Annotated in this window: 111 protein-coding genes, 1 tRNA gene, 1 rRNA gene, 1 pseudogene and 2 riboswitches (2 of these 116 only partly in view); of the genes and pseudogenes, 94 read left to right on the top strand and 20 right to left on the bottom strand. The window is 50.8% G+C overall.

Annotated elements, in window-relative coordinates:
* A 23S ribosomal RNA gene (locus ACR9FF_RS13490) occupies window positions 1–1453 on the top strand (it extends 1591 nt beyond the left edge of the window).
* A gap of 62 nt (window positions 1454–1515) precedes the next feature.
* Window positions 1516–1591: transfer RNA gene (locus ACR9FF_RS13495), tRNA-Thr, on the top strand.
* Between the two features lie 171 nt (window positions 1592–1762).
* On the opposite strand, the gene ACR9FF_RS13500 is transcribed toward ACR9FF_RS13495, so the two are convergent.
* Window positions 1763–2056, bottom strand: coding sequence for a Dabb family protein (locus tag ACR9FF_RS13500; RefSeq protein ID WP_435171653.1), 294 nt, complete (start codon window positions 2054–2056; stop codon window positions 1763–1765).
* 352 nt (window positions 2057–2408) lie between these two features.
* Here ACR9FF_RS13500 and ACR9FF_RS13505 point away from each other — a divergent pair, with 352 nt between their 5' ends.
* From ACR9FF_RS13505 to ACR9FF_RS13520, 4 genes are read left to right on the top strand one after another with little or no spacing between them, the layout of a single operon-like run.
* Window positions 2409–2612 carry a hypothetical protein gene (locus ACR9FF_RS13505; RefSeq protein ID WP_435171655.1) on the top strand — a complete coding sequence of 68 codons (204 nt, stop codon included), beginning with the start codon at window positions 2409–2411 and terminating at the stop codon, window positions 2610–2612.
* A 2-nt stretch (window positions 2613–2614) separates the two neighbouring features.
* A complete protein-coding gene (locus ACR9FF_RS13510; protein ID WP_435171657.1) occupies window positions 2615–3373 on the top strand; it encodes an SDR family NAD(P)-dependent oxidoreductase in 759 nt (252 codons plus the stop codon).
* Window positions 3370–4188, top strand: coding sequence for a class I SAM-dependent methyltransferase (locus ACR9FF_RS13515; RefSeq protein WP_435171659.1), 819 nt, complete (start codon window positions 3370–3372; stop codon window positions 4186–4188). Before ACR9FF_RS13510 ends, ACR9FF_RS13515 begins: the two co-directional genes overlap by 4 nt.
* A 12-nt stretch (window positions 4189–4200) precedes the next feature.
* Complete coding sequence (locus tag ACR9FF_RS13520; RefSeq protein ID WP_435171661.1) at window positions 4201–4644, top strand: NUDIX domain-containing protein; 444 nt, start codon at window positions 4201–4203, stop codon at window positions 4642–4644.
* Window positions 4645–4665: 21 nt separating this feature from the next.
* On the opposite strand, the gene ACR9FF_RS13525 is transcribed toward ACR9FF_RS13520, so the two are convergent.
* The gene (locus ACR9FF_RS13525) at window positions 4666–5160 is read right to left on the bottom strand and encodes a DinB family protein (protein WP_435171662.1); all 495 of its coding nucleotides are present in this window, start codon (window positions 5158–5160) and stop codon (window positions 4666–4668) included.
* 158 nt (window positions 5161–5318) lie between these two features.
* Here ACR9FF_RS13525 and ACR9FF_RS13530 point away from each other — a divergent pair, with 158 nt between their 5' ends.
* The 6 genes from ACR9FF_RS13530 to ACR9FF_RS13555 all read left to right on the top strand — a co-directional run bounded on the left by ACR9FF_RS13530 (window position 5319) and on the right by ACR9FF_RS13555 (window position 9546).
* Window positions 5319–5789 (top strand): pentapeptide repeat-containing protein, encoded by a 471-nt coding sequence (locus ACR9FF_RS13530; protein ID WP_317981880.1) that lies wholly within the window; start codon window positions 5319–5321, stop codon window positions 5787–5789.
* A gap of 30 nt (window positions 5790–5819) precedes the next feature.
* A complete protein-coding gene (locus tag ACR9FF_RS13535; RefSeq protein ID WP_435171664.1) occupies window positions 5820–6278 on the top strand; it encodes a VOC family protein in 459 nt (152 codons plus the stop codon).
* Window positions 6279–6312: 34 nt separating this feature from the next.
* A complete protein-coding gene (locus ACR9FF_RS13540) occupies window positions 6313–6660 on the top strand; it encodes a VOC family protein (RefSeq protein WP_201008138.1) in 348 nt (115 codons plus the stop codon).
* Window positions 6661–6754: 94 nt separating this feature from the next.
* Window positions 6755–7135 (top strand): glyoxalase superfamily protein, encoded by a 381-nt coding sequence (locus ACR9FF_RS13545; protein ID WP_127499474.1) that lies wholly within the window; start codon window positions 6755–6757, stop codon window positions 7133–7135.
* Window positions 7136–7149: 14 nt separating this feature from the next.
* Window positions 7150–7320, top strand: coding sequence for a DUF6954 family protein (locus tag ACR9FF_RS13550; RefSeq protein WP_397370515.1), 171 nt, complete (start codon window positions 7150–7152; stop codon window positions 7318–7320).
* 111 nt (window positions 7321–7431) lie between these two features.
* Complete coding sequence (locus tag ACR9FF_RS13555) at window positions 7432–9546, top strand: WG repeat-containing protein (RefSeq protein WP_435171667.1); 2115 nt, start codon at window positions 7432–7434, stop codon at window positions 9544–9546.
* Here ACR9FF_RS13555 and ACR9FF_RS13560 read toward each other — a convergent pair.
* Window positions 9537–9869, bottom strand: coding sequence for a DUF5658 family protein (locus ACR9FF_RS13560; protein ID WP_435171669.1), 333 nt, complete (start codon window positions 9867–9869; stop codon window positions 9537–9539). The two genes, ACR9FF_RS13555 and ACR9FF_RS13560, sit on opposite strands and share 10 nt — an antisense overlap.
* 206 nt (window positions 9870–10075) lie before the next feature.
* Between ACR9FF_RS13560 and ACR9FF_RS13565 the strand changes: the two genes are divergently transcribed.
* The 5 genes from ACR9FF_RS13565 to ACR9FF_RS13585 all read left to right on the top strand — a co-directional run bounded on the left by ACR9FF_RS13565 (window position 10076) and on the right by ACR9FF_RS13585 (window position 19936).
* Complete coding sequence (locus ACR9FF_RS13565) at window positions 10076–14488, top strand: DEAD/DEAH box helicase (protein ID WP_435171671.1); 4413 nt, start codon at window positions 10076–10078, stop codon at window positions 14486–14488.
* A 34-nt stretch (window positions 14489–14522) separates the two neighbouring features.
* Complete coding sequence (locus ACR9FF_RS13570) at window positions 14523–16271, top strand: ABC transporter ATP-binding protein (protein WP_435171673.1); 1749 nt, start codon at window positions 14523–14525, stop codon at window positions 16269–16271.
* Between the two features lie 49 nt (window positions 16272–16320).
* The gene (locus ACR9FF_RS13575; protein WP_435172101.1) at window positions 16321–18117 is read left to right on the top strand and encodes an ABC transporter ATP-binding protein; all 1797 of its coding nucleotides are present in this window, start codon (window positions 16321–16323) and stop codon (window positions 18115–18117) included.
* A 173-nt stretch (window positions 18118–18290) separates the two neighbouring features.
* Complete coding sequence (locus ACR9FF_RS13580; RefSeq protein WP_435171675.1) at window positions 18291–19604, top strand: stalk domain-containing protein; 1314 nt, start codon at window positions 18291–18293, stop codon at window positions 19602–19604.
* 128 nt (window positions 19605–19732) lie between these two features.
* Entirely contained in the window at window positions 19733–19936 is a 204-nt protein-coding gene (locus ACR9FF_RS13585) for a hypothetical protein (protein WP_317981888.1), read from the top strand.
* A gap of 41 nt (window positions 19937–19977) precedes the next feature.
* Here ACR9FF_RS13585 and ACR9FF_RS13590 read toward each other — a convergent pair whose 3' ends face one another.
* Window positions 19978–20181 (bottom strand): hypothetical protein, encoded by a 204-nt coding sequence (locus ACR9FF_RS13590; protein ID WP_127496730.1) that lies wholly within the window; start codon window positions 20179–20181, stop codon window positions 19978–19980.
* Window positions 20182–20281: 100 nt separating this feature from the next.
* On the opposite strand from ACR9FF_RS13590, the gene ACR9FF_RS13595 reads away from it, so the two are divergent.
* On the top strand, window positions 20282–21160 hold the full coding sequence (locus ACR9FF_RS13595) for a radical SAM/SPASM domain-containing protein (RefSeq protein ID WP_435171678.1): 879 nt from the start codon (window positions 20282–20284) through the stop codon (window positions 21158–21160).
* Window positions 21161–21307: 147 nt separating this feature from the next.
* Here the strand turns inward: ACR9FF_RS13595 and ACR9FF_RS13600 are convergent, their stop codons facing one another.
* Complete coding sequence (locus ACR9FF_RS13600; protein ID WP_435171680.1) at window positions 21308–22525, bottom strand: chloride channel protein; 1218 nt, start codon at window positions 22523–22525, stop codon at window positions 21308–21310.
* A gap of 143 nt (window positions 22526–22668) precedes the next feature.
* Here ACR9FF_RS13600 and ACR9FF_RS13605 point away from each other — a divergent pair, with 143 nt between their 5' ends.
* The 11 genes from ACR9FF_RS13605 (at window position 22669) to ACR9FF_RS13655 (ending at window position 34697) form a co-directional block, all read left to right on the top strand.
* Window positions 22669–23226 (top strand): GNAT family N-acetyltransferase, encoded by a 558-nt coding sequence (locus tag ACR9FF_RS13605; RefSeq protein WP_435171682.1) that lies wholly within the window; start codon window positions 22669–22671, stop codon window positions 23224–23226.
* An 18-nt stretch (window positions 23227–23244) separates the two neighbouring features.
* Window positions 23245–24306: a M42 family metallopeptidase gene (locus ACR9FF_RS13610; RefSeq protein ID WP_435171684.1), complete on the top strand. Its 1062-nt coding sequence runs from the start codon at window positions 23245–23247 to the stop codon at window positions 24304–24306.
* Window positions 24307–24309: 3 nt separating this feature from the next.
* The gene (locus ACR9FF_RS13615; protein WP_435171686.1) at window positions 24310–25629 is read left to right on the top strand and encodes a sensor histidine kinase; all 1320 of its coding nucleotides are present in this window, start codon (window positions 24310–24312) and stop codon (window positions 25627–25629) included.
* 15 nt (window positions 25630–25644) lie between these two features.
* A complete protein-coding gene (locus ACR9FF_RS13620; protein ID WP_435171688.1) occupies window positions 25645–26274 on the top strand; it encodes a response regulator transcription factor in 630 nt (209 codons plus the stop codon).
* A gap of 134 nt (window positions 26275–26408) precedes the next feature.
* The gene (locus ACR9FF_RS13625) at window positions 26409–27326 is read left to right on the top strand and encodes a DoxX-like family protein (protein ID WP_435171690.1); all 918 of its coding nucleotides are present in this window, start codon (window positions 26409–26411) and stop codon (window positions 27324–27326) included.
* Entirely contained in the window at window positions 27323–27997 is a 675-nt protein-coding gene (locus ACR9FF_RS13630) for a DUF4166 domain-containing protein (RefSeq protein WP_435171692.1), read from the top strand. Before ACR9FF_RS13625 ends, ACR9FF_RS13630 begins: the two co-directional genes overlap by 4 nt.
* Window positions 27998–28120: 123 nt before the next feature.
* Window positions 28121–29167, top strand: coding sequence for an HD-GYP domain-containing protein (locus tag ACR9FF_RS13635; protein ID WP_127496667.1), 1047 nt, complete (start codon window positions 28121–28123; stop codon window positions 29165–29167).
* Window positions 29168–29188: 21 nt separating this feature from the next.
* Window positions 29189–30085 (top strand): GGDEF domain-containing response regulator, encoded by an 897-nt coding sequence (locus ACR9FF_RS13640; RefSeq protein WP_435171694.1) that lies wholly within the window; start codon window positions 29189–29191, stop codon window positions 30083–30085.
* A gap of 22 nt (window positions 30086–30107) precedes the next feature.
* Window positions 30108–31898 carry an ATP-binding protein gene (locus ACR9FF_RS13645; RefSeq protein WP_435171697.1) on the top strand — a complete coding sequence of 597 codons (1791 nt, stop codon included), beginning with the start codon at window positions 30108–30110 and terminating at the stop codon, window positions 31896–31898.
* 26 nt (window positions 31899–31924) lie between these two features.
* Window positions 31925–33592, top strand: a complete 1668-nt coding sequence (locus ACR9FF_RS13650) for a thiamine pyrophosphate-binding protein (protein WP_435171699.1) — start codon at window positions 31925–31927, stop codon at window positions 33590–33592.
* A 169-nt stretch (window positions 33593–33761) separates the two neighbouring features.
* Window positions 33762–34697, top strand: a complete 936-nt coding sequence (locus ACR9FF_RS13655) for a glycerophosphodiester phosphodiesterase (protein WP_435171701.1) — start codon at window positions 33762–33764, stop codon at window positions 34695–34697.
* A gap of 13 nt (window positions 34698–34710) precedes the next feature.
* Here the strand turns inward: ACR9FF_RS13655 and ACR9FF_RS13660 are convergent, their stop codons facing one another.
* Window positions 34711–34911 carry a hypothetical protein gene (locus ACR9FF_RS13660; protein ID WP_127496672.1) on the bottom strand — a complete coding sequence of 67 codons (201 nt, stop codon included), beginning with the start codon at window positions 34909–34911 and terminating at the stop codon, window positions 34711–34713.
* A gap of 146 nt (window positions 34912–35057) precedes the next feature.
* Here ACR9FF_RS13660 and ACR9FF_RS13665 point away from each other — a divergent pair, with 146 nt between their 5' ends.
* From ACR9FF_RS13665 to ACR9FF_RS13685, 5 genes are read left to right on the top strand one after another with little or no spacing between them, the layout of a single operon-like run.
* The gene (locus ACR9FF_RS13665) at window positions 35058–36281 is read left to right on the top strand and encodes an MFS transporter (protein WP_435171703.1); all 1224 of its coding nucleotides are present in this window, start codon (window positions 35058–35060) and stop codon (window positions 36279–36281) included.
* A gap of 28 nt (window positions 36282–36309) precedes the next feature.
* Window positions 36310–37755 (top strand): spore germination protein, encoded by a 1446-nt coding sequence (locus ACR9FF_RS13670; protein WP_435171705.1) that lies wholly within the window; start codon window positions 36310–36312, stop codon window positions 37753–37755.
* On the top strand, window positions 37752–38957 hold the full coding sequence (locus ACR9FF_RS13675) for a Ger(x)C family spore germination protein (RefSeq protein WP_435171707.1): 1206 nt from the start codon (window positions 37752–37754) through the stop codon (window positions 38955–38957). The genes ACR9FF_RS13670 and ACR9FF_RS13675 overlap by 4 nt, the downstream gene beginning before the upstream one ends.
* A 37-nt stretch (window positions 38958–38994) precedes the next feature.
* Window positions 38995–39225, top strand: a complete 231-nt coding sequence (locus ACR9FF_RS13680) for a hypothetical protein (protein WP_127496676.1) — start codon at window positions 38995–38997, stop codon at window positions 39223–39225.
* A 40-nt stretch (window positions 39226–39265) separates the two neighbouring features.
* Window positions 39266–40357 (top strand): GerAB/ArcD/ProY family transporter, encoded by a 1092-nt coding sequence (locus tag ACR9FF_RS13685; RefSeq protein ID WP_435171710.1) that lies wholly within the window; start codon window positions 39266–39268, stop codon window positions 40355–40357.
* Here the strand turns inward: ACR9FF_RS13685 and ACR9FF_RS13690 are convergent.
* Window positions 40354–41385, bottom strand: coding sequence for a ParB/RepB/Spo0J family partition protein (locus ACR9FF_RS13690; protein WP_435171712.1), 1032 nt, complete (start codon window positions 41383–41385; stop codon window positions 40354–40356). The two genes, ACR9FF_RS13685 and ACR9FF_RS13690, sit on opposite strands and share 4 nt — an antisense overlap.
* Window positions 41386–41507: 122 nt before the next feature.
* On the opposite strand from ACR9FF_RS13690, the gene ACR9FF_RS13695 reads away from it, so the two are divergent.
* Entirely contained in the window at window positions 41508–42521 is a 1014-nt protein-coding gene (locus tag ACR9FF_RS13695) for an SDR family oxidoreductase (RefSeq protein WP_127496679.1), read from the top strand.
* A 54-nt stretch (window positions 42522–42575) separates the two neighbouring features.
* On the opposite strand, the gene ACR9FF_RS13700 is transcribed toward ACR9FF_RS13695, so the two are convergent.
* Window positions 42576–43409 (bottom strand): sugar phosphate isomerase/epimerase family protein, encoded by an 834-nt coding sequence (locus ACR9FF_RS13700; RefSeq protein ID WP_317981903.1) that lies wholly within the window; start codon window positions 43407–43409, stop codon window positions 42576–42578.
* Window positions 43410–43598: 189 nt separating this feature from the next.
* Between ACR9FF_RS13700 and ACR9FF_RS13705 the strand changes: the two genes are divergently transcribed.
* The 5 genes from ACR9FF_RS13705 to ACR9FF_RS13725 all read left to right on the top strand — a co-directional run bounded on the left by ACR9FF_RS13705 (window position 43599) and on the right by ACR9FF_RS13725 (window position 47780).
* Complete coding sequence (locus tag ACR9FF_RS13705; RefSeq protein WP_435171715.1) at window positions 43599–45167, top strand: MDR family MFS transporter; 1569 nt, start codon at window positions 43599–43601, stop codon at window positions 45165–45167.
* 5 nt (window positions 45168–45172) lie between these two features.
* The gene (locus ACR9FF_RS13710) at window positions 45173–45790 is read left to right on the top strand and encodes a PadR family transcriptional regulator (RefSeq protein WP_435171717.1); all 618 of its coding nucleotides are present in this window, start codon (window positions 45173–45175) and stop codon (window positions 45788–45790) included.
* A 94-nt stretch (window positions 45791–45884) separates the two neighbouring features.
* Complete coding sequence (locus ACR9FF_RS13715) at window positions 45885–46181, top strand: hypothetical protein (protein ID WP_435171719.1); 297 nt, start codon at window positions 45885–45887, stop codon at window positions 46179–46181.
* A gap of 25 nt (window positions 46182–46206) precedes the next feature.
* Window positions 46207–47163: a glucosaminidase domain-containing protein gene (locus ACR9FF_RS13720; RefSeq protein ID WP_435171721.1), complete on the top strand. Its 957-nt coding sequence runs from the start codon at window positions 46207–46209 to the stop codon at window positions 47161–47163.
* Window positions 47164–47246: 83 nt separating this feature from the next.
* On the top strand, window positions 47247–47780 hold the full coding sequence (locus ACR9FF_RS13725; protein ID WP_127496684.1) for a LysM peptidoglycan-binding domain-containing protein: 534 nt from the start codon (window positions 47247–47249) through the stop codon (window positions 47778–47780).
* A gap of 58 nt (window positions 47781–47838) precedes the next feature.
* On the opposite strand, the gene ACR9FF_RS13730 is transcribed toward ACR9FF_RS13725, so the two are convergent.
* Entirely contained in the window at window positions 47839–48948 is a 1110-nt protein-coding gene (locus ACR9FF_RS13730; protein ID WP_435171724.1) for a hypothetical protein, read from the bottom strand.
* A gap of 148 nt (window positions 48949–49096) precedes the next feature.
* On the opposite strand from ACR9FF_RS13730, the gene ACR9FF_RS13735 reads away from it, so the two are divergent.
* Both ACR9FF_RS13735 and ACR9FF_RS13740 read left to right on the top strand, forming a co-directional pair.
* On the top strand, window positions 49097–50077 hold the full coding sequence (locus ACR9FF_RS13735) for a VanW family protein (protein ID WP_435171726.1): 981 nt from the start codon (window positions 49097–49099) through the stop codon (window positions 50075–50077).
* Window positions 50074–51324 (top strand): hypothetical protein, encoded by a 1251-nt coding sequence (locus ACR9FF_RS13740; protein ID WP_435171728.1) that lies wholly within the window; start codon window positions 50074–50076, stop codon window positions 51322–51324. Before ACR9FF_RS13735 ends, ACR9FF_RS13740 begins: the two co-directional genes overlap by 4 nt.
* Window positions 51325–51384: 60 nt before the next feature.
* Here the strand turns inward: ACR9FF_RS13740 and ACR9FF_RS13745 are convergent, their stop codons facing one another.
* The gene (locus ACR9FF_RS13745; protein ID WP_165930719.1) at window positions 51385–51531 is read right to left on the bottom strand and encodes a hypothetical protein; all 147 of its coding nucleotides are present in this window, start codon (window positions 51529–51531) and stop codon (window positions 51385–51387) included.
* Between the two features lie 213 nt (window positions 51532–51744).
* On the opposite strand from ACR9FF_RS13745, the gene ACR9FF_RS13750 reads away from it, so the two are divergent.
* Both ACR9FF_RS13750 and ACR9FF_RS13755 read left to right on the top strand, forming a co-directional pair.
* Entirely contained in the window at window positions 51745–52071 is a 327-nt protein-coding gene (locus ACR9FF_RS13750) for an L-rhamnose mutarotase (protein ID WP_127496687.1), read from the top strand.
* A 165-nt stretch (window positions 52072–52236) separates the two neighbouring features.
* Entirely contained in the window at window positions 52237–52542 is a 306-nt protein-coding gene (locus ACR9FF_RS13755; protein WP_435171731.1) for a DivIVA domain-containing protein, read from the top strand.
* A gap of 74 nt (window positions 52543–52616) precedes the next feature.
* Here the strand turns inward: ACR9FF_RS13755 and ACR9FF_RS13760 are convergent, their stop codons facing one another.
* Window positions 52617–54050 carry a DEAD/DEAH box helicase gene (locus ACR9FF_RS13760; protein WP_127496689.1) on the bottom strand — a complete coding sequence of 478 codons (1434 nt, stop codon included), beginning with the start codon at window positions 54048–54050 and terminating at the stop codon, window positions 52617–52619.
* Between the two features lie 124 nt (window positions 54051–54174).
* Between ACR9FF_RS13760 and ACR9FF_RS13765 the strand changes: the two genes are divergently transcribed.
* From ACR9FF_RS13765 to ACR9FF_RS13790, 6 genes are all read left to right on the top strand, one after another.
* Window positions 54175–55746 carry an ABC-F family ATP-binding cassette domain-containing protein gene (locus tag ACR9FF_RS13765; RefSeq protein WP_435171733.1) on the top strand — a complete coding sequence of 524 codons (1572 nt, stop codon included), beginning with the start codon at window positions 54175–54177 and terminating at the stop codon, window positions 55744–55746.
* A gap of 202 nt (window positions 55747–55948) precedes the next feature.
* Window positions 55949–57103, top strand: coding sequence for a serine hydrolase domain-containing protein (locus ACR9FF_RS13770; protein ID WP_435171735.1), 1155 nt, complete (start codon window positions 55949–55951; stop codon window positions 57101–57103).
* Between the two features lie 28 nt (window positions 57104–57131).
* A complete protein-coding gene (locus ACR9FF_RS13775; protein WP_435171737.1) occupies window positions 57132–58319 on the top strand; it encodes a serine hydrolase domain-containing protein in 1188 nt (395 codons plus the stop codon).
* Complete coding sequence (locus ACR9FF_RS13780) at window positions 58310–59125, top strand: ABC transporter permease (RefSeq protein WP_435171739.1); 816 nt, start codon at window positions 58310–58312, stop codon at window positions 59123–59125. The genes ACR9FF_RS13775 and ACR9FF_RS13780 overlap by 10 nt, the downstream gene beginning before the upstream one ends.
* Complete coding sequence (locus tag ACR9FF_RS13785) at window positions 59122–59898, top strand: ABC transporter permease (protein ID WP_435171741.1); 777 nt, start codon at window positions 59122–59124, stop codon at window positions 59896–59898. The genes ACR9FF_RS13780 and ACR9FF_RS13785 overlap by 4 nt, the downstream gene beginning before the upstream one ends.
* A 30-nt stretch (window positions 59899–59928) precedes the next feature.
* Entirely contained in the window at window positions 59929–60930 is a 1002-nt protein-coding gene (locus ACR9FF_RS13790) for an ABC transporter ATP-binding protein (RefSeq protein ID WP_435171743.1), read from the top strand.
* A 39-nt stretch (window positions 60931–60969) separates the two neighbouring features.
* Here ACR9FF_RS13790 and ACR9FF_RS13795 read toward each other — a convergent pair whose 3' ends face one another.
* Window positions 60970–61107, bottom strand: coding sequence for a hypothetical protein (locus ACR9FF_RS13795; protein WP_164775555.1), 138 nt, complete (start codon window positions 61105–61107; stop codon window positions 60970–60972).
* A 154-nt stretch (window positions 61108–61261) separates the two neighbouring features.
* Here ACR9FF_RS13795 and ACR9FF_RS13800 point away from each other — a divergent pair, with 154 nt between their 5' ends.
* The 16 genes from ACR9FF_RS13800 to ACR9FF_RS13875 all read left to right on the top strand — a co-directional run bounded on the left by ACR9FF_RS13800 (window position 61262) and on the right by ACR9FF_RS13875 (window position 78828).
* Complete coding sequence (locus ACR9FF_RS13800; RefSeq protein ID WP_127496696.1) at window positions 61262–62029, top strand: MerR family transcriptional regulator; 768 nt, start codon at window positions 61262–61264, stop codon at window positions 62027–62029.
* 150 nt (window positions 62030–62179) lie between these two features.
* The gene (locus ACR9FF_RS13805) at window positions 62180–63277 is read left to right on the top strand and encodes an acyl-CoA dehydrogenase family protein (RefSeq protein ID WP_435171746.1); all 1098 of its coding nucleotides are present in this window, start codon (window positions 62180–62182) and stop codon (window positions 63275–63277) included.
* Between the two features lie 13 nt (window positions 63278–63290).
* Window positions 63291–64469 (top strand): acetyl-CoA C-acetyltransferase, encoded by a 1179-nt coding sequence (locus ACR9FF_RS13810; RefSeq protein WP_435171748.1) that lies wholly within the window; start codon window positions 63291–63293, stop codon window positions 64467–64469.
* A gap of 33 nt (window positions 64470–64502) precedes the next feature.
* On the top strand, window positions 64503–65366 hold the full coding sequence (locus ACR9FF_RS13815; RefSeq protein ID WP_435171753.1) for a 3-hydroxyacyl-CoA dehydrogenase family protein: 864 nt from the start codon (window positions 64503–64505) through the stop codon (window positions 65364–65366).
* A gap of 27 nt (window positions 65367–65393) precedes the next feature.
* The gene (locus ACR9FF_RS13820) at window positions 65394–66518 is read left to right on the top strand and encodes an acyl-CoA dehydrogenase family protein (protein WP_435171755.1); all 1125 of its coding nucleotides are present in this window, start codon (window positions 65394–65396) and stop codon (window positions 66516–66518) included.
* Between the two features lie 11 nt (window positions 66519–66529).
* On the top strand, window positions 66530–67438 hold the full coding sequence (prpB, locus tag ACR9FF_RS13825; protein ID WP_435171757.1) for a methylisocitrate lyase: 909 nt from the start codon (window positions 66530–66532) through the stop codon (window positions 67436–67438).
* Window positions 67439–68557, top strand: a complete 1119-nt coding sequence (locus ACR9FF_RS13830; protein ID WP_435171759.1) for a citrate synthase/methylcitrate synthase — start codon at window positions 67439–67441, stop codon at window positions 68555–68557.
* Window positions 68558–68592: 35 nt separating this feature from the next.
* Window positions 68593–70035, top strand: a complete 1443-nt coding sequence (locus tag ACR9FF_RS13835; RefSeq protein ID WP_435171761.1) for a bifunctional 2-methylcitrate dehydratase/aconitate hydratase — start codon at window positions 68593–68595, stop codon at window positions 70033–70035.
* Window positions 70036–70155: 120 nt separating this feature from the next.
* A complete protein-coding gene (locus ACR9FF_RS13840; RefSeq protein WP_127496704.1) occupies window positions 70156–71712 on the top strand; it encodes an ABC-F family ATP-binding cassette domain-containing protein in 1557 nt (518 codons plus the stop codon).
* A 183-nt stretch (window positions 71713–71895) separates the two neighbouring features.
* Window positions 71896–74127, top strand: coding sequence for a heavy metal translocating P-type ATPase (locus ACR9FF_RS13845; RefSeq protein ID WP_435171763.1), 2232 nt, complete (start codon window positions 71896–71898; stop codon window positions 74125–74127).
* 99 nt (window positions 74128–74226) lie between these two features.
* Window positions 74227–74943: a YebC/PmpR family DNA-binding transcriptional regulator gene (locus tag ACR9FF_RS13850; protein ID WP_127496706.1), complete on the top strand. Its 717-nt coding sequence runs from the start codon at window positions 74227–74229 to the stop codon at window positions 74941–74943.
* A gap of 254 nt (window positions 74944–75197) precedes the next feature.
* Window positions 75198–76136 carry an aldo/keto reductase family protein gene (locus tag ACR9FF_RS13855; protein ID WP_435171766.1) on the top strand — a complete coding sequence of 313 codons (939 nt, stop codon included), beginning with the start codon at window positions 75198–75200 and terminating at the stop codon, window positions 76134–76136.
* Between the two features lie 18 nt (window positions 76137–76154).
* Window positions 76155–77003 carry an NAD-dependent epimerase/dehydratase family protein gene (locus ACR9FF_RS13860; RefSeq protein ID WP_435171768.1) on the top strand — a complete coding sequence of 283 codons (849 nt, stop codon included), beginning with the start codon at window positions 76155–76157 and terminating at the stop codon, window positions 77001–77003.
* A gap of 191 nt (window positions 77004–77194) precedes the next feature.
* Complete coding sequence (locus ACR9FF_RS13865; RefSeq protein ID WP_201008087.1) at window positions 77195–78097, top strand: DMT family transporter; 903 nt, start codon at window positions 77195–77197, stop codon at window positions 78095–78097.
* An 18-nt stretch (window positions 78098–78115) separates the two neighbouring features.
* Window positions 78116–78313, top strand: a complete 198-nt coding sequence (locus ACR9FF_RS13870) for a DNA-binding protein (RefSeq protein WP_201008086.1) — start codon at window positions 78116–78118, stop codon at window positions 78311–78313.
* A gap of 59 nt (window positions 78314–78372) precedes the next feature.
* Complete coding sequence (locus ACR9FF_RS13875) at window positions 78373–78828, top strand: VanZ family protein (protein WP_435171771.1); 456 nt, start codon at window positions 78373–78375, stop codon at window positions 78826–78828.
* 63 nt (window positions 78829–78891) lie between these two features.
* Here the strand turns inward: ACR9FF_RS13875 and ACR9FF_RS13880 are convergent, their stop codons facing one another.
* Window positions 78892–79473 carry a TetR/AcrR family transcriptional regulator gene (locus tag ACR9FF_RS13880; RefSeq protein WP_164775557.1) on the bottom strand — a complete coding sequence of 194 codons (582 nt, stop codon included), beginning with the start codon at window positions 79471–79473 and terminating at the stop codon, window positions 78892–78894.
* 252 nt (window positions 79474–79725) lie between these two features.
* Here ACR9FF_RS13880 and ACR9FF_RS13885 point away from each other — a divergent pair, with 252 nt between their 5' ends.
* From ACR9FF_RS13885 to ACR9FF_RS13910, 6 genes are all read left to right on the top strand, one after another.
* Window positions 79726–81201, top strand: coding sequence for an MDR family MFS transporter (locus tag ACR9FF_RS13885; RefSeq protein ID WP_127496713.1), 1476 nt, complete (start codon window positions 79726–79728; stop codon window positions 81199–81201).
* A 151-nt stretch (window positions 81202–81352) separates the two neighbouring features.
* Window positions 81353–81649 (top strand): chorismate mutase, encoded by a 297-nt coding sequence (locus ACR9FF_RS13890; RefSeq protein WP_435171774.1) that lies wholly within the window; start codon window positions 81353–81355, stop codon window positions 81647–81649.
* 110 nt (window positions 81650–81759) lie between these two features.
* Window positions 81760–82026 (top strand): hypothetical protein, encoded by a 267-nt coding sequence (locus ACR9FF_RS13895; RefSeq protein ID WP_435171776.1) that lies wholly within the window; start codon window positions 81760–81762, stop codon window positions 82024–82026.
* The gene (locus ACR9FF_RS13900) at window positions 82007–83101 is read left to right on the top strand and encodes a GerAB/ArcD/ProY family transporter (protein WP_435171778.1); all 1095 of its coding nucleotides are present in this window, start codon (window positions 82007–82009) and stop codon (window positions 83099–83101) included. The genes ACR9FF_RS13895 and ACR9FF_RS13900 overlap by 20 nt, the downstream gene beginning before the upstream one ends.
* Window positions 83098–84507 (top strand): spore germination protein, encoded by a 1410-nt coding sequence (locus ACR9FF_RS13905; protein ID WP_435171780.1) that lies wholly within the window; start codon window positions 83098–83100, stop codon window positions 84505–84507. Before ACR9FF_RS13900 ends, ACR9FF_RS13905 begins: the two co-directional genes overlap by 4 nt.
* On the top strand, window positions 84504–85730 hold the full coding sequence (locus ACR9FF_RS13910) for a Ger(x)C family spore germination protein (protein ID WP_127496718.1): 1227 nt from the start codon (window positions 84504–84506) through the stop codon (window positions 85728–85730). Before ACR9FF_RS13905 ends, ACR9FF_RS13910 begins: the two co-directional genes overlap by 4 nt.
* Window positions 85731–85767: 37 nt before the next feature.
* Here ACR9FF_RS13910 and ACR9FF_RS13915 read toward each other — a convergent pair whose 3' ends face one another.
* The gene (locus tag ACR9FF_RS13915; RefSeq protein WP_435171781.1) at window positions 85768–86373 is read right to left on the bottom strand and encodes a LysE/ArgO family amino acid transporter; all 606 of its coding nucleotides are present in this window, start codon (window positions 86371–86373) and stop codon (window positions 85768–85770) included.
* 124 nt (window positions 86374–86497) lie between these two features.
* Between ACR9FF_RS13915 and ACR9FF_RS13920 the strand changes: the two genes are divergently transcribed.
* The 5 genes from ACR9FF_RS13920 to ACR9FF_RS13940 all read left to right on the top strand — a co-directional run bounded on the left by ACR9FF_RS13920 (window position 86498) and on the right by ACR9FF_RS13940 (window position 92439).
* Window positions 86498–87937 carry a PLP-dependent aminotransferase family protein gene (locus ACR9FF_RS13920; RefSeq protein ID WP_435171782.1) on the top strand — a complete coding sequence of 480 codons (1440 nt, stop codon included), beginning with the start codon at window positions 86498–86500 and terminating at the stop codon, window positions 87935–87937.
* Between the two features lie 120 nt (window positions 87938–88057).
* Window positions 88058–90106 (top strand): acyltransferase family protein, encoded by a 2049-nt coding sequence (locus ACR9FF_RS13925; RefSeq protein ID WP_435171783.1) that lies wholly within the window; start codon window positions 88058–88060, stop codon window positions 90104–90106.
* A gap of 27 nt (window positions 90107–90133) precedes the next feature.
* Window positions 90134–90640 carry an RNA polymerase sigma factor gene (locus ACR9FF_RS13930; protein ID WP_127496722.1) on the top strand — a complete coding sequence of 169 codons (507 nt, stop codon included), beginning with the start codon at window positions 90134–90136 and terminating at the stop codon, window positions 90638–90640.
* On the top strand, window positions 90637–91530 hold the full coding sequence (locus ACR9FF_RS13935; protein ID WP_435171784.1) for a DUF3298 domain-containing protein: 894 nt from the start codon (window positions 90637–90639) through the stop codon (window positions 91528–91530). The genes ACR9FF_RS13930 and ACR9FF_RS13935 overlap by 4 nt, the downstream gene beginning before the upstream one ends.
* 126 nt (window positions 91531–91656) lie before the next feature.
* Entirely contained in the window at window positions 91657–92439 is a 783-nt protein-coding gene (locus ACR9FF_RS13940; protein ID WP_435171785.1) for an SDR family oxidoreductase, read from the top strand.
* A 97-nt stretch (window positions 92440–92536) separates the two neighbouring features.
* On the opposite strand, the gene yjcZ is transcribed toward ACR9FF_RS13940, so the two are convergent.
* From yjcZ to phnE, 4 genes and pseudogenes are all read right to left on the bottom strand, one after another.
* Window positions 92537–92656 (bottom strand): sporulation protein YjcZ, encoded by a 120-nt coding sequence (yjcZ, locus tag ACR9FF_RS13945; protein ID WP_127496725.1) that lies wholly within the window; start codon window positions 92654–92656, stop codon window positions 92537–92539.
* Between the two features lie 247 nt (window positions 92657–92903).
* Window positions 92904–93071, bottom strand: coding sequence for a hypothetical protein (locus tag ACR9FF_RS13950; RefSeq protein WP_164775553.1), 168 nt, complete (start codon window positions 93069–93071; stop codon window positions 92904–92906).
* A 237-nt stretch (window positions 93072–93308) separates the two neighbouring features.
* On the bottom strand, window positions 93309–93476 hold the full coding sequence (locus tag ACR9FF_RS13955; RefSeq protein ID WP_164775558.1) for a hypothetical protein: 168 nt from the start codon (window positions 93474–93476) through the stop codon (window positions 93309–93311).
* 166 nt (window positions 93477–93642) lie between these two features.
* Window positions 93643–94221: pseudogene (gene phnE, locus ACR9FF_RS13960) on the bottom strand (phosphonate ABC transporter, permease protein PhnE); the annotation flags it as partial.
* A 669-nt stretch (window positions 94222–94890) separates the two neighbouring features.
* On the opposite strand from phnE, the gene ACR9FF_RS13965 reads away from it, so the two are divergent.
* From ACR9FF_RS13965 to ACR9FF_RS14010, 10 genes are all read left to right on the top strand, one after another.
* Window positions 94891–95274 carry a 5'-nucleotidase C-terminal domain-containing protein gene (locus tag ACR9FF_RS13965; protein ID WP_435171786.1) on the top strand — a complete coding sequence of 128 codons (384 nt, stop codon included), beginning with the start codon at window positions 94891–94893 and terminating at the stop codon, window positions 95272–95274.
* 207 nt (window positions 95275–95481) lie between these two features.
* Window positions 95482–95587, top strand: a riboswitch (guanidine-I (ykkC/yxkD leader).
* A 116-nt stretch (window positions 95588–95703) separates the two neighbouring features.
* Entirely contained in the window at window positions 95704–97056 is a 1353-nt protein-coding gene (locus ACR9FF_RS13970) for an APC family permease (protein WP_435171787.1), read from the top strand.
* Between the two features lie 98 nt (window positions 97057–97154).
* Window positions 97155–97276, top strand: a riboswitch (guanidine-I (ykkC/yxkD leader).
* Window positions 97277–97316: 40 nt separating this feature from the next.
* Window positions 97317–98036 (top strand): urea amidolyase associated protein UAAP1, encoded by a 720-nt coding sequence (locus tag ACR9FF_RS13975; protein WP_435171788.1) that lies wholly within the window; start codon window positions 97317–97319, stop codon window positions 98034–98036.
* Between the two features lie 39 nt (window positions 98037–98075).
* Window positions 98076–98726 (top strand): urea amidolyase associated protein UAAP2, encoded by a 651-nt coding sequence (locus tag ACR9FF_RS13980; RefSeq protein WP_127491955.1) that lies wholly within the window; start codon window positions 98076–98078, stop codon window positions 98724–98726.
* A gap of 28 nt (window positions 98727–98754) precedes the next feature.
* A complete protein-coding gene (gene uca / locus ACR9FF_RS13985) occupies window positions 98755–102402 on the top strand; it encodes an urea carboxylase (protein ID WP_435171789.1) in 3648 nt (1215 codons plus the stop codon).
* Window positions 102399–104171 carry an allophanate hydrolase gene (gene atzF, locus ACR9FF_RS13990; RefSeq protein WP_435171790.1) on the top strand — a complete coding sequence of 591 codons (1773 nt, stop codon included), beginning with the start codon at window positions 102399–102401 and terminating at the stop codon, window positions 104169–104171. Before uca ends, atzF begins: the two co-directional genes overlap by 4 nt.
* Before the next feature lie 93 nt (window positions 104172–104264).
* Window positions 104265–104777, top strand: coding sequence for an AAA family ATPase (locus ACR9FF_RS13995; RefSeq protein ID WP_435171791.1), 513 nt, complete (start codon window positions 104265–104267; stop codon window positions 104775–104777).
* Window positions 104778–104803: 26 nt separating this feature from the next.
* Window positions 104804–105319, top strand: coding sequence for a DinB family protein (locus tag ACR9FF_RS14000; protein ID WP_435171792.1), 516 nt, complete (start codon window positions 104804–104806; stop codon window positions 105317–105319).
* A 7-nt stretch (window positions 105320–105326) separates the two neighbouring features.
* Window positions 105327–105785: a putative immunity protein gene (locus tag ACR9FF_RS14005; protein ID WP_127491964.1), complete on the top strand. Its 459-nt coding sequence runs from the start codon at window positions 105327–105329 to the stop codon at window positions 105783–105785.
* Window positions 105786–105834: 49 nt separating this feature from the next.
* Complete coding sequence (locus ACR9FF_RS14010; protein ID WP_435171793.1) at window positions 105835–106542, top strand: MOSC domain-containing protein; 708 nt, start codon at window positions 105835–105837, stop codon at window positions 106540–106542.
* A 50-nt stretch (window positions 106543–106592) separates the two neighbouring features.
* Here the strand turns inward: ACR9FF_RS14010 and ACR9FF_RS14015 are convergent, their stop codons facing one another.
* Complete coding sequence (locus ACR9FF_RS14015) at window positions 106593–107426, bottom strand: MBL fold metallo-hydrolase (protein WP_435172103.1); 834 nt, start codon at window positions 107424–107426, stop codon at window positions 106593–106595.
* 105 nt (window positions 107427–107531) lie between these two features.
* Between ACR9FF_RS14015 and ACR9FF_RS14020 the strand changes: the two genes are divergently transcribed.
* From ACR9FF_RS14020 to ACR9FF_RS14035, 4 genes are all read left to right on the top strand, one after another.
* Window positions 107532–108425 carry a manganese catalase family protein gene (locus ACR9FF_RS14020; protein WP_435171794.1) on the top strand — a complete coding sequence of 298 codons (894 nt, stop codon included), beginning with the start codon at window positions 107532–107534 and terminating at the stop codon, window positions 108423–108425.
* A gap of 74 nt (window positions 108426–108499) precedes the next feature.
* Window positions 108500–110512 (top strand): Na+/H+ antiporter, encoded by a 2013-nt coding sequence (locus ACR9FF_RS14025; RefSeq protein WP_435171795.1) that lies wholly within the window; start codon window positions 108500–108502, stop codon window positions 110510–110512.
* A gap of 59 nt (window positions 110513–110571) precedes the next feature.
* Window positions 110572–111129, top strand: a complete 558-nt coding sequence (locus ACR9FF_RS14030; protein ID WP_435171796.1) for an NADPH-dependent FMN reductase — start codon at window positions 110572–110574, stop codon at window positions 111127–111129.
* A 4-nt stretch (window positions 111130–111133) separates the two neighbouring features.
* On the top strand, window positions 111134–111673 hold the full coding sequence (locus tag ACR9FF_RS14035) for a GNAT family N-acetyltransferase (protein ID WP_435171797.1): 540 nt from the start codon (window positions 111134–111136) through the stop codon (window positions 111671–111673).
* 113 nt (window positions 111674–111786) lie between these two features.
* Here ACR9FF_RS14035 and ACR9FF_RS14040 read toward each other — a convergent pair whose 3' ends face one another.
* The gene (locus ACR9FF_RS14040) at window positions 111787–112752 is read right to left on the bottom strand and encodes a substrate-binding domain-containing protein (RefSeq protein ID WP_435172105.1); all 966 of its coding nucleotides are present in this window, start codon (window positions 112750–112752) and stop codon (window positions 111787–111789) included.
* 164 nt (window positions 112753–112916) lie between these two features.
* On the opposite strand from ACR9FF_RS14040, the gene modA reads away from it, so the two are divergent.
* The 3 genes from modA to ACR9FF_RS14055 all read left to right on the top strand — a co-directional run.
* A complete protein-coding gene (modA, locus tag ACR9FF_RS14045; protein ID WP_435171798.1) occupies window positions 112917–113708 on the top strand; it encodes a molybdate ABC transporter substrate-binding protein in 792 nt (263 codons plus the stop codon).
* A gap of 105 nt (window positions 113709–113813) precedes the next feature.
* Window positions 113814–114194, top strand: a complete 381-nt coding sequence (locus tag ACR9FF_RS14050; RefSeq protein WP_435171799.1) for a hypothetical protein — start codon at window positions 113814–113816, stop codon at window positions 114192–114194.
* A 114-nt stretch (window positions 114195–114308) separates the two neighbouring features.
* Window positions 114309–115343 carry the 5' portion of a spore germination protein gene (locus tag ACR9FF_RS14055; protein ID WP_244935512.1) on the top strand. Its footprint extends 462 nt past the window's final position, so only the first 1035 of its 1497 coding nucleotides appear in the window; the start codon lies at window positions 114309–114311; its stop codon lies off the right edge, out of view.

Here is a 115343-nt window from a genome sequence, read left to right on the forward strand (position 1 = left end):
ACACAGAAGGGCAGTGACGCAGGCTGATGGAATAGCCTGTCCAAGCAGTGAGGCAGAGTCGTAGGCAAATCCGCGACTCGCGTAAGCTAGGCTGTGATGGGGAGCGAAAATTGCAGTAGCGAAGGTCATGTACTCCGGCTGTCAAGAAAAGCCTCTAGCCAGGTGAAGGTGCCCGTACCGCAAACCGACACAGGTAGGCGAGCAGAGCATGCTAAGGCGCGCGGAAGAACTCTCGTTAAGGAACTCGGCAAAATGACCCCGTAACTTCGGGAGAAGGGGTGCCTCGGTAGGGTGAATAGCCCGAGGGGGCCGCAGTGAAAAGGCCCAAGCGACTGTTTAGCAAAAACACAGGTCTGTGCGAAGCCGTAAGGCGAAGTATACGGGCTGACGCCTGCCCGGTGCTGGAAGGTTAAGGGGAGCGGTTAGGAGCAATCCGAAGCTGTGAACCGAAGCCCCAGTAAACGGCGGCCGTAACTATAACGGTCCTAAGGTAGCGAAATTCCTTGTCAGGTAAATTCTGACCCGCACGAATGGCGTAACGACTTGGGCGCTGTCTCAACGAGAGATCCGGTGAAATTTTAATACCTGTGAAGATGCAGGTTACCCGCGACAAGACGGAAAGACCCCATGGAGCTTTACTGCAGCTTGATATTGGACTTTGGTACGATCTGTACAGGATAGGTGGGAGCCTGAGAAGCATGAGCGCCAGCTTGTGTGGAGGCGACGTTGGGATACCACCCTGATCGTATCGGAGTTCTAACCTGCTACCCTGAATCGGGTAGAGGGACCGTGTCAGGTGGGCAGTTTGACTGGGGCGGTCGCCTCCTAAAATGTAACGGAGGCGCCCAAAGGTTCCCTCAGAATGGTTGGAAATCATTCGGAGAGTGCAAAGGCATAAGGGAGCTTGACTGCGAGACCAACAAGTCGAGCAGGGACGAAAGTCGGGCTTAGTGATCCGGTGGTACCGAATGGAAGGGCCATCGCTCAACGGATAAAAGCTACCCTGGGGATAACAGGCTTATCTCCCCCAAGAGTCCACATCGACGGGGAGGTTTGGCACCTCGATGTCGGCTCATCGCATCCTGGGGCTGAAGTAGGTCCCAAGGGTTGGGCTGTTCGCCCATTAAAGCGGTACGCGAGCTGGGTTCAGAACGTCGTGAGACAGTTCGGTCCCTATCTGTCGCGGGCGCAGGAAATTTGAGAGGAGCTGTCCTTAGTACGAGAGGACCGGGATGGACGTACCGCTGGTGTACCAGTTGTTCCGCCAGGAGCACCGCTGGGTAGCCAAGTACGGACGGGATAAGCGCTGAAAGCATCTAAGCGTGAAGCCCCCCTCAAGATGAGATTTCCCAATTAGTAAGCCCCCTTGAAGACGACGAGGTTGATAGGTTCGGGGTGGAAGCACAGCAATGTGTGGAGCTGACGAATACTAATCGGTCGAGGGCTTATCCTACTACAGCTTAAGATATTTCAAACTTTCGCATCCAGTTTTCAAGGTATAAATATACCTTTTATGCCGGTGTAGCTCAGTTGGTAGAGCAACTGACTTGTAATCAGTAGGTCGTGGGTTCGACTCCTATCGCCGGCACCATTTAAGAATGTTAATCCGATCATTAGTGATCGGATTTTTTTGTTATACTCTATATTTTGAATTTGAAGTATGTTCCTATGAAACAAAGTACTGTTAATTAAATAGTTGATGAAAAGTATATTTGCTCATAAAAACAGCGGACGCTTGATCAAGAGCCCGCTGTTTTTTATGTTACACTTCGATATTGGCTGCGATGCTATCCTCACGGCCATACTCGCGGATAAGTGCTGCTACAGCTTGGTGATGAGGATTAGGGCCATATGCCTCCAGTGCGGCGTTATCTTCGAATCTGACGCGAAGGACCAGTTGGTAACCTTTGTTATTATCCGAGAAATTAATGCCGGCATTTACTTCAACAACACCAGTCAAATGTTCTTTCAGCGCCTTGAAGCGATCTACGATCTCCTGGAACTGTTCGTTGGTCGTTTGCTCGCCGAATTTTACTAATATAGTACGATCAATCATGTTGTAACCTCTCTCTTCTTCAAAATCTCTAGCCTAATGCAATATAGCATGAAATGGGAACGTATTTCTAGTTCTTTTCATAAATGAAGTTCATTAAGCGGCAGCCGAAGACTTTGATTTGAGCTGGGAGGCATAAGCCTTTAGGCGATCTCGCGATACCACCATCTTTTTTACGGCCGAACGATTGGGCTTCAGTGCAACTATCGGTCCTTCATGAGTATACCATTATATATTGACCAAACCTATTCGACTGAAGTTTTGCGTGCATGGTTCATAGAGATATGATAATCTTATTTTTACTGGAAAAATGTTGAAGATAAAGTTGACTAATTCCCGAAGGAGGGAGATGGGGATGAAATGGAGAGGGCTGCTGAGTATCTTGTTTATTGCAGCGTTTGTAGTTTCTTTCATCCTTTTGCTGTACTTAATAGAGGAAGATAAGAATAATGCTTATGTTAGCGGATTAATGTTCCTGACTATTGTTTTTTGTTTTATGGGTGTAGGCAGTGCGGTTACCTATTATATGATTAAAATTAGGGAACTGAAAAGGAGATGATTATGCTGAATAATCATGTTTACATCATTACGGGAGTATCCAGCGGACTTGGCGCGGAGCTCACGAAAAGGCTTTTAGAGGAAGGGAACACAGTTATTGGCCTATCCCGAACGGATAATGAGGAAATCGATCGAAATACATTAGACGGCAAATACTTCTATTACCCCGTTGATCTTACTCTAGTAGAGAGCCTTCCAACTGTACTACAAGATCTTATTTCCGCTATCGATCAATATGAATTGAAATCAATAACCCTTATAAATAATGCGGCGTCAGTCACTCCGTTAAAAGACATACAATTTTGCACGGATGAGGAAATTCTGAAAAATATACAGCTCAACATTGCAGCTCCGATGCTGCTTACCTCGGCTTTTATTCGACTAACCTCAGGCTGGCATGTTGTAAGAAAAATCGTAAATATTTCATCCGGATCCGGGAAGTACCCTGCGCCAAACATGAGTCTCTATTGCTCGGCAAAAGCTGCGATGAATATGTTCTCCCGATGTATAGGTATGGAACAAGAGCAGGGTCGGCAGGTTAATGAAGTTCAAGTATACTCGGTTGATCCGGGAATGATGGATACACCTATGCAGCAGATAGCCCGTGAGTCGGATATGGCGTTAGCTGGCTATTTTGCCGCACAGAAGGCTGAGGGGAATTTAATCGATCCAGCTCGCGTGGCGAGACGAATCATTAGTCTGATAAGCACTTCTGTCTCCGTTAACGGCGGTCTGTATCAGGCATGTGAATTGGAGGAGTGATCATATTGAGTAGTGAGAATAAGGTAAAGGACAGCTGGAACGAGTGGTCAGAAACCTGGTATTTGAAATATAGAACGGAAGAGGCGATTGCAAGAGTCATATCGTCTCCGGCATCCGCTTTTCATCCTACGACATACGGCTTGATTAGAGAAGCCTTCCCGGATTTAACAGGAAAACGCGTGTTGGTTCCTTCAAGTGGAGATAATCATGCGGTTTTTGCGTTTCATCTGTTGGGAGCGCAAGTCACTTCGTGCGATATCTCGGATAAACAAATAGAGAACGCTTCCATCATTGCCAAGCATCATAGCTGGGATATCGAGTTTATTTGTGAGGATACGATGACTTTATCTCAGCTTCCAAGCGAAGAGTATGATTTGGTCTACACCTCGAATGGGGTTCACGTGTGGATTCATGATCTAAAGTCCATGTACAATAATGTAAGTAGGGTTCTGAAGAGTGATGGAGTCTATATCATGTACGATATTCATCCTTTCATGCGACCGTTTGGAATCAAGGCAAAGGAAGCACTCACTGTAAATAAGCCCTATCACCTGACGGGTCCTTTTGGAGAAGTACCCACATTTAAATGGCGAATACAGGATATTTTGAACGCTGTTGTTAGCTCTAGCCTACATATCAAACGAATTGAAGAGATGTATGCGGAAAATGGCTGGTTCTGGGTAGATGATTCAGAGAATGAAGGCGATAATTTAACCGCTAAAGAAGTGGAAAGCTATTCCGATTGGCGTGAAAATCCTTCAGCGGCACTTCCTCAATGGCTCTCGGTTAAAGCGGTTAAATATACCACAGAATAGAGTTGATCGGTAATGCTAAAACCATTGTTTGGTGTATGGCCAACAGACAAACGGATTGCCGGAATTCATAGCATACCTGTTACCTCAAATGGTTACATCGTTATGGTGTGGGATAAATACGAGCAGAGCCTGACAACGGTCGGAGGCAGAGTTGAGGGAGACGAAGACCTCATTATTGCACTTGACCGCGAGACGGTAGAAGAAGCAGGCTTGTTTTTGGAAGACGAGAGAATTCCGGTAGCGGCATGGTATTGGGAGAGTACCAATACGTACACGGTATTTGTAATCGCCAAAGTGAAGCAATACGTTGAAATTCCGGAAGGATTTGAAACAACAGGCAGAGTAACGATGAATATAGAAACAGCGAAACAAATGATTATTAAAATGGAAGGCGAAGGGATGCGTACGGATTTGCTTAAAATCGCAGAGTTGGAGTATTCGTATTTCTTCAACTGACCGCAAGTCCGAGAAGCTGGGCTATACGCTTCCGCTCAGAAACCGCATGATCTGTTGTTTATGGTGGGTGTCATGATCCGCAAATTCCTTAATGATATAAATAAGGGAATAAGGAGCTCCAGTACTAGGACAATTAGTTACGCCATTAACCGTTAATCGCCTATTTAACCTTTCGATAGTCATTTCATGAAGCAATTTTACTAATAGATTTCTTGTAGCTACTGTTTCATCGATAAGCTTGGATTTAGAGACACCTGATTGTATGTAATCTGAAGCCCGCTTGTTGAACGTATCATACTCGGGGAAATTTATTTCATTGCCGATCTGAACAGCGGGCAGTATTTCGGATATAAGGTATCTGTCCCAATTAAAAAGATGCGCAATGATCTCGCTGATTGACCATTTCTTCTCCTCAATTGGCGCAAACCATAATTTTTCGTTCGTATTTTCCAATGAACGTATCCAATTAGAGAAATTGTTAAATGAATAAAGAATTTCATTCTGCGTTATCTCCATACCTCCACTAATAATTTAGAAAATCATAACACAATCCAAACAAAATGCAAACACTTGTTCTCGTGTTTTTTTCATGATATGATTTGGATAATAAAGGTAAAGCTTGATTCTGTATTGAATTACCTGATTGAAGATCTATTATTGGAGGAGATCTGAGGATGAGCTTAAAAGTTGGACCGTTTGATCTGCGGCAATCTGATATTTCAGGAGCGAAGTGGCAGGAGGTTCGCGCGGAAGAGCTGGTAATCGATAATGTCAGCCTGGCCAGAACTTCGATCAATAACGTAAATATGAATGCCATGAAGTTGAACGATGTGAATATGAGCGAAATTCTAGTTACCGATGCAAACATGACGGGGGTAAACATTAGGCTTGCAAATATCAGTCATGCCAGCATTGATCATGTCTATCTGATCGGTACCCAATTTACGAATGTCGTTCTGCCAAAGGAAGGCGAGCCGCAATACAAACCCGACGGTCAATATGAACCAACCACTTTCAAGAACTGCAGCCTCTCGACCGCCCTCTTTAACAATTGTGATTTATCTAATGTTAATATCGACAACTGCAATATTGCCGGACTCCGAATTAACGGAATTCTGATATCGGATCTTCTTAAGGATCTGTAAATTCATCATCCTGAATGGGAGGCTGGAATCATGAGCGAGCAAATCCTTGAAGATGAGAAGGGCAAATCCGGAGTAAAACTGGGCAAGAACATCCAGGTTCGATTAGTATCGGATCTGGCAAAATCGCAAGCTTATTACCGCGACTGTTTAGGGTTTTCCATTGACGATTGGGGACACGCGGAGCGCGACGAGGTTTGTTTTATCCTTCAACAGGCGGTTTCCGGAGAGGATGTTAAACCAAATGCCGTCTCTGCCAAGCGTCACAGCTATCCAACGGAATGGGACGGTCCGGATTACGCATGGGATACTTACATTCATATTGGCTGGGATGAATTCGACGAATATGTGGAAGAGGTACGTGACAGAGGCGGGATTATCGGGATTGAACCTTTCACTGGCGAACATGGCGGCTGGGAGTTTAAGAATGCCCATATCCATGATCCCGACCATTATAATATTGTTTTAGGCGCAATGCGAAGAAAGGCATAGCCTTTTTTTATTCCATGAAGAAAGCAGGAGGTATATGAATCCTATCTCGAATAAAATCAACGGTATTTTTATCCCTGTTAGCAACGTTGAAAATGCCCGCGACTGGTATTGCGATATTCTAGGTCTACCTGCAGACGGCGAGATTTATTTCGGACATATTTACGTCCTGCCGATGGAAGGGCCAAGCATTGTGTTGGACAGCAAAATTTACTCGACCGAAAATTTGTATACGGCACCGGCATTTCAATTTCATACGGAAGACATTGAGCAGGCTTATGCATTTATGCAGGAGAAAAATGTTGAGCTAATTACGGAAATCCAAAATGGCCACTGGTTTAATTTCAAGGATCCGGATGGGAATTTGCTGATGGTTTGCAAATAAGTCTATTGCATTTCATTCAAAGAAGGCTGCCATTGCAGTCTTCTTTACTATATATTTGGAGATCGTAATACCAAAATAAAGGGGAAATACGATAATGAACTTAGAACAGCTGGTACCGATTCTTCGTATATTTGACGAGGCGAAAGCCAGGGAATTTTATGTGGACTTTCTAGGCTTCAATGTGGATTGGGAGCATCGTTTTGAACCCGATATGCCTCTATATATGCAGATCTCAAAGGGGGGAATCAGACTGCATCTGAGCGAACATCACGGTGACTGCAGCCCGGGCTCGGCTATTCGTATCGAAATGACCGGAATAAGGGAGTTACATAAGGATTTATTGGACAAGAAATATAAATACGCAAGACCCGGACTGGAAGAAACGCCGTGGAATACGCTGGAGTGCAGAATCGGAGACCCGTTCGGAAACCGGATTGTCTTCAGTGAACCGATGTCAGGCAAGTTGGAGGGCTGAACATAAAAATACTTCTGAGTGTTGTATTGCTTATTATATTCCTGCTGGTCACTTTCTTTGGACTTGGACCCGTGTTGTTTGCGGACGGGAGCATGAAGGAGAGAATGATTACTTTAGGGATTGTTATTCTGATATATGCTGCGATTGCGTTTGCCGCCTACTTCATATTCAGGAAGACTCGGTAACCTGCCCAGTCAACGGTCCAAGCACCGCTCAAAATCTGTCATATTTCTCCTTATTTCCCGCATACGAATAGTGAGTTGATGTAACGTGCTGGGAAAGGGGACCAGATGCGAATGGACTGGATCAATGACCAGATTATCCGATTGGCGCAATCTTCATTGCCTCCGGGGGCGGAACTCGTCATGATGGAGGATCCATCTAACGAATATGCGATTTATCCCCAGGATTTAAGCGGGGATGGCGTTCCGGAGCTGACGGTTGTGTATCGCTGGCAAGAAGAGCTTTATGTCCATATTTTGCAATACCGGCATGTCGGATGGACGATCGCGGCAGCCGCGAAAGGCGAAGGCTACGGCGTCACGGAGCTGACTGCCGCACCCGTAACAAGCAGGATGGTTAATAATCTTATTATTAATTGGCGGACTGCGGAGGCACAAACGAAACGAGCTGTTTACGAATGGAGTCCTGTTGGCTTCCGGAATATTGTTCCCGATGATCGTTCTTTGGAGAGTCGAGCGATATCTCTCTATCCGGGATCCGAGAAAACAACAAGCGGAACCAGATGGGGCTATATTAACGGAATTGGCACGATGGTGATACCCCCTCGCTTTGACCGTGCTGAGGATTTTCAAACGAATGGGCTTGCTATTGTAAGCGCGGATAATGGAAATGGCTTAATTAACACAACGGGAGCTTATTTTGTCAGACCCGTTTATAGCTTTATTGCTCCTTTTTCGGAAGGAAGAGCGGTTGTTATTGACGACAAAGGCAAATACAAGCTGCTTAATGATTCAGGAGCTATCGTCACGAGCAATGGTTATTCCTATATGGCAGATATGCATGATGGAAGAGCGATGGTAAACAACCAGCTTGAAGGCGGCAAAACCGTCTATGGCTATATTGACCGTTCAGGTAAAGAGGTTATACCGCTTCGGTATGAAGATGCTACCGATTTTTCCAACAGACATGCGGTTGTAAAAATAAAAGACAATGTTTATGCCTTAATTCGGCATGATGGTTCAAAGGAAGCGGAATATCATTTTCCTTTTGTAGGAGTTCCGGGGGATGGATTATTGCCTTTCCAACAGACGGCGAATGGGAAATATGGCTATATCAACGAGAAAGGCACAGTGAAAATTCAGCCGACCTATTCGACGGCGTTTCCGTTCCAGAATGGCCGGGCAATCGTTAATAACGCGGAGGATTTTGCCGCGGAATACGGGGTTATTGATACAAAAGGAAATCTGGTCATACAGACGATCTATAACGATATCATGGCAATTGGCCAGCAGCGATATGCGGTAGGGAAAGCGATTGATCCGGATCAACCGTTCCTTGGCTCGATGTATGCGATCTTTGATTCCGATGGCAAACGCTTGACGGAATTTGTCTATACCGACGTACAGCCCTATCGGAAAGGACTCGCTTCGGCAAGCAACGGTAAGACTACTTTCTTCATTAACACCAGCGGAAATCCGGCTCCCGGGTATCCGCAGTTCCAGGGAAGCGGTATCTTGAAACTCGAGGATGACCTGATTCAGGTCAATATTGATCAGAGGATTCAATATGCCAACCGGAATGGACGTATCGTGTGGGAACCTAACACGGTTATTCCGCTTCGCCTGCCTTATCTGGTCAGGGAGCATAAGTATAAGCCAAATAAGGATTATGTCGTCTATTATCCGGCTGTGGAAGGCATCGCCGATCATGCCGCGCAAGAGAGGTTGAACGAAACGCTTAAGGTCATGTCCCAGGTTAAGCCGATCCCTGGCGATGAACTGCTTGGCTATACGTACAGCGGGGATTTCGAAGTGACGTTGTTCAAAAAAAATCTGCTGGAGATTGAAATGACGGGGTATAATTACCCGGCCGGGGCAGCTCATGGCATGCCAACGAAGGTCTATGCCCATATCGATGTGTCGAATGGCGATATGTATACGCTGAAGGACTTGTTCAAACCGGGCAGTGACTATGTGAAAGTGCTGAGCGATATCGTAGGGGAACAGATCAAAACGGACCCTCAGTATGATTATGTTTTTCCGGATACGTATAAAGGCATCAAACCGGATCAACCGTTTTTCGTAACGCAGGATGCGCTTCATTTATATTTTGAGCCTTATGAGATTGCGCCTTATGCAGCAGGCTTTCCCGAGTTCAGAATTCCTTACTCCCAGATCATGAACATCATTGATGAGCGCGGCGACTTCTGGCGCTCGTTTCATCCATGATGGCTGTTCACCAGAGCGAGGACTACCCACAATAAATGGTACATGTTAACGAATAAGTAGAGCAGGAACAGGATGACTGCCGAATAACGGATCCATAAGCGGGCACTTAACCGAGGATAAATAAGCAAGAAGAGTACGGGAAATATTAGCTTAACGCCGTAATAAGCGATGGAGTGCCAGTTATACAGCCAAGATACAAACGGATTCAGCTCGGTTATAAGCTTTAATCTTATTCCGATATCGGTAAATACCGCATCGGTCAGACTGAATAAAAGCAGCCATAACAGCAGCCCTCTTATCGGCAAACGAAGGATGACAGACATTCCAGCGCATCACGTCCCATTAGTGGAAAAGTGTTATAGATTTATGATACATTTTGTATCTAAAATAAGCAAGCTGGCGCATGAAAGGCTCCTTTTCCTGAAGGGCTTTCATGCGCCGTATTCGTTTTGGCGATTGCCCTGTTGTGCTGATATAATATAGTAGTAAAGGAATTGCGTCCGACTATATTCAGATGGAGCTGAAAGTCATGCAGAGCTCGTCATTATCTTCTTTTCATCCATCCCTTGCGGAATGGTTTGAGGCTTCGTTCGGCGAGCCGACCGACGTGCAAAAACAAGCTTGGAAAGCGATTACAGCAGGCGACAATACGCTGATTGCCGCTCCGACAGGCTCAGGCAAAACATTGGCCGCCGTTCTTCCATGTCTCGATGGGATTGCCCGAATGAAGCAGCAGCAGCGTCAAGCAGGCGTGAGGCTGCTCTATATTACGCCGCTTAAGGCGCTCAATAACGATATTCATGATCATCTGGTTGCTTTTATCGAACAGATTGATAAGCTTGCCGCCTCATCGGATAACAGCTGGCCGGGACTCCGAAGCGGCGTTCGGACAGGAGATACGACCAGCTCGGTTAGATCCGCTATGTATCGGAAACCGCCGGATATTCTGGTCACTACGCCGGAATCCATGTATATCCTTCTGACTTCCGAGAAAGGGAGGGAGATGCTGAAGACAGTCTCCTATGCCATCATTGACGAGATTCACGATCTCGCCGCGGATAAAAGAGGCTCGCATCTATCCGTTTCGCTCGAACGGTTGGAAGAGTTATGCGGAAGAAGGATTCAACGAATTGGCGTATCGGCTACGCAGAAGCCGCTTGTGCGCGTAGCAAGATTTCTTGGCGGCTGGGAGGAACCGGAAGGCAGACAAGCGGATGGGAGGCAAGAGACCGACAACGAGGGATTCGTACATCCGCTGGGGCTGGTGCCGCGTCCGGTCACGATTGTAGAAAGCCATATGAGCAAAAAGCTTGAAGTATCGTTAACGATGCCTGATCAATCGCAGCCTATGCAGACCCGCGATGCGGTATGGCTCCCGATTCTGGACAGGCTGTTCGCGCTGATGTCCGATTGCCGCTCGGTCATTATTTTCGTAAACAGCCGGAGATTATGCGAGCGTCTATGTCTACGGCTGAATGATCATGCCGGCTACGAGATGGCGAGAGCCCATCACGGCAGTATTGCCAAGGAGCGCCGGCTGGAAGTAGAGAGAATGCTGAAGGCAGGCGAGCTGCGCTGCATTGTGGCTACCTCCTCGCTCGAGCTTGGCATTGACGTGGGACATATCGAGCTGGTTATCCAGCTCGATTCCCCGATTGAAGCCGCATCCGGCATTCAGCGGATCGGCCGTGCGGGCCACGCCGTCGGCAGCGCCAGCCGCGGCGCGATGGTTGCCCGGCAGCGGGGCGTGCTGCCGGAGATGGCCGTGCTCGGCAAGCTAATTGCCGAGCGCGATATCGAGCCGATCCGGATCCCGCGGGATCGGCTGGATGTCCTGTCGCAGCAGACGATATCCATCGTTGCTGCGCAGGACATGGCGGTAGGCGATCTGCATAGGCTGATCGCCAGAAGCGACAGCTACAGAAGCTTCCCCGTCGGCAAGCTTCGGGGCATGCTGCAGGTGCTGGCTGGCTTTTACCCGTTCATGCGGCCGCTACTGGATTGGAACCGCGACACGGATCAGCTTGTGAAGCGGCGGAATACGATGATTGGCGCCTTGACCGGGGCTGGAACGATTCCGTCGAGCTCGGCGTACCCGGTGCATCATGTGGACAGCCGGGTTCATCTGGGCGAGCTTGACGAAGAATTTGTACAGGAGAGCCGCGTAGGAGACGTGTTTCAGCTTGGAATGAACGGTTGGATGATCCGCAGAATCGATAAGGACCGGGTCTATGTATCCGAGGCGGGAAATCGCTTTAGCGAAATACCGTTTTGGCGTGCTGAAGGACTTGGGCGGACCTATTCGCTTGGCCAAAAAGTCGGGGCGTTTATCGGGGAAATCGAAGAGCGTCTTCAACGGGAAGATGAAAATCAGCTGATCAGCTGGCTGACCGGGCAATATCGGATGGATGATTATACGGCGCAGCAGCTGCTGTCGTTAATCCGCTCCCAGTTATCCAACTGCGAGCTCCCGACAGACAAACGCATCGTCATTGAGACCTACCGCGATCTGATGAATCAGACGCATGTCATTATGCATAATCCGTTTGGCAGGCGGCTTAACCGGACCTGGCTGCTGGCGATCGAGCGGCAGTTCGAACTGCTTCTGCCTTACCGGCTCTATGGCAATGCCAAAGACAATGGCATCGAATTCGTGCTTCCGGAATGGGATTCCTCCTGGCTGCAGACGATTTGGGGAGTTACGCCGGCTAATATTGAGCCGCTTCTTACCGAAGCGATTACAGGCTCGCCTTTGCTGGCGATAGCCTTCCGTCATATTGCCGAAACCTCTCTGCTGTTATCCCGAAGCTTCGGCAGGACGCCTCTCTGGCAGAAGCGGCTGAGGAGCGAGGAATTGCTTCGTTCCGCCTTGCCGTATGCCGAGCATTTTCCTTATTTGACGGAAGCGATGAAGGCTTGCCTGCACGAGTATTTATCTTTGGAAGATCTGCGAACCTTGTTAACCGCCATTCAGGATGGTGAGATTGAGGTAGTGGTCAAAGAGACGGAATTTCCGTCCCCGATGGCGACCCAATTCCTGGCCGATTACGTAAATATGCGAATTTACGAAGGCGACGGGCTGGATCCGGCCATTCAAATGCAGCTGATGAATGTAAGCAGGGAGATGGCAGGGCGTTTGTTCGGCGAGCAGGCTATCCGCAGCGTAATTCCCGAGCAGGTGCTGGAAGCGGAGCGGCAAAGGCTCTCCGAGCCGGAGCCGGAGCTTCGCGAACCGGGCGATGTTATTCGCTTGCTGAAGCGCCGGGGCGATCTTGCACCGGACGAGCTGATCCAGCTGTCGGATACGAGGCCACTGGAATGGGCGGAGCAGCTTCTGCAATCCGGAGAACTGGCCGTCTATCAGCCGTCGCCTGATACGCCGAAAGAAGAATACCGATGGATTTGCCGTGATGAACGGGAAATCTACGAAGCTTTTCCGGAGTCGGATGAAGCTGCTTCCTTTATTATCCGCCGGTATGCCGACAACAGGATTGCTTTCACAGAGCTTGAGTTATGCGAGCGTTATCCAAAGCTGTCGTTAATCGAAGCAAAGAGATTAATCGATAAACTGCGTGAGGAAGGCAGCCTCGATCAGGCGCCTTTTGCCGCATCGCCGGAGGAACGAATCTGGTCGAGCCGGCGCGCAGCTGAGCGCATGATCCGTCTATCGATCGGGGAAGCCCGCAAGCAGGTGCAGCCGGCATCACCAATTCGCTGGTGCGCGCAGATTGCGCTGCGCCAGCATGCGCTCCAAGGCGCGCAGCTTCGCGGCAGCGAAGGTCTCAAGCTTGTTATCGAGCGCCTGCAGGGCATTTTTCTGCCGCTATCTCATTGGGAGTCGGTTATTTTCCCGTCCCGCGTAACGGATTACCGGAAGGATGAGCTTGATCTTTTGTGCGCAACGGGAGAGGTCGTCTGGATCGGCAAGAAGCAGCCCGAGGAAAAGGAAGGGAAAGTAGCCTTTTTCCTGGCAGGCAGCCGTTCGATCTATGAGCCTTATCTGGCGGAGAGCAGAGAGAAAACCGCTTCGCATCCGGAGCTGCTCGAGCTGTTGAAGCGGAGCGGGGCTAGCTTCCTAACCCGGCTGGCTAGAGACACGGGAAAGCTTCCGACGGAGGTTTTAACAGCGCTATTGGAGCTCGCTTGGGAAGGTCATGCATCCAATGACCAGTTCGCCCCCCTGCGGCTATTAACGCTGAAGAAGGGCAAGGATTGGGCAAAGACCGGGTCGGGGCTTGGCAGATGGTACTGGACAGGCAGTCTGGCGGAGGCTTTCGAGGATGCAGGGAATTCCGGCAATACATCTCCGGACGCGGATCCTCCCGAGATGTATTGGATCCGCCATGTGCTGGATACGTACGGGATTGTGACCAAGGAGCTGGCTACCTCGGTAACGCCTTACAGCTGGGATCGTCTTCAGCCGGTACTTCGAAAGCTCGAGGAATGGGGCACATTGACGCGCGGTTTGTTTATCGACGGAGCGATAACGATGCAGTTTACGACGCCGGAGATCGCCGAGCTCATTCGGAAGCCTTTTCCTTCAGGGACCTCAGCAAAAGAATCGCTTACGCTGCTGTCGGCGGTGGATCCTGCTAATCCGTTTGGCTTGCTGATGGAATGGCCGGGAGGTTACGATTGCTCCTTTGCAAGGAAACCTGGGCATTTCCTCGTGCTGCGGGGAGATCAATGGCTGTACTGGATGGAAAACAACGGCAAACGGATCCATACGATGGAACCGCGGGAATCAGCCAATCAACCGTCGGCAGAGGAGCTGAAGCGGATGTTTATGACGCTGCTGCGCCGCCAGCATCTCTCGAAGATTGTGGTGGAACGCTGGAACGGGGACACGGTGGCGCTGACGGATGAAGGGAAGCTGCTGAAGGAGATTGGGGCGGAGAGCGATCAGAAATCGCTTGTATTATGGCAAAGCCAATTGAAATAGATGTGCTTTCGTATACTGGAAAGGGGATCTTCGCGTGCAGCACATGACGAAATATATTAGAAAATACGGCCTGTTGTTCACCTTTTGCGTCCTGCTCGTCAGCGTTGAGGCCTTGGCGGATCTGCTTCAGCCGACCATGATGTCTCATATCGTGGACGAGGGTGTTGCGAACAAAGAGATGGATAAGGTTCTCCATTTCGGGGGTTACATGCTATTGATTACGCTGGGAGGCGCTATTGCGGCATCCGGCCGCAATATTGTCTCCAGCATCGTGTCCCAACGCTTTGGGGCAGAGCTTCGTCAGGATTTATTCGAGAAAATTCAAGGGTTAAGCTTCGAAAGCGTAGACCGCTTCGACCGTGCATCGCTGGTTACGCGGCTTACCAATGACGTGACGCAGGTCCAAAACTTCGTCAACGGCATGATGAGGATTTTTGTCAAAGCTCCCATGCTTTGCATCGGAGGGTTTATTATGGCCTTCCGGCTAAATCCGTACTTATCCATCGTTCTTATGATTGTAATTCCGATCGTCGGATTAATGATTGTGCTCAATATGAAGGTTGGCCTGCCGTTGTTCCTGAAGGTGCAGAATGCTCTGGACCGGTTAAACGGCGTTATGCGCGAATATCTGTCGGGCGTCAGAGTGGTCAAGGCCTTCAACCGGTTTGATCTCGAGGTCGATAAATTCAACGGTATTAACAAGCAATATGAGGAGCGGTCTACTTCCGTGCAAAGGGTCATGTCTGTGTTTGGTCCCGCCGTTACGCTTACGATGAACATCGGGATTGTGGCTGTTATCTGGCTGGGCGGCATCCGGGTTAATAACGGGCATACCCAGGTTGGTCATATTATCGCGTTCGTTAACTACATGACCCAAATTCTGTTCTCGCTGACAACAATGACGATGATTTTCAACATGTTCGTTCGCGCGAAGGCTTCAACAGGCCGGATTGTGCAGGTGCTGGCAGAGACTAATCCAATGACGGACCTCACCCGGCAATCTGCCGTGAAAGAGCTGAAGGGTAAGGGCGCTATCGAATTCGACAATGTCAGCTTCTCTTATGATGGTCCCGAAGGAGAGCCCGTTCTCAAATCGATCAGCTTCAGCTGCCAGCCCGGGGAGACCGTAGCCATAATCGGCTCAACCGGCTCCGGAAAAAGCACGCTGGTGAACTTGATCCCTCGTTTCTACGACGTTACAGAAGGGGAAGTCCGAATAAACGGCATCAATATTCGCGAAGCTGATACTCATGAGTTGAGAGAGAAGATTGCCATCGTTCCGCAGAAATCGGTGCTGTTCACCGGACCGGTAGTGGACAATATCCGGATCGGGAAGCAGGACGCGTCTATGGAGGAGGTCGTGGATGCGGCCAAAATGGCTTCGGCTCATTCGTTTGTCTCGGAACTTCCGGAGCAGTACAACACGATGATTGGACAAGGCGGAGTGAATTTCTCCGGCGGACAGAAGCAGCGAATCTCGATTGCGAGAGCGCTTATCCGGAAGCCGGATATTCTTATTCTCGACGACTGCACAAGCGCGCTCGACAGTGCGACGGAGGCCTCTATCAAACGCGCGATCAACGAATACGCAAAGGATGTTACCTGTCTGCTCATTGCCCAGCGGATTTCCTCCGTGAAGGATGCGAGCACCATCATCGTGATGGACGACGGGGAAATCGTAGGCATGGGCAATCATGACCGTCTGATGCGGGATTGCAAGGTTTATCAGGAGATCTATCGCTCCCAGATCGGCAAGGAGGTGGATAACCATGCCTCAGCCTAACGGAACCAACTCCAACAACGGAACAGCGCGTTCCGAGGTTAATGTGCCCATGGGAGGCCGCCCGGGCGGCCCCGGATTCGGCGGACGCGGCGGCCCCAAGCAAAAGCCGAAAAACTTCCGGGCGACTTTAATGCGCCTTTGGGGTTATTTGAGCGGCGAGCGCAAGCAGCTTGCCTTGGTATTCGGCTTTATTCTGATCGATTCCGCTATCATGCTTCTGGGGCCTTATTTAATCGGAGTTGCCGTCAACGCAATGGTAGGAGGCGAAGGTGCGGTTGACTTCAGTCTGCTGCATCTTGTATTGTTTGCGCTTGTCGCTTCCTATTTGGCGGATGCCTCGCTGAGCTTCCTTCAGGGCTGGATGATGGCAGGGATCTCCCAGCGGATCGTCAGCCGGCTTCGGCGCACCTTATTCGAGAAGCTGCAGCGGTTGCCGCTTGTTTATTTCGATACCCGCAGGCATGGCGAACTAATGAGCCGACTATCGAATGATATCGACAATGTCAGTACATCCGTCTCGCAGACCTCGGCGCAGCTGATGACCGGTTCAATCGCGTTGATCGGATCTTTGATCATGATGCTTGTTCTCAGTCCGCTGTTAACGCTGGCAAGCTTGATTACGGTACCGCTTGTTTTCCTGCTTGCCCGAACCATTACGAAGCGAACCAGCGCCTTATTCAAAAACCAGCAAGCGCAGCTGGGGAGATTAAACGGTCAAGTCGAGGAGACGATCACCGGTTTCCAGGTTGTCAAAGCCTTTAATTATGAAGCAACTTCGATTGCCGATTTCCGCAGAGACAATGACGAGTTGTGCAAAGTAAGCACCAAGGCGCAAATCTGGTCCGGCTTTATGATGCCGCTGCTCAGCGTAATCAACAATATCGGCTTTGCGGCCGTAGCGATCGTCGGCGGGGTTATGGCCGTTCACGGAATGATCACGGTGGGAATTATCGCAAGCTTCTTGAGCTATTCCAGGCAATTTGTCCGCCCAATGATGGACTTGGCCAATACGTATAACGTTCTCCAATCGGGGATTGCGGGCGCGGAGCGGGTATTCGAAGTGCTTGACGAGAAGGAAGAAGTAGAGGATGCTCCCAATGCTGTCGAGCTTGCATCTCCCAAAGGCGAGGTTGTGTTTGAAAACGTACAGTTCGGCTACCGCAGCGACGTGCAAATACTGAAAGGCGTCAGCTTCAAGGCGGAAGCCGGCAGCAGCACGGCCTTAGTCGGACCAACCGGAGCGGGGAAAACAACCGTAATCAATCTGCTCAGCCGCTTTTATGACGTAACGGGAGGGCGGATCCTCATTGACGGGAGGGACATCCGGGATTACACGAGAAACAGCCTTCGCCGGACCTTTGGCATTGTGCTTCAGGATACGTATTTATTTTCCGGCACGGTGAAGGAAAACCTGAAGTACGGCAAGCCGGAGGCAACCGACGAGGAAGTTCGGAGAGCGGCGCGTATGGCGGGAGCCGACGGGTTCATCAGGCGTTTGACGCAGCAGTATGATACTCCGCTTACGGAGAATGGAGGCAACCTGAGCCAAGGGCAGCGGCAGCTGCTTGCTATTGCACGGGCTATTCTCGCTGAGCCGTCCATTCTGATTCTGGATGAGGCAACCAGCAGTATCGATACCCGGACCGAGCTCCGGATTCAGGAAGCGATGCTTCAGATGATGGAGGGACGCACCAGCTTTATCATCGCCCACCGGCTGTCTACGATTCAGAACGCCGATACGATTCTCGTCATCGACAAAGGAACGATTGCCGAGCAAGGCTCCCACAGCGAACTGATGGAGAAGGAAGGCCTTTATTACGGCATGCACCGGAATTTAACGGTATAGAGAAAGGACTGGACGGATTCTGCCCGGAATCCCGTTCGGTCCTTTTTTCCTTTCCCGTCATTCTCTCATGACTATTCTATCATTTGTGCTCCCTAGCAAAAATTTGATATACTAGGGCCGTTGCTATACCGCTTCCACTTGTTGGAAGAATAAGGGTAGAGCATGGGAGGTTTATGGTGATTAATCAATGGGGAATTAAATCTGCCGCCGCCGTACTGGCGCTTGCCTTGTTAACGAGCGGCGTCTCCGAAGGAAAAGCCGAATCGGCAGCAGCCGTGACGGCAACGGCGACGTCTGCCGTTCCTGCCAAGACTACGATTCTATTAGATGATGTAGAGCTGCCTTTCGATAGCCCGCCAATTATCGTAAAAGGCGTTACTTTTGTTCCGTTCCGCACCATCGGCGAAGCGCTTGGGCTACAGAAGGTCGTCTGGGACGAGAAGACGCAGACGGTCACGGCGGAAGGAATCAAGCAAGGCAAGGCGGTAAAGCTGTCCATGAAGATTGGTAGCGGAACAGCCGTTGTAAACGGGGCGAACGTAAAGCTGCCGGCAGCGCCGATGATGCGAAGTAATCGCGTGCTTATCCCGTTAAGCTTCTTCAGCACCCAATTCGGCGCTCAAGTCGGCTGGAGTCAATCAACCAATACCGTGACGATCAAATCGCCGCAAAAAGCAATGCATCTGCGTACATTCTATGCGTTATCCTCTTTCGCGGAGCGGGATCTCGTGAATTCGGCGAACTCCGTTGCCTATGGCTGGAGCCGAATTGACCGTGACGGCAATTTTACGCTCGAAGGCTCTGAATACCGGGTCCCGGAGCCTAATGGCGATGTCACGCCGCAATCGTTAGTAAGCGATGCCGCGGATAAGTCCATCAAGCCCTACCTGATGGTCTATTCCCTCGATGGGCAAAACGAGCTCACGACAATGATGGGCAGCGAGACGCTTCGCGCCAATTCGATCAACGGCATTACAAAGGCCATATCGGATTACGGCTTTGGCGGCGTGGTTCTGGACTTTGAAGGGCTTGGCTTCCAAATGGACAAGGTTGAGCAGCAGAAGCTTCTAAATAACTATGTGAAGCAGCTGAAGGATGCGCTTCCGCAGGATGCTGCATTGTCCTTGGTTGTGCATGCGCCAAACAGCGCATATCAAGGCTATGATTACAAGACGCTGGCAAGCCTAGCGGACGACCTTGTTCTCATGGCTTACAAATACAATCCTTCGGGCACGGCATCTCAAGTACCCAATCCCAATAATAAGGTAAACGAAGCCATCCAAATGGCTTTAAAAGCAGGCGTTCCCAAATCCAAGCTTCTACTTGGCATCGATCTAAGTGCGGAAACGCCGCAATCCATCGACGATAAGCTTGGCTTAGCCAAGCGTTACCAGTTGAAGGGAGCTGCGCTGTGGCGCTTGGGCTTGTATAGCAAATATTCGCCTGATATGATTCCGGCCATTAATAAATCCGTTATAAAAGAATAGTTTTAAGGCCAACAGCGGCAGAATGGGATATCTTTCCCAATCTCCCGCTGATTTTTTTTGGAAAAGCCCGAACCCTCTTCTATCCCTTTCATATTACTAGAGTAGCAGAGTGGAAAGGGGGGATCGACATGGGAGTGATGTTTCCGAGTGAGCTTCCTGAAATTATTGAAGCCGCAAAAAAGAAAGGCAAGCTTATTGTGCTTAAAACAGTTTCCGGTGAAGAAATTGTAGGACGGGTAGTAGCGGTGAAAAAAGGAGTCGTTGTCCTTAAAGCGTTCAACGCGAAGATTTATGTGGCATTGAACAAAATCATAGCCGTAATTGTCCGCTAAGGACAACAAAAAAACCGCGAAAAATTCCGCGGTTTTTTGTGTTAGCAAGCCGGATACGGCAATATATCGTTAATATCGTTAAAGCTGTAATGGAAAGTAGCGAACTGCGTGGCGTACATATATTGCATGATGTAAACCTGGCCGCCTTGCACGTTGCAAATGACCCCGGATACGCCTTGACCGTTGCGGAGAGAGATACCGACCGGGCGTCCGATCAGCATCATTGCTTTTTGCTGAATGGACATTTGACCCTGCATAAACATAATCCAATCAACCTCCTGATTGATTTTAATGGTATAATGGTGGGTAGACGATTAGCAACGCGAGAGAATGGAGCTTGGAAGAATGAAGAGATTCAAGAAATTTTATATCGAGATTACGAGCATTTGTAACCTGGCGTGCTCCTTCTGTCCACCAACCGAACGCGCAAAAGGTTTTATAAGCATAGAAGACTTTACGGAGCGGCTGGATCAGATCAAACCGTTTACGGACTATATTTATTTTCATTTGAAGGGCGAGCCGCTCCTCCATCCTAAGATTGACCAGCTGCTGGATATCAGTCACGAGAAGGGCTTTAAGGTTAATATTACGACGAACGGAACGCTGCTTCAGAAAAATAAACATAAGCTGCTGTCCAAGCCGGCGCTCCGGCAGATGAACTTCTCGCTTCACAGCTTTGACGGCCATGCCGGCTCCAAGGATAAGGAAGGGTATATCAGCGGTGTGCTATCTTTCGTCCGCGAAGCCATGGAACAGACGAACATGATTACTTCGTTCCGCTTGTGGAATTTGACGCAGGATAATATGACGAATGCGGAGAGACAGCGGAACCGCGAGATTTTGTCGATGATTGAGAACGAGTTCGAGTTGGATTTTCTTATCGAAGAAAAGGTTATGCCCGGAAGCGGAGTCAAAATCGCCGATCGTGTCTATCTGAATCAAGACTATGAGTTCGAATGGCCGGACCTGAAGGCGAAGGAGGACGACGGCAAAGGCTTCTGCTACGGAATGCGGAATCAGGCAGGCATACTTATTGACGGTACCGTAGTGCCATGCTGCCTCGACGGTGAGGGTGTTATCAATCTCGGTAATATGAATGAGCAGAGGTTCTCGGATATTATCGAGGGCGAGCGAGCGACAAATCTCGTTGACGGCTTCTCGAGACGGGAAGCGGTTGAAGAGCTGTGCCGCAAATGCGGCTACCGCCAGCGCTTCGGCAAATAAGGAAATTAGACATACGGACAGCCGTGAACGTTATACGTTTACGGCTGTTTTCATGTTTATCTTAGCCGATCGCGAACAGGATCAGTGATCGTACGCAATTTCTATCATCCGCTTCATCATCCTATGGAGATAGACGCCTAAACGTGCTTAGTGCCACAATTCTTTGAAATAACGCCGCGCGCGCTGCGCGGAATAAATGCCCGGCGCTCCCGAGCACAGATAAGCGACTGCGCAGCCGATCAGCATATAGAGCCAGCCGTAGCCTTGCAGGCCAAACAGCTCCAGGCCAAGAATAAAGCTGGCAAGCGGAGTGTTCGTTGCCCCGCTGAAGATCGAGATTAAGCCGATTCCGGCAAGCAGGGGAACCGATACGGCAAGCAGGTTGGCAAGCGCGCTGCCAAGCGTCGAGCCAATCACGAATAACGGCGTAACCTCGCCGCCCTGGAATCCGGATCCAAGGGTAATGGAAGTGAAAATCGTTTTCCACAAGAAAGCTAGCGGAGCTGCGGCTTCCTCGAAAGAATGCTGCAATAATGGAAGACCAAGGCCTAAATAATTCCGGGAGCCAACGAGATAGACCAACGCGATAACGATTAGGCCGCCAACAAAGCTTTTGATCATGGGATTCGGGAGCAGCTTCGTGAACCAGGCCTTAAGCTTATGGGTTAACTTGACGAACAATAGGGCAGCAAGCCCGAATAACACGGCGGCCGCGGCTATTTTGACTAGAAGAATAGCGCTTAGCGGAGGGACTGTCCCCATCGAATAATGAAGATGGTGTGCGCCCCAGGCTAACGTCGCGTAATGGCCCACGTAGCTGGCAAGAAAAACCGGCAGGATGGACTCGAGTGAAATGGCGCCAAGCGCGGCAACCTCAAGGGCGAATATAGCACCGGCAGCGGGGGTGCCAAAGACCGAGCCAAATCCGCTGCTGATTCCGCATAGCAGGATGATTTTGCGTTCGGCGCCGCTAAGCTTGAAGCGCTTGCTGATCATTTCCGCCAAGCTGCCGCCCATTTGAACCGCTGTTCCTTCCCGGCCCGCAGAGCCGCTGAACAGATGGGTAACAATCGTACCGAATAGGACAAGCGGCGCCATGCGCAGAGGAACAGCCGTCTCTCCGCCATAGATCCGGTCAAGCAGCAGATTATTGCCTTTTGCCGCATCTTTTCCGTAAAGCATATAAAGCCAGCTGACCAGCGCTCCACCTAGTGGAAGCAGCCATAGCAGCCAGGCATGCGACATGGATGTTTCCGTTGCCCATTCCAGGCTTGTCAGGAACAGGGCGGATGCCGATCCGGTACAAATGCCCACGACAGCCGCAACGGCCAGCCGGACTAGGGATGTTTTCATAACAATAGCCATAAACCCAATTAGCTCCTAACTAAAAAAAATCGCTCGTACAATTATTTAATTACTATCGTACATTTTGAAAATTACGTCAATAACCGGCAGAAGTGGTACACTAGAAGCAGATAAGTATAGGCGAAAAGGAGTCAGCGCTGCAAATGCTGTTTACGACCATGAATGAGCTCGACAATACCCTGTGGCCGCTTGCGAGGAAGCTGTACGAGCAGTCCTTTCCGAAGGAAGGGCGGAAGCCCGATGCAATCATTAACGGGATGTTCCGGAAAATGCCTTGTTTTCTCCATACGCTCTCCGATATGGACAAGGTCGAAGCAATGGCGATATCCGGTCTGACGGGCGGAGGAAAAATACTGCTTATCGATTATATCGCGGTTTCCGGGCGGCGCAGAGGACAGGGAATCGGCTCTCAACTGATCGAAGCCATAGCGGAATGGGCGCAAAAGGTCATGCTGCTTGATGGACTGCTTATCGAGGTGGAGTCGGAGCATACGGCAACAAATGAGCGTCGCATCCGGTTCTGGGAGCGGAACGGGTTCACGATTACCGATTACGAGCATCCTTATATCTGGGTGCCGGAGCCTTACCGGGCGATGTACAAACAGCTTAGTCAGGAGAACGCCTGGCTTGGTGACGGGAGCGGGAAAAAGCTGTTCCGTTACATAACGTCCTTTCACGAAAAGGCATATTCCAAGAAATAGGCAGGAGGAGATTGCGAAATGGAAAATCCGTTAAATAAAACATTAAACCGGAAATATATTTTACGCTTTCTGGAGGAGCTTCTTCAGATTCCAAGCCCTAGCGGCTATTGCATGAACATTATGAACCGACTCGAGGAGGAAGCGGCGAAGCTTGGTTATACGATGGAGCGCACGCCTAAGGGGAACGGAATGATCACGATTGCGGGCAGCGGCGATTCGGCTGATGCGATTGCCTATACCGCCCATGTCGATACGCTTGGCGCTATGGTCCGTTCCGTTAAACCAAACGGCATGCTGCGCATCACTCCCATTGGCGGCTACAACATGGAGACGATTGAAGGTGAATATTGCCTGATTCATACCAGGGACGGAAGGCAGTACGAGGGCACGGTTTTGTCTACCAAAACCTCCGTTCATGTCTATTCGGACGCAAGGGAATGGAAGCGGGACGAAGCCAACATGGAGATCCGAATCGACGAAAATACGTCCAGCAAGGCGGAAACGGAGTCTCTTGGCATCGCGGTAGGCGATATCGTGTCGTGGGATCCTAGAGTGCGGATTACGCCGCAAGGCTGGGTGAAATCCCGGCATCTGGACGACAAAGCAAGCGTTGCGGCGTTGTTTGGTCTTCTGGAATGGATGAAGCGGGCCGATAAAAAGCCGGAGCGAACGCTAAAGCTTATTTTCTCCACTTACGAAGAAGTAGGACACGGCAATTCTTATATGCCGGCCGACATTACGGAGCTAATCGCGGTTGACATGGGGGCGATTGGCGACGATTTGTCCACGACGGAGCGCGATGTATCGATCTGCGCCAAGGATTCTTCCGGACCGTACGATTACGAGATGACTTCGAGACTGATCGAGCTTGCGAAGCAGCATCAGCTGCCTTATGCCGTCGATATTTATCCGCATTACGGCTCCGACGCTTCTGCTGCGCTGCGGGGAGGAAGCAACATTCGCGCTGCATTAATCGGACCCGGCGTTCACGCCTCGCATGCGATGGAACGGACTCACGCCGATGCGATCGTAAATACCGCAGCTCTGCTGCTTGCGTACCTGGGATTATCCCTTTCCTAACGGATGATTTATTACTTCTTCGCGCTGCTGACAGCCGCGGTCATCTTGCTGGTGAACAATCCCCGCAGCGAGATGAACCGCTGGGCGGCTTTTTTCCTCGGAGCGGCCGCGATAGGCGGCTTGACGGATGTATTGATCCGGTACGGATATAACGAATGGGCAAGCATCGAGCAGCTGCTGAACCATACGTTATCGCCTTACGGCATTCTTGTGTTTAGCATCGTTTATTCCGAGCTGGTACCGGTAAAAAGAGTGAGGCTGTATTTGAAGCTTGCTCTGCTTGTTTTTCCTGCGTGGATGATGCTGACGACTCCACTAATGCCCGAAATTCGGATGAATTACCGATTCTTGCTAGGTTGGGCAGCCTTTTATTACATCGCTGCCTGCCTATTGCTTATCGTCTCCTTATGGAGGGAGACGAACCGCCGCAAGAGACGGAACCGTTTTATCGCAACTGTAATTATCGTGCCGACTATTCTGGCGGTGCTGCTCTTTATTAACATAGCGGCAGTTGTCGCTCCGGATTTGGAAGCATTCCGTTACGTGTCCTTGTTCATTATTTATTCGTTATCCGTTGCATTGATTTGCACGTTTATTTACGGCGTGCTGGGCGTAAGGCTGCGTTTTGAGAAGGATCCGCTCGAAGGGACGATGAAGGCGGTCAGCTCAGGGGCGGTGCAGCTCAATCATTCCATCAAAAACGAAATCGGTAAAATCGCTCTCAGCTCGGATAACCTGAAGCGGGAATTGGCAGACCGGTCGCCGGATTCGTTATCTCATCTTGCCATCATAACGTCAGCCTCGGAGCATATGCTGGGCATGGTGAACCGGATTCACAGCCAGATGCGGGATATCGTGCTTGTTGAGAAGCCCTTCAAGCTTGACGAGCTTGTGCTAAGCTGTTTGGCTAAACATAAGGGGCTGTTTGAGCAGAAGGAAATCCATGTTAGAGAAGATTATGACTGCCGGCCAATCGCGATTGGCGATCCCGTTCATTTATCGGAGGCGATCGGCAACGCATTGATTAACGCGGCTGAAGCCATGGACGCCGGCGGGTCATTAGCGATACGCTTGGACCGAGAAAAAAAGTCCGTGCGGTTAACCATCAAAGATGATGGAAAAGGGATACCGGCCGATCAGCTGGAGCGTGTATTCGAACCGTTTTTCAGCACGAAAAACCGCTCGAGCAACTTTGGACTAGGTTTGTCTTACGTCTACAATGTGATGAAAAAGAGCGGAGGCTCTGTTGACGTGTTAAGCAGGGAGAATGAAGGGACGACCGTTATTTTGCATTTTGCCGCTAAGAACATCCGCTTCGGCTGACAGGAGGAGCCCATCATGGCAACGATTAGAATCTTTCTCGTCGAGGATGATCCGGATTGGATCCGGGCAATGACCGCTTATTTGAACAGCGAGCCCGACCTGGAGGTTGCCGGTTTCGCCACTTCTTCCCGGGAAGCGATTGAAAAGGCAAGGCAGCTTGACTTCGATGTCGTCCTGCTGGATATCCAGCTGACGGACTACGAGGAAGAAGGCATTCATACCGCTATCGAGCTTCATGATATTCATCCGGCTAAGATCATCATGCTGACGTCGATGAAGGACGAATCCATCATCATGCAGGCTTTTACGGCGGGGGCGGTTAATTACGTGGAGAAAACCAATTACAAAGAGCTTCCCCATGTCATAAGGAATGCGCATCAGCATCCGCGGGCAATGGAAGCCTTGCTTAAGGATTACGCCAGGCTGAAACGGGAGGAGCAGCTGAGGCAGCTGACTGCCGCGGAGCGCGAGGTGTTTGAGCTGATCGAGCAGGGTTATACGCAGCCGCAGATGGAGAAGAAGCTGTACAAGACGGAAAGCACCCTGAAGAATCAGGTGAACAAAATGCTTAAAAAGCTGGGGGTAACAAGCCGCAAGGAAGCCGTGGAAAAGGTGCGGCGCAAAGGCTTGCTTCCGCCCAAATAACGCAATAAGGCAAGGACGCTGCTTTTGAAAAGCAGCGTCCTTTTTTTCTGCATAGCAGGGTTCTAAAAAACTTAGAACTGCCGTCTTCCGGCCAGCCGTCCTAGAATGTAGGGGAAAGGAGCTGGATTGCCGCAATGAAACGAAAACCGATTTACGTGGAACTGAACATTCATACCGATATGGAAAAGCTGTGGACCTATACCCAGACCGCCGAGCTGCATGAGCAGTGGGATTTGCGGTTTTCAAGCATCACCTATCTGCCCCGCAAATCGGAGAGGAACACGTTAGCTTTTCTTTATGAGACGCGAATTGGCTTTGGCCTTCGGATAAGCGGAACGGGCAGGACGAAATCCTCGCAGCGCGAAGGGGCGGGAGGCAGGCTGTCTACCCTTGCCTTCGGCTCGGAGCAGCCGTTCTCATTAATCCGTCATGGAGCGGGATATTGGCAGTATCGCCCGAACGCGGACTCGATTACCTTCCTTACGAAATACGATTATGTCACCCGGTTCGGCCGGCTTGGGCAATGGTTCGACCGCCTTTTGTTCCGTCCTTTATTCGGCTGGGCTACCGCTCTCAGCTTTGATGTTTTGCGGTTGTGGCTGGAGAAGCGGATCCCGCCGGCAGTCAGCCTGCAGCGTACGCTGATTCATTATTTGTGCACGGTTCTATTAAGCCTGCTATGGCTGTATGAAGGTCTCGTACCGAAGTGGATGTACCCGGAAGCGGGAGAGCTAAGCATCATGCAAAGCATGAATATGTTCCCGGGAATGGAACAGCAAGCTCTGAAATGGCTGGGAGCCGCGGAGATTCTGTTAGGCTTGCTGCTTCTGACATATCACCGGAAGAAATGGATTTACTACCTTCAGGCAGCGGGATTATTGGCGCTTGCAGGAGGAGCTTTGGCTTATGCACCATCGCTGTTGGAGCAGCCGTTTAATCCTTTTGTGTTAAGCGCGGCAATGACAGGGCTATGCCTGATTGGCCTATGGACTTCCAAGGACTTGCCTGACGCCGCCAATTGCATCCGCAAGAAAGGGGAAATGAAGAAATGACGAGATCCATCTACGAACAAGCATTGGGAGAGGAGTTTAAGAAGCTCCATCCTCGCATTCAAGAGCGATTCGGGTTCAGCAGCAAGGACCAAATCGCTTCTATCGGCCAAGGGGTTATGGACCGGATCTGGTTTAATAAGTGGGCGGCATTGCCGCTTGCCTTAGGAGCATCGCGGCATATTATGTTCCCTCAGGGTGGAAGCGGCATCCCGTTTACGATTGAAAATTATGCTTATCGGGACGGATTTGGCCGCGAGACGGTAACCTGGATCCGCAAATTTCAGTTCAAGCGGTCCATTAGGCATTTTGACGCCACGATGATTTACAGCGCTGATAGAAAGGGAATCGTGGACTACCTGGGTAATAAGCAGCATTTGGCGGTGGATCTGGATATTACGGCTGCAAGCAATGGGGGGATAAGGATTCGTTCGGGGGATCAGAGGTTCTACGAGGGACTCCTTCAATTTACATGGCCGGCGCAGCTCACAGGAACGGCAGATGTTACCGAATGGTATGACGACGAACGGGAAAAGTACCGGATTAGCGTGATTGTCAGCAGCCCCGTTTTGGGTACGGTTTTTCATTATGAAGGGAGTTTTGACGCAGAATTGATTCCCATGAGACATATCCCGTTAGATGCGAAGCCGCTAAGGGAAGAAGCGCGTGAGTGATGTTAAATATTAGCTTCGCATGAAACGACAAATTTTTCTAAACAAAGGAAGGAAAAAAAGACTATATGTCGAATGAAATAAGGATTAAAGCTTCATGTATTCATGAGAAATAGAGGTTGAAGCATGCATAATTCGGTATTTTTCAAGAGCGTCATTAACTCAAACTCCATATTTGATTCAATGGGGCTTCTTGGCCATTTTTTAAAAGATACGATCGGCTGCGAGCAAATTTGTTTATTTCTAATGGAGGATTCACAGCGTCAGGAGCCGGCAGCGTATTCGTACAATATGCTGCAGGTGGATACCAGCCAGCTTCAACAGCTTGCTGTACAGGCTGATTTTTTCGAGCGTATTCCAGATGGAAGACCACTGCGACTAGATGATACGATAGACGGAATCTCCCTTTCGGAGACGTCTTTCCACACGATATATCCCTTCCATATCAAACGTAATGCAACGTATGGCACACTCCTGCTCTGTTTTCAATCTCAGCGATCATTAACACCCGAAGAGCTTCAAATTTGCCGAATGAATAAACTGCATATGGACCAGCTCATCGACAAGATCTATTTCCGCAAGCAATTTCTGAAGGAACAGTCTTTCGAGAGCCTGTTTAACACGCTGCGGATGAAGGACAGCTTCACGGTGGACCATTGCTATAACGTCGCCTTTTATTCCTCGTTGCTTGGAGAAAAGCTTGGCCTTTGTCCGGCCGAACTCGAGCTGCTGAAGCTGGCCGCTCTTCTGCACGATATCGGCAAGCTGGCTATTCCGGATCATATATTGATGAAGCCCGGCAGACTTACCGATGACGAGTTTGACGTTATACGCCAGCATCCGGCTATCGGCTACCAGCTTCTGAAGGATCTTCCGGAAGTGAAGGACATCCTGCCAATCGTAAGATGGCATCATGAGCGTATTGACGGAAGAGGTTACCCGGATGGCCTAAAGGGGGACGAAATCCCGCTGCTTGTCCGGATCGTCAGCCTGGCGGATGCTTTCGATGCGATGACTTCAACCCGGGTTTACCGAAGCTCCCTTCATGTGGAGGAAGTCAGAAAGCAGTTAATTACGAACGTGAATACGCAGTTTGACGAACAGCTCGTCACGCTGTTCCTTGAGATCATCGATGAGCAAATGACGATGAGAACCTTATCTACAGGTGAATGAAATCGGAAAGAGAGTTGGAGTATGTCATTGCGTGAAAAGATACTCATCGTGGACGATGAACCGCATAATGTACAAATTCTTCGTATATTTTTGAACTCCTTAAATTACAGCATACATACGGCAGAGTGCGGCTCTGAGGCATTAAGGTTGTACGATGAGATTCGTCCGGATCTCATACTACTGGACGTGATGATGCCTGACATGTCCGGCTTTGACGTCTGCAAGCAATGGATGAGCCGGGAAGAATTTGATACACCCATTATCTTTTTGTCTGCCAATGTGCAGAAGAAGGATATTTTGCAAGGCCTGCAGCTTGGTGCCTTTGACTATTTGACCAAGCCTTACGATCTTGATCTGCTTGAAATGAAGGTCAGCTATGCTCTGGGACAAAAGCAGAAGCTGGAACGTCTGATGAGCGACAAAGAAAAACTGTCCGAAAGAGCGAATACGGACGCTTTAACCGGCTTATACAACCGGATGTATTTAAACGAGCTACTCTTGGAATCATCGGTTAGCTTGGCGGATTACGGCGCGATGCTGATGATCGACATGGACAACTTCAAATATATCAATGATACATTTGGCCATCTAGTAGGGGATCAAGTTCTGCAAGAGATTGCTTCCATTATTCAGAAGGCGATCTCTCCGGAGAATGATCTTGCCTTCCGCTTCGGCGGGGACGAGTTCCTTGTCTTGCTGCAGCAGGAGCAGGGAGCAATGGAGACTGCGCAGGAGATTATCCGGACGGTAAACGAACTTGCAATCGGCTCGCTGGTGGAACAGAGTGTGAAAGCTTCAGTCAGCATTGGAATTACGAAGAGCTCAGACCATTATTCCTTTGAACAAATCATTGGCTTTGCCGACCGGGCCTTGCTGCGGTCCAAACAAAGCGGCAAAAATCAGATCACGATCTATTAAACGGATGGATAGGTGAATATTAATGATGGAATTAAAGAGCTTCAAAAAATTATTTCTGATGACGAAAGTAATTAATTCGCAATTTGAGCTATCCGATATTTTGCAAGTATTCGTTGACGCCATCGCCAGCGAGATCACGCAGGCGGATCTGGTCGGATTTTTCCTCAAGCAGCCTGACGGCACTTTTATCGGGTATAAGGGGAACAAAATGTCGATCGATATTACGGAGCTCCTAATTGATCCTCAGAAGGACCGCTTTGTATGCGATATCCTGGAAAGAAGAGCAAGCGACTATATCGACGACACTAATCTTGACCCGCGCATTGACGACGATAAGAAGCTGCTGATGAAGATCAAATCCATTTTGGGTATTCCCGTTATCGTGAATGATTCGGTATTTGGCGTTGTATTTGTCCATGATTTCGGGAAACCGATGAATCTGACCCGCGAACAGATCGAAGTAACGGAAGCCTTCGTTAATATGGTCAGCGTTGCGATTCACAATATCCAGATGTTCGAAAATACGAAAAATCTCGTGGACAAGCAGCAGCTGCTGCTTGACGCGACAAAGGCATTGTCCAAGTCGCTGTCCGTCCGCGAAGTATTAAAAACCTGTTTCCACTATATGAAACGGGCAACCGGCTCGGATGAAGTGGGCATCCACTTATACAACGAGAAGGACCGTACGATCGAGCCTTATCATATTTCCTCGGTCAGCGTAACGGAAGAGGAATGGAAGAACAGGCATCGCGAAGATATCAAGCTGAGCATTGACAAGGACAAACTGTTCTATGAGGTTGTGACGGAGAAAAAAGCGATAGCGATTTCGGATGTTTACGCGGATCCCCGGCCGGATCACCGGGCTTGCGAGATGTTCGGCATCAAAAGCCTGCTGCTCATTCCGCTTGTCGCAAAGGACCGCGTGTTTGGCGACGTCGTCATCCCAACCATGAACGTATGCCGCGAATACGAGCCTGGCGAGATCGAATTCTGCCAGTCCATTGCGGATGTAACGGCGACCGCTCTCGCGAATGCCATCCATACCGAGCATCTGGATTATTCGGTCAACGTACGTTCGATGGAGCTGCAGCAGGCGAACTTCAAGCTTGAAGGATTGGTGAAGGAGCTCGAGTACCTGAACGAGCTGAAGAGCGATTTTATCGCGACGCTGTCTCATGAGCTCCGTACTCCTATCACGGCCGTAAAAGGTACCGTTGATATTTTGCGCAAAGAAGTGCTTGGCAAGCTGAACGATTCCCAGCTCGATCTATTGGAGACAGCAGGTAAATCGATCGAGCGTCTGCTGAATCAGGTGAATGAGCTGCTTGATTTCGCCAAGATGGAGAACGGGAAATTCGAACTGACTTATTCGGAGTTCGATTTCGAAGAGTTGATCCGGGAAGCCACCCATATCGTAGATTCTCTGATCAATAAGAAGAAGCTGGAGCTTGAAGTTGAAATTCACGCGGGCGCGAACAGAACGATGCGGGCGGACCGCGAGCGGATTTTGCAAATTTTGCTGAATCTCTTATCCAATTCGATCAAGTTTACCCCGCAGAGAGGCAAAATTACGATTAAGGCATACATGAAAGACAATGAGATGACGATCGAAGTGATTGATACCGGCATTGGAATTCCTGTGGAAAAGCAAAAAAATATTTTCACGAAGTTTTATCAGGTGAACAATCAAATTAACGGTACCGGCCTTGGCCTTGCCATATCGAGACAGCTTATTGAAATGCACGGGGGCAAAATTTCGTTTGAATCGACCGAAGGGGAAGGCTCCGTATTCAAATTTACCGTTAAGAAATAAGAGAAAGAGAATAGAAGGAGAATAAGATGAGAGCAATCGAAGCTGGATTAAGATTTTTGGTTAGTCAAGGGGTCAAGTACATTTTCGGAGTCCCGGCGGGCTCTATCAATGCATTGTATGATTGCTTGCATGAACTTCCAGAATTAACATCCATTGTAGCCAAGCATGAGTCAAGTTCAGGTTATATGGCAGCAGCCTATACACGAATTACAGGTATTCCAAGCGTTTGCGTCGGTTCGAGCGGTCCCGGGGCAACCAATCTGGTCACGCCTGCAGCCAATGCATGGCGCGAGAAGCTTCCGGTTATTTTCCTAACAGGGGCAATCCCTACTACGAAATTCGGAAAAGGCGGCGGTCAGGAACTAAACGCTGATCCGATCTTCTCTTCCGTCACCAAGCTGAGCAAGACCGTTACCAATCCCGAGGATCTGCCGCGTGTTTTGGCCGAAGCTTACAATACCGCGATTAGCGGAATTCCCGGACCGGTACATATTACGATTCCGATCAACATGCAAATGACGGAGATTGGCGAGCCGGAAATGTTGACGGCGGTTCAGACGCAACCCGTCCAGCCGAACGCGGATGAGATTGAAGCCGCTGCGGCAGCCATCAAAAAAGCGGGGCGCCGCGGCGCGTTAATGCTCGGACACGGCTCCAAGGAATTTAAAGATACGATTCGTCGATTCGCCGAGCTGACCGGTTGGCATGTTGCGACAACGCCGCGCGGCAAAGGCGCCTTCCCGGAAAATCATCCTCTTGCCTTAGGCGTATACGGATTGGCGAGCAATGATTCGGCGGTGGACTATCTTCGCGGTGATAACCATGATCTGTTAATGATTGTTGGTTCCGCATTAGGCGAATCGGCAACAAGCAGCTGGGATGAGCGGCTGGTGAACGGCAAACAGATCATTCACATCGATCATGATAAACGGGAATTGGGCAAAAACTTCGATACCGATTACCCGGTACACGGAGATATCGAGCTAGCCGTATGGCAGTTGATTGACCGCTTGTCCGCAGGCGTGCAGGAAGAACAGCTTGAGGAGATCTCAAGCGCCTACAAGGAAGCGGCTGCCGCATTGGAAGCAGCTGGTCCGGGTACAGAGGACTGGAATACAAGATCCGCGATCCGGCAGCTTAATCTTCTTGCGCCTGACAATGCCCGGTATTATGTAGATATCGGCGAATTTATGACCTACTCGATTAAAAATATCGTTGTCCGCGAGAAGCAAGAGTTCGATATCAACATTAACTTCGGCGGAATGGGGTCGGGAATTAGCGGTGCTCTCGGCGCTCAGCTTGCGGAGCCGGCTCGTCCGGTCATCAGTATTACCGGTGACGGCTGCTTCTTTATGCATGGCATGGAAGTGCTGACGGCTAAGGAATACGATCTCCCGATCGTATTTGTCGTCATTAACAATGCCCGTCTTGGCATGGTTTATCATGGACACATGATGCAGTACAGACGCTGCCTGGAAGACTTCTCCCAGCAGCGTACAAGCATCGCGAATGTTGCGAAAGCGCTTGGCGTCCGGTACGCGCAGGCTGAATCCTTGGACGAGCTCCGCCCAGAGCTTGCGACAGACTGGTTCGACCAATCGAAGGGACCTATCGTCATCGAGATTAACGTCGAGGGGAACGAAATTCCGCCGATGGGTGAGCGCGTGAAGTTTTTGCAGGGCGCAACTTATTAATTGAAACCGAAAAGCTGCCTTCCGTTTACATGCGGAGGCGGCTTTTTTCAATTCAACGCACCTCCCCACCTAAGGACGGCGAAGCCGTTTCACCTTGGTCTGGGCGAAAATCGCATAAAAAGGGAAAAGCCGTGACACGTTAAGGGCAACGGAAGGGAGGCGTTCGGCAATGCGAAGGAAAGAAATTCCGTCCTTTTATTTCTATATGCTGCATGGCTTGCTTGTTGCTGTAGTTCTTGTCCTTGTCTTGTCTTTAGCGGAGCATCCCGCTGTGTCAGCCGGTCAACGGTTTGCGAAGAACGCAGCTATTATTGCCCATCGCGGTGCATCCGGTTATGCTCCCGAGCATACCCTTGCAGCTTTTAGAAGCGCTATTGAAGCAGGGGCGGATTACATTGAAATTGATCTTCAGCTTACGAAGGACGGTCAGATCATTGCGATGCATGACAATACGGTTAACCGTACCACGAACGCGAAAGGCAAGGTGGGAGCTATGACCTTGGATGCCATTAAGCAGCTGGATGCCGGCTCCTGGTTTAATCAGCATCATCCCATGTACGCCAGAGAAGAGTATGCGAGGCAGCAAGTGCCTTCTCTATCCGATATATTCACCGCTTTTGGCCGGGAAACGCATTATATTCTGGAGATTAAAGACTCGCCTTACAATCCGGGAATTGAAGAAAGGCTGCTGGAGACCATCTACCAATACCGGCTTGAGGATTACGTGATCATCCAGTCCTTTGACGCAAAGAGCTTAAAGAAAATCCACATGATGAACGACAGAATCGAATTGCTGCAGTTGATGTGGTACAACACACCAGCGCGGATCAGCAGCCTTTCATTAAATAAGATCAAAAAATACGCAATGGGAATCAGCCCTAATTTTCCGAAAATCAATGCGGCTTACGTTCATAAGGTTCAAAAATCCGGTCTTCGCATTTACCCGTATACCGTTAATTATCAATTAAACATGGACCGGGCATTAAGCTGGGGGGTTGACGGGATATACACGGATTATCCGGACCGGTTCCGCGAAGTGCTGCGGCAGAATAGCAGTTATGTTTACTTGCTTCGCCATACACTCGCACAGTGGCTGAATAACTGACCGAATCCGCCAGCTATCGGCCGCTGCGGAGCTTTAACGTACGCCGGATCAGCATGGGCAAGGTCATGCTTCCAGCCGTTGCTGCTATAAACGAATGAAAGGGAATGATTAGGGCGTAGTATGCGGCCGTACTGATAACGATATCGATAAGAATGAATTTTCTCACCTCCGCTATTGGAATTACCACGATAACAATCGATTGTTTATTTCCCATTTCGGCTTCCTCCAGCTCCGATAATCTCTATTTCCCATCCTATTGCAGAGTATATTTGTCCCATTCGGGTTACCTGTTACATAATGGCAATCGTTCCAGGGCACATTGTAAATAACAAGGAAGCTAAGAATGGAGGCTTTGTGCAGATGAGTGAAGCTGCAGCGTTACTGCGTACGTCCAAAAACCGCAAATTGCTGTTCAGCGCCGGATTCAGCTGGTTATTTGACGCCATGGATGTGGGGCTTGTCTCGTTTATCGCAGCGGCTTTAAGCGTCGATTGGAACCTCAATGCCCAGCAGATTGGTCTGCTTGCCGCGATAAACTCTACCGGAATGGCGTTTGGCGCAGCGGTATCCGGATCGCTGGCCGATCGCTACGGCCGAAAAGCCGTTCTGCTATGGACTTTGCTGCTGTTTTCCGTAGCTAGCGGATTATCTGCCCTGGCGCCCAATTTAATGGTTCTGGCCATGCTGCGTTTTGTTGCGGGATTTGGTTTAGGCGGGGAGCTTCCGGTTGCATCCACGTTAGTATCCGAATCGGTGCCCGTTGAAGTAAGAGGCAGAGCGATTGTTCTGCTTGAAAGCTTCTGGGCAGGCGGCTGGATTCTTGCTGCCCTCATCTCCTATTTCTTTATTCCGCATTTCGGATGGAGAATGGCTCTCGTTATCGGCGCTATTCCTGCGGTGTATGCGTTGTTCCTTAGACGGGCAATCGAGGATTCCCCGCGTTATAAAGAGCAGGCCGACAGAAGAAGGCTTCGCTTTGGCGAGCGTGTGGCTTCCTTATGGTCAGGTCCCTATCAACGGGCTACCGTAACGTTGTGGATTCTTTGGTTCACGGTCGTCTTTTCTTATTACGGGATGTTCCTGTGGCTGCCAACGGTTATGGTATTGAAAGGCTTTACGCTCGTCAAGAGCTTTCAATACGTGCTTATTATTACATTAGCCCAATTACCGGGATATTTTACGGCTGCCTATTTAATTGAAAGGGTCGGCAGAAAAGCGGTGCTTGGCGTTTATCTGCTTATGACGGCCATATGTGCCATTTGGTTCGGTAATGCCAGTACAGCCGGTATGCTTCTCGCCGCGGGCATTTTCCTGTCCTTCTTCAATTTGGGGGCATGGGGTGCCATGTATGCTTATACGCCGGAGCTGTATCCTACAAGCGTTCGCTCAACAGGAGTAGGCTTTGCTGCAGCCTTCGGGAGGATTGGCGGGATTATCGGACCGTATCTGGTAGGCTTGCTGATTGATAACGGCACAACGATTAATGCCGTATTCGTTGTTTTCTTTGTTGCGATCGTTATTGGTGCGTTAACGGTGATGCTGTTTGGCCGGGAAACAAAAGGTATGGATCCAGACCGCGCGTAGAACGGTCTGCAGGTAGGAGGACATGAGGATGAAAGAGGATGGCTTCTCCCCATTGCTGCATGCCAACATAGAAAGAATGAAGCTGATGTTGGGATACAGCTCGGACTTTATCGTCCGTGAGCTGATCCTGCCCGGCAATAAGAAGACGGCTATCTTTTATCTGGACGGCATGGTAGACAAGAAGGAGCTTCAGGACAGTGTTATTTCCGCACTGCTTGACCGGACGCCGGAGGAGCCTGTTACGCTGCAGGAGCTGAAGGATCATGTTCTGGACGCAGGGGAGGTATGCGTTACCCGTACGCTTGAGGCTGCTTTGGAGCAACTGTTCTCCGGCAGCTTATTTATTATGATGGATGGGGTTGTGGACGGATTAAGCATTGCGCTGCCTGGCTGGAACGACCGTGCCATTACGGAATCCAAAACCCAATCGGTTGTCCGTGGTCCTCAGGATTCCTTCACGGAAACCCTGCGCACCAATACAACTCTTGTCAGACGCAGAATTAAAGATACAAGAATTCGGATCGTCTCGCTTAAAGTCGGCAAAATGACCAAAACCGATGTAGCGGTTATGTATATGGACACGCTTGCTGATGAGAAACAGGTTCGCAGACTAATCGGACGTTTGCAAGCCTGCAAGCAAGACCGGGTTCTCGAAGGTGAATACCTGGAAGAGTTCCTGCATGAGAAAAAACAGCTGACCATATTTCCAACCATGTACAATACGGACCGGCCTGATACGATTGCCGCGGGAATTATGGAAGGCAAAATTGCGATTTTCGTAGACGGAACGCCGTTCGTCATGTTGACTCCCGCTCTATTCGTTGATTTCATACAATCGGCGGAGGATTATTACCAGCGCCCTCTATACAGCAACCTGATTCGGCTGCTCCGTTACGTGGCGCTTGCCATCTGTCTTCTTGCTCCGTCGGTTTATATTGCTCTTACAACTTTTCATCAGGATATGCTGCCAACTCAGCTGCTCTTAAGCCTAGCCACCCAACGGGAAGGGGTGCCTCTTCCGGCTTTTATTGAAGCGATGCTTATGGAAGGCACGTTCGAGATATTGCGGGAAGCCGGAATACGGATGCCGCGCACGATTGGCCAAGCGGTATCGATTGTAGGAACGATTGTGATTGGCCAGGCCGCTGTAGAGGCTAGTATCGTCTCGGCGGCAATGGTTATTATCGTATCGATTACCGCCATTTCCAGCTTTGTCATTCCGGCGTATGCCATGTCGATTCCGATTCGGATCATACGCTTCGCGTTTATGGTTTTGTCGGCTTCCTTTGGTGTTTACGGACTGACTATCGGCATTATTGTCCTGGTTGTGCATCTGTGCCATCTTCGTTCCGCCGGCATTCCGTACTTAAGTCCAAGCGCTCCGTTCCATGCCAGCCAGCAAAGCGACGCCATCTTCCGCATGCCTTATTGGAAATCGACGAAAGGGCAAACGAAGCAGGGGCGATCCTCATGAACGGCTGCAAAAGGATTGGACTGGCTTTTACAGCCTTCATATTGATGGCATCGCTCTTGACGGGATGCTGGAACCGGCGGGAGCTGAATGCGATATCCGTTGTGCTGGCTATGGGAATAGATTGGGTAGACGAACAGTATCAATTGACGGTTCAAGTATCAGACCCGTCCCAGATGTCGATAAATCGTTCAGGCGAGCGATCACCTGCCATTATTTTCTCGGAACGGGCGCCAACTATTTTTGAAGCATTGCGCAAAATTACGACCAAAGCTTCGCGAAGGATGTATTTATCCCATATGCGGATCGTCATTATTAATGAAAAGATAGCGGAGCGCGGGCTGCGGAATCCTCTTGATTTTTTATTCCGGGATCACGAGGTCCGTCCGGACTTTTTCATGGCCGTTGCGAAAGGCTGCGACGCCAAAGATATTCTAGCGTTCGTTACGCCAATGGAGGTGCTGCCGGCCATTGATTTATACAAATCGCTTAAAGTGTCCGAGAGTTCCTGGGCGCCTACTTCCGCGGTCAATGTTGTTGATATGATGCAGAAGGTAACGAAGGATGGAATCGAACCGGTTCTAACGGGAATTACGCTTATCGGTAACAGAAACAAAGGAATGAAAATAGATAATGTGAAGCAGCCCAAAGCATATGCCGAATACAAATATACGGGAATTGGCGTGCTTCTCGACGACCGTATTGTCGGGTGGCTAGGTGAATCGGACAGTAAAGGCTACAGTTATGTGTCTAACATTGTGCGCAGTACGGTTGGTCATGTGAGATGCCCAGACGGCAGGGATAACTTTGTCGTAGAGATCTACAAATCGCATGCCGAGATTATTCCTTCGATAAAAGACGGCAAACCTCATGTGAAGGTTAAAATGAAGAGCGATGCCAACATCGGCGAATATCATTGCAGTGCGGATCTAGGCGATGAAAAGGTATTCAGTCAAATGCAGCAGGTAGCGAGAGAAGAACAGAGGACTACTCTTGAGCACAGTATCCGTCATGTTCAGCGGAAATACGGTGCGGATATTTACGGCTTTGGCGAGGCTTTCCACCGGAAATATCCGAAGCAATGGAACAAATGGAAGAAGCAATGGCCGGAAATATTCAAAAATGATCTTCAGGTTGAAGTTGTAATCACAACCGAGCTGCACAAAACAGGCAAGATCTTAAATACGATTCACAAGCAGCCTTAGCTGTAATGAGAGTCTATTCGTGTGGGAGGCGGCTGTAATGGATCATCTGATTATTCTGCTGATCTTTCTGGCAGGGGCTTTTATGGAGTATCGCGTCCTGATGAAAAAACGCCAAGTTCGGGATATTGTAGTCAGCGCGTGTTTCCTTAGCGTGGGAGTTGCGCTTGTATTGCTTCGACAGCTTCAAGTGAATCTGCCGAGTCCAATGATGGGGATCAACGTCCTGTTCAAGCCGATTGATTTATTTATGTCGAGGCTGCTTAAGTAGTTCGCGGTTTATTAATGAAGAAAGAAGAAGGGGGCAGAGCATGGATAATGAGAAGCTGACGATCAGGCAGATGACGATGTGGTTTATCCTGTACCAGCTGGGCAGCGCATTTCTTGTTCTGCCTTCCAATCTTGCTTCGATTGCCAAGCAGGATGCCTGGATATCGCTTTGCGTGGTGTTGACTGTTCAGTTATTGATGATGATGGTATATGGGGGAATAGCAAAACAACTACACGGTGTCCCGTTTGAACAATATTTACAGACACTGCTTGGGCAATGGCTAGGCAGGCTGTTTTTGTTGTTATTCACGTTGATGTATCCATTTCTTATCCTTAGCCTTGTGTTGCGAGATCTTGCGGATTACATTACGACGTTGATCTTGCCGGAAACGCCAATGTCGGCAATCTTTGTCCTCATGCTAAGCGTAGTCATATACGTGGTATATTGCGGGGTAACAACAATCGGCCGTGCGGCGGAAGTGCTGTTTTTCCTGGTTATGGGGCTGCTTGCTTTAGGTTATGTTCCTCTGATCCCCAAGATGAGCCTGGACAATTTGCTCCCGGTATTCGAGTTTGGCTGGAAGCCGGTTGTTCATGCTTCTTTTACGACCATAGCCTTTCCCTATATTGAAAGCGTACTGTTCCTGTACTTCGCCACGCATACGAAAAAGCCGCAAGAGTGGAGAAGGCTTGTCATCAAAAGCTCGCTGTTCTCCGGGTTCCTGTTTATGTGCGTCACGGTTATCGTTATTTCCGTCTTGAGTCAGGGAGTCGTCTCGACCGTAGGCTTCTCGAGTTATTTTGCCGTCCGGACGATCAGCTTCAGCGATTTCTTCGAACGTTTCGAGATCGCAGTGTCGGTTATTTGGTTTATCGCGATTTTTTTTCGCATGTCCTTGCTCATGTACGTAAGCGCAAAAGGACTCTCGACCGTGTTTAAAATGAAGGATTACCGGTCTTTATTAATACCGATTGGCCTTATCGCTTATGTCATTGCCGGAACAGTATGGCCAAACACGGCTGCCTTGTTTACGACCTTCCGTATTTGGCCATTCTATGCGATGATCTTCGGGATCATCTGTCCGATTCTAATCTGGATAGCGGGGCAAATCAGGCAAAGCGTATCGAATTAATTGGCTGCCGCGATTTTTTTCAGCTTGTCCCATTCCTCGGTATGGCAGCGCAATTGCTCCAGCAAGGCTTCCATTCTCCTAATCAGTTCCGCTCTCTCCTCGGCATTCAGCTCCTGCAAGGATAAAGCCGCTTCATTGGGCAGCGGAGAGAAAGAGGGCAGGGCAGTCAAGAGCTGATTCAGCTTCTTGTCCATGGCTTCGTAGGGACTAACCGGTGCCGGCACAGTTTCGACTACCGTTGTTGCTGTCTCGTTAACCTCTGCCGGCTTGCTCTTTTCCGCTTTAGGCGCCTTTGGCTCGGCCGGCTTCGCTTTCTCCGCCTTGTTATGCTGCTGCACCGACCAGGTCTCCAGCAATCCGGGACCCGATTTGTACAGGAGCTTGTCCTTAGTAGCGGCAGAGATATCCTTGTCCTTGAACAGCTTGGCGATTTTCTTCACGTCCGAAGGCGGCATCTCGTCTCTTGCCATAATGAGGGCCAACGGATCCCGATGCTCCATCGGCAGGTCCTTCAGCGGCAGCAGCTGGTCCTCCGTGAGACGGTCCTTGCGAATTTCCGTGCCGCCAATGATAAGCTTCCGAACCGAATTGCCGAATTTAAGCAGCTCGCATTTGTTCTTTATGTACGATTCCGGTTTGCCGAACTTACTGGCAAGGAATTTAACCGATCGGCTAAATTTCGGGTCGGTCATCAGCTTGTTGAAAGCCTCCGCTTCTTCAATCGGGGAGAAGCCTTGACGCGTCAGGTTCTCGGCGATTTGCTCCAAGTAGATTTCCTGCTCATCGGTCATGTTCGTCACGATACAAGGAATCGTGACTAGTCCAAGCCGCTTGCAAGCCTTGTAACGGCGGTTGCCGTAAATAATCTTATATCTTCCTCCATCGATCGTTCTTACTTTAATGGGGGAGAGAAGCCCGATTTCCTCAATATTACGCATCAGCTCGACCAAAGCTTCTTCGTCGAACTGGTAGCGGGGCTGGTCCGTATCTTCGTCGATTTGGGTTAGTGGGAGTTGTACAATATCCATCACTTATCTCCTATTCTATTGTTCTATCTTTCTATTATACCTTAAACATTGCTCCGGTTGCTTTTAAGCTTTACACTATTACTGAGGTAAGCCATTAATGTTGGTTGGAGGAGCGATAAGACATGAATGTATTGTTTATCGGCGGTACCGGCTTGATCAGCCAGGCTGTATCCAAGCTAGCTGTGCAGAAAGGAATCAACCTCTATTTGTTCAACCGGGGGAACCGGGACGGATTTGTGCCCGAAGGCGCGAAGATCATTACCGGGGATATTCGAGATCCCAAGTCCGCCGCGGCAGCGCTGGAAGACTATCAATTCGATGTCGTGGTAGATTGGATCGCTTTTACGCCGGAGCATGTTCAGACCGACATTGATTTGTTCCGGGGACGTACGAAGCAATATATCTTTATCAGCTCGGCATCGGCTTATCAGAAGCCGCTGCAGCATTATATCATAACGGAGCATGCAACGCCGCTTGAAAATCCTTATTGGCAATATTCGAGAGATAAAATCGCCTGCGAACAGCTTCTTCTGAAGGAACATGCCGCAACCGGCTTCCCGGTTACGATTGTCCGTCCTTCCTTTACCTACGGGGATACGATGATCCCGGCATCGCTGAACAGCTGGCCTCACCCTTATTCGCTTGTTGCCCGTATGCGCAAGGGCAAGCCGATTATTGTTCACGGCGACGGAACATCCCTATGGACGATGACACATAATTCGGACTTTGCGAAAGGTTTTGTGGGGTTGCTTGGCGAGCAGAAAGCGATTGGGGAAGCGTACCATATTACATCGGACGAAGTATTGTCCTGGAATCAGATTTACGAGGCGATTGGCGCAGCTGCCGGAGTTAAACCGAACCTGATACATATATCTTCGGACTTCCTGATCACCTATGATCCGGATTTGGAAGGCGGCCTGCTTGGCGATAAGGCGGTAAGCGCTGTATTTGACAACAGCAAGATCAAAAAGCTTGTACCGGATTTTGCGGCCACTGTGCCATTTGCGGAAGGGATTAAACGGACCGTTGAATGGTTCGAAGCCCATCCGGAGAAATGTTCGGAGGACGAAGCCTGGAACGAGCAGATGGACCGCATTATTGCGGCGCATTCATCCGGAATGAACGTTGATAGGTAGTATTATTGCACAAAAAAAGCGATGCAGGGTTGAACTGCATCGCTTTTTTGCCGTCTAGGAAGCGAGATAAGAGGAGACGATCTTTTTCACGCGTTCCATGCCTTCCCACATATCGCCGGGACCGTCGTAGATCAATACGTAAGCGCCATTGAATCCGGTGGAAGCAACGGTGTCCAGACAGCGGCGAAGCTCGGCTTCATCCGGAATTCCGTCGGCATCGTATTGAGGTTTGACATGGACGGATACGCTAAGCGGAGTCGTAAGAGCAATCTCTTCATATTTCAATTGGCCTTTAAAGTTGCCGAAATCCGTAATCGTCGCAGCATGTTCGCCCCATTGATCGAGCAGCTTCATGGAGCTTGCGCCAGTGGAGGTGAGTGCTTTGAAGTTTTCCGTGATTACTTTTACGCCAAGCGAGTTGCCATATTCCGAGAGCTCGGCCAATCTGGCTGCGGACAGCGAAATAGCCTCGTTATCCGTAGGAGGAGCTTCGCCCGCCACAACCCGGATCTGCTTCGCGCCGCTTAAGGAAGCAGCTTCAATCCATTGGCGGATATAGGCCATATCCGCTTCTACGCGGGCGGGGTCGGAGGAAGTGATATCGCCGTAATCAAGGAGCAAGGTATCAAAGGACATGCCGGCTGACGCAAAGGCTTGCTTCACCTGTGCGAGATAGTCTGGTTCGGTGGACGGGAAATGGAAATGGCAGACCTCTACGGCTTGATAACCGCGGTTGGCAGCTTCGGCGGGAAGCTCAAGAAGAGAATGCAGTAACGGCTGTTCCTGAACGGCCGTATCGTGGTTGCCGGTTTCTTCATTCCATACGGTCCAGCGGAGCGGTCCCAGATTACGGTGCAGGCTCCAAGTACTTAACGACAAATATGACATATGTACAAATCCCACCTTATCGATTGTTTTCACTCTGCCATTATACAACAGATAGGTTAACAATTAATTTATTCAATCTAGGGATTAATTTATTCATTTTAGGGATTGAACATCACTCAAATTTGAGTATAATAAGCTAGGGGTATTCAAATTTGAGTACGGATATATGACCACAGAAGGGAAGTTCTTATGGACGCGAAAAAAAGTAGTGTCAAATTAGTAATCGCAGGCCTCCTGCTTGGCCTGTTTATGTCGGCGCTCGATCAGACGATCGTATCAACGGCGATGGCGAAGATCATCGAGAAGCTGGGCGGCATGGATAAATTCGTATGGGTTTATTCCGCTTACATGATCGCAATGGTGGTCGCAACGCCGATCTTCGGCAAGCTGTCCGATATGTACGGCCGGAAGCGGTTCTTTATTTCAGGCCTCATCTTTTTCCTGATCGGTTCCATTCTGTGCGGTACGGCAACTGACATGAATCAGTTGATTATCTACCGTGCTATTCAAGGTGTCGGCGGCGGCGCGATCATGCCGATTGTCTTCACCATCATCTTCGACTTGTTCCCGCCGGATAAGCGCGGCAAAATGATGGGTCTGTTTGGCGCCGTGTTCGGCATCTCCAGCGTATTTGGCCCGATTATGGGCGGTGCCATTACAGACAATATCAGCTGGCGCTGGATTTTCTACATTAACGTTCCGATTGGCATCTTGTCTTTGATCTTTATCATGAGAGGCTATCAGGAATCGAAGAACCACCGGAAGCAAGTAATCGACTGGGCCGGTGCGGTTATTTTGATGGCCGCTGTCCTGCTCCTGATGTTTGGACTCGAGCTTGGCGGTACCGACGGCTGGGCATGGGATTCGTTCAAAACCATCTCGCTTCTAGCCGGTGCAGGCATTCTGGCTGTCGTCTTCCTGTTTGTTGAGAAAATGGCGAAGGATCCGATTATTCCGCTGACCTTGTTCAAGAAGCAGCTGTTCACCAGCAGCATGATGATCAGCCTTCTGTACGGCGGCATTATGATTGCTGTCGCTACTTATATTCCGTTGTTCATGCAAGGCGTATTCCATCTGTCGGCGACCAGCACAAGTACGGTTCTGACTCCGATGATGCTCGGGGTCGTCGTCAGCGCGCAGATCGGCGGCCGGATTGCGAACAAAGTCCGTTTCCGCGACGTCATGATCGTATCTTCGATCGTATTGATGGTCGGAACGTATTTGCTCGGCTATGTGATGGATACCTCCTCGAGCCGTGCTCTGATCACCGTATTTATGGTTATCATTGGCCTCGGTATTGGCGTATCCTTCTCCTTGCTGAATATCTCGACTCTGAACTCCGTTCCACCGCAATACAAGGGTTCGGCGTCGTCCTTAATCACGTTCTTCCGCACCATTGGTTCCGCGCTTGGTATTACCGTGTTCGGCGCAATGCAAAAAACGCATTTCCAAAACTCGCTTCAGGACGTGCAAGGCATCAAGCCGGAAATGGCGGCACAGATCAAAGGCGGACAGGCGCTGCTTGATCCGTCGGTTCAAGCTAAAATGGGGCTGCCTGCAGATTTCGTAACGCTTCTGCTTGGCAAGCTGTCCGATTCCATTCTGTTTATTTTCCAATGGAATGTCATCCTGCCGGTATTGGCGTTTGTCTTCGCAATTCTGATGGGCCGCGCTCGTCTTGAGCTTCCTCCAAAATCGAATCAAGCTCCAGCCAAAGATGATGCAGGCAAGCCGGAGCCATCGTTCTCGGGGAGATAAGGAACATGTCAATGAAGCTGTTAATATTGGGGCTTCTTATGGAAAGAGACAGACATCCTTACGATATAAGACAAACGATTAAGCAGCGGAACTGGAATGAGTCGTTTAGGCTTCGAGACGGTTCTTTGTATTACGCGGTAGACCAGCTTCGGGATCACGGGCTGATTGAAACGGCGGAGATTGTGGCGGTTCCGGGCGATAACCGGCCGGACAAGACGATTTACCGGATAACGGAAGCAGGCAAGGAAGCATTCCACAAACTGCTGTACGAGCAGCTAAGCCAGGTTTCTTATCCGCAGCATCCCGCATTCCTTGCGCTGCCTTTCATTCGTCACGGAGATCAGAACCGGATCGAGCAGCTGCTGCAGAAGCAGCTGGCCGCATGCGAAGAGCGTATTAAACGCATGGAGGCGGTGTTGGAGATAAAAGGAACTTTTCTTCCGACCGGCTCCCAAATGATGATTAACGGAATCAAAAAATTCGGAGAGGCGGAGAAGGAGTGGCTGCTGGAGCTGCTGGAGATGGCTAGGAGCGGCAGCCTTCTTCAAGGGCCAAGCTGGACGCTTGAGCAGATCGAGCAGTATCTGAAGTCCCATCCCGGGCCTCAAATGCCGGAAGAATAGTACAAATAAAGCTAGAGAACCGCACCCGGGTGCGGTTCTTTTGTTTTTATTTTACTAATTTTCGCGGATCGAGTCAGATGGAGGCAACTTTTTCGTGCGTTTTTTGGTCAAAGCGATTCAAAATTACGGCATCTGTTCAAAATCCGCTTTTTCAGCCAAAGTTTGGCATGAAGCTCCGACAAAGAAACAAGTGAGCCTCGCAGGATATTTGACACGTTTTTCAAATCCTCCTATGTACAATCTAACCTATACCACAGCAGGTATGTCTGATTTACAAAAACGAGGGAAGAGGTGTAACGATGCATACAAAAATCAATTCAAAAGTGCTCGTATATGTACTTTGTATAGCTTTGTTCATGACCTTGAGCACGCGTTTTTTACCTTCAAATAAAGTGTCTGCTGAAGTAACTCATGACTTGTCGACCGCTCATTTATCCATCGCTGATGGCAGTATCGTGGTAAGTGACGCTTTACAGCTGTTTACGCCGCAATTGCCGGAAGCCGCTGAAATAAAGCCTGTAGAGAGGCAAGAAGCTGCGCTGCCGGAACCTGAGCCCAATATAATCCCCGAAATACATAGCGCAGCCGCGCAACCCTCCGTGCAAGAACCGCCTATTCTTACATACGCTGTGACCGCGTTTTACCTCAACGTCCGCGAGAAGCCGGATGCAGACTCCGATATTATTCAAGTGCTAAAGCAAGGGGACATCATCCAGGTGGATCATGCGACGGATAACGGATGGTTGGCTCTAAAGGATCAAGGCTTCGTTCATGGACGTTATGCCAAGCAGATTGAAGAAAAAGCGGCTCCGGTTGCCGAAAAGGCACTTGAGGTCAAAATTCTGGCGAAAGCGAATACAAAAGCGGAGGCGGCAACGCCTTTTAACGATACGTTAGAGATTAAACCCGCAAAAGCAATACCGCTGCCCTCCGACCCTGAGAGGCCAACATCCGTTGTGGAATCGGACTCGGGATTGACGGAAGAACATATTGCGAAGCTGTTTGAGAAAACCGCTCTTGCGGATCACGGCTTAGAGCAAGCCATTCTGGAAGTCGAAGAGGAATACGGCATTAACGCATACTTTACGATTGCCGTCATGAAGCTGGAAAGCGGCAACGGCAAGAGTACGCTGGCCAAGAAGAAAAACAATTTGTTTGGCCTTAATGCATTAGACAGCGACAAATATAATAAAGCATTTGCCTTCGAGACGAAGGGAGACAGCGTCCGCAAGTTCGGCCAGCTGCTGGCCAAGAATTATATCGATAAAGGCTACACAACGATTGATAAAGTAGCTAGTAAGTATTGTCCGGCCAATCCGAAATGGTCAAGTCTGGTCATGAATATTATGAAACGCGACTATAAGAAGCTTTAAATTACTTAACGGGGAACTGGAACCTTTTTGCCCAGGATTCAATAAGTTATATAGTCAAATGACTATATGACGGAGGTATCAAGATGGATAATCGTGGTTTTGTTCCTTTTGGCGGCGGCGGCTTTGGAGGCGGATTCCGTCCACCATTCCGGCCTTTCCCGCATCCTTTCTTCCCAGGTCGGTTCCTGTTCCCGTTTTTCTTCTTCTCGCCTTTCTTCTTCCCGTTCTTCCGGGAGGATGACCGCAACTATTATTACGCTCATCACCAAGCGCAGGCGGGAGATACGATGGAGCAAATCGCCCATGCGTACAACATTCCAAATACGCTGCTGGAGGAAGCCAACCTGCATATCGCGAATCCAAAATCCCTCAAGCATGGCGAAACGGTTGTTATTCCGCGAATTTCCAATATGTATTGCCATAAAACATACATGGATCTTCCGGCAACGCAATCGCTTCAACAAAGTAATACCCAGCCAAACGTACAGCCAAACATGGTGAGCCCAAGCATGACTAGTCCAAACATGGCAAACCCAAACATGGTGAGCCCTAGTATGGTAAGTCCGAATATGGCAAATCCTCATATCCACGGGACATCCGTTAATGGCCCATATTAAGCTAGAAATAATAACGTCCGCTCCTTCCCGATAAGAAGGAAGCGGACGTTATTCGTTTTTAAGAAACGATTAATTCTTTCATCTCCCACGGGCTGATCGGACTCATTCGCACGAACATGGAATGGAATCGCATCAATCTTTTGCCCCGGGTTGCGTGCAAGGTCTCCGCTTCCATCCGTACCTCGGACAACCAGGGTTCCTCCTGGGGGAGTTCACGTCCGTCCTTCCGCCGGATAGAACGCCAATCCTGCTGCTGCGAAAGCAGCGCCTCCGACTGCTCTTTGGGAATTCCCTCCGTTAGCAGGCGGATCATCTCGGGCTCTTCGTGGTGAATGGCTTCAATTAATCCTTGACCAAGCAGAAAAGGAGAAGAGTCCGCAAAATAATTCCGCAGCTTTCCCGCAGCCTTGTGAACCATTAGCTGATGAGGCAAATCCGGGTTTTCGGATTTATGGGTAGAGCTGTTCAGGAAATGTACGCAAAAATGCCCCGAAAAGCCATTCTCCGGTATTCCGTCTCCGCCATGAGGCATTCCGTTCATGGAAGCTGCAATTTGCCGGCCATCCTTTTCCGCGATAATCGCTTTTCTGTCCCAGGTCCAGCCCTTGTTGTAAATCTGCTTCATAATTTCGGTATCTGCCTTCGTTACGGGTTGAACATCCGCATGATCATGTCCGGCTCTTCGTTGTACGCGGAACGATAACCCGGTCTCCATATCCTTGATGACAAAAAAAGCTTTTCTGGAAAATAGCTTTTCCGCTTCCTGCCAATCCAGTAATTGTCCGTAATGCTTCGCCCGCAAAGCCTCGGCGGACTGCTGTAGCTTTGCCGCGGCTTTACCCGGCAGAACAAGCATTTTCGACTGCGTCTCATCCCATATGCGTCCGCTGGCATCTACGCGAAAGGACGGAGCAGAGACTCCTTCCCGGGAAATATAAAGATCCGAAAATCGCGGGACTTCATCGGATGCTTGCCAATTCGGTGAATGAACGGCTTTTACGATATCCGGATCTTTAATCATGTCACGGTCTTCGAAGATGGCGGTAGGGCTTGATTTGACCATTAACTGCAGATCGGAATGACCGGTCATTTCTTCTTTCGTCACGGCCGATTTGGCATGGAGATTATTTTCCGGCAGCCAGGCAAGGGCGAGTGCAAGCACGATCATTATGCAAGCCTTCATACGATTAAATCGATGAAAAAGCATATTTTCCTCCTGTTACTAAATAATTGAAGCTTCGGCGAACCATACTATCCCTTGTCCATTATTATTCTCGGCTGAATTAGTGCTTATGTGACGATAGGAGAAGTGAAGAATGGGATTTAACGGAATGTGGATAGCCGGACTTGCTATCCTGCTGCAGCAGCCTGTACAGCCCGTACAGCCCGAGCGGCCTTATATTGTACCTGAACACCTGACCATTGAGTTCCGCGGACAACCGATTGCCCAGATCAAGCGGGACGATTACGATCTTCCGGGTACGTCCTTTTTGGATATCGGGAAGTTCGATAAGCTGCAGTCCAAGCTGGAGAAAAAGATCAATATGCCCCCCGTTAACGCTTATATCGGCGATAGGGGGACGATCGTTCCGGAACAGTCTGGTTATCAACTGGATCGCGATCAATTTGCCACGCAATTTTACAGCTATTTCTTTAATAGCAAGCCTTGGGCCATTGAGGTGCCTTTAACACATGTGCACGCGAGGGTGGATAGCGAATTGCTTGCCAGCATTAAGGAAAAAGCGATCGGCAACTATGTTACTTATTACAACAGCAACAATAAGAACCGCTCCCATAACATTTCCTTAGCTGCAAAAGCGATTTCCAATACGGTCGTTTTCCCCGGCGAGACGTTTTCGTTTAACCGTACCGTGGGACCAAGAACGCCGGAGAAAGGATATTTGAGTGCGCCGATAATCGTCCGCGGGGAGCTTTCCGAGGGAGTGGGAGGCGGCATTTGCCAAGTATCCTCCACTTTGTTTAATGCCATTGATAGCGCGGGACTCACAATCATCCAGCGATACTCGCATAGCCGGCATGTGCCTTACGTGATGCCCGGACGGGATGCTACGGTAAGCTGGGACGGACCGGATTTCGTATTCAAGAATCAATACAATCAACCGGTTCTGATCCGTGCTTTCGCCGGAAGCGGGCGTGTATTTGTGTCCGTGTACTCCTCAGAGCTGATTGAATACAAACACCGTCATATCCCAAGCATGTCGAAAAAGCTGCCCGAGGAAGTTGCTTTCAAAGCCCAACATCATGATTCTAATGAAGGGAAGGAGTTGCTTCCGTGATTAAAAAATTAACTGCTTTGATAATGGCCGCTGTTGTCGGCTCTTCATTGCTGGCTCTAACAAGCGTGGCTGCGGAAGGGGAACGGGAAGCGCTGCAGGCTGCTTTTATCCGGACCAATAACTTATGGCTGGCGGTTGACGAGGTACAGAAGCCGCTGACGAAGGAGGAATATATTCGTAGCCCTCAATGGTCAAAAGACGGGAAATGGATGACCTTCCTTCGGGGTGAGAACAGGCCGGAAGTGTGGACCTATGAAGCTGCAACCGGCGGCATGAGAAGGCTAGGGGAAGGCAGCAATGCCAAATGGGCTCCCAATGACAACCGGTTAGCCATCTTGTCCGGAAGAACGCTTAGCGTCATGTCGGCTGACAGGCCAAGCGACCATTCGCAGGACCGTATTATGGACAATGCAGGGGAGTTCTCGTGGCTTCCGGACGGAAGCGGACTGCTTGCTTCTACTGCGGCTGAGCTGCTGCCGGAAGGCGGCTGGGCTCCGATTGAGCTGTATGTACTTAAGCCTGACGGTGCGGGTGGGGCCTGGTCAAAGCAGTTGTTTTACCGGCTGCCTGCTCAATCGGATGATTTTTTCGCGATTCAGACAAGCCCGTTCAAATGGTCCCCGGACGGAAAATGGATTGCGTTTATTGCCAAGCCAACCGCTTCCTTATCCTCCGATGCCAACACGTTAATCCTGTTGTCTTCGGATGGCCGGAACTTTGTGAAGGCCGGTCAGATGCTGGGCTATGCCAATTGGTTTCAATGGGCGCCGTCGAGCGGCCAGCTTGCCTTTATTGAAGGTACGGGCAGAGAAGCGACATCAAACAAGAAGCTGACTATTCTCGAGGACATTCTCTCGGTTAAGAAGCGCGTACTGACGCCTCGAGGTTATGCCGACAACGACTTTACTTGGGACCGCGATGAAGCGATTATCGTGTCCCGGAGGAAAGAGGCGGCATGGTCGGGCGATGAAGAAGACAGAGCATTGCCTTTGCTTGCCAAGGTTAATCTTCGAACAGGGCAGAGCAAAAATGTGACGAGAGGCATCGAAGGCTATGGCGATTATGCGCCAACAATCATGAGGAACGGTATGATTGCCTTTGTGCAGTCCGGTCAAGGCTCCGCGGAGGTCAAGCTGATCAAACCGGGCGCAAGACGGTCCTTATCCTGGATTACGAAGCTGACCGTTTCCGAAGATTATTACGGCAGAGCGAATTGGAGCGACATGATTGGTTATTTGAACAAGTGAACGAAGGAGCTCCAATGACGGAGCTCTTTCATTCATTGCTTCATTGGTCTAACGGAACATCTAGCCTGTCGAAGGGCTGTTCGGAACATGGCCTTTTTGGTTGCGGTTCCGGTCCGTTGACCCCGCCACATTATTTTCAGCTTCTAACGAGTTGAACTGCAGTGCATGCATTTTACCTTGGAAAGAGCGTCGTTTATTATGCGACATGTTTGTTATTCCTCCCTGCGATAGAATGGCGCCTACAACCTGTGGCGACATTAGATTGCCCGCAGGCCGCTTCGAATATCGCGCGAAAAATCTTCTCTTTACACCATGACATGGATAGCCTATATTGATCCTGTCAGCATTTTTGTAAACGTCTTCATAAGGAAGGGCATGATTGACGTTCGGCAATGAAGGAAAGAGAAGGAGAGGTAGCAAATGGAGAACAGCAATAAATTCGCTTGGACCTGGAAAATCAAAGAAGAAAAACTTGAGGAATACGTAGCCATGCATCTGGCCCCTTGGCCTGAAATTATGGAAGAGCATTCGCGCGCAGGGATCCGGAATTATTCGATCTTTCAGAACGGCAACCAGTTTTTCTACTGCTTCGAATGCGATGATGTAGAGAAGGCGTTCGGCATAATCGCCGAGAGTGAGCCGTGCAACCGCTGGAACGCCATTACCTCGCAAATGGTGGAGGGCTCATTCGATTTCCGCGAAGCCGAGCCGATTCGTCCGTTAAGAGAAGTCTTTTACCTGAAATAAGCCGTAATAACAAGTTGAATTTATCCAGGGCTGCCTGACGCGAATTGGCGTTAAGCGGTCCTTTTTTGTTAACTGGAAGAGAGCGGCTTTGCAGAAAGTCGAAAATCGTCGTATTATAGAGACTAGGTGTCATTTTTATCGAGTTTTGAGAGGAGCATTTATACCATGAGCGAGTTAAGTCAATACGGTATTCAATTAACAGCACAAATCATACATGCTAAGCAATTCGAGAAAAAGATGAGAGGCTACAGCCAAGAGCAGGTGGATGAGTTCCTCGACGAGATTATCAAGGACTACAGCCGCATGCAGGAGCTGGTCGTGAAGTTTGAAGCTGACCTGGCGAACATACATATGGAACTGATGAAGGACAAGGAAGCCTTCGATTACTTCATGATCAAACGCCGTCTGGAAGACCTGGAGCAGCGCGTATTCGGGGAAAAGAGAGAAACGCTTCGCCCGCGCGTATTCTAATCGTTGCATGTTAAAAAGCCGCTTGGCTCTATGTCGGATAGAGCGGAAGCGGCTTTTCGTTTTATCAGAAAAATTTATTTGTTTCCTCGGCGTACCTTTAATTGCTTGCCTTTTATCGTCGTATTCTTCATCAGCTCAAGAACAAGCGAACCTTTGCCGTTAAGAATCTCGACATCGGTCACATGGTCGAGAATCGTTATGATCCCGATATCGTCAGCCGTTACCCCGTCAAGCTTCGCAATGGTCCCGACGAAGTCTACCGCCCTGAATTTCTTTTTCTTCCCGCCATTGAAGTTAAGCTTCATGATTTGCTTGTTTAATTGCTCGCGGCGGTCCTTTTTCAGCTCAACTCCAACGTTTATTTTGCGCTGGAAATCTTCGAGGCGGCGGTTAACCTCTTCTTCAGAAGGAGCCGGCACTCTCGGAATCGCGAAGCCGATGTAATCTTCGATCTCCGCCAGCCGTCTGCCGTCGTTAGGGGCGAGGAAGGTAATCGCTTTTCCGTTTTTGCCGGCGCGTCCGGTACGTCCCGTACGGTGCACGTAGCTTTCTTTCTCTAACGGGATATCGTAGTTAATGACATGGGTGATGTTCGTAATGTCGATCCCCCTTGCCGCAACATCCGTCGCAATCAGATAGCGGAATTGGCCTCTTCTGAACGCATTCATCACTTCGAAGCGTTCTTCCTGCTCCAGACCGCCGTGGATGCGATCGCATGGATAGTCGAGCTCGGCCATCGACCGGAACAGCTTGTCGACATTCTCCTGGGTCCGGCAGAAAATAATACAGCTGTCCGGGTTCTCCGCAACTAGAACGTCCTGCAGCAAGGCCAGCTTATCCGCTTCCTTCACTTCAATAAGGGAATGTTCAATGGTTGCGGTTGTTAGTCCGCTTGCCTGAATCTCAATTTGCGCGGGATTGTCCATATATCGTCGAGACAACTTGGCGACATCCTCGGGGAAGGTGGCGGAAAACAGCATCGTTACCCGATCGCCGGGCAAGGCTTGAATAATCGATTGGACTTGTTCGATAAATCCCATATTCAGCATTTCGTCGGCTTCGTCAATGACCAGATAAGCGAGTTTGTCGAGCGCAAGCGTACCTCGGTCAATATGGTCAAGCACGCGTCCCGGCGTTCCGACTACCATATGCGTCCTTTGCTTCAGCTCGGCCTTTTGAATATGAAAAGGAGATTTCCCGTAAAGGGCCGTTGCTTTGATTCGTTTAAACCGGCCGATATTGGTAATGTCCTCCGTGACTTGAACCGCAAGCTCGCGGGTTGGCGTCAAGATTAAAGCTTGCGGCTTATTCTCGTTCCATTCCACAAGCTCGCAGAGGGGGATGCCGTAAGCCGCTGTTTTTCCGCTGCCGGTTTGCGATTTGACGACCAGATCCCTTTTCTCGAGCGCAATGGGGATCACTTTCGCTTGCACCTCCGTAGGGGTGTCAAAGCCCAAGCTGCTCAGAGCTGTCGTAATTTCCTTGCTTAATCCTTTAAATACCGTCATCTTAAACCTCTTCTGCATGATATTCGCCATACTAGGCCGTACATATTAGCTTATACTTGTTCATTATACCCGGAATCGCGATTGATAGTGTTATAATCGTTAGAAGAATGAAAGGATGATAGCGATGAGCGTAATTAGACTTGAGAACGTAACGAAAAAATATGAAGACGCTATGATCTTTCGCGATATTTATTTTCGCCTGAGTCAAGGGGAACGCGTTGGACTGATTGGCCGTAATGGCGCGGGCAAGTCTACGGTATTCAGGCTCATTATGGGCAAGGAAGAGCCTACGTCCGGGAAGGTCGAGATCGATCCGCAAGCGAAGATCGGCTACTTCTCGCAGTTCTCGGAACTTAGCGGCAGCTTATCCGTGCAGCAGGAGCTGGAGATGTGCTTTGAGCAAGTTGCCCTCATCGAACGAGAGCTTCAGGAGGTTGCGGAGAAGCTGGGATCGGTGACGGATGACGGCGAGATGGACAAGCTGCTGTCTAGACAAGCGGAATTGTTCGAGCAGATGGAGCATCTGGACGGCTGGAATGTGTCCGTCGAGATTAACACCGTGCTTACGAAGCTGGGATTCAACGATCATTCGCGTCATCAGCCGGTCGGCGAGTTGTCCGGAGGCTGGAGAAACCGCGCGGCACTAGCCAAGATGCTCATCCAAACGCCGGATGTTGTCCTGCTCGACGAGCCTACGAACTATTTGGATATGGAAGGGATTGCTTGGCTGGAGCAGTGGCTGTTCCGGTTCAAGGGGGCCATGATTCTGGTGTCCCATGACAGGGAATTCATCAATAAAGTCGTTACGAGAACGATCGAGATCGAGAACTATCATTTTCAGGAATACGACGGCAATTATACCGATTACGTCCGCAAGAAGAAGATGCGCAAGAAGGAGCTGGACCGCCAGTTCGAGTGGGAAGAAGAGCTTCTCCTGATGGAAGCTGAAGCCATAGACAGCCGAAGCAGCAAAAAGACGTCGAAAGACCGTCTTTCCCGTAAACTAGCGGATAACAAGAAACGGATTGAGCCTCATCCCGTTAATGTGCTGATCACCGATATTTACGAGAAGCTGCGTTTTCCGGACAAATTATGCGAAGTGAAGCAAATCAGCCAAACGTATGACGGCAGACAGATTTTCGAGAATATCAGCTTTGACATTCAAAAGGAAGACCGTCTTGTGATCGTTGGCCCTAACGGGAGCGGAAAATCCACTCTCATCAAAGTGTTGACGGGGCAGGAGAAGCAGGAGTCCGGCGAAGTCGTCTGGGAGAGAGGGGTAAGCTACGCTTATTTCAACCGGATGTGGGAGGAGCTTGATCCGAAGGACACGGTCAGCCACGCGGTGAATACGTATGGGCTTGGCCTGGATGCGCCGCGGAAAAAGGTCAATAAGTTCCTCTCCATGCTGCAATTCTCGGAAGCGGATTTAAGCAAATTTATCGGTAATCTGTCGGGCGGGCAGAAAGCCCGGGTTGCGCTTGCCAAATGCCTGCTATCCGGTGCCGCCGTTATTATTTTGGACGAACCGACGAATCATCTTGATTTAACGAGTATTCAAGTGATGGAGCAGGCGCTGATTCATTTCCCGGGAGCGGTTATCACCGTCAGTCATGATCGATTCTTTATCGATAAAATCGGAACAAAAATGCTGACCTTCGATCCGGATACCGGGGTAAGCGAACAGAGCTTGTAGAGAAACGCAAAGGCAGGACAAAGCGCGTATGTGCTTATGTCCTGCTTTTTTTATTACGGAAAAAGTGCAAAGGTTTAAACAAATCGCAAAATATATTTTGTTTTTACTCGAAAAAGGCATAGACATGCGAACATTCGTGCCCTTAGAATAGGGATGTATTTCCATTTCCATGATTCTCCAATTCAGGGAGGGGTCAACTTAAATGCAGGACATGATTCACATTCATGAGGGCTGGACCAATGCCAGTCCGGAGGAAGTCGGATTCGATAGAGAGCATCTCCGGCGTCTCGACGATCATTATGCTTCCATTATCGGAAACGGTACGATTCAAGCCGCAAGCTACATCATCGCAAGAAAAGGAAAGGTATTCGCACAGCGCTCGCTAGGGAGTTTGCGCCATGAAGACGGCAGCGCGGATCTTCTTCCCGATTCCATTCGGAAAATCTATTCGATCACCAAAGTATTTACGGCAGTTGCTATCCATCAGCTGATAGATCGCGGGAAAATCTTTCTGACGGAATCCGTCAGCCGGATCCTGCCCGAATTCGACAACGATAAGCACCGCGACATTACGATTTTCCAGCTGCTCACCCATACCTCCGGTCTTCAGGGAGATCCCGGTTTTTACCTGGAGCCTTACGGACTTCCGTGGTACGAATGGATGGCGCACGAAGCGAAGAAAGCTTATCCGCATATCAATTGGCTGCAGGTTGTCATCTCTGGACCCATGCAGCGCATGCCGGGAAAGGAATGGATCTATTGCTCAAGCGGATATGCCATACTGGGCGAGATTATTGCCAAGGTATCCGGCAAGACCTACGAACAGTACATACACGATGAGATTTTGGTTCCTCTCGGCTTAACGAATACCTTCTTCAAGGTGCCCGAGGAGCAACGGGACGCAGTCTGCTGCACGAATGATTGGGAGAAAAGAGAAATCTACGAGCCGCGAGAGCGGACGGCGGACATGCCAAACGTGGCAGGCAACGGTCTTTATTCGACGCTTGAGGACTTGTGGAAATTCGGACAGATGATGCTGGACGGCGGAATCGGCAACGGCAGCCGCGTGTTGTCCAAACGTTCCGTTGAGCTGCAAACGGCCAATCAACTGCATGGTGTAACGAGCAGGGGCTGGGGCAATCTTCACGCGGATTTCAAATACGGGCTAGGCTGGTCGGTGGATCATTTTGATCTGGCGAGCAAAGGAACCTTCTCGCATGAAGGCTACGGCCATTGCGGCTTGTATGTGGATCCCGTCGAGGAATTAGTATTCGCGTTCCTGGTTCCAAGCCATAAAGGCTTCACGAATGAATCGGTGGTTACCCCGCGGGCTATCGTCTGGTCGGGATTGGAATAATAATCAGTCTTTTAACGGAGGGATGCCCATGTCAACATCGGGTGTAAATACGGCAATACAACCGCAGGAGACCGGATTCGATCCGGATGCGCGGCTTCGGCTGGAGGAGCATTTCAAGTCGCTTATCGAACAGAAACAAATTCAAAGCGCGTCTTATCTTCTTTCCGCAAATGGCAAGGTTTTTGCAAAAGCCGCCTTTGGACAGCTCAAGTACACGGATCCCGATTCGGTCTGCCAGGACGATACGATCCGCAAAATCGCGTCGGTAACCAAGCTGTTCACCGCGACGGCGATTTTTCAGCTGGTCGAGCAGGGCAAGCTGTTTCTCCGGCAGTCGGTCTCGGAATGGATCGGGGAATTCAAAAACGCCACGTACGAAAAAATTCAAATCTGGCACCTGCTGACCCATACTTCGGGCCTTCAGGCGGATCCCGGCTACTTCCAGGAGCCTTATCCAAGAGGCTGGTGGGATATGCTGTTCGCCTTCGAGCCGGAGACGGAAGGGCCGGATGCCGTCACCGATCCGGAGGAGCTGGAAAAGCAGCGTCGCAGCCAGTGGATTCGCTCTCTCTTATCCGGTCAGCCTTTATCGGCGCCTGGCGTAGAATGGAGCTATTCGTCAGCCGGGTTTAATGTCCTGGGCGAGATTGTATCCCGCGCAAGCGGAATTCCGTTTGAGCAGTACGTGATGGAGAGGATTGTAAAGCCGCTTGGCATGAACCGTACGTTCTTCGATATTCCGGAGGAACTGCATGACGAGGTGTGCTGGATTAACGAGCATGAGAAGAATCGGGATACGAAGAAGCATGACCGCAAATATAGTCCGCAAAGAGCCGGGGGCGGCATGAACTCTACGCTGGATGACTTGTACCGCTTTGGTCAGATGCTGCTTAACAAAGGCACGCTTGACGGTGTCAAAATCTTATCCCGCAAGTCGGTAGAGAAGATGAGCACGAATGTGCTGAACAGCGGGATTGAAGGCTTTTGCTGGGGAGGGCGGGTCAAGAGCTTTACGTACGGACTTGGCGCGAACCTTACCGGGCATGACGACTGGCTGCCCGTTGGCTCATACGGCCATGAAGGGGCGGGACGCTGTAAATTTCTTGTCGATCCTCAGCATCACTCGGTCGTCGTATTTTTTGTGCCTTCCAATCTGGACTGGTGTCCGGAGTCGATTAACGGTACGCAAAATATTATCGGCTCCGGATGGCTGTGAAGCGGCTGACCGCCGTCATTTCCGCGATCGGGTTCGCTACCTACAAGGAGTGGGCGGCGTTCCGGTCGCATATGGCGGCTTCGCTGCTAGTTGGGCCTGTCATGTTCCTGGTTCAGGTTTTTATCTGGAAGGCCGTTTACCAAGGGCATGAGACGTTAAACGGGCTGACTTACCAACAGATGCTTACTTATTATGGCGTCGCCAGCCTTATCCATTACATCTCGTTTGATTTCGCGGACTGGAACCTGCAGATGCTGGTGCGCAGCGGGAAGTTTGTCACTTTTGCCCTAAGGCCGCTGCCGCATTGGCTGTTCGCGCTGGCTCAGAAGATCGGACACCGCTCGCTAGCGCTTTGGGTTGAAGTGCTGCCTGTTCTTCTTCTGTTTATCTTTGTCTTTGGCGTAAATCTGCAGCCCGCGGCTCCGGGCTGGGCTGTCTTGTCCATTATCTTCAGCTTCCTGATGAACTTTATGGTTAATTATTGCGTTGGATTAACCGCCTTCTGGCTGATACGAGCAGAAGGAATCCGGCGGGTGTTCCTGCTCCTGAAGGATATTTGCGCAGGGGTATTTATTCCGCTGTCCTTCTTCCCGGATGCGATGCAGAAAGTATTGTTTTTCCTTCCTTTTCAGTTCATTACCTATTTGCCGACTAGAGTGTACGGAGGGGAATATGAACTTGCCGGCATTCATCTGTCGCTGACACAGGCGGTAGGCCTGCAAGCCGTTGCCGTTGCGGTAACTGCGTTAACGATGACCGTTCTGTACAACGCCGCCATGCGAAGATTTACGGGGGTGGGCGTATGAGAGAGACCTTATTCGGTGCGGCTCTGCGAACCAAGTTTGCGGAGCAGATGGCGTATCGCAGCCATTTCTTTATTAGCGTTGTCATGCTCGTTATCGGGGATCTGGTTGTTCCGCTCGTTACTTTGCTCGTGTACAAATCCGGCGCCTCGTTTCCCGGATGGACGATGCATGAGGCACTGCTCATTCAAGCCGTGTTTGCCCTGTCGAAGGGAATCGCCTTCCCGTTCTTCTTCGGCATGGTGGGAACAACGCTAGGCCATGTCCGCGAAGGAACGTTTGACTTGCTGCTTCTCCGGCCTAGACCCGTTATGCTGATGGCGATGATCACGGGCTTCGACCCGGATGATTTCGGCAGATTGTTCAGCGGCACGGTTCTGTTCCTTTACGCCTTAAACGGGATGGCGATGCCCGGCGGCTGGGCGTGGCTGCAATTCGGACTGCTGTTCCTGGCGTCAGTCACGATGTTAGGCGCGGTATCCCTGTTCTTGTCCGGCATGCTGTTCCGCTGGGTCGGAAGCAGCCGGGTCTTTGATATTTTTGACGCGTTTACAAGCTTTGGCATGTATCCGGGAACCATCTTCTCGAAATCGCTACAAAACGTATTAACGTATGTTCTTCCCGTAGGTCTGATTGCTTTTGTTCCCGCAGAAGCGCTGCTTGGCCGGACCGGCTGGGGAGGATTATGGGCGCTGCTGCCGGCTGCCGATTTCCTGCTGCTCGGGATGTTGTATTGGAACCGGATGCTGAGAGGTTATACAAGTGCCGGCGGCTAGAGGCGAAAGACGAAGGGGAGAAGGGTTAGCATGATCGAAGTGAGAAATCTGACGAAAACGTATATGACTCATGAACGCGGCCATACGCTCCGCGAAGTGACGCGTAATTTGATCAAACGGCCGATGAAGGAAATCAAAGCCGTTCACGATTTGTCTTTCACCGTACCGCAAGGAGAGATGCTGGCGTTTCTTGGCCCTAACGGCGCAGGGAAGTCAACAACGCTTAAGATTCTGACGGGTGTCCTTCACCCCACAGCGGGCGAAGTTAAAGCGCTGGGGCTTGTTCCTTGGAAGCAGAGAAGACAGTATGTCGGCCGCATTGGCGCCGTCTTTGGGCAGAAGTCGCAGTTGCTCTGGGATATTCCTCCCGTCGATGCCTTTTATATGAACAAGGCGATATACGGCGTACCGGAGCGGCAGTATCAATCAACGTTAAATGACCTCATCGAGCTGCTTGGCGTTGGCGATATTATCCGAAAGCCTACCCGTCAGCTATCGTTAGGGGAACGGATGAAATGCGAGTTTATCATGGCGATGCTGCACCGTCCGGAAATCGTGTTTCTCGATGAGCCCACGATTGGGCTGGATATGATTGCGAAGGAGAATATCCGCCATTTCATCCGAAGCATGAACGGACAGGGAGTCACCTTTATATTAACGACGCATGACCTGGAGGATGTCGAGCTGCTTGCGGAGCGGGTGATCGTCATCAATCACGGCGAGATTGTGGTGGATGATTCGCTTGCCATGTTAAGAAGCAGGCTGGGCGACAAGAAGTCGGTTCGTCTGACGACGGAAACCGTTGTTCCGGATATCCGTATCCAGGGTATTACGGTTACGGAGCGGAAAGGGCCTCTAGAGCTTGCGCTGGAGATTGATACGAGCGTATTGCCTTTGAAACGTTTTATCCGGGAGTTTAACGAGGTTTATGGCATTGTGGACATGGCGATTGACGCCATGCCGATCGAATCGATTATGAAGGAGCTGTATATGGCGGAAGCGGCCGAAGAGTCGGCTGCGGCTAAGTCATAAGCAGGAAGGACTGCCTTTGCCGGCAGTCCTTTTTTTGAGTTATTTGCAAGTATTGTTGTTGCTGTTCTTCTTCGGAACCGATCCGGAATTGTCGGCAAGCTTATCGCCGAATTGGTCAAGGCGCGAAGGGCTTGCAGCCGGTCCGTCATTGTCGGGCTTGTTGTTGCGTCCTGTCATGTTTTTCACCTCCAACCCTTCTAGATTGAGCGGGCTTTGGTTAATTCATGCATTGTATAATGAAGGAAATAAAAAGCTAAGAAAAATGGAAATCTGCCGTTGACTTTGACGTTGCGTCAAGGTGTAGAGTAAGGTTGTCGGGAGGTGAGCAGATATGGAATATACCGTACAGAAGCTGGGACAGCTCGCGGGCGTAAGCACGAGAACCTTGCGGTATTACGATGAACTTGGACTGTTAAAGCCGGCAAGAGTCCGTTCATCCGGATACCGGATTTACGGGCAGGCGGAGGTGGATCTGCTGCAGCAGATTTTATTTTACCGCGAGCTTGGCTTGGGGCTTGAGCAAATCAGGCAAATCATTCAAGATCCCGCCTTTGATAAGAGGGCCGCGCTGAAGGAGCACCGCGAGCAGCTTCTCGACAGAAGGCGGCAGCTGGATGTCCTTATCCGGAATGTCGAGCAATCCATCGAGCATGCGGAAGGGAGAATGAACATGTCCGACAAACAAAAATTCGAAGGCTTCAAACAAAAGCTGATTGACGAGAACGAGAAAAAATACGGCAAGGAAATCCGGGGAAAATACGGCGACGATGCCGTTAATGCGTCCAACGCGAAGCTGAGCCATATGACGCAGGAGCAGTATGACGAAGTAACGAAGCTTGGGGAAGAGATCAAAGCAGCCTTGGCGGAAGCTATCAAAACCGGTGATCCCGCGGGCGAGCTGGCTCAGAAAACGGCAGAGCTGCACAAACGTTGGCTGATGTTTTATTGGAAGGAGTATTCGAAGGAGGCACATGCCGGATTATCCCAAATGTATGTGGATGACGAACGGTTCACCGCCTACTACGATGCCGACCAGCCCGGAGCGGCCGCTTTTTTGAGGGATGCCATTCATATTTATACGGGCGTGAAGCAGCCGTAACCGTCGAACAATCATACTTTGTCTGCCGCAGCCACACAGGCTGCGGTTTTTTATGGCTTACGGCATGTTAGCGTTAGGCTCCTTCATATATTGATATTGGCTCGGAATCCGTCGAATAGGTTGTCCTTTTGCGGAAAGGGGGAGGGGGAGATGCGGTTTCAGCTGGACGAGGAATACGAGCTGACGCGTGCGGCTGTAAGGGATTTTGCGGAAAGCGAGCTTGCTCCGGGGGCGGTTGACAGAGATGAGCTTGAGCGATTTGACCGCAGCTTGTTCGACAATATGGCGACGATGGGCTTAACGGGGATTCCGATTGCCGAGAAGTGGGGCGGAGCGGGCAGCGATCTACTCGTCTACTCGATTGTCCTGGAGGAGCTTGCCCGCGTATGTGCTTCAACCTCGGTTATGCTGGGGGTGCATACGACAGCGGCATGGGTGCTCGCCAAGCATGGAAGCGATAGCTTGCGCGAGATAAATTTAATGCCGTTAACTACAGGGAAAAAGCTTGGAACCATTGCTTATTCGCATCCGACTTTAAGAGGAAAAAGGATGGGCCAAGACATCTATAATCTTGACGGATCTCTTCCGTCCGTCGAACTGGCTGGCGTAGCGGATCATTACGTAGGGTTAATTAAGCATCGGGCCGGAGGATTCTCGCTCGGCATGATCTCGGGTGACAGTCCCGGTCTCACCTGCGCGCCTTCGGAAAGCAAGCTTGGTTTGCGGGCGATGCCAAGAGCGGAACTGCGGTTTCAATCGGTAAATTTTTATTTATTTAATGGGATTAAAGAAAGCTCGGAACGAGGGGCGGAAGTTATATTTAATGACATTAACGTTATTCGGGATATTGGTGCGGCTGCCCAAGCTACGGGAATTGCCCAGGGAGCATTGGATGCCGCGTTAGCCTACGCGAAGGAACGGACGCAATTCGGCAAACCGATCGGACGCCAGCAAGGCATAGCGTTTAAGCTGGCGGATATGGCGGCGAATGTAGAGGCGTCAAGGTGGCTTGTCTATGATGCGGCCTGGTCCACGGACAGAGGATTGTCAAGCAGCGCGAAAGCCGCTATGGCAAAGCTTTACGCGATCAAACACGCCGTAGCGACGGCTATTGAGGCCGTACAGATTTTTGGCGGATACGGCTATATGCGCGAATACCCCGTTGAACGTTATTTGCGGGATGCCAAAAGTCTGGAAGCAGCTTCGGAGCATTCGTATTCGGCTATTTTAAGCCTGGAGGCGGAATAGGGGGAGCTGACGGATGTCTAATCGTCAGTCGGTCATCGTAGCCGGAGCAAGAACAGCGTTTGGCAAATATGGAGGCCAGTTCAAAACCGTACCGGCCGTTCAACTGGGAGCTGCCGCGATTACGGGAGCCATGCAAAGATCAGGCATTTCGCCCGGTCAGGTGGATGGCGTCATTATGGGCATGGTGCTTCAGGCGGGAGCCGGCCAGATTCCGTCCAGGCAAGCCGCGAGGCTGGCGGGTCTAAGCTGGGAAGTGCCGTCGGAGACGATAAACAAGGTTTGCGCATCAGGCATGAGGGCTATCACGATGGCCGATCAGATGGTCCGCTCCGGCGATGCCGAGATCGTTGTGGCAGGCGGAATGGAGAGCATGAGCCGCACTCCTTACGCCGTTCCGACGGCGAGATGGGGCGCTAGAATGGGCAATGCGGCGCTTGTGGATCTGATGAATCATGACGGCTTGTTTTGCGCGTTCCACCAGGTGCCGATGGGCTCGCTGGGCAACCGGGTGGCAGACGAGTTCAATATCGGGCGTATAGAGCAGGACGATTGGGCGCTCCGCAGTCACATCCGCGCGGTAGCTGCACAGCAGAGCGGGCGCTTTGCCGAGGAAATCGTTCCCGTTATCTTGGATGACGGTACGCAGCATAGCGTCGACGAGTGTCCGCGTCCGGATACGGATGCGGCAAAGCTGGCCAAATTAAAGCCCGCCTTCGATCGGACCGGGACGATTACGGCCGGCAATGCTCCAGGAGTGAATGACGGCGCCGCCGCGGTGACGGTCATGTCTTCGGAGGAAGCCGTCCGTCTTGGCGCTAAGCCGCTTGCAACCATACTCGGGCATGCTTCGGCAGGCGCGGAAGCGGCGTATCTGGCAACCGTCCCGGCGCTTGCGATCCGTAAACTTCTGAAGCAGACGGGTGTTCCGCTGGAGAAGATTGATCTATTCGAAGTGAACGAAGCTTTCGCTTCGGTTGTGCTGATCAGCGGGCAGATGATAGGCTGGGATCCCGAAAAAGTAAACGTCAACGGCGGAGCGATCGCGCTTGGGCATCCGATTGGAGCAAGCGGCGCCCGCATTGTTTTGACGCTGATTCATGAGCTTAAGCGGCGGGGCGGCGGGCTAGGCATCGCCGCGATTTGCAGCGGCGGAGCGCAAGGCGACGCGATTCTGCTTCAGGTTGACGCGTGAACGAATGGTTGAACGAGAACCGAGGTGAAGGGGATGGACCAGGTACAGCAGATCCGCCAGGTAACCGTGCTGGGAGCCGGGCAGATGGGAAGCGGCATTGCCCAGACTTTGGCGCAGTACGGATACGAGACCGCGCTTTACGATATTACCGAAGCGGCGGTTGAGAGCGGGATGTACGCGATTGGGAGCTCGCTTGACCGATTTGTCAAGAAGGGAAGGCTGACGAAGGAGCAGCAGGAAGCCGCCATGCGGAAGCTGACGCCTGTTATTACATTGGAAGCCTGCCGGGTATCCGACTTTGTTATTGAGGCTATCCCCGAACAGCTGGAGCTTAAGCGGAAGCTGTTCAAGGAATTGGACCGGATCTGTCCGCCGCATGCCATTCTGGCGACAAACACTTCTTCGCTGTCGATAACAGCTATCGCCGGAGTGACAAAGCGCCCCTCGCAGGTGATTGGCATGCATTTTATGAATCCGGTTCCGGTTATGACGCTTGTGGAAGTCATTCGGGGTCTGGCTACTTCGGCCGATACGCTGGCAACGACGGTTGCTCTTGCCGAATCGCTTGGGAAAACGGCCGTTCGCGTTGAGGATTATCCGGGCTTTGTCTCGAACCGGATTCTCATGCCCATGATTAACGAGGCGGTGTATGCCGTCTATGAAGGCGTGGCTTCGCCCGAAGCGGTGGACCAGATTATGAAGCTAGGCATGAATCATCCGATGGGCCCGCTTACTCTCGCGGATTTCATCGGGCTGGATACTTGCTTGTACATTATGGAGACGCTGCATGAGGGGCTAGGCGATTCGAAATACCGGCCGTGCCCGCTGCTGCGCAACTATGTATCGGCCGGCTGGTTAGGGAAGAAAACCGGGAAGGGCTTTTACAGCTACGAGTAGAATCGCACCCGAAAGGAGCGATTGTCCATGGAACTCCGGTTTACGAAGGAGCAGCAAGCCATTAGGGAGGCTATAAGACGGTTCGCCAATGAGGAAATATCGTCAGCCGTACCACGGATGGAATCCGAGGAGCGCTTTCCTGCGGATATCATCCGAAAGATGGCGGAGCGGGAGTGGATGGGAATCCCGATACCCAAGCAGTGGGGCGGGGCGGGATTGGATTTTATTTCCTATATTATCGCGATTAACGAAGTGTCGAGGGTTAACGCGGCGGTTGGCGTTATTTTATCCGTGCACACCTCCGTATGCACGCTTCCCATTCTGAATTACGGAACGGAGGAGCAGCGCCGGCATTTCGTCGGAAAGCTGGCTTCCGGCGAATGGATCGGTGCCTTTGCGTTAACGGAACCGCATGCCGGTTCGGATGCTGCCGCTATACGGACAGCAGCCGAGCTGAAAGGCGATTATTATGAGCTAAACGGCTCTAAGCTGTTTATTACCAACGCAGGAGCGGCTGGGGTATATGTCGTGTTCGCCGTTACGGACGGGACGAAGCGTGCCGGCGGCATTACCGCATTTATTGTGCCCGGAGGCACGAAGGGGCTTCATATCGGCAAGCCCGAGCGGAAAATGGGTCTTCACGGCTCGAATACCTGCGAGCTTCATCTCGAACAGCTGCGTATCCCCGAGGAATACCGGCTGGGACGGGAAGGCGAAGGCTTCGCGATTGCAAAAGGCTCGCTTGACGGCGGGCGGATCGGCATTGCCGCGCAAGCGCTAGGAATAGCCGAAGCCTCGATTGAACTTCTGCGTGAGCGTTTTGGCTCTTCAAAGGGCGCTCCGTATACGTCCCGTGACACCGAGCTGGCGGAGCTTCTTGCACGAACGGCGGCCGCCAGGCTGCTTGTCTACCGTGCCGCTTCGCTTCGGCAGGAGGGAAGGCCATGCACGAAGGAAGCGTCAATGGCCAAGATGTTTGCTTCCGATACCGCGGTTGCGGTGTCCGGAGCTGCGGTCCGGCTGTTGGGCGAAGAGGGGGTATCCAAGGAGCATCCCGCCGAACGGCTGTTCAGAGACGCGAAAGTAACGCAAATCTACGAAGGTACCAATGAAATCCATCGCCTTGTAATCAGCGGAAGAATGATGAAATGAAGGTGACTTTTATGAGAAGTAGCCCCGGACTTAAGCTTCGGGACGCGATCCAGGAGGAGCAGCCCCTTCAGGTGGCGGGGGCGATTAACGCGTATGCCGCCATGATGGCGGAGCAGGTTGGCTTCCGCGCGCTCTATTTATCCGGCGCGGGAGTCGCCAATGCTTCCTTTGGACTTCCTGACCTTGGAATTACCACGCTTCAGGATGTGCTGGAGGATATCCGCCGGATTACGAACGTATCGGAGCTGCCGCTGTTAGTCGATATCGATACGGGCTTTGGCGGTGCCTTTCAGATCGCCAGAACGATTAAGGAAATGCAGAGAGCCGGCGTTGCGGCTGTCCATATCGAGGATCAGGTGGCGGAGAAAAGATGCGGGCACCGTCCGAATAAAGCAATGGTGCGAACCGATGAGATGGTCGACCGGATCAAAGCCGCGGTAGACGCAAAGACCGACAGCAGCTTTGTCATTATGGCCAGAACGGATGCCTTGGCTTCGGAAGGGCTTGAGGCCGCGGTTGAACGCGCCGCTCGGTATGTCGAAGCGGGGGCGGATATGCTTTTTCCCGAAGCGGTTGGCAGTCTGGACGAATATAAGAGGTTTGCCGATGCCGTGCAGGTACCTATTCTGGCGAATATAACGGAATTCGGGAAAACGCCGCTGTTCACCATAGAGCAGCTCCGGGATGCGGGAGTCAGCCTTGCCCTGTACCCTTTATCGGCGTTTCGGGCCATGAACGCGGCGGCGCTGCGCGTGTACCGCACGATCCGTGAAGAGGGCTCGCAGCAGAAGGTGGTAGATCTGATGCAGACGCGGGCGGAGCTTTACGATTTTCTTCACTATTATGATTACGAATATAAACTTGATGCGTTGTTTGGAATGGAGCAGAAGGAGCTGAAGGAGGAGAAGGGAGAGGGGTAAATGCCGGAACCAAAGCAAGGCGGCCTTGCGGCTGTTATTGCCGGCCAGACTCGAATCTCGACGGTCGGCAAGGAAGGGAAGGGATTATCGTACCGTGGTTATTCCATCTACGATTTGGCCCGATTCGCAGCCTTTGAGGAGACTGCCTATTTACTCTTGTACGGATGGCTTCCGGATGCCGTGCAGCTTGACCAATTCCGCAAGCAGCTTGCGGCCAGCCGGGTGCTGCCGCCGGCCTTAACCGGCATACTCGAGCTGCTGCCGGGCAGCACCCATCCGATGGATGTGCTCCGGACCGGCTATTCCGCGCTTGCTTCGTTCGAGCCGGAGGAGGAAGGGCGTTCCGCCTTGGATATTGCAGTCCGGTTGATTGGCTGCACGTCATCGATTCTGCTGTATTGGTATCACTACCACAATAGCGGCAAGCGGATTGATACCGAAGGCAGCGGCGGCGACACGTCTTCTCATTTTCTGGGGCTGCTGCATCAGAGAGAGCCGGAGGAGCAGCATGCCAAAGCGCTGGATGTTTCCCTTACGCTGTATGCGGAGCATGAATTCAATGCCTCTACGTTTGCGGCAAGGGTTACGGCTTCCACGTTATCCGATTATTATTCGGCGATCACGACCGGAGTGGGCACGCTGCGCGGACCGCTGCACGGCGGCGCCAACGAAGCGGCGATGGCACTCATCGAACGATACGACAATCCGGATGACGCGGAGGCGGGTATTCTGGAGGCTCTCCGGCAAAAGCAGCTGATCATGGGATTTGGCCACCGCGTTTACTCGGTCTCTGACCCTCGTTCCGATGTGATTAAGGAATGGGCGCTTGCCTTGTCCGAACAGGCAGGAGACAGGAAGCTGTACGAGATTTCCGAGAGAATCGAACAGGTCATGCGCCGAGAAAAAAGGCTGTTTCCCAATCTGGATTTCTACAGCGCTTCGGCTTATTTTCACTTGGGAATTCCCACTCCGTTATTTACTCCCGTCTTTGTGTTGTCCCGCCTCACGGGTTGGTCGGCGCATGTCATGGAGCAGCGGGCAGGGAACCGGATAATCCGTCCAAGCGCCGATTATATCGGGCCTGAACCGCAAGAGTGGCTGCCGCTCGATCAGCGCTAATGAAAGATTGACCGTCAGGGAGGTGCACAACTTAAATGTCCGTAACCTATAGTGCGAATCGACCGGATCCCGATCCGCTGCTGGTCGATATTGCGGATTATGTTCTTCATAAAGAGCTCGCCAGCGAGGAAGCTTACAACACGGCTAGGTTATGCCTGATGGATACCCTTGGCTGCGGACTCTTAGCACTCCGTTATCCGGAATGCGCCAAGCTTCTTAGTCCGCTTGTGCCGGGAACCGTTGTGCCAAACGGCGCGCGTGTACCGGGCACTTCAACTGCGACAGACCCGGTTACGGCCGCTTTCCAGATTGGCTGCATGATCCGCTGGCTTGACTACAACGACACCTGGCTGGCCGCCGAATGGGGCCATCCCTCCGATAATCTTGGCGGGATTCTGGCTGCCGCCGATTATATCAGCCGCAAGAATAGAGCCGAGGGCAAAGCCCCGCTCGCCATGCGCGAGGTGCTGACGGCGATGATCAAAGCGCATGAAATTCAGGGAATCCTTGCGCTGGAGAACAGCTTTAACCGGGTAGGGCTCGACCATGTGCTGCTTGTCAAAATCGCCTCGACCGCCGTAGTGGCACAGCTTCTTGGAGGCAGCAAGGACGAAATCGTCAATGCCGTCTCGCATGCCTGGCTTGACGGGCATGCTCTCCGGACATACCGCCACGCGCCGAATACGGGCTCAAGAAAATCATGGGCTGCGGGGGACGCGACAAGCCGCGCCGTATGGCTTGCCATGATGGCGCTTCGCGGCGAGATGGGCTATCCATCCGTGCTGAGCGCCCCGGGCTGGGGATTCCAGGATGTCCTGTTTAAAGGGAAGCCTGTCGTTCAGGCGAGGCCGCTTGATTCGTACGTCATGGAGCATATCTTGTTCAAAATCTCGTTTCCGGCGGAATTCCACGGACAGACGGCCGTTGAAGCGGCCATTCGGCTGCATCCGCATGTGAAAGACCGGATTGACGAGATTGCCGCGATTGAGCTTACTACCCATGAGTCGGCGATCCGCATTATCGACAAACGGGGACCGCTTCATAATCCGGCGGACCGCGATCATTGCCTGCAATACATGGTTGCGGTCGGAATGCTTCATGGCGAACTAACGGCGGATCATTATGAAGATGCGGCGGCTTCCGACCCCCGGATCGATAAGCTGCGGGACAAAATGCGTACGATAGAGGATCCGAGGTATTCCAAAGAGTATCTGGATGCAGGCAAACGTTCGATTGCCAATGCTATACAAGTATTTTTCGCGGACGGCTCTTCAACCGGTAAAGTGGAGGTGGAGTACCCGATCGGCCACCGGAGAAGGAGAGAGGAAGGCATTCCTTTGCTGGTAAGTAAATTCGAAGAGAATTTGAGGACGCGTTTCCCGGCGAAGCAAGCCGGCCAGATCGCCGCGCTTTGCCTGGATCAGGAGGCATTGGAGCGCACAGAGGTGGATCAATTTGTCGATTTATTCGTCATTTGACGCCGCGGCCTTTCAAAAGGCCGCTTTTTTCATCTTTTCTTGACATCCTTCATTGAGTTATGAGCCCTCTAACGCTTATAATATAACGAGGAAAAAAGATTAAAAAGAAAAGGTGCATTCATGAGTATATTAAACGTTGAAAGATTAAGCCATGGATTTGGCGACCGCGCGATTTTTAACGATGTATCGTTCCGTCTGCTCAAAGGGGAGCATATCGGTCTGATCGGCGCAAACGGCGAAGGTAAATCCACGTTCATGAACATTATTACCGGCAAGCTTCAGCCGGATGACGGCAAGGTTGAATGGTCGAAGAAGGTTCGCGTCGGTTACCTCGACCAGCATGCGGTACTGAGCAAAGGAATGACCATGCGCGACGTGCTTAAGAGCGCATTCCAATATTTGTTTGACATGGAACAAGAGATGAACGACATGTACGGCCGCATGGGCGAAGTATCGCCGGAAGAGCTGGAGAAGCTTCTGGAGGATGTCGGCACGATTCAGGATACGCTGACAAGCCAGGACTTCTACCTGATCGATGCGAAGATCGATGAAACGGCGCGCGGCCTTGGCCTCACCGATATCGGCCTCGATAAAGACGTGCATGATTTGAGCGGCGGTCAACGCACGAAGGTTCTGCTCGCGAAGCTTCTTCTCGAGAAGCCGGATATCCTTCTCCTCGACGAGCCTACCAACTATTTGGACGAGCAGCATATCGAGTGGCTGAAGCGTTACCTGCAGGAGTACGAGAACGCGTTTATTCTGATCTCCCATGATATTCCATTCCTGAACAGCGTCATCAACCTGATTTACCATATGGAAAATCAGGAACTGAACCGTTACGTCGGCGACTACGATCATTTCCTGGAAGTTCACGAAATGAAAAAACAGCAGCTGGAGTCGGCGTTCAAGCGCCAGCAGCAGGAAATTGCCGAGCTGAAGGACTTCGTTGCCCGGAACAAAGCATCCGTCGCAACCCGGAACATGGCGATGTCGAGACAGAAGAAGCTGGACAAGATGGATGTTATCGAGCTGGCGAAGGAAAAGCCGAAGCCGCAGTTTAACTTTATCGATGCGCGGGCTTCAAGCAAGCTGATCTTCGAAACGAACAACCTGGTAATCGGTTATGATTCGCCATTGTCGAGACCTCTGACCCTCCGTATGGAGCGCGGCCAGAAGATCGCTCTTGTCGGAGCGAACGGTATCGGCAAAACAACGCTGCTCCGCAGCATCCTGGGCGAAATCCCTGCGCTGGAAGGCTCCGTTCAGCTTGGCGATATCCTGAGCATCGGTTACTTCCAGCAGGAAATAAAAGAAGCAAACAACAATACTTGCATCGATGAGATTTGGAACGAATTCCCGTCGCTTAACCAATTCGAGGTTCGCGCGGCGCTTGCGAAATGCGGCCTGACCACGAAGCATATCGAGAGCAAAATCGCGGTGCTTAGCGGTGGCGAGAAGGCGAAGGTACGCCTCTGCAAGCTGATCAACCGCGAGACGAACCTGCTCGTGCTTGACGAGCCTACGAACCACTTGGACGTTGACGCGAAGGAAGAGCTGGCCCGCGCGCTCAAAGCGTACAAAGGCAGCATTATCCTGATCTCCCACGAACCTGAATTTTATCAGCAGGTTGTTACGGAAACATGGAACTGCGAGTCCTGGACAACGAAAGTATTCTAAACGTTTGGTGCATAATAGATAGAACTGATCCTGCCTGACAGCTTGTTGTCGGGCAGGATTTTTTTGTTCGGAAGCGACTAACGTTCAATATACCCCCTATAGGTATTTTTAATGATTGACATATATACGGGTGGGGGGTATACTGAAGCCAATCAAACTTAATAAGAAATGGATGTGTTGCGTATGGCTCCCGTGCAATCAAACGATCATGACCAGACCACCTTTGACATAACCGGAATGACTTGTGCCGCCTGTGCGAACCGCATAGAGAAAGGGTTGAACAAACTTCCCGGCGTTGCTTCGGCAACGGTTAACTTCGCGATGGAAACGGCCCGAGTCGAGTATGCGCCAAGCGAAGTCTCCGCCCAGGATATAGAGCGTAAGGTTGAGCAGTTAGGCTATGCCGCCGCAGAGCGCGTGGAAAGTGCCGCCGTCGAGAAGAATCCCGAAAGACAGGGACAAATCAGAAAGCTCGTGATTTCAGCTTTATTATCGCTCCCGCTTATTTGGAGCATGGTTGGACATTTTTCGTTTACTTCCTGGCTGTATGTGCCGGAGCTGTTTATGAACCCTTGGTTCCAGCTTGTTCTGGCAACGCCCGTGCAGTTCTACATTGGCCGATCCTTCTACGTAAGCGCATATAAAGCGCTGCGAAACGGCGGCGCCAATATGGATGTGCTTATCGCGCTTGGCACGTCGGCCGCTTATTTTTACAGCCTTTACGCAACACTCAAATGGGAAGCGGAAGGCTCCTCGATGCATCATGCGCCGGAGCTGTATTTCGAGACCAGCGCGATTCTGATTACCCTGGTATTGCTCGGCAAACTGTTCGAAACATTGGCCAAAGGGCGGACCTCGGAAGCGATCAAGTCGCTTATGGGCCTGAGAGCGAAGACGGCTACGGTTATAAGGGACGGTCAAGAAATGTTTATTCCCGTCGAGCAAGTAGTCAAAGGAGATATCGTCATGGTCCGGCCGGGCGAGAAAATTCCGGTTGACGGTCTGGTGCTCGAAGGCGCCTCGGCGGTTGACGAAGCGATGCTGACGGGCGAGAGCCTGCCGGTGGAGAAAAGCGCTGGCGATAACGTAATTGGGGCAACCATTAACGGCAATGGCATCTTGAAAGTGCAGGCGACAAAAGTAGGAGCGGATACGGCGCTTGCCCAGATTATCCGGGTTGTGGAGGAAGCGCAAGGCTCGAAAGCGCAAATTCAACGGGTTGCAGACGTCATTTCCGGTATTTTTGTCCCCATCGTAACGGGTATAGCGGTTCTTGCTTTCCTGGTATGGTTGATCTTTATCAAGCCGGGAGATTTGACCGCGGCGCTTGAGACCGCCATTGCGATTCTCGTCATTGCCTGCCCTTGCGCGCTTGGTCTCGCAACTCCTACCTCGATTATGGCGGGTTCCGGCCGCGCGGCGGAGTTAGGCATTTTGTTCAAGGGCGGCGAGCATCTCGAACAAACTCACAAGGTGGATGCGATTATTCTCGATAAGACGGGAACGGTAACAAACGGCAAGCCGACGTTAACGGATATCCTTGTTGCGGATGACAAGGATGAAGCGGGATTTTTGCGACTGGTGGGCGGAGCAGAACAGCTCTCCGAGCATCCGCTTGCTGTGGCGATAGCTGACGGTATACGGGAGAGGGGTATATCTTTTGGTTCCGCGGAGTCGTTTGAAGCGTTGCCGGGCTTTGGAATCCGGGCTACGGTGGAAGGGAAACCGGTATTGATCGGAACCCGCAGGCTGCTCGAGGAAAACGGCATTCATGCGGAGGACGTTTATCCGGTCATGAACAGACTCGAGGAAGCGGGCAAGACGGCCATGCTGGTTGCCGTTAACGAGCAATACGCCGGAATCATCGCGGCGGCGGATACGATTAAGGAGAGCTCGGTATCCGCGGTCGGGCGGCTCAAAGAGCTTGGAATCAAGGTCATTATGGTTACCGGGGACAATGAACGCACCGCGTTAGCGATCGCCGCGCAAGCCGGTATTGATTATGTGCTGGCTGAAGTTCTTCCGGAAGGCAAAGCGGAGGAAGTGAAAAAACTTCAGCGGCAAGGCCATATCGTTGCCATGGTTGGCGACGGCATTAACGATGCTCCTGCGCTGGCGACAGCCAATATCGGCATGGCGATCGGCACGGGGACCGATGTGGCGATGGAAGCCGCGGACGTCACGCTGATGCGCGGCGATCTCGAAAGCATTCCGGATGCGATCTACATCAGCCGGATGACGATGCGGAATATTAAACAGAATCTGTTCTGGGCGCTTGGCTACAACACGCTAGGCATTCCGATTGCGGCAATCGGCCTGCTTGCGCCCTGGGTAGCCGGTGCGGCTATGGCTTTAAGCTCGGTATCCGTCGTCCTGAATGCGCTAAGACTACAAAAGCTCCAAGTAAGACGTTAAGGAACTGGCCTTTCTGCACCGCAATCGGATTAGGAGTTGTCCAATACAAGGAAAAGCCGTTATAATAGGCATATAGAAAAATGAAGAAAGTGGTGCAGCATGGGTCGTAAGTGGAATAACATTAAAGAGAAAAAAGCTTCGAAAGACGCTAACACAAGCCGCATTTATGCGAAATTTGGTCTTGAAATTTATGTAGCGGCGAAGAAAGGCGAGCCTAACCCGGAATCCAACGGCGCTTTGAAGTTCGTACTTGAGCGCGCGAAAACGTATAACGTACCGAAGGCGATTATCGATCGCGCGATCGATAAAGCAAAAGGCGGCTCCGACGAACAATATTTCGAGCTCCGTTACGAAGGATTTGGTCCCGCAGGCTCCATGATCATCGTGGATGCCCTGACGAACAACGTGAACCGTACGGCTCCGGAAGTGCGTTCGGCTTTCAACAAAGCCGGCGGCAACATGGGCGTAAGCGGATCGGTATCTTATATGTTCGACCAGACCGCCGTAATCGGCGTGGAAGGCAAATCGCTGGACGAAGTGATGGAATTGATGCTGGAAGCGGACGTTGACGTCAACGATATCGTGGAAGAGGACGAGACGATTATGGTCTATGCCGCTCCGGATCAATTTAATGCGGTGCAAGAGGCATTCAAAAATGCCGGCATTTCGGAGTTTGCGGTGGCTGAAGTAACGATGCTTGCGCAAAACTTCGTTACGCTTCCGCAAGACGCGGTTGCTTCCTTCGAGAAGCTGATTGACGCGCTTGAAGATTTGGAAGACGTTCAACAAGTGTATCACAATGTTGAATTTGAATAATCTTGATGGTAAACGGTCGCCTAAGGGCGGCCGTTTTTTTATATAAATTTAAGCGGAGACAGCCGTTTCACCTTGTTTTACGGGATGAATATCGAGGTATATCCAAGTATAGTAGGTAACCTCGAACCAATCTAATGAAAAACATTTCAGTTCTTTTCAGCCCGGAGGATGTCCTTTAGAATAAGGTTGGCTGGAGAACAGCCGTTTGTGTCTGCAATAAAAAATTTTCGGTAAACGAATGGAGGAGCAATACGATGAAATATCGGAAACTTGGCGGTACAGGTCTGAAGGTTAGCGAAATCAGCTTAGGCAGCTGGCTTACATATGGCGGTTACGTGGAACGCGAGAATGCGGTTAACGCGATCCGCACGGCTTACGATTTGGGAATTAACTTTTTCGATACGGCAAATGTGTACGAGCGCGGAGGCGCGGAGGAATTGGTTGGCGAAGCGCTGAAAGCGTATCCGCGCGAATCCTATGTTCTCGCGACAAAAGTATTCTGGCCGATGGGCGACGGCCCCAACGACCGCGGCTTGTCCCGCAAGCATGTGATCGAGCAGGCGAATGCGAGCTTGAAGCGTCTTGGCCATGATTACATCGATATTTACTACTGCCACCGTCATGATGCGGAAACTCCGCTCTATGAAACGCTTCGCGCGATCGATGATCTGGTTCGTTCCGGCAAAGTGCTGTATGTCGGCGTTAGCGAATGGCAGGCGTCGCAAATTGCAGAAGCGCTTGGCGTAGCGGATCGATATCTGCTGGACCGTATTGTGGTTAACCAACCGATCTATAATATGTTTGAGCGTTACATCGAGAAGGAGATCATTCCGCTTAGCGAACGCTACGGCATCGGCCAAGTTGTCTTCTCTCCGCTGGCGCAAGGCTTGCTTACCGGCAAATACACGTCCGCAACCGATTTCCCTGCGGACAGCCGCGCGGCTAAAATCGATTGGATGGGCAAAGGCATTACGGAAGAGAAAATCAACAAGGTCCGCCAGCTGGAAGCTATTGCGTCGGAGCTCGGCATCAGCGTAGGCAATCTCGCGCTTGCCTGGATTCTCCGTCAACCGAACGTAGCCAGCGCGCTTGTTGGCGCAAGCCGTCCGGATCAAGTAACGGAAAATGCGAAAGCTTCGGGTATTGCTTTAAGCGAAGACGTATTGGAACAAATCGAGACTATTCTGAAGTAAAAGAAGGAGACATCCTAGATGGCTAAAGTTGTAGTTACCGGCGGGAGCGGGATGCTTGGACGTTGGATCGTCAAGCATTTCGTGGAACAAGGGTATGAAGTGCTTAACGTAGATACGCGCCAACCGGACGAATCGATTTGCCCGACCCTGATCGTGAATCTGGAGGATCTGGGTCAGACTTACGGAGCGCTGGCAGGCGCAGATGCTGTCATTCATATGGCGGCCATTCCGAGAGCGGGCATGGTGCCTCCCGAGGTCACCTTCCGCAACAATGTGATGTCTACCTACAATGTGCTGGAAGCAGCAGCTGGCCTAGGCATTAAAAAAGTAGTTATTGCGTCCAGCGAATCCTCTTATGGCATCTGCTTCGCGGAGCAACCGTTTGGGCCGCAATATGTACCGATGGATGAAGCTCATCCGCAGCTTCCGCAGGATAGCTACGGATTGTCCAAAATCGTTAACGAAGCGACAGCCGATATGTTCCACCGCCGTACCGGCATGCAGGTCGTATCGCTGCGCCTCGGCAACGTCATTCCGCCCGAATGGTATGAACGTTTCCCTTCGTTTATCCATAAGCCGGAGGAGCGGGAACGCATCCTGTGGAGCTATATCGATACGCGTGACATAGCGGAAGCTTGCGAGCTAGCCATCAAGGCGGAAGGGCTTGGATCCGTAGCGATCAACCTCGCGAACGATGAGTCTAGTATGGACATAACCAGCCGCGAGCTGATGGCGGCCCGTTATCCGGAGGTCACCGATTTCCGGGCGCCGCTAGAAGGCTTTGAATCGCTGCTGAACAGCGACAAAGCTAAGACGCTGCTTGGCTGGCAGCCGAAATATTTCTGGCGCGAGCAGTTGAAGAAGTAATGGAGAACGGTCCTTATCCGCGCGATAGGGACCGTTTTTTTGCGGGAATTTCGCATTGCCATATTAGATTGGCCAAATTTTGAATGGCCAAATGTGTCATTTTTTATAGACAGCTTTCCTACGCGCGGAGTATACTTTAAACGCTTACTTAGTGGAATTTACTTAATAGACATGAGAAGGTGCGGCAGCTTGTGAGTTATCTTTTTCTTTTCTTGGCAACTTTGGCATGGAGCTTTGTAGGCGTGCTTGTAAAAACAGCTTCTACGATGGTCGACAGCTCCATCATCTCCTTCTGCCGGTTCTTCTTTGGCGTTCTTGTGCTTGGGATTTATCTGTTGATGAAAGACGGGAAGATCGAGTTCCGTTACCGGATGAAATGGCTCTGGTTCGGGGCTGCGGGTAAATCAGCCAACTATATTTTCGAGAACGTCGCGCTTATGATCGGTTACTCTTACGGCAATATTCTCGTACAGCCCGTGCAGACCGTGGTTCTGCTCTTAGCGGGCAGCTTCGTCTTCAAGGAGAAGGTGACGAGGGCCGGTTGGATCTCCGCGGCATTATGCGTGGTCGGCGTTATCGTTGTCGGGTGGAACGGCGTTCCGCTGGACAAGCTGCTCGGAAGCAGCGGATTAACGACCGTCTTGTTTACTCTTGCGGGGATTGGCGCTGCGGTGCATGTCATGAGCCAGCGGATGCTTGTGAAGACCATGGATAACGGCAATATGAATTTCTCCGTCTTCCTGATTGCAACGCTGATGGTGTCGATTCCGATTCCGTTTCAAAGCGAAGGATTTACCGGAGTATCCACGGCCGGAGCATGGCTGGCGCTGGTCTGCCTTGGCGTTATTACGGGCTTAAGCTTCTTCTGGTTCGCGGAAGCGATGAAGCGGGTGCCGTTCGCCGTAGTAGCGATTGTGGGCAACAGCTCCGTGTTGTTCTCGATTCTGTGGGCATACATTTTCTTCCGGGATCCAATTACGAGCTATATCATTATTGGCACCCTAATCTTTGTGGCAGGCTTCCTGCTTCTTAACTTCTCCGGTCCAAGAAAGAAAACCGCGAAACAAGAAGACAGCGTGGAAGCAGCGGTATAAAGCAAAGGAGCGAATACGATGGATCAAATTAGCGACCTTCCGGCCAAGCTAAGCAAGCCGGCGAAGCGCGCCTTTACCCAAGCGGGTTATGTGAAGCTTGAGCAGTTTGCGGGGCTGACCGAGGCCGAGGTACTTGCGCTCCATGGCGTTGGGCCAACGGCAATCGTCCTGCTTCGCCAGGCGCTTGCCGAGAAGGGACTAGCGTTCCGCGAATAACGTTCGGAGCAGCGGGCAACCGCTGCTCTTTTTACACGGCGAAAGGGGGGACATGCCGTATGCGAAAGGTTGAAACGAACAGGCGTCTATCCATGCCCGTGCATGTCATCCTGCTTACCTTGTTTATCCTGTATAGTCTTATAATGATCAAGCTGTTGTTTATACGCGACAGCAGTTACAGGTGGCCAGTCTATAATTACAACCTTGTTCCGTTTCATACGATCAAATCGTTGATTTATCACCGGCATGCTTATAATACCGATGCTTGGGTGAAGAATCTGTTCGGAAATATCGTCTTGTTTATTCCTCTTGGCGTGTGCCTCCCGCTGCTTAGCCGAAGGTTGTTTCATGCAGCCAGAAGTCTTGCGGCCATAATCCTTATTCTGTTCCTTGCAGAGTCCATTCAACTCGTAACCAGAGTCGGCAGCTTTGATGTTGACGATATTATTCTGAACACGCTTGGAGCGGTCATTGGACTAGCCTTTATCAAGCTGTTCATGTTCGCATCCCGGTGAAGAAGTTAAACTGCATATAGGATAAAAACCGTGCCATTGGCACGGTTTTTTTTGGTTTGCCTGTTATTTCTTCAGAATCCCTTCGAAAAACACCTGGAAGGAGATGAGCAGCTGGTCTCCAAAGCCTTCCTTCGAAATGCCCATAACCCAGTTAAGCATCGTTCCCAAATAGATTTGCGTCGCGATGCACGCCATCGTCGTGGCGGGAATCGTTGTCGTGAACTCGCCTGTCTGTTGGCCTTTCTCAAATACGGGAATCAGATTGTCCATAATCAGACAGAAGCCTTCCTTGCTTTCCTCCATGTTCTGGTTGTTCGCGAGCATGCCTTGAATCGACAGCAGAAGCATGCCGTGATTCTCGGCCATGGCATCGCCAAGCGTCTTGACGAGCGCCAGGAAGCGGGGGGCGTAAGGCCCTGGCTTATCCTTGAGGTTTACGATTTCATCAATGGCAACCAGCTTGTTCAGCTTGCCGCGGACATCTTCTTTGGTTTTGAAATAATTAAAGAAAGTGCCTTTGGCAACGCCGGCAGCTTCCGTTATTTGAGCGACGGTGGTGGATTCAAAGCCTTGCTCGGCAAACAGGCACATCGCCGCTTCAAGTATCCGGTTTTTGGTCTCGAGCTTTTTCTCTTCTCGGTTCACAGCCATCATCCTCCGTTTAATGCCTACAGTATAGCATATCCACGGCTAATATGGGTTCAAACTTTTAATGACCGATGGTACAAGATTTAAAAGAATTTTTACATACCTCTGTCCATATTTAACTGATTAACGAGCTATAATACCGATTATAATAAGAAAAATAAAAAATGACCACGGGTCTAAAATAATGTTGACCAACGGTCATTTTATCGCTATAATCCAAATGTAAGAAATCACGAATGGAGGATACAAATGGCGAAATCAAATATTCAAGCCGTACCTGACGCGAGTGCGTTTACGATCAGATCGATCATCGCGCCTCTCATTGCCGTCATTGTTGGTTTATTTATGGTTATTCTGGACGGAACGGCGATGAATGTCGCGTTAAGCGGCTTCATGAAGGAGTTCGGCAAGGACTTGTCAGTCGTTCAATGGACAACTACGGGATATGCGCTTGCGCAAGCTGCTGTCATTCCGCTGGCAGGCTGGCTGTCCGACCGGTTTGGGGCAAAGCGGATTTTCCTCATTTCCGTGGGGATGTTTACGTTTGGTTCCTTGCTCTGCGCTTTTGCGGGCAATATCGAAATGCTGATTCTTTTCCGGATTATTCAAGGTCTTGGCGGCGGCATGGTTATGCCGATTGCCTTCGCGATCATTTATAAGCTTAGCCCGCCTGAGAAGGTTGGCTCCGTCATGGGGATGCTTGGAATTCCGGTTCTGATCGCTCCCGCATTAGGCCCCGTTGTAGCCGGCGCATTAATCGATTACGCAACCTGGCATTGGATCTTCCTCATCAATATCCCTCTTGGCATCATCGGGATTATCGCAGGCATGCGTACGTTGCCGAACATTGAGCGCCAGGAAGTAAAGTCGCTTGACGTTCCGGGCATTATTTTTGGACCGCTCGCATTTGCCGCATTATCGTATGGGGTAAGCGAAGGAGGCACAAGCTGGACTTCGGTTCAGACTTTAACCGGTCTGATTGTAGGCGCTGCCTCGCTCATTATCTTCGTGTTTGTTGAGCTGCGCAGCAAGCAGCCGCTTCTGGAGCTTCGCGTATTCCGTTCCAGGGATTTCAGCAAGGGGATTATCGTCCAGTGGTTTACGCAGATTGCGCTAATGGGAACGTTCTTCCTCATTCCGATGCTTCTGATTCAAGTCCAGGGCCATACGGCCACGGAATCCGGCCTGATCATGCTGCCTCAAGCGATCGCTTCCGCCGTCTTTATGCCGATTGGCGGCAGGCTGTTCGACCGGATCGGAGCAAGACCGCTGCTGGTTACCGGCCTAAGTATCGTCGGAGTGGCTTCGTTCCTGTTATCGAACATTTCCGCGGATGACGGTTTATCGCTTATCCTGATTACATCCGGTCTGTTTGGAGTGGGGATGGGCTTGTCCATGATGCCAATGAATACGTATCTGATTCAAGCCTCCCCGCCAAGCCTGGTTGGCCGCGTCACCTCGCTCACTTCCGCAGCGCAGCAGGTGATGACGTCTTTTGCGATCGCGGGACTAAGCACTTATCTGACTACAAAGATTAAAGATGCGACGGTACCTGGCAAGGCTCCGGAGATTGACGCCTTATATCATTCCTACGGTGAAACTTTCCTCGTTGTGGTCGGCATTGCCATAGCAGGCGTTTTGTTGGGCTTATTCCTTCGCAAACCGGTCAGAGCAGAAGGCGATGAAGGTTCTGTTGTTGAAGCTCCTATGATGATGGGTCACTAATCCGAACGAAAATACCATTTATTTCTGAATTGTTCAGGAATGGATGGTTTTTTTCGTTTACAGACTGTACAACTGTATGTTATCTTCAATATATATTGATTGCTTTACTGCTATAAAGCGTCTACGCGACATCAGACTACGGAGGGTGCACATGACAGTATTAGAAGGACTGCGATCGGCCATTGATAAGACGGACCAACAGATTGTTGCCTTATTGGCACAAAGATTCATCTTTACTGAGGCAGTAGGGGAATACAAAGCAGCGAATCAGCTTCATTCGCAAGATCCCAAGCGGGAAGAACAGCAGTTCAAGAAAATTGTCGAGCTCTCCGAGCAGTACGGCTTGAGGCCAGAATACGCCATAGACATTTACCGGAAAATTATGGACATCGCGATATCAAGACATCAGGAGCTGCTTACGGATAATTTCACGGATCAAGCGGTTTAAGGCACGGCGGTTGTAACTTCGGTTACGCCGCGGTGCTTTTTTTTGTACATATTTCCATCCCTGTTGGAGCAAAATGACAATAACTACAAGGTTAGGGAGGGTGCCGCCTCGTGATCATCCTCGGACTGTTCGTCATTATGGTAATGGGCCTGCTCGTCATGTGTTTTCTGGATATGCTCGTTTTTAAACAATCTTTCCTGCATGTATTTGTACATCTTCTTCCGATCTATCCGGATACTTCGACCATCTATATTATCGCGGCTGCGTTTCTGATGGGAGCATGGGTAGACTTCAACATGACCGAGCGTTTGAAGAAGCCCAGCAAGCAGCCGAATAAGCAGGGAAGAGGGAATAACGGTGACGCCAAGCAAAATTAACTTTGTTGATATGTTCGCGATGCAGCTGGTGTTTTTGCTCAGTACATCGATTATCTTCGGAACGCCCAGCGTGGTTCCGGACTCCTGGTTAGTCGGAATCATTGCGTTTTTCCCGGCTTGCTTGTTTATTGTCGTGTATGGTGCCATGTTGTCTTCGCAGAAGGATATGGGGCTGTACCAGCTGCTTGAAAAAGCTTGGGGAAAGATCATAGGCAAAGCTTTTGTCCTTGTCTATGCAACCTACTTCCTGTACATTGCCTCCCGGAATATCCGGGATATGGTTGAGCTCGTTATGAGCACGCTCCTTCGCATGACTCCCGTACCGGTCATCACAACGTTGTTCGTCCTAATCGTTGCCTATGCCACGCTGGGCGGGATTCAGGCCATAGCCCGGTTCGCATCGCTTGTTCTATGTATTGTATTAATAATGCTGCTTACTATCGGGATACTTCTGATGTTCAGCAGCTCGCTTATTCTGGAACAGATGCTCCCTTTCTTATCGAAAGGAATCGGTCCGGTGGTTTTGTCTGCCTTCCAGCATTCGATCTGGTTCCCTTATGGAGAGATCGTTGTATTCCTGGTGTTTCAGAAGGAGATTGGCGGCGCGAAAGGATTTCGCCGGCTTACCTTATACGCATTCCTGAGCGCATGCATTATTTTATCGGTGTCCGATCTCATTCAAATCTGGACGCTTGGCATCGAAGAGAAGAAATATTCCTCATTCGCTTTGCTTGATGCGGCGCGTCTCATCAATATCGCCAATATCATCACGCGGATGGATGCCATCATCGCGCTTATCATTATGTTCGGAACGCTGCTTAAATGCGCGGTTTTTCTATTCGCCTGCACGGAAGGTCTTATGCATATTTTCAAGGGTAAGACGGGGAAATATAATTTTCCGCTTGCACTTCTGGCAGGTGCATTCTCAATCCTTGTCACGCGCAACAGCGCCGAGCATTTGACGGAAGGCTTGACGTATGTCATCTATACGCTTCATATTCCGCTTCAATTAATCGTGCCGCTATTAACGCTGCTGCTGCTCCGAATCCGTTACCGAAAAGGAGAGGCCACATGAATACGGACAATATGAGCTTTGCCGGAGAGGAGTCCTACCGTTTAGAGAGCGTAAAAAAACAATTTTCTTCCGTGTTCGGCAATACGGCGGATCTGGCGGTAGTCTCCGTGGATGTCGGGCATTACAAAGGGCTTCTATGCTATTTGACCACCATGACCAATACGGATTTCATCATAGAGCATGTTCTGAAGGAGCTGACTCTGTCCGAGCATAAAGAGCCAGTCAGCATGGACGAGACCTTTCATCTGCTGGAGACCGTCCATTATGCCGCGTTGAAGCATGAGACGCTTGTGGACCTGGATAAGGTAATGGACAAGATTGTTCTTGGCAACGCCGCCATCTTTATAGACGGGTTCCCGAAGGTGCTTGTACTGGAGGTTCGAACGCTTAATTCCCGTTCCATCGACGAGCCGACCACGCAAAATGTCGTTCGCGGCCCGAAGGAAGGATTCACGGAATCGGCAGATACGAATATGAGCCTGATCCGCAGAAGGTTCAACAACGTAAAGCTCCGTTTCGAGAAGTTCGAACTTGGCTATATGACGCATACGGCTGTCTATATGACTTACTTGGACGGCGAGGTAGAGGAGCATATTCTGAAGCAGGTCCGGGAGAAGCTGAACGGCTCGCAGATCGACAGCTTGTTCGATTCCGGCCGGATTGAAGAGATGCTTCATTCGAAGGGAAAAGGAATTCAGCTGTTTCCGACTGTCTATAGCGGCGAACGACCGGACGCGATTTGCAGCTGTTTGATAGACAAACGAATCGCTATCATTGTTGATGGCAGCCCCTTTGTGCTTGTTGTTCCGGCACTATTCACCGACTTCTTCAAATCGCCGGAGGATGAGTACCAATGGGTCGTTATTGGAACCTTTTCCCGCGTGCTCCGATACTTTGCCTTTATTTTGTCTCTGATTGTCCCGGCTCTCTACATTGCGGTGACGAGCTATCATCAGGAGCTTGTTCCGACCATTCTGCTGACCAGCATCGCAGCCCAGCGGGAGGGCATTCCTTTTCCGGCAAGCATCGAGATTCTGCTCATGGAAATTACGTTTGAGATATTGCGCGAAGCGGGTACCCGGATGCCACGGCTGGTTGGACCAACCATCTCCATTGTTGGTGCGCTCGTGCTTGGCGAAGCTGCGGTACAGGCCGGAGTCGTGTCGAACATTAACGTCATCGTTGTCTCCTTGACCGCGATCTCCGGGTTTGTCGCGCCAATCTATACGTTTGGTTCCAAAGTGCGCTTTTTCCGGTTCGGGATGATTATTCTGGCCTCCATAATAGGGCTCTATGGACTCGTGCTAGGTTGTGCCTTTCTGATGGTACAGATTACGCGTATTGAATCGTTTGGCGTACCGTACTTGTCTTTATTCTCCCGCTGGGATAAGAGGAGGGTCACATGAGCGTCGTACGATTCGCAGGGATAATCCTGCTCTGCTTCGCGCTATTGGCAGCTTGTACGGGATGTTGGGATCAGACCGAGCTGAACCAGTCTTCGCTTGTAACGGGGATGGCGCTTGAACCGGGCAATCATTCGAAATACAAGGTGACCTTTGAAGTCGTTAACGCTCTGGAGACGGACCCAACCAAAGGGGGAAAAGGCGGCACGCCAACCGCGATCTATTCCAAAGAAGGTAATTCGATAGCCGAAGCAACGCAAAGGATCAACGAAAGCTTGGAGCGTATGATCCTTATCTCTCATATCCGGGTTATCATTATCGATGAACGGCTTGCAAGGGAAGGGATCGATCAGTTTATGGACGTGCTTCAACGGAACCGGTATGTCCGTGAAGACGTTCTTGTGCTGGTAGGAAAGGGCTCCCCCGCATCGGATTTCCTAAGAACGGTCTACGCAAGGGGGCAATATGCCGGGTATAAGATTCAGATGCAGGTGGAGACTTACCGGAAGGTCTACGGAGGTATTCCCCGCAGTCACTTGTACGATGTTGCGCAAGTGCTGTTAACCGAAGGGCGTGTGCTGATGCTGGGGGCTATTAGCATATCAGGCAATGTAGAGAAGAGCGAGTCCATTGATTCGATCAAAACGATCTATCCGGCTGCCGTCGTCAAAATGGCCGGTGCTGCCGTCTTCCGCGGAGATAAGCTTATCGGGTACCTGTCCAACGAGCATACGCGTATGGTCATGCTGGCAAGCGACTACGTTTATAACACTTTATTCGCCTTGCCGGGATCGGTTAACGGTTCCAAAAGCCCTGGCGCAGTAGCCGTTCAATTCTATCATATGCACTCCCATATGCATGTCCGGATGGATGGTAAAACGCCAAAAATCCGGCTAAATGTCGAAGGGGATGGCAAGATTACGAGTCTTGACCAGAATATTAAGCTGACGACGATTAAGGGCTATGACAAGATTGAAGAAATGACCCGGGAATACGTTAACAAAGAACTGCAAAAGACGATCAGCTATGTGCAGCAAAATTTCGGCGTAGACGTGTTTGGCTTCGGCCAGCACTATTACCGCTATCACTTCCGCAAGTTCAAACCTATCGCTAGGGAATGGGACTCGCTGTTCAGCAAAGCCGAAGTGGAAATCGACAGTAATTTCACTTTGCGCCGCCCGGATCTGAAGACGCAAAAGCTTGAAAAAGACGGGATTGGACCATAAACGGAAGAAGACCAGCATCCGGCTGGTCTTCTTCCGTTTATGCATTGATTACAATCATCATAATGGCTGATGCCCAGATGAGCAGAGCGGAGATTTTGTTCATCGCCTTCATCAGTCTGCCGCCGGAATCAAGCTTGCCCATTATCCTTCCGGCTGCGGCGAGAGAGAAAAACCACAGCCACGAGACGAAGATACAGGCTATGGCGAACATCCATTTTGCCGGGCCGCCGTAATGCAAGGAGCTGGTACCGATTACTCCTATCGTATCCATGATGGCATGGGGATTAAAGAGCGATACCGAGGCGGCGAGTAGAACCTGCTTGCGCGGAGAATACCGGCTAGCTTCGCCGGTGGAGGATGCTAGTCCGTTTGAGCGCCAGGTTATCCAGCCGATATAGGCAAGAAACAGTACGCCGGCGATAATAAGAATGGTTTTGAGTACGGGTATGTTTATAATAAGTACAGAGACGCCAAGAATCGCCAGCAGAATCAGAATCGTATCACATAAGGCCGCAGCGATTACGACCGGAAGAGCCATGCGGAATTTGGGTTGCAGCGCGCCTTGCGAGAAAATAAACACATTTTGCGCGCCAAGGGGCAGAATGAGCCCGATGGCCAGCAGTAAACCATGCAGGAATGGCAAAGGAAACACAGCCTTTCTTTGTATGAAAATATGGACTTATTGTAAGGGCTGCAGCAAACATTGTCGCCATCCAAACGGTTGGCTTCCTTACCAACCAATATCAGATCAGGGAATGGGGATACCGATGAAGTTTGAAACGAACTGGAGGCCGGTCCGGAATAACGGAATGCCTCTTTACCGGCAAATCGCCGATTATGTCCGTGCAAAAATAGAAAGCGGCGAATGGCCGCCGGGCAGCCGTATCCCGACGGAAAGAGCTATCGCGCAAGTATTCGGCGTGAATCGGAGCACTATCGTACAAGCCTTCGCAGAGCTTACGGCAGACGGGCTGATTGAAGGGAAGAGCGGGAGCGGGACAATCGTTTCCGCAGCCGCAGCCTGGGATAACGAGGTTCCCAAGCTGCCGGACTGGGAAGCTTATGTAAAGACCGGTGTACATCGGCCGAACCAACGAACCATTCAGGATATTAATCATGCGGAGTTTATACCGGATATCATAAGGCTTGGGACGGGGGAGCCTTCTCCGGATTTATATCCGAAGGCGATGAACCGGATCCTCCGGCAGCTGCCGCCCCAAACGGATATTTTCGGCTATCCGGAGCCCCGCGGCTTGTATCCGCTTCGGGAAGAGATCAGCAAGCATATGGCGGGTTACGGAGTGAACGTATCTCCCGATTCGGTACTCATTGTATCCGGAGCCCTGCAAGCGTTGCAGCTTATTGCCCTCGGTCTGCTGAAGAACGGATCTTCCGTATTAACCGAATCTCCGTCTTATTTGCAATCCCTTCAAGTCTTTCAGTCTGCCGGCATGAGCATGACCGGCTTGCCTTTAAACGAGGAGGGAGTGGATACGCGCGCACTCGAGCATTATGCGGGAAGCGGAAAAGGGACGTTGCTGTATACCATCCCCAGCTTCCATAACCCTACCGGCACGGTAATGTCCCTGAACAGAAGGAGGGACGTTTACCGATTATGCGTAAAGTACAAGCTGCCGATCATGGAGGATGACGCGTACCGCGATCTCTGGCTGGACGAACCATCCCCTCCGCCGCTTAAATCGCAGGACCGCAACGGGCTGGTCCTGTATATCGGGAGCATGTCCAAGACGTTAAGTCCCGGACTGCGGATTGGCTGGGTTATTGGACCGGAGCAGGTGATCCACCGGCTTGCCGATGTGAAGATGCAGTCCGATTACGGAGCTAGCACGTTATCCCAATGGACGGTCACGCAATTTCTTCGGCAAGGGCTGTACGGGGAGCATCTCGACCATGTGAGGAAGGAGCTGAAAGCCCGCCGCACCTATATGCTGCAGCTGCTGGAATATTATTTGAAGGGAGTGGCGGAATGGGTGGTGCCAACGGGCGGGTTTTATATCTGGCTACGGTTCAAACGCGACCTGTCTATCCACGCTTTATTCGATGCCGCTCTTAAAGACGGAGTATTGCTTAATCCCGGATACCTTTATGACAAAACGGATCAAAATCATCTTCGTTTGTCCTACTCTTACGCCTCTTTCGAGCAAATGAAAATAGGAATCGAGCGGCTTGCCCACAGCATACCCTGAAGTGACGGGATGCTGTTTTTTTGTTCAAAATTTCCATGAAAAAAGTGCAAACTTTTTGGCGGCTTGATGCGTCTTGAATACATAACAAAATTATTTAATATGTAAGGGACGGAAACAGCAATGGAAGACAACATGAACAGCAAGAAACGTTACATGCCGGGATTGGACGGATTAAGGGCTTTATCGGTGCTCGCCGTCATCGCGTACCATCTGAACATGAAATGGGCGCAGGGAGGATTAATTGGAGTTGCCATCTTTTTTGTCATCTCCGGCTACCTCATTACCGATCAAATCCTTATTCAGAAGCAGCGCTACGGAAGGCTGGATTTGAAGGACTTCTGGATAAGAAGAGCACGCAGGCTTCTTCCTGCGATGTTCTGTATGCTGCTGTTCGTTGCCATATGGCTGTTGTTACTCGATCCCGACCGGTTAAACCACTTGCAGGGCGACTACTTATCATCGCTGTTCTACGTTAATAACTGGTGGCTGATTTTCCATCAGGTCTCGTATTTCGAAAGCTTTGGCCCGCCGTCCCCAATCGGACATCTATGGTCTCTGTCGATTGAAGAGCAGTTCTATCTGATTTGGCCGCTGTTATTGCTTCTGACCCACCGCCGCGGCAAGCTGTTCGTTATGATTCTTGCCGCAGCCGTCGCATCGGCACTCGCAATGGCGTTCCTGTATGTTCCCGGATCCGATCCAAGCCGCGTCTATTATGGAACGGATACCCGCATGTTTGGTCTTTTGATTGGAGCGGCACTGGCTGTCGTATGGCCGAGTCATAAGCTGAATGCAGCCGTGTCCAAAGCCTCCAGGTTTTCGATGGATATCATCGGAGGCATAAGCTTGATCGCGCTTATCGCCATGATGCATCAAATGAACGAATACGATGCTTCATTATACCGCGGCGGTTTCCTGGGGTTGTCGGTTCTCACTGCAATTGTAATCGCTGTACTTGCTCATCCTGCCAGCTTGCTGGCAATAGCCTTGGGGCTTCGCCCGTTAAAATGGATTGGCGTTCGTTCTTATAGCTTATACATTTGGCATTATCCTGTTATTATTTTAACGAATCCTTCCAATCAAGCCGTTACCCCAAGTCCGTTATTGATTGCATTCCAGATCGCGGCAAGCTTTGCGCTCGCTGCCTTATCTTACAAATACGTGGAGGAACCGCTTCGGCGCGGCTCGCTTCGGGCAAAATTCCGGACGGCATTATCCGTCAGATGGCTTGGCGTACAGCCTCTTGCTTTTCTAATTATTATTCCTTTATTACTTACGCCAAGCTTCGGGAATTCGCTTCTGAAAGCCAAACAGGCTCCGGTAACGGTTGTCTCGGATAATATCCAGCGTGATGACGTGCAGCCGTCGATTCCGCCTTCTACGACAACGCCGCCTCCAACAAAAGAGCCGGAAGACGATGCTGCCGTTACGACTCCCGACCATCATACGGATAAACCGGATAAGAATCCCGCAACAAGCAAACCGACGAAAAATGAGGAGCCGGATTCAACAAAGGAGCCTGTTCAGACGGCTAAGCCGGAGCATACGCCGGAGCCGTCCAAAGAACCGGAAACGGATGCCGGGAAGCCTTCCGGAGAGACGAAGGATAGTTCTACCACCACCGAGCCTCCTCAAAAGGGAGCGGACGACCCGAATAAGCCGCCGGTTGAAACGGCAAAACCTCCCGTTCATCAAGCGGGAAGCGGCAAAGGAATTACCGTTATCGGTGATTCGGTCATTCTGGATGCTGCACCGTTCCTTGAGAAGCTAATGCCCGGCATTGTCGTGGATGGTAAAGTTGGCCGTCAGATGAGGCAGGCACAGGACGTGATCGACCAGATGAAGGCCGATAATACGCTAGGCAGCACGGTCGTTCTGGAGCTGGGGACCAACGGAGCGTTTACCAACAAGCAACTGAAGGCGTTAATCGAGTCGCTTGATAAGGTTGAGCATATTTATCTCGTTAATACGCGTGTCCCGCGGAACTGGCAGGATACAGTAAATCAGATGCTTCCAGAAGTTGCTAAGGCGTACAGCAATGTAACCATAGTAGACTGGTATTCTGCAAGCGAAGGGAAGGAAGATTATTTCGCGAAGGATGGCGTTCATTTGAAGCGCGACGGCGCAGAGTTTTATGCGTCCGTGCTTATCGATGCGATCTCCAAGTGACCATAAATAGAGAAGGGTATGCCGGCCATGAACAGAAAGTCCGAACAAATACTGACCAATTGCATCACAGAAAACAAGGAAAACATTTACCGGCTGGCATATAGCTATGTCAAAAATAAAGAGGACGCGCTCGATATAGTTCAGGACTCGATTTATAAAGCCATGACCAGTATCGAGCTGCTCAAGGATTCCACAGTGGTGAAAAGCTGGTTTTACCGTATCGTTGTGAACACCTCTTTGGATTTCTTGCGCAAGCACAAGAGAGTTCATCCGATGGACCAGGAAAAACTGGAATTTTACGCTTTAGGCGCAGAAGATTCCTACATGGACATCGATCTGGTCAGGACACTCGCGGATTTGCCCCCTAAATACCGGGAAGTTGTAGTCCTCCGCTACTTCGAGGATATGAAGATCGAAGAGGTGGCGGAGGTGCTTCAAGAGAATGTGAATACGGTCAAAACGAGATTGTACCAAGCGTTGAGACTGCTTCGCATGAAGCTGAAGGATTCTTCCTTAAAGGAGACTAATGGATGAGTGATATATTAGAGCATCTGCGGAAGGAGTATCAGTCGGTACCGATTCCGGAGGAACTGGATCTTATCGTTAACCGTTCCATCAAGCAAGCCCTGCATACCCGCAAGGCAAAACGTTTGAAGGTAAAAGGGATGACGGTAGCGGCAGCGATACTCGTATTTCTGATTGCGATTAACGCCAGTACAACGGTTGCAAATGCTCTTGCTTCCATTCCTGGCGTGGAACGGATTATCAAAGTGCTTACCTTGCAAGAGTTCAAAGTGAAGGATTCCAATTACGAAGCCGATATCAAAGTGCCGGCGATTACGAATATGGAGAACAAGGAGCTTCAGCTGGGGCTTAATCAGAAATATTTGGCCGAAAGTAAAGCGTTATATGCCCAATTCCAGGCAGAGATTGAAGAACTAAAGAAACAAGGCTTGAACGACGCTCATGTCGGAATAGATGCCGGATACGAAGTGAAGACGGATAACGATACGATTTTGTCTATTGGCCGTTATTTTCTGCAGACGGCGGCATCTTCTTCCACGGTGATGCAGTTTGATACGATTGATAAGAAAAATCAGAGATTGATTACATTGCCAATGTTGTTCAAAGATGATCAGTATATAAAGCTGGTAAGCGACAATATTTTAGCCCAAATGAAAGAGCAGATGAAAAACGATGACGGCAAGATCTATTGGATTGCCGGAGCAACGGACTATATCTCGGAAGAGGAGACGTTCTCGTCGATCAAGAAGGATCAGAGCTTCTATATTAACGAAGACGGCAAGCTGGTTATCGTATTTAATAAATATGAGGTTGCTCCGGGCTCGATGGGCCTTCCGGAATTCATTATTCCAACAGACGCCATCCAGGGTGATCTTGTCAGCAACCATTATATCAAGTAAGGGACAAGCAGAGGGGCGATGCTCCTCTGCTTTGTTTTGTATCCGCAATTCCTTATTTTGGTGACAAGATAGGGATCGGGATGGTAAAATACAGCCGATAAACTCACAAGCGAAGGGACAAATCCAATGAAACTTCATTCCAATACCATTCTTATAACCGGCGGTGCTTCCGGCATCGGTCTCGAGCTGGCTAGCCGCTTATCGGCCCTTGGCAATACGGTTATCGTAGCTGGCCGGGATCAAGCTAAGCTCGAACAAGCGAAAGCGCAATACCCGAAGCTTCATACGTTCCCGTGCGACGTTACGAATCCCGATTCTATCGCCAAATTACATAACAGCGTAACCGTTCAATTCCCGGAGCTTAATATGCTTATTAATAATGCAGGCCTGATGCGTAAAATCAATTTGCAGAAGAAGGAAGTCGATCTCCTCGACATCAGCCGCGAGATCGAGACGAATCTGAGCGGACCGGTTCGTATGGTTAACCAGTTCCTGCCCCATTTGCTGAAGCAGCCATCCGCGGCCATCATGAATGTCTCATCCGCATTGGCGTTTGTTCCTTTCGCGATCTCGCCCGTCTACGGCGCTACAAAAGCCGGCATTCATTCCTTTACCCGTTCTTTGAGGGCCCAGCTCAAGAATACGCAGGTTCAGGTATTTGAGCTTGCTCCGCCATTAACGAAAACAACGCTGGTTGACGCGTTCGAAGCCGATGATATGAAAGGAAGCGCGGCGATGGAAGTGTCCGAGCTCGTTAGTCATGTCCTTAAAGCGATGGAAAAGGATCAGCTTGAAATTCGTCCGGGGCAAAGCAATCTGCTCAAGCTGATGAGCCGGATGGCGCCTAATTTTATTTTTAAGCTAATGAGTAAATCGGTGGATGCCATGCATGCGGAAGCCGGAAAATAATAAAGGGTGCCTCACTTGCCTTTTAGAAAAAGAAAAATAGCGTTGCAGGGATAGCACCCTGCAACGCTATTTTTATGAAAATCACTAGCCAGTTGTATTAGCTTTTTTTATCCCGATATCCGCCGTAAGAAGAGCAGCCACCACCAAAGATACCACAGCTGCAAGCGATAATGACCAACAGGATAAACAGAACAAGAATGAAACCGGAAGATGCCATTAAGAATAAAACCTCCTAGTAATTTAGAATACACTATAGATTATGATTCTATGTTAGCAATTGCTTGGACCTCTATCTCGTAGATAAGAGGCTATTTGCAATCGTCATGCTAGGATGAGTCTCCTGATAGGAAGATTGACAGGCCAGGCGCAAGCGGACAGAAGGCCCCGTATAGGGGCCTTCTGTCCGCTCTATATTTTAAAGAATTACATTCATCAGCATGCATGGAGGCATGATGCTTTATTGATTAGTAGTAACCTTTACCTGTACCTACGCCTCCAACCCCTGGGTAACCGCCGCCGCAGCCGCCACCCCAACCGCCTACAAATCCGCAACCGCAGACGATGATCACCAGCAAGATGAACAGCACAAGAATTGAACCAACATGGTTAAAACCATGGCCAAGTCCTGACATAATTCACAACACCTCCTTACGTCTGGATATACTTTACTATATGAGCGAGAAGCGGATGTGCTTGGGTATTTGCCTCGGAGGCATTTAACCAATTCCATTTGCCCCTCCGGTACAGAGGTAACGGGTGGATAATCGCCACGCACAGCAAACAGAAGACCCGCAGAGGGGTCTTCTGTCTGCTGCATCTATTTAAAGAATTACATTCATCAGCATGCATGGAGGCAGTAACTGCATGGATTAGTAGTAACCTTTACCTGTACCTACGCCTCCAACTCCCGGGTAACCGCCGCCGCAGCCGCCACCCCAACCGCCTACAAATCCGCAACCGCAGACGATGATCACCAGCAAGATGAACAGCACAAGAATTGAACCAACACTGTTAAAACCATGGCCAAGTCCTGACATAATTCACAACACCTCCTTACGTCTGGAGTATTCTTCAATATATGTGGGTGGAGGAGATATGCTTGGGTATTTGCCTCTCCGGTACAAAAGCCGGGCTAAGGGATTTACCCTTTTGGGGAATCGAAAAGAAAAGGACAGTTCCATTGATGGAACTGTCCTTTTCCCATTACACGAGCTTTCTTCGGATCGCGCCGGAGATAAGGTCAATGACGGTGATCATGACGATAATCCCAAGCAAAATAATGCCGACACGGTCCCAATGACGCGTGCTTAAAGCGAAGATGAGCGGCGTACCGATTCCTCCGGCTCCGATAAAGCCAAGGATGGTCGCCGAACGGACGTTAATTTCGAACCGGTACAACATATAGGACAAAAAGCTTGGAAGCACTTGCGGCAGCACGGCAAACCATAATTGCTGGAAGCGATTGGCGCCGGATGCAAGCAGGGCTTCGGAAGGACCGCGGTCGATGCTCTCGATCTCCTCGGCATACAGCTTGCTAAGCATGCCGACGGAATGAATGCCAAGAGCAAGAACGCCTGCGAACGAGCCCGGACCTACGGCTTTGATGAAGAGGAGGGCTATAACCAGCTCGGGGAAGGTGCGCACAAAGCTCAGAACAATCTTTCCCGATCCCGAGACCGTCCGGAACCTGCTCCTATTTCTGGCCGCCCAGATGGCAAAAGGAAAGCTGACCACCGCAGAAATAATCGTTCCCAGAACGGAAATAGCCAGCGTATCCAGTAATCAAGCCGTCAAAGCATGGGTCGCCTACATACGGGAGCATGAGCAGCCGGATCTTCTTATTGTCAGCTATCATGGAGGCTTCGAACGCGATTTGGCTAATGGCCAAGCTACCGAGCGGTTAACCGGCGAGAACCAGGCTTACGCGATGTGCATGGAGGTCCCGGGCATTGATGTATTGATTACCGGGCATCAGCACCGCTTGATCGCGGAGGAGCTGAACGGAGTGCTCGTCGTGCAGACGGGAAGCAATGGACAAGCCCTTGGACATCTTGCAATTGAATTTGAGCATAGCGAAGATGGCTGGCGAATTGTTTCAAAGGCGGCCCGGCTGTTGAAGCCGGAAGCGGATACTGCGGCGGATAGGGAGGTAGAGGCCCTAACCGGGGCGATGGAAAGAAAGACGCAGGAATGGCTGGACCAGCCCATTGGAACGACGGAAGGGGACTTGTTCGTACGCGATCCATTTGAATGCCGCAGGGCACCGCATCCCTTTGTGCAGTTTATTCATCAGGTACAGCTTGAGTCGACAGGCGCGGAAATATCAGCTGCGGCTTTGCTTAGCGAAGAGTCCAAGGGCTTTGGAGCTGTCATTACGGTCAGGGATGTGCTGTCGGCTTTCGTATATCCAAACACGTTAACGGTTCTTGTTTTACCGGAGAGGATATCCGCATGGCGCTAGAGCAATGTGCCGCTTATTTCGAGCTTGGCGCGGACGGGAAACCAGGCATCAGCGATGCGTATCTTCAGCCTAAAGCCCAGCATTACAATTATGACATGTGGTCGGGGATTGAATATGACATTAATCTATCATTTCCTGTTGGAAAACGCATTATTAAGCTTTCCCGGAGTGGCGAGGAACTCCGCATGACGGCTGAATACTCGGTGGTTATGAACAATTACCGCGCTGGGGGCGGCGGAAACTTCGATATGTTCCAAGGGAAGCCCGTTCTCTTTGAAGGGGCGGAAGATATGGCCGATTTAGCGGTTGGGTATATTCGGTCGAAAGGCCGGCTGACGGCCTCGGAAGATAGGAATTGGCGATTAACATGGTAGGAAAAGAAAGAGGGCCGCTCTTCTATCGAAGAGTAGTCCTCTTTTTTCTATATTAAAACGAAGAGAAAACGCTTATATGTGAACAAATCGAACATCATCGCAAATAAATTTGAAAAAGGGGCTTGAAAAACCAAATTTACATGTTATATTAAATAACATCAAGTTGAAACGAAGAATGTAAGCTTACATTACGCGAGCAACTGAATAGCCATTGTTCTCTAGGGTTCCGCAGCGATCTATTACGCTGGTCTGGTCCGAGAGAGGACGCACGGCCAACAGGCTGTGTCCACGGAGGGAGAAAAGCCCGGGAGGATATGAATAATATCTTCCCGCGGCTTTTTTTATTCTCCGGATTGAAACGCGTTCTGCCGCCTAAGGACGGCAAAGCCGTTTTACCTTGTTTGTCCAGAGAAAGGGAGGAGTATGGAGATGAAACAAGAAATTACGCTGCGCCAATCACTTACGCTTGTTCAGGTCGTCGCGCTTGGCTTGGCCTGGATGACGCCAATGATTTACTTCTCGGTATTCGGAATCGCTTATGACGCTTCGAAAGGAATGATTACGGAAGCCTACTCGCTGTCCATAGTAGCGATCTTCTTCACGGCGTACAGCTACAGCATTATGGCCAAGATCTTCCCGGGTTCCGGTTCCTCTTATACTTATGTTAAGAAATCGATGCATCCTATTCCCGGCTTTACGGTAGGATGGGCGATTCTGCTCGATTACTTGTTCTCCCCGATTATTGCCTGCCTGACCTTCGGCATTTACCTGAATGCCCAGTTCCCTGCGGTTCCGGCCTATGTGTGGATCATACTGCTGAACATCATTTTGGCGATCGTCAACATCGCGGGCATTAAATTCTCCGCCAGCTTAAGCAAGCTGTTTGTTCTCTTCCAGATCATATTTATCGCTTTGTTCTGCGGCTATCTGATGAAAGGCTTGAATGGCGTGCATGACGTTGTGCTGCCTTTCACCCACATGGATGCCGGATTGTCGACGCTGCTTGCCGGCGCTTCGCTGATCTGCTTCTCATTCCTTGGCTTCGATACCGTATCGACTTTGTCGGAGGAAACGATCGACGCGAAAAAGACGATCCCAAGAGCGATTATGCTCATCATTCTGATTGCGAGTATCCTCTACATTACGACATCCGTCCTGATTCAGATGAGATATCCTAACCTGACCTTTAACAATCTGGATGCAGCAGGCTTTGAATTGATGAAGCTTGCCGGCGGTGCGGCGTTAGGCGCTATTTTTACAACCGTTCTGATTTTCGCGATCTTCACGCAAGGGCTGACTTCCGTGACGAGCGTATCCCGGTTGATGTATGTGCTTGGCCGCGACTCGATTCTGCCGAAAAAATTTTTCGGAGCCCTGCATCCCAAATACCGTACGCCGGTCAACAATATCGTGCTCGTATCCGTCATTTCTCTGCTTGCTTTAGTTATCAGTCTGGATATGGCCGTTAAGTTCGTAAGCTTTGGCGCATTAACCTCGTTTGCCTTTGTTAACCTTTCTGTCATTGTGGAATGCTTCATCAAACGCAAGCAGCGTTCGCTCAAGCAAACGTTCCAATATTTGATTTTCCCTTTGATCGGAGCATCGTTCATTATTTGGCTCATCACGCTGCTTGACTCTCAAGCGCTGCTTCTTGGCTGCATTTGGCTCGTTTTCGGAGTTACTTATTATCTGTTCCGCACAAGAAAGCTGCGCGCGGCGGAAATGAAGCCTTCAGCAACAATCTTTCCTTCATCCGCAGCGATCGAAACGGAATTAAAATAATTTTTATGTAATGTATATTGACACGGAAAATCAATCCACTTATACTTGGGCTATGTTAGCAATCATTACATCTGAATAAGTTCCGGAATTGCCGGAGCGAAAAAGCTGTCTAGGGTTCCGTTGACGGGTAAACGTCAAGTCTGGTCCGAGAGACGGCGTATGACGGAAGCTTATCGAAGCAGCCGATCATATGACACGGAAGGACAAAAGCCTGGGAGATCATTCTCCCGGGCTTTTTTTATTCAAAGGGGGACATAACGATGAGCAGCATTTGGAAAACATCGATTCGCGCCGGGGAGAAATGGTCTGGGACGGTAAGCAAAGGCAGACGGATTCGGTTTACGGCTGAGGAAGCAGGCGCGAACCTGTCGATTATGCTTTTTAACGCGAAGGATTTGACGGAGCGCTATAACATGCCGGATTCGCTCAAGGCGCAATACACCGCGCATTTGACGAAAGGCCATACGCTTATGAGCGATAACGGAAGAGTGCTTGCGAGCATCGTGGAAGACAGCCTGGGCTGGCATGATACGATCAGCGGCTACACGACAAGAGCTCTTACCGACCGCAAGTACGGCAAGACGACCTACCAGGAGCTCCGGAATGAATGGCTTCGGTCCGGCCAAGAGAACTTTGCTGTTGAACTGACGCGTAACGGGCTTGGCTTAAGGGATATGTCGCCTGTTGTGAATTTGTTTTCCAAGGTTTATGTGGATGACGAAGGGCAAATGCATTATGAGCTTGGTCATTGCGAGGCCGGGGCATCCGTCGTACTCCGCACGGAAATGGATGTTCTGATTGTCGTATCGAATACTCCTAACCCGCTTGATCCAAGAACGGAATACCCGGCCGTACCGGTTGGCATTGAAGTGTCGGCAGCCGAACCGGTGACCGAGGATGATTATTGCTTGAACTTCAGATCGGAGAACCGCAGGGCGTTCGAGAATACATGGAGCTACTATCAATTGCTGGAGCTATAATAGACGGAATATTTCGATTCATTTGAGGAGGATACACCAATGGGAAGCTTTAACCGGGTAGAAAGCACGCGCTTGCCTGAGGCGGCGATATATAACGAAGTAGTACTGGCAGGGGATGGCTGGATGCATGATCTGGAGCCTGGTCAAGTACTCCGCATTGTGGATCTGGAAGGAAATCAAGCGGCGGATACGTTGTTCTTCGATGCGGATAATCCGGAGGATCATTACAGCGCGGTTGCTACGATTACGAATCAGCAGAACATTTACCTGACAACGGGTTCTGTCCTGCTTGCCGAATCGGGCAAAGAGCTGGTGAAGATTGTTGCCGATACATGCGGCCGGCATGACACGGTTGGGGGCTCCTGCTCCGCGCAGAGCAATACAGTCCGTTACGCCCATGAGAAGCTGCACATGCATAACTGCCGGGATACGTTTATGCTGCAGCTTGCACAGCGCGGCGAGCCGTACAACAAGCGCGATTTGGCGCCAAACGTCAATTTTTTCATGAATGTGCCGGTTACGCCGGAAGGTGGCTTGAAATTCGATGACGGCGTATCCTCGCCGGGAGCTTACGTGGAAATGCAATCCGTCGGACGGACTGCCGTGCTGATCAGCAATTGTCCGCAGCTTAATAATCCGTGCAATGCCTATAATCCGACGCCGATTCGCGTCTTGATCTGGAACGACTAGCCATCTTGGGAGAAGGGGAGAGATTACGATGTTTACAAAAGTACTGATTGCCAACCGGGGAGCAATTGCGGTTCGAATTGAAAGAACCCTTCGCAAAATGGGCATTGCCTCCGTTGCTGTATATACGAAAGCCGACCAAGACAGCCTGCATGTGGATATGGCGGATGAAGCGGTGCTTCTGGGTGAAGGGCCTGCGAAGGAAAGCTACCTGAACGCGGATCTCATTCTGCAAATTGCAAAAGACACCGGAGCGCAAGCGATCCATCCCGGTTACGGCTTCCTGAGCGAAAACGCGGATTTTGCCCGCGCATGCCGCGAGAACGGCATTGCCTTTATCGGACCTACTCCCGAGCAGATGGAAGCCTTCGGCCTGAAGCATTCCGCACGCGAGCTGGCCGAGCAAGCCCATGTTCCGCTCCTGCCGGGTACTCCTCTTCTGACCGAGCTGGATGAAGCGGTTGCTCATGCAGCCGAGATCGGCTATCCCGTTATTCTGAAGAGCACGGCCGGCGGCGGCGGAATCGGCATGCGGGTGTGCGACGATGAAGAAGCGCTGCGCGCTGCCTTCGATAGCGTGCGTCACCTAGCGGAAGCAAACTTCAAGAACGGCGGGATGTTCCTCGAGAAATATATTGCGAAAGCGCGCCATGTGGAAGTGCAGATCTTCGGTAACGGCAACGGCGAAGTTGCAGCCCTCGGCGAACGGGATTGCTCGGTGCAGCGCCGCAACCAGAAGGTTGTCGAAGAAAGCCCGGCTCCGCAATTCCCGGAGGAGGTGCGGGCTGAAATTCTTGCCTGCGCGAAGCGCCTTGCGGCCGTGGCCGGTTACCGCAGCGCAGGAACGGTTGAGTTCCTGTACGATCCTTCGAGCTGCAAATTCTACTTCCTTGAAGTAAATACCCGCCTGCAGGTTGAGCATGGCGTTACAGAGGAAGTGCTTGGTCTTGATCTCGTAGAGTGGATGGTGAAGGAAGCAGCGGGAGAGCTGAACGGCTTGGAAGCTCTTGTTCCGGTGTCCAAGGGTCATAGCATTCAGGCCCGTATCTACGCGGAGGATTGCCTGCAAGGATTCCGTCCAAGCGCAGGTCAGCTGGATCAGGCGTTATTTTCCGGCGAAGCGCGTACGGAAACTTGGGTTCGCGACGGCATCACAGTAACGACGCTGTACGATCCGATGCTCGCTAAAGTAATCGTGCATGGCGAGAACCGCGAGGATGCCATTGCCAAGCTGAAGCAGGCATTAAACGAAACGCGCTTCTATGGCATTACGACAAATCTGCAGTATGTTCAGGCGCTGCTTGACGAGAAGCAATTCGTTTCAGGCGATGTATATACCCAGCTGTTAAACGGTTTTGCCCCGGCGGAGTCCGCGCTTGAAGTACTGGACGGCGGCGTTCAGACGACGGTTCAGGACTACCCGGGCCGGGTTGGCCACTGGGATGTAGGCGTTCCGCCATGCGGACCGATGGATCCGCTCGCTTTCCGGATTGGCAACAAGCTGCTTGGCAATGCCGATGAGGCGAGCGGTCTTGAACTGACGCTGCGCGGCGGTTCCTATAAATTCCGCGAGAGCATGCTGTTCTGCGTTACCGGCGCCGATATGAAGCCGGCTCTGGATGACGAGGTTATTCCGATGTACACGCCGGTAAGAGCGGAACGCGGACAAGTGCTTAGCTTCGGAGAGTCGGAGGAAGGTCTGCGCACGTACCTGCTGATCGAAGGCGGATTAGATATGCCGCTCATTCTGGGCAGTGCGGCAACCTTTACGCTTGGCGGCTTTGGCGGTCATGGCGGACGCGCGCTGCGAACCGGGGATGTGCTTGGCGTGAACCGTAAACAAGGAACGTCTGTGAACATAGTCAAGGAGCCGCTTCCTGCGAAGCTGCAGCCGGCTATTTCCCGCGAATGGACGATCGGCGTTATTCCGGGGCCGCATTGCACAAGCGAGTTTTTGAAGCCGGAATATCTGGAGCAGCTTGCGAATACAAGCTTTGAGGTTCACTTCAACAGCTCGAGAACCGGGGTGCGCTTAATTGGTCCTGCTCCGCTGTGGGAGAGAGAAGACGGAGGGGAAGCGGGGCTTCACCCGTCCAACATACACGATAATGCCTATGCGGTCGGAACTCTTGACTTGACCGGCGACATGCCGATCCTGCTTGGCCCGGACGGTCCTAGCCTTGGCGGCTTCGTATGCCCGGTAACGACGGCATCCGCCGAGTTCTGGAAGCTGGGTCAGCTCCATCCCGGCGACAAAGTACGATTCCAGCTCGTTACGCTGGAAGAAGCCGAAGAGCTTCGCAAGCAGCAAGAGGAACTGCTGGATGCGATTGAGAAGGATCATGCCAACGAGCTTCAAGCTGGCGGATTGCCGGCGGTGCATGCGGCCTTCTCGCCGGAGTATCCGGTTCTGTACCGCGAGGAAGCAGGGCGCAAATTCCCGATTACCATCCGTTGCAGCGGCGACGAGAATCTGCTTGTCGAGTATGGTTCCCTGGAGCTGGATCTTCTGCTTCGCTTCCAGGTGCATGCCCTTGTAGAAGCTATCCGGGAGAGCGGCGTTATTCCGGTGCTTGATCTGACGCCGGGCGTCCGTTCGGTGCAGGTGCATATTGACGCCGCGCGGATGAGCGTCCGCGAAGCGGCCAAACAGCTGCTTGCTATTGACAGCAGCCTGCCGCCGCTCGAATCGATCCGCGTTCCGTCCCGTATTGTCCGTCTTCCGTTATCATGGGATGATCCGGCTACGCAGCTCGCGATTGATCGTTACCAGCAGAACGTTCGCCCGGATGCGCCTTGGTGCCCGAGCAACCTGGAGTTTATCCGCCGCGTGAACGGCCTTGACAGCATTGACGATGTTCAGCGCATTGTATTTGACGCCAGTTACTTGGTGCTTGGTCTTGGCGACGTCTATCTCGGCGCTCCGCTGGCTACGCCAATCGACCCGCGTCACCGGCTTGTTACAACGAAGTACAATCCGGCCCGCACCTGGACACCGGAGAATGCCGTAGGCATCGGCGGAGCTTATATGTGCGTATACGGCATGGAAGGGCCAGGCGGCTACCAGTTTGTTGGCCGTACAATCCAAATGTGGAATAAGCTGCGCTCGACGGAAAGCTTCAAAGCCGGCAAGCCTTGGCTGCTCCGCTTCTTCGACCAGATTCAATTCTACCCGGTTACGGCCGAGGAGCTGCTGCAGCTGAGGGAGGATTTCCCGCGCGGCAGATTCGAAGCGGATATTACGGTAACAACGTTTGACCTTGGCGAATACCTGCAATTCCTGGATTCCATCGAGGAGAGCGCAGATAAGTTCCGAAGCCAGCAGCAGTCGGCTTTTAATGAAGAAAGAGATCGCTGGAAGGAGCTTGGACTTGCCGAGTACGTGTCGGAGCAGGATTCGGCGAAGCCGGTTAGCGACGAAGAGCTGCCTTCTGACGTGGATGCGATGAAATGCTCCATGCCGGGCAGCGTATGGAAAGTGCTTGTAAACCCGGGCGATTCCATCAAGAAAGGCGATACCCTTATTATCGTAGAATCGATGAAAATGGAGTTCTCGCAAAATGCTCCGTTTGACGGCATCATTCATTCCGTGCATGTCAAGCCGGGTGACGGCGTTAATGCCGGCCAATTGATTGTTGGCATCTCGAAACTAGCGGAAAGAGAGCTGACCCGCATATGAGCGAATTCCAATCGGTAATGACCATTTCATGGCTGCGCGAGCAATATACGAACGGTACGCTTACGCCTTTGCAAGTCATTCAATCCATTATTGATCGTGCCGAGGCCGATCGAGAAAAACATATTTGGATCACGCCGCCGTCGCTGGCATACATCCAGCGCTACCTGGACCGGTTGAATGAACTGGACATGGCGTTGCTGCCGCTGTGGGGGATCCCGTTTGCGGTAAAAGACAACATCGACGTTGCCGGCATGCCCACAACGGCCGGCTGCGAGGAATACTCGTATCTGCCTTCGGAGCATGCGGCAGTCGTGGAACGTCTTATCCATGCAGGCGCAATCCCTGTCGGCAAAACCAATCTCGACCAGTTCGCAACCGGACTGGTCGGAACCAGAAGCCCTTACGGCGATACGCATAACGCGCTGCGTCCGGAGCTCATCAGCGGCGGCTCCAGCTCCGGCTCGGCCGTAGCCGTCGCTTTGGGGCAAGCGGTATTTTCCCTAGGCACGGATACGGCCGGCTCCGGCAGAGTGCCTGCCGCGCTGAACAATCTGGTTGGTCTAAAACCAAGCGTTGGCGCATGGCCGAGCAAAGGAGTTGTTCCGGCTTGCGAGAGTCTGGACTGCGTGACGGTATTTGCCCATACTCTCGAAGATGCGGAGCTGATAGACCAGGTTGTCCGCGGTATTCAGCCGGATGATCCTTGGTCGAAGGAGATAACGCTTGGCGAACGCAAGCTTCCTGCGAAGCTGCTTCTTCCGGATGGTCCCCTGACCTTCTATGGTCCGTTTGCCGATTCCTACCGGGTGGCTTGGGAAAAATCCGTAAACAACCTGAAGGCTCTTAAGCTTCCCATTGAATATGTAGATATTCAACTGTTCCAAGCTGCGGCCGCCTTATTATATGAAGGTCCGTGGGTTGCCGAGCGCTGGTCGGCGCTGGGTAGCTTTATTGAAGCCCATCCGGGTGTTACGTTCCCGGTAACGGAAAAGGTACTCCGCGGCGCGACCAAGCCGGAATTTGACGCGGCATCCGTGTTCACCGCTTTTCACAAGCTGCAAGGCTACAAACTGGCGGCCAAAAAGCTGCTGCAAGACGCGGCGCTCGTCATGCCGACAGCAGGCGGTACGTGGACGCGCGAACAAGTGGCGGCTGACCCGATCAGCACGAATAGCGCGATGGGGCTGTATACAAACCACTGCAACCTGCTCGATTTGAGTGCGCTTGCCGTTCCTTCCGGCGCGGCGGCTACTGATTTGCCGTTTGGTATTACTCTGTTTGCCGCATCGGGTGAAGAAGGCAGGCTGTTCCAATTGGCCGAGGTGATTCGTGCGGCGCAAGAACCACAGCCAACTACGCTTGTGGCCGTTTGCGGCCTGCATATGAGAGGTCTGCCGCTAGAACGCCAGATGCTGGAGCATGGAGCCGTTTTTGTCCGCGAGGACCGGACGTCGCCATCCTATAAGCTGATGAAACTGCAGACGGTACCGCCCAAGCCGGGGCTTCTGAAGCTCCCGCAGGGCGGAGCATCCATTGAAGTAGAAGTATGGGAGATGCCGATTGCGACATTTGGTGCTTTTACGGCTGCTATACCGGCGCCGCTTGGGATTGGCAAAGTGGAGCTCTCGGACGGAAGCATCGTGCCAGGCTTTATATGCGAGGCTTACGGAACGGTTGATGCCGAGGACATTACCTCCTATGGAGGCTGGAGAAATGCGCTTGCCGCCATAGCCGAAGCGAAGGCTGAAGCTGCAATGCAGCTCGATTGACTCCAAGAATAGCCAACAATTATAATTTAAAAAGACAGACGCACTTCTCCTTAATGGAAAGTGCGTTTTCTTTTTCTAGGAGGGAGAGTTGTCATGAATCATGTTTATATTATTTCCGGTCCGGCTGGTGTAGGGAAGTCCACGACATCGAAACAGCTTGTGCAGCGCTTCTCGAATTCTGCATATATTTCCGGTGACTATATTAGCCATCTGCATGTAAAAGGCAGGCAGAAGCCCTGGGAGTGCAAAGAAGAACTTGTGCTTATTTGGACAAACCTATTGGCTTTGACCCGTAACTTTCTTGCTCAAGGTATTGATGTCGTTATCGACTATGTGACTTTTCCGAATGAAGCGTTATGGTTGAAGGAACAGCTGAGAGAGACTTTGGCGAACGTATCCTATGTTGTTCTATGGACGGATCGGGAAACGCTGCTTGCCCGGGATCAATCACGGATTCCCGAGCATCGGATGGGAGAACGCTGCCTTATTTTAATGCACGAATTCCTTGAATCGGGTGTGGAGAAACGGCATATTGTAAATAACAACAGCCGCTCTATTGAACAGGTCGTAGAGATGATTATCTCAGGCGAACGGTATATAATGTAGGTAGGGCATGCATAAAGAGGTGACCAATGAGAGGTCTGGAAGTTATTTATACTTATACGGAAAGGCTTGATCAGTATACAATAGAACAATTACGTTACCGGATCGAACCCGGAACCTGGTCGATTGGCCAGGTCTACTCGCATATCGTTGATGTTGCTCTCGAATATCTGGACAATATCAGGCAATGCGAAGAGTCCGGCGTCGAGCAGCCGCTTGGCAAAACGAAAGCAGGCGAGAGATTGTTCGGAGAGGGCGCTTTTCCGCCGGTCAAGATCAAATTGCCGGAAGGCATGGAATACAGTCCAAACGATGCGAAAAATAAAGAAGATCATCTACATGATTTGAATCGGTTAATAGATAACATGAGAGCTTGGGATTTTCGGATTGCAGGCATTCATCCCCTATATAAGGTGAGGCATGGCGGATTCGGCTGGTTGAATGCCAGAGAGTGGCATGATCTGATTGAGATGCATACCCGTCATCATTTACGACAAATAAAGGAGATCGAAGAACGATGGAACAAAGTGACAGTCGACAGGTGAGCAAAATATGAAGGGGCTAATTAGTCCGGACAGACGTATAGCAGACCTAGTCAAACAAGTCGATCATCGCGTCCTGGCTTTATGGGCGGCGGATTGTGCCGATCGGGCCCGTCCATGCTTCGAAATTGTCCTCTCGGAGGATAGTCGGATGCAGGAGGCTATTCTTGCAGCCCGCGCCTGGTCGCGCGGCGAGCTTCCGATGTCCTCCGCGCGCAAAGCGGCTTCTGCCGCGCATACCGCAGCACGCGATGTCATTGCCGCGAGCAGCGCGGCATCACGAGCCGCCCGCGCCGCCGGACATGCGGCCGCAACTGCTCATGTTGCCAGTCACGCGGTACATGCCGCTTCTTATGCGGCTACGGCTATCCGGGATCTGGCGGATAAAGCGCAGGCCAAGCTGATCGCCGATCAGGAGCGGGAATGGCAATATATGCGGCTTGTTGAATTGCTTGAGCAGTTAAGATAGAGACTTCTATATATTAATTTACAATGTTTAGACAAAGGGGCATTCGAACGTGCAGATCGGCCAAATTCAAGAAATATACCGTTATCCGGTGAAATCGTTTGCAGGCGAGAAACTTGAGGATTGCGTAATCGAAGAGTATGGCATGCTCGGAGACAGGTTTGTCGCCTTTTACGATGAGACGAAGAAGGAATGGTATAAATACATAACCGCAAGGAATATACCCAATCTATTGAACTATCGGGCGACGTTCCGGAACGGGGAAATTCGGATTACGGGACCAGACGGACAAACGTACGGCTGGGATGAAAGTCTGCTGGAAGAAATCCAGAGCCAGACGAAGACAAGGCTGACCATGTCGGCCATGAAAGAAGCGCATCCCGAGCATCCGCAGCTGCTGTCCGTGGACGGAGCGAGTATTCTGATCATTACGGACAGCTCCTTGAACAAGCTTCAGCAGACTTGGGGCAAGGAGCTTGACGAACGCCGTTTCCGTGCCAACTTCGTAGTTAAGGTCGCAGATGATTCGATTACCGAAGGAGATTGGATCGGCCGCAGGCTGACGATTGGAGATGCGCAGCTGCAGGTGGACAGCTTTTGCCAGCGCTGCGTGCTCATTACGATGAATCCGGACACCCAGGTGAAAGACCCTTCTTTGCTTCGAAAAGTGAATGAAGAGTTTAATTTGCACTTTGGCGTATACGGTTCCGTCGTCAAGACAGGAACAATCAAGCAAGGGGATAAGGTGTTGCTTGATTAAACGTCAATAACAGAAAGAAACCGTGGGCTGAAGCCCACGGTTTCTTTCTGTTATTGAACATACTTCCCATGCTCCGGAACCGCAAGGATATCGAAATTGCGAGTCAAATTATCCAGGCTGCTAGAGAGCAAGTCACCCTTCATCGGCATCCCGTGCCCGGTGACGGCAACGGCTGGCTTTAAAGCCTCTAGCTTGCGGACCGATTCGGCAGCCGCCTTCCAATCCGTCGTTAAATAACGCGGTGGACCGTTTAATTCAAGCTCTTGCGTGATAACGCTCCACATCGATTCTTGCTTGACGGTCACGAAAGCATCTCCGGCGAGTAAGGTTCGGTCGCTGTCCCGGAAGAAAGACACATGTCCGGGTGAATGTCCAGGGGTATGAAGCCAACGCCAACCCGCGAGATGGGGAACCGAGCCGTCTTCCGGCAGGGTCGTTAGATGATGGCCCAGGTTGATCGCATCGACGGGAAACAGTGGGGAGAGCTTCGCTACCAGTCCGCTATCCACGGAAGGGTCAGGCTCCGGGTAATTGCGTTGACCCGTGAGGTAGGGCAGCTCATCCGGATGGGCATAAACAGGCACGTTCCAATGTTCGACCAGTTCCACAATCGATCCGACGTGATCGAAGTGACCGTGAGTAAGAAAAATCGCTTCAGGTCTTGCCCCGGGACCAAAGCGCTCTTCTGCTTCCCCGATAATGGTATCGGCCGCATGCGGCATGCCGGCATCGACGAGGACCCAGTTTTTTTGCCCGGGCATCCCTATAAAACAGACATTCACGATTTGGACGGTCAGACAATGCAAGTCGGGCAGAACCTCCTGGCCCTTGCCGCTTTTAATTGAAGTAACCGGGAGGTAATGATAATCCTCGCCGTAGGTCATATCTTCATGCTCGTGCACGGGTATCCCTCTCTTTCCTGATTGCCCGTAATGTGTCCCATTTCCCGGCATATCATTACCATCGAATGAAATACTCTCCTGAGACGCATGCTATTATCGCTTAAGCCAACTAAAGGAGGTTTCACCTTGTATTTCTACAAACAAGATTTGATTAACATAATCGTACCGGATAAACCCGATCCTGCTGCCGCGAAAGTCCTGCAAGAGGCATTGGGGGGCCATTACGGCGAGATGCGCACGATGATGCAATATTTTTTCCAAAGCACGAACTTTAGAGGGAAAGCGACGCAATACCGCGACTTGATTAGAGGTGTGTTCTTGGAGGAAATCAGCCATGTTGAGCTGGTGCAGACAACGATTAATCAACTCTTGACTGGTTCAGGGGAAGAAATTCCGGGTAATGCTGGTATAGATCATGCTCCGCTTGATGAAGCGGTGAAGCATGCAAACCCGCATCACTATATAGTTGGCGCACAAGGTTCATTGCCTGTGGATGCCGGCGGCAATCCGTGGCTTGGCAATTATGTGTACAATCATGGCAACTTGATTGCCGATCTGCTGGACAATCTGGTGCTTGAATCAACAGGAGTGCTGCAAAAATCAAGGATATACGAGATGAGCTCCAATAAAGCCTTTCGCGAAACCATTGCTTTCCTGATCGTCAGGGATAACGCCCACCAGAATGCGTTTGCCAAGGCACTCGAAACGCTTGGCGTAAGCTGGGGCAATCTGTTCCCCGTACCGAATTACGATATCAACAAATATCCGGAATGCCGGAAATACGTCGAAAAGGGCTTCCATAACGCCCAATTCAACTTCAGACTGGACGATACGAGAATTGCCGAAGTTTACAGCGGCAAATCGCCTAGCCGAAACGGCGGTGAGCTGAAGGTTACTCCGCCACCGGAAGGTTATCCGGTACCCTATAATCCCGAGCTGCCTAACGAGCACGCTCCCGGACTGACGGACATGGGCAGGTAGCAAGAAGAACGGAAGGGATCGATCGCAATATGCGGCTGGTCCCTTTTGTAATACAAAAAGAAGGGGGAGCCCGCTTGGAAATTTTTATTATCGTACTCGTTATGCTTGTCTTGATTGGCGTGTCCAATGTCCTTTATCGCTATATTCCATTCGTGCCGGTTCCGCTAATCCAGATTGCCCTCGGAGCCGTTATTGCCGTTATTCCGATTGGGTTCCATCTGCATCTGGAGCCGGAGTTATTCTTTATCCTGTTCATCGCTCCGCTCTTGTACAACGACGGAAGAAACACGCCGCGCGATGAGCTGTGGAGGCTGCGTGCTCCTATTTTGCTGCTGTCCGTAGGGCTGGTGTTCGCAACGGTTGTAGTGGTCGGCTATACGATTCATTGGATGATACCAACCATTCCTATTGCCGCGGCCTTTGGCCTTGCGGCCATTCTGTCTCCTACGGACGCGGTTGCCGTAGGAGCCTTGGCCGGCCGGATCCAGCTGCCCAAAAGCTTGATGCGCTTATTGGAAGGCGAGGCTCTAATGAATGACGCCTCCGGTCTTGTCGCCTTCAAATTCGCAATCGCAGCAGCGATGACAGGGGTATTCTCGTTGCAAAAAGCAACATTCAGCTTTATTGTTATTGCCGTTGGCGGGCTTCTGGTCGGTGCAGTGCTTGCTTTTCTCATTATCGGAATCCGGCAGCTGCTCAGAAGGGCGGGACTGGAGGACGAGACGATGCATATGCTGCTGCAGCTCGTTACGCCGTTTCTGCTCTATCTTATCGCGGAAGAGCTAGGCGTGTCCGGTATCCTTGCCGCGGTTGCCGGCGGAATCGTCCATGCCATCGAGGATGACCGGGTTGATCACAGCATGCCAAGGTTGAAGGCGGTATCCATCAATACCTGGTCGGTAATCCTGTTTATATTGAACGGGCTTGTTTTTGTTATTTTGGGTCTTCAAATCCCGCAAGTCACCTCGGTAATCTTTAAGGATCCGGCCATTAATAACGGGGTCGTCATTGGTTACGCGGTCGTTATTTTTGTGCTGCTGCTGGTACTGCGGTTCGTCTGGACTTTTCTGTTCACCTGGTTTGGAAAAGATAAGCTTAGTCTTAAAGTCATCGTTCTTACGACGGTTTCCGGTGTGCGGGGAGCCGTTACGCTTGCCGGTGCTTTCTCGATTCCGCTTGTGCTGAACAACAATGATCCGTTCCCTCAAAGAGACTTAATTATTTTTCTCGCCGCCTTTATTATTCTGTTGTCGCTTCTGTCGGCCAGCATTTTGCTGCCGCTTATTGCGAAAAAACGGATAGTAGCGGACGAATCCGAGAAGGCCCATGAGGAGAGGGAATGGCAAATGAAAGTGATGGGGGCAGCGATCCGGCATTTGGAACGCGTCACCCATGAGGCGAATGAAGAGGCGATCGAGTCCGTTATTGCCGAGTACCGCAGGATGATCCTGGAGCTGGAGATGCGCGAGAACCAGAACAGACCGCTGCCGCGACGCCGTCAGCAGGAGCTGGAAATGCGGATTGTGGCGCTAGATATCGAGCGGAAATACGTAAACGAGCAGCTTGAGAACGGTTCGATTAGCGAGAAGCATGCGGATTTCTACTATAAGATGCTGGATCAGATCGAGCTGATTTTGGCCAACCGGCTTCACCTATGGCGAATGGTGCTGAAGGGGCTATGGAGCAAAGTAAAAGCGAATTTTACAAGCGCGGGCCGAAAATTAGCGTTCTCCGAAGCGGATATTGCAACGCTCCGCGGTCTAAGGCTTCAATGCTCCGAGGCGGTCCTTGAAGAGATGGATGCCAGATGCCAGCCCGATACGAAAGACGATCCGACGGAATGCGTAACGGCGTATTATCATCAGATCATCAAGCGAATGAAGGCGATGCCGGTTCATACGAAGAACAAGACTCAGGACTTCAACGAAGCGCGGAAGGAGCTGCACTGGATTGCGATTCAAGCCGAAAGGGATGAGGTTCAAACCTTGTACGAGAAAGGAACTATCGACCGGGAGCTGGCTTCGAATCTGCGTCGGCATATCCGGGACCGCGAGGCGGCTATGTACGAGGAGGATGAAATCGGTTAATCTTAAAGTTGTGCTCTATTTTGCACAGTATACTTAAGATTGAAGGAGAGATGCACACCATGACGCAATCCTATCATATTGTTGGCCTGACCGGCAGCTTGCGCAAGGCTTCCCTGAACAAAACGTTGTTAAAAAACGCGGCGGTGTTTCTACCGGAAAATTATACATACACCTACGCCGAGCTTGGCGACCTGCCGCTCTATAACCAGGATCTCGAGGAGGATTTGCCGGAATCCGTCAAGCAGTTCGCCGAGCTGTGCAGCTCCGCGGACGGCTTCTTGATCAGTACTCCCGAATATAACGGTCTGATTTCCGGCGTGCTCAAGAACGCACTCGATTGGGTATCCCGGAAAAATATCGGTGCCCCGCTTGCGACAAAGCCGGTTGCGGTTATGGGTGCTACACCAGGCCCGAGCGGCACGGCCCGCGCGCAAACAAACCTGCGCCAGCTCATTTTCGCCCTGGATATGGATCCGGTGAACCGTCCCGAGCTGAAGCTTGCCCAGGCGCATATGAAATTCGATGATGAAGGCCGGTTAACGGACTTTGCCATCTTGCAGGTGCTGCAGCAATTAATGGATAAATTCATCCATAAAATCGAGCGATCGAAGGAATAGCGGCATGAATAAGAGCGGGATTTATTTGCGTATGCTTGAGCCCGAAGATGCCAGGCCTATGCTCGATTTGAAGCTGAGGAACCGAGCTTTCTCCCAGCCATTCGAACCGATCAGAGGGGATGAGCATTATACGCTCGAGGAGCAGATGAAGGATATCGGCAACGGAATTTCGGCGGCGCAGCAGGGAACGGCTTATATTTACGGCGTATTTCTGACGGAAACGGATGAGCTGATTGGCCGGATTGCCCTCACGAGTGTCACCCGCGGCGTGTTTCAGAATGCATATATGGGCTACTTTATCGATCAAGCTCATAATGGTCGCGGTTATGCCACCGCTGCCGTAGAGGAAATGGTTGGCATAGCCTTCCACGATCTTCATCTTCATCGCATTCAGGCAAGCGTAATGCCAATTAACGGGCGTTCCCTCCGGGTCCTCGAAAAAGCCGGCTTCCGGCAAGAAGGACTAGCCCGGCGTTATCTGAAAATAAACGGGGAATGGGAAGACCATCTCTTATTTGCCATCACGAAAGAAGACTTGCTTTAATAAAAAGAGGCTGTGCAGTTATCCTGCACAGCCTCTTCTTCTTATTCCCTCTAAAAGGTTAAAAGCAAATGGAGCATTTCATGAATGTGTAATTTGCCTTTTAACCTCCCCCGTCAAGTTTCTAACAAAACCTGGCCCGTCAAAGACAAATCATAACCGGATATGGACCGAAGCTCGTTCTGAAAAGCAGGGGAGTTGAGGATGCCGAGCACGGCTGCGATCCATGCCATATTCTCCGGCTTCTTCAGCAGCACCAAATCATACTGCTCTTGAATGAGCGGAACAAAGTCTACATTGCCCACGATAGTAGCGGCTTTCTCAATGCCAACCCCAACATCGGCTTCCCCCGAAGCTACCTTCCCTGCAACCCCGATATGATTGCTTTCCTCATGTTCATAGCCGGAAAGCTGATCTGCCTTAATTCCGTGAAGCCGCAGCTGTTCGTCGAGCAGAACCCGGGCGCCGGAGCCCTTCTCCCGGTTTGCGAACCGGATGCCCGGTCGTCCAAGATCGGCCCACCCGCCAAGCTGAAGCGGATTTTCCTTAGCGACATACAAGCCGGCGCGGCGTTTAAGCAAATGAACCACTTTATAGGAGGAGCCAATCAGTAATCTCCGGATGTAGGGGAGGTTGTACTCTCCCGAATCGCCATCCAGCAGATGGGTGCTGACAATGTCCGATTCTCCTTTATACATCGAAATCAAGCTATCCAGACTGCCTACATACGAGCGCAGGGGACGGATGCCTGGTATCTGTTTCTCCATATGCTTCGCTAGAAGATCAAGACTGACATCTTGACCGGTAATGACGATTGGGCGGCTTCCGCCAACGGGGAAGCTAGGCACGGACTGTGTGGTAGGATGAGCGGCAGGATGTGCGGGTGCAGCATATTCCGTTCCTTTTCCCGCGTTTTTTGTTTTCAGTTTATAAGCTTCAAGATCGGATGCGTCTACCCGCATCTGCTTGCCGACACGGTAGGAGGGCAGCTCGCCTTTTTTGATCAGATCATAAACGGTAAGCTTGGATACTTTAAGAATCTGGGCGATTTCTTCGGTTGTATAGGAAATATCATCGGCCATTAAAGTCTTCACCTTCAATTCAACGGTTTGGCCATATTGTAACATAACAAACAACTCTATTGTGCTCCGGCAACAAAAAGTCAATCCTCTATTGGATTGCATAATGATATATGGTATAAACTAGTTATAAATAGATATAAGTAGATATATTTGGAGGGGATGGGATGAGAAGAAAGCTTAAAAGCAGTTTGGTTTTATTAGGTCTGGTCATTATCATTCTGGTTATGGCAGCTTGTGCAAAAGAAGAGCCTCAAACGAAGGTTGAGCTAACCATATCCGCGGCGGCCAGCTTGACGGATGCTCTTAACGACATTCAGAAAAAGTACGAGGAAAAAAATCCGAATGTGAAGCTGAATTTCAACTTTGGCGCTTCGGGCGCTCTGCAGCAGCAAATTGAACAAGGAGCTCCGGCCGATCTGTTCCTGTCCGCTGCAGCGAAAAATTTGAAGGCACTGGTGGATAAGCAGCTTATCGATACGGATAAACAAACGAATCTGCTCAGCAATGAGCTTGTTGTAGTCGTTCCGGCTGATAGCGGCATTGCGCTTGCAACGGAAAACGATCTCACCAAAGCGGAAGTGAAGCATCTAGCGATTGGCATTCCGGAAAGCGTACCGGCAGGCAATTACGCGAAAGAATCGTTGACGAAAACGAAGCTGTGGGATTCCCTGCAAGCCAAGTCCGTGCAAGGCAAGGATGTTAGACAAGTCCTCCAATACGTCGAGACGGGTAACGCGGATGCGGGCTTTGTGTACAAGACGGATGCCTTGACATCGGATAAAGTGAAAATCGCGTTTAACGTAGATCCGGCAACCTACACGGCTATCCAGTATCCGATCGGAATCGTGAAAGCGACAAAGCACAGCAAGGAAGCGGAAGATTTCTACGCGTATTTGCAATCGCAGGGAGCGCTTGACGTGTTCGTGAAATACGGCTTCTCTGTACCTGCAAAATAATAGAATTAACAAAAGAACGGCAGCTCCCGTTCTTTTTTATTTGGTTTGTTTTACACGGGCAGTCAATCGGATTAAACTGGAAATTAGCGAGAAGGGGAGGTATTCATGCGTAAAGTTTTTGTTGCCGCGGTTATTTTATTTGTTCTGGCTGTTATGATTGTATCCCGTAAGAGTGAGGAAGGGTTCCGGATTACGGTCCATAATCAATTGGATCAGGAGATTATCCAGTTGACTTTCGTCTATCCCAACGGTTCGCAAACATTCGAAATGAAGGCTCATTCGGACCAAAAGCTTCACGTTTATCCCCAAAACTTTGGAGAAGGCTCCATCACCCTGCAGTATGAGGATAAGCTGACGAAACAGGAAATTACGATTTTTGGCTATATCGAAAATAATTATAGGGGAAAGGCTGATGTCACGATTGATTCGATAGCGGACAATGGTGAGCTTCAGGCTACGGTAGAAACAGAAGACCATCTTTATTAAGCTGCATATATTATAGTTTAGAAGCCGCGATCTTTCGATCGCGGTTTTTTTTGGTTAATTTTCAGGAAGATTATGCAAACTAAGATTTATTCTATCCTTGGCAGGTGAGTGCGGATGACATTTTCTAAAGCGTTGCGAAACATGATCGTTAAGGAATCGGCGAGCCAAACCAATCAAGATGATCAGTCTCCGCCCGAACAAGACTCCAAGCCGCCGACGCTCGCCCATACGTTGGAGGAGTTCGTTGACTGCAGCGATATTACGCACCGTACGTTTCCGGATCATCAAATCGATCTCGTGTATTTCGATCAATTGACGGATAAGGATAAGCTCAGCCGGCATATTTTGTCTCCACTGTTGAGCGGCAGCGACGAGGATGTTGCCAAGATGGTGAAGCATCTGCAGCCTTTTAAAACAACCAGCAGCAAAACGCTGATTCTGGATGTTTTATCAGGCGGCATAGCGGTGTTTCACGGTCCGGATGCTTACGTATTCGATGTCTACAGCCCGGAAGCCAGGGCAATTAGCCAATCCGAGACGGAAACGGTCATTACAGGCCCGCATGATGCTTTCACCGAGCAGATCAATACAAGTCTCGCGATGATTCGCGCCAGGCTAAAGAGCTCTCATTTGAAGGTCATTAAGCTCTCGGTTGGCGAGGTTTCCAAAACGGACGTGTACCTGCTCTATATAAAGGATATCGTCAACATGAAGTTCGTTGAAGAAGCCAAAAAGCGCATTCAGCAAATCGAGGTTGATGCCATACTCGATACGAACATGCTTATCCAGTACATGGATGACAATAAATATTCCATCTTCCCTCAGTATCTGACTTCCGAGCGGCCGGACGCGATTGTCTCGAAGCTGGTAGCCGGACGCGTGGCGGGAATCGTGGACGGCAGCCCCTCGGTACTATCCTTGCCCACATCGTTTTTCGAGTTTTTCTCTTCATCGGACGATTACTATCAGCGTTGGATTCTGGGCAGCGCCATCAGACTGCTTCGTTTCATTGCGTTCGTGATAACGATCAGCTTTACCGCTTTGTACGTATCCGTTACGACGTTTCATTACGAGATGATTCCGGAAAATCTGCTCATGACGTTAACGGAATCACGGAGCAGGGTGCCTTTCCCTCCTTTATATGAAGCT

This window comes from Paenibacillus glycanilyticus (assembly GCF_051200795.1).
Lineage (GTDB): Bacteria > Bacillota > Bacilli > Paenibacillales > Paenibacillaceae > Pristimantibacillus > Pristimantibacillus glycanilyticus.

Bases quoted from the DNA above. Each gene is read 5' to 3' on its own strand.
- ACR9FF_RS13500 (WP_435171653.1), bottom strand. From the start codon at position 2,056: ATGATTGATCGTACTATATTAGTAAAATTCGGCGAGCAAACGACCAAC.
- ACR9FF_RS13505 (WP_435171655.1), top strand. From the start codon at position 2,409: ATGAAATGGAGAGGGCTGCTGAGTATCTTGTTTATTGCAGCGTTTGTA.
- ACR9FF_RS13510 (WP_435171657.1), top strand. From the start codon at position 2,615: ATGCTGAATAATCATGTTTACATCATTACGGGAGTATCCAGCGGACTT.
- ACR9FF_RS13520 (WP_435171661.1), top strand. From the start codon at position 4,201: ATGCTAAAACCATTGTTTGGTGTATGGCCAACAGACAAACGGATTGCC.
- ACR9FF_RS13525 (WP_435171662.1), bottom strand. From the start codon at position 5,160: ATGGAGATAACGCAGAATGAAATTCTTTATTCATTTAACAATTTCTCT.
- ACR9FF_RS13530 (WP_317981880.1), top strand. From the start codon at position 5,319: ATGAGCTTAAAAGTTGGACCGTTTGATCTGCGGCAATCTGATATTTCA.
- ACR9FF_RS13535 (WP_435171664.1), top strand. From the start codon at position 5,820: ATGAGCGAGCAAATCCTTGAAGATGAGAAGGGCAAATCCGGAGTAAAA.
- ACR9FF_RS13540 (WP_201008138.1), top strand. From the start codon at position 6,313: ATGAATCCTATCTCGAATAAAATCAACGGTATTTTTATCCCTGTTAGC.
- ACR9FF_RS13545 (WP_127499474.1), top strand. From the start codon at position 6,755: ATGAACTTAGAACAGCTGGTACCGATTCTTCGTATATTTGACGAGGCG.
- ACR9FF_RS13555 (WP_435171667.1), top strand. From the start codon at position 7,432: ATGGACTGGATCAATGACCAGATTATCCGATTGGCGCAATCTTCATTG.
- ACR9FF_RS13560 (WP_435171669.1), bottom strand. From the start codon at position 9,869: ATGTCTGTCATCCTTCGTTTGCCGATAAGAGGGCTGCTGTTATGGCTG.
- ACR9FF_RS13565 (WP_435171671.1), top strand. From the start codon at position 10,076: ATGCAGAGCTCGTCATTATCTTCTTTTCATCCATCCCTTGCGGAATGG.
- ACR9FF_RS13575 (WP_435172101.1), top strand. From the start codon at position 16,321: ATGGGAGGCCGCCCGGGCGGCCCCGGATTCGGCGGACGCGGCGGCCCC.
- ACR9FF_RS13580 (WP_435171675.1), top strand. From the start codon at position 18,291: ATGGTGATTAATCAATGGGGAATTAAATCTGCCGCCGCCGTACTGGCG.
- ACR9FF_RS13585 (WP_317981888.1), top strand. From the start codon at position 19,733: ATGGGAGTGATGTTTCCGAGTGAGCTTCCTGAAATTATTGAAGCCGCA.
- ACR9FF_RS13590 (WP_127496730.1), bottom strand. From the start codon at position 20,181: ATGTCCATTCAGCAAAAAGCAATGATGCTGATCGGACGCCCGGTCGGT.
- ACR9FF_RS13595 (WP_435171678.1), top strand. From the start codon at position 20,282: ATGAAGAGATTCAAGAAATTTTATATCGAGATTACGAGCATTTGTAAC.
- ACR9FF_RS13600 (WP_435171680.1), bottom strand. From the start codon at position 22,525: ATGGCTATTGTTATGAAAACATCCCTAGTCCGGCTGGCCGTTGCGGCT.
- ACR9FF_RS13605 (WP_435171682.1), top strand. From the start codon at position 22,669: ATGCTGTTTACGACCATGAATGAGCTCGACAATACCCTGTGGCCGCTT.
- ACR9FF_RS13610 (WP_435171684.1), top strand. From the start codon at position 23,245: ATGGAAAATCCGTTAAATAAAACATTAAACCGGAAATATATTTTACGC.
- ACR9FF_RS13615 (WP_435171686.1), top strand. From the start codon at position 24,310: ATGATTTATTACTTCTTCGCGCTGCTGACAGCCGCGGTCATCTTGCTG.
- ACR9FF_RS13620 (WP_435171688.1), top strand. From the start codon at position 25,645: ATGGCAACGATTAGAATCTTTCTCGTCGAGGATGATCCGGATTGGATC.
- ACR9FF_RS13625 (WP_435171690.1), top strand. From the start codon at position 26,409: ATGAAACGAAAACCGATTTACGTGGAACTGAACATTCATACCGATATG.
- ACR9FF_RS13630 (WP_435171692.1), top strand. From the start codon at position 27,323: ATGACGAGATCCATCTACGAACAAGCATTGGGAGAGGAGTTTAAGAAG.
- ACR9FF_RS13635 (WP_127496667.1), top strand. From the start codon at position 28,121: ATGCATAATTCGGTATTTTTCAAGAGCGTCATTAACTCAAACTCCATA.
- ACR9FF_RS13640 (WP_435171694.1), top strand. From the start codon at position 29,189: ATGTCATTGCGTGAAAAGATACTCATCGTGGACGATGAACCGCATAAT.
- ACR9FF_RS13645 (WP_435171697.1), top strand. From the start codon at position 30,108: ATGATGGAATTAAAGAGCTTCAAAAAATTATTTCTGATGACGAAAGTA.
- ACR9FF_RS13650 (WP_435171699.1), top strand. From the start codon at position 31,925: ATGAGAGCAATCGAAGCTGGATTAAGATTTTTGGTTAGTCAAGGGGTC.
- ACR9FF_RS13655 (WP_435171701.1), top strand. From the start codon at position 33,762: ATGCGAAGGAAAGAAATTCCGTCCTTTTATTTCTATATGCTGCATGGC.
- ACR9FF_RS13660 (WP_127496672.1), bottom strand. From the start codon at position 34,911: ATGGGAAATAAACAATCGATTGTTATCGTGGTAATTCCAATAGCGGAG.
- ACR9FF_RS13665 (WP_435171703.1), top strand. From the start codon at position 35,058: ATGAGTGAAGCTGCAGCGTTACTGCGTACGTCCAAAAACCGCAAATTG.
- ACR9FF_RS13670 (WP_435171705.1), top strand. From the start codon at position 36,310: ATGAAAGAGGATGGCTTCTCCCCATTGCTGCATGCCAACATAGAAAGA.
- ACR9FF_RS13675 (WP_435171707.1), top strand. From the start codon at position 37,752: ATGAACGGCTGCAAAAGGATTGGACTGGCTTTTACAGCCTTCATATTG.
- ACR9FF_RS13680 (WP_127496676.1), top strand. From the start codon at position 38,995: ATGGATCATCTGATTATTCTGCTGATCTTTCTGGCAGGGGCTTTTATG.
- ACR9FF_RS13685 (WP_435171710.1), top strand. From the start codon at position 39,266: ATGGATAATGAGAAGCTGACGATCAGGCAGATGACGATGTGGTTTATC.
- ACR9FF_RS13690 (WP_435171712.1), bottom strand. From the start codon at position 41,385: ATGGATATTGTACAACTCCCACTAACCCAAATCGACGAAGATACGGAC.
- ACR9FF_RS13695 (WP_127496679.1), top strand. From the start codon at position 41,508: ATGAATGTATTGTTTATCGGCGGTACCGGCTTGATCAGCCAGGCTGTA.
- ACR9FF_RS13700 (WP_317981903.1), bottom strand. From the start codon at position 43,409: ATGTCATATTTGTCGTTAAGTACTTGGAGCCTGCACCGTAATCTGGGA.
- ACR9FF_RS13705 (WP_435171715.1), top strand. From the start codon at position 43,599: ATGGACGCGAAAAAAAGTAGTGTCAAATTAGTAATCGCAGGCCTCCTG.
- ACR9FF_RS13710 (WP_435171717.1), top strand. From the start codon at position 45,173: ATGTCAATGAAGCTGTTAATATTGGGGCTTCTTATGGAAAGAGACAGA.
- ACR9FF_RS13725 (WP_127496684.1), top strand. From the start codon at position 47,247: ATGGATAATCGTGGTTTTGTTCCTTTTGGCGGCGGCGGCTTTGGAGGC.
- ACR9FF_RS13730 (WP_435171724.1), bottom strand. From the start codon at position 48,948: ATGATCGTGCTTGCACTCGCCCTTGCCTGGCTGCCGGAAAATAATCTC.
- ACR9FF_RS13735 (WP_435171726.1), top strand. From the start codon at position 49,097: ATGGGATTTAACGGAATGTGGATAGCCGGACTTGCTATCCTGCTGCAG.
- ACR9FF_RS13745 (WP_165930719.1), bottom strand. From the start codon at position 51,531: ATGTCGCATAATAAACGACGCTCTTTCCAAGGTAAAATGCATGCACTG.
- ACR9FF_RS13750 (WP_127496687.1), top strand. From the start codon at position 51,745: ATGGAGAACAGCAATAAATTCGCTTGGACCTGGAAAATCAAAGAAGAA.
- ACR9FF_RS13755 (WP_435171731.1), top strand. From the start codon at position 52,237: ATGAGCGAGTTAAGTCAATACGGTATTCAATTAACAGCACAAATCATA.
- ACR9FF_RS13760 (WP_127496689.1), bottom strand. From the start codon at position 54,050: ATGACGGTATTTAAAGGATTAAGCAAGGAAATTACGACAGCTCTGAGC.
- ACR9FF_RS13765 (WP_435171733.1), top strand. From the start codon at position 54,175: ATGAGCGTAATTAGACTTGAGAACGTAACGAAAAAATATGAAGACGCT.
- ACR9FF_RS13770 (WP_435171735.1), top strand. From the start codon at position 55,949: ATGCAGGACATGATTCACATTCATGAGGGCTGGACCAATGCCAGTCCG.
- ACR9FF_RS13775 (WP_435171737.1), top strand. From the start codon at position 57,132: ATGTCAACATCGGGTGTAAATACGGCAATACAACCGCAGGAGACCGGA.
- ACR9FF_RS13780 (WP_435171739.1), top strand. From the start codon at position 58,310: ATGGCTGTGAAGCGGCTGACCGCCGTCATTTCCGCGATCGGGTTCGCT.
- ACR9FF_RS13785 (WP_435171741.1), top strand. From the start codon at position 59,122: ATGAGAGAGACCTTATTCGGTGCGGCTCTGCGAACCAAGTTTGCGGAG.
- ACR9FF_RS13790 (WP_435171743.1), top strand. From the start codon at position 59,929: ATGATCGAAGTGAGAAATCTGACGAAAACGTATATGACTCATGAACGC.
- ACR9FF_RS13795 (WP_164775555.1), bottom strand. From the start codon at position 61,107: ATGACAGGACGCAACAACAAGCCCGACAATGACGGACCGGCTGCAAGC.
- ACR9FF_RS13800 (WP_127496696.1), top strand. From the start codon at position 61,262: ATGGAATATACCGTACAGAAGCTGGGACAGCTCGCGGGCGTAAGCACG.
- ACR9FF_RS13805 (WP_435171746.1), top strand. From the start codon at position 62,180: ATGCGGTTTCAGCTGGACGAGGAATACGAGCTGACGCGTGCGGCTGTA.
- ACR9FF_RS13810 (WP_435171748.1), top strand. From the start codon at position 63,291: ATGTCTAATCGTCAGTCGGTCATCGTAGCCGGAGCAAGAACAGCGTTT.
- ACR9FF_RS13815 (WP_435171753.1), top strand. From the start codon at position 64,503: ATGGACCAGGTACAGCAGATCCGCCAGGTAACCGTGCTGGGAGCCGGG.
- ACR9FF_RS13820 (WP_435171755.1), top strand. From the start codon at position 65,394: ATGGAACTCCGGTTTACGAAGGAGCAGCAAGCCATTAGGGAGGCTATA.
- prpB (WP_435171757.1), top strand. From the start codon at position 66,530: ATGAGAAGTAGCCCCGGACTTAAGCTTCGGGACGCGATCCAGGAGGAG.
- ACR9FF_RS13830 (WP_435171759.1), top strand. From the start codon at position 67,439: ATGCCGGAACCAAAGCAAGGCGGCCTTGCGGCTGTTATTGCCGGCCAG.
- ACR9FF_RS13835 (WP_435171761.1), top strand. From the start codon at position 68,593: ATGTCCGTAACCTATAGTGCGAATCGACCGGATCCCGATCCGCTGCTG.
- ACR9FF_RS13840 (WP_127496704.1), top strand. From the start codon at position 70,156: ATGAGTATATTAAACGTTGAAAGATTAAGCCATGGATTTGGCGACCGC.
- ACR9FF_RS13845 (WP_435171763.1), top strand. From the start codon at position 71,896: ATGGCTCCCGTGCAATCAAACGATCATGACCAGACCACCTTTGACATA.
- ACR9FF_RS13850 (WP_127496706.1), top strand. From the start codon at position 74,227: ATGGGTCGTAAGTGGAATAACATTAAAGAGAAAAAAGCTTCGAAAGAC.
- ACR9FF_RS13855 (WP_435171766.1), top strand. From the start codon at position 75,198: ATGAAATATCGGAAACTTGGCGGTACAGGTCTGAAGGTTAGCGAAATC.
- ACR9FF_RS13860 (WP_435171768.1), top strand. From the start codon at position 76,155: ATGGCTAAAGTTGTAGTTACCGGCGGGAGCGGGATGCTTGGACGTTGG.
- ACR9FF_RS13870 (WP_201008086.1), top strand. From the start codon at position 78,116: ATGGATCAAATTAGCGACCTTCCGGCCAAGCTAAGCAAGCCGGCGAAG.
- ACR9FF_RS13875 (WP_435171771.1), top strand. From the start codon at position 78,373: ATGCGAAAGGTTGAAACGAACAGGCGTCTATCCATGCCCGTGCATGTC.
- ACR9FF_RS13885 (WP_127496713.1), top strand. From the start codon at position 79,726: ATGGCGAAATCAAATATTCAAGCCGTACCTGACGCGAGTGCGTTTACG.
- ACR9FF_RS13890 (WP_435171774.1), top strand. From the start codon at position 81,353: ATGACAGTATTAGAAGGACTGCGATCGGCCATTGATAAGACGGACCAA.
- ACR9FF_RS13905 (WP_435171780.1), top strand. From the start codon at position 83,098: ATGAATACGGACAATATGAGCTTTGCCGGAGAGGAGTCCTACCGTTTA.
- ACR9FF_RS13910 (WP_127496718.1), top strand. From the start codon at position 84,504: ATGAGCGTCGTACGATTCGCAGGGATAATCCTGCTCTGCTTCGCGCTA.
- ACR9FF_RS13920 (WP_435171782.1), top strand. From the start codon at position 86,498: ATGAAGTTTGAAACGAACTGGAGGCCGGTCCGGAATAACGGAATGCCT.
- ACR9FF_RS13925 (WP_435171783.1), top strand. From the start codon at position 88,058: ATGGAAGACAACATGAACAGCAAGAAACGTTACATGCCGGGATTGGAC.
- ACR9FF_RS13930 (WP_127496722.1), top strand. From the start codon at position 90,134: ATGAACAGAAAGTCCGAACAAATACTGACCAATTGCATCACAGAAAAC.
- ACR9FF_RS13935 (WP_435171784.1), top strand. From the start codon at position 90,637: ATGAGTGATATATTAGAGCATCTGCGGAAGGAGTATCAGTCGGTACCG.
- ACR9FF_RS13940 (WP_435171785.1), top strand. From the start codon at position 91,657: ATGAAACTTCATTCCAATACCATTCTTATAACCGGCGGTGCTTCCGGC.
- yjcZ (WP_127496725.1), bottom strand. From the start codon at position 92,656: ATGGCATCTTCCGGTTTCATTCTTGTTCTGTTTATCCTGTTGGTCATT.
- ACR9FF_RS13950 (WP_164775553.1), bottom strand. From the start codon at position 93,071: ATGTCAGGACTTGGCCATGGTTTTAACCATGTTGGTTCAATTCTTGTG.
- ACR9FF_RS13955 (WP_164775558.1), bottom strand. From the start codon at position 93,476: ATGTCAGGACTTGGCCATGGTTTTAACAGTGTTGGTTCAATTCTTGTG.
- ACR9FF_RS13965 (WP_435171786.1), top strand. From the start codon at position 94,891: ATGGCGCTAGAGCAATGTGCCGCTTATTTCGAGCTTGGCGCGGACGGG.
- ACR9FF_RS13970 (WP_435171787.1), top strand. From the start codon at position 95,704: ATGAAACAAGAAATTACGCTGCGCCAATCACTTACGCTTGTTCAGGTC.
- ACR9FF_RS13975 (WP_435171788.1), top strand. From the start codon at position 97,317: ATGAGCAGCATTTGGAAAACATCGATTCGCGCCGGGGAGAAATGGTCT.
- ACR9FF_RS13980 (WP_127491955.1), top strand. From the start codon at position 98,076: ATGGGAAGCTTTAACCGGGTAGAAAGCACGCGCTTGCCTGAGGCGGCG.
- uca (WP_435171789.1), top strand. From the start codon at position 98,755: ATGTTTACAAAAGTACTGATTGCCAACCGGGGAGCAATTGCGGTTCGA.
- atzF (WP_435171790.1), top strand. From the start codon at position 102,399: ATGAGCGAATTCCAATCGGTAATGACCATTTCATGGCTGCGCGAGCAA.
- ACR9FF_RS13995 (WP_435171791.1), top strand. From the start codon at position 104,265: ATGAATCATGTTTATATTATTTCCGGTCCGGCTGGTGTAGGGAAGTCC.
- ACR9FF_RS14000 (WP_435171792.1), top strand. From the start codon at position 104,804: ATGAGAGGTCTGGAAGTTATTTATACTTATACGGAAAGGCTTGATCAG.
- ACR9FF_RS14005 (WP_127491964.1), top strand. From the start codon at position 105,327: ATGAAGGGGCTAATTAGTCCGGACAGACGTATAGCAGACCTAGTCAAA.
- ACR9FF_RS14015 (WP_435172103.1), bottom strand. From the start codon at position 107,426: ATGACCTACGGCGAGGATTATCATTACCTCCCGGTTACTTCAATTAAA.
- ACR9FF_RS14020 (WP_435171794.1), top strand. From the start codon at position 107,532: ATGCTATTATCGCTTAAGCCAACTAAAGGAGGTTTCACCTTGTATTTC.
- ACR9FF_RS14030 (WP_435171796.1), top strand. From the start codon at position 110,572: ATGACGCAATCCTATCATATTGTTGGCCTGACCGGCAGCTTGCGCAAG.
- ACR9FF_RS14035 (WP_435171797.1), top strand. From the start codon at position 111,134: ATGAATAAGAGCGGGATTTATTTGCGTATGCTTGAGCCCGAAGATGCC.
- ACR9FF_RS14040 (WP_435172105.1), bottom strand. From the start codon at position 112,752: ATGGCCGATGATATTTCCTATACAACCGAAGAAATCGCCCAGATTCTT.
- modA (WP_435171798.1), top strand. From the start codon at position 112,917: ATGAGAAGAAAGCTTAAAAGCAGTTTGGTTTTATTAGGTCTGGTCATT.
- ACR9FF_RS14050 (WP_435171799.1), top strand. From the start codon at position 113,814: ATGCGTAAAGTTTTTGTTGCCGCGGTTATTTTATTTGTTCTGGCTGTT.